Origin of the sequence: Pigmentiphaga daeguensis, from assembly GCF_039523035.1 — a bacterium.
GTDB lineage: Bacteria > Pseudomonadota > Gammaproteobacteria > Burkholderiales > Burkholderiaceae_B > Pigmentiphaga > Pigmentiphaga daeguensis.
Genome location: NZ_BAAAEN010000012.1, coordinates 1 through 110,990 on the forward strand (window position 1 = coordinate 1; position 110,990 = coordinate 110,990).

102 protein-coding genes and 1 tRNA gene (1 of these 103 running past the window's edge) are annotated in these 110,990 nt (G+C 67.7%); 66 read left to right on the forward strand and 37 right to left on the reverse strand.

The window, feature by feature from the left end:
* Positions 1–382: 382 nt before the first annotated feature.
* Positions 383–2,599 (forward strand): TonB-dependent receptor domain-containing protein, encoded by a 2,217-nt coding sequence (locus ABD104_RS15775; RefSeq protein ID WP_087838539.1) that lies wholly within the window; start codon positions 383–385, stop codon positions 2,597–2,599.
* A gap of 67 nt (positions 2,600–2,666) precedes the next feature.
* Complete coding sequence (locus ABD104_RS15780) at positions 2,667–3,884, forward strand: multidrug effflux MFS transporter (protein WP_087838538.1); 1,218 nt, start codon at positions 2,667–2,669, stop codon at positions 3,882–3,884.
* Here ABD104_RS15780 and ABD104_RS15785 read toward each other — a convergent pair whose 3' ends face one another.
* The 6 genes from ABD104_RS15785 to hemA are packed head-to-tail and all read right to left on the reverse strand — an operon-like array spanning position 3,885 to position 8,361.
* Complete coding sequence (locus ABD104_RS15785) at positions 3,885–4,274, reverse strand: hypothetical protein (RefSeq protein WP_087838537.1); 390 nt, start codon at positions 4,272–4,274, stop codon at positions 3,885–3,887.
* Complete coding sequence (locus ABD104_RS15790) at positions 4,271–4,789, reverse strand: nucleoside 2-deoxyribosyltransferase (RefSeq protein ID WP_087838536.1); 519 nt, start codon at positions 4,787–4,789, stop codon at positions 4,271–4,273. The genes ABD104_RS15785 and ABD104_RS15790 overlap by 4 nt, the downstream gene beginning before the upstream one ends.
* Before the next feature lie 17 nt (positions 4,790–4,806).
* Positions 4,807–5,133, reverse strand: coding sequence for a Grx4 family monothiol glutaredoxin (grxD, locus tag ABD104_RS15795; protein WP_087838535.1), 327 nt, complete (start codon positions 5,131–5,133; stop codon positions 4,807–4,809).
* A 37-nt stretch (positions 5,134–5,170) separates the two neighbouring features.
* Positions 5,171–5,992 (reverse strand): peptide chain release factor N(5)-glutamine methyltransferase, encoded by an 822-nt coding sequence (gene prmC / locus ABD104_RS15800; protein ID WP_087838534.1) that lies wholly within the window; start codon positions 5,990–5,992, stop codon positions 5,171–5,173.
* A 5-nt stretch (positions 5,993–5,997) separates the two neighbouring features.
* Entirely contained in the window at positions 5,998–7,077 is a 1,080-nt protein-coding gene (prfA, locus tag ABD104_RS15805; RefSeq protein WP_087838533.1) for a peptide chain release factor 1, read from the reverse strand.
* Positions 7,078–7,083: 6 nt separating this feature from the next.
* Positions 7,084–8,361 (reverse strand): glutamyl-tRNA reductase, encoded by a 1,278-nt coding sequence (gene hemA, locus ABD104_RS15810; protein ID WP_338616505.1) that lies wholly within the window; start codon positions 8,359–8,361, stop codon positions 7,084–7,086.
* A gap of 213 nt (positions 8,362–8,574) precedes the next feature.
* On the opposite strand from hemA, the gene ABD104_RS15815 reads away from it, so the two are divergent.
* Positions 8,575–8,650, forward strand: a tRNA-Phe gene (locus tag ABD104_RS15815).
* Positions 8,651–8,818: 168 nt separating this feature from the next.
* Positions 8,819–9,226 (forward strand): GFA family protein, encoded by a 408-nt coding sequence (locus tag ABD104_RS15820; RefSeq protein WP_343927802.1) that lies wholly within the window; start codon positions 8,819–8,821, stop codon positions 9,224–9,226.
* 53 nt (positions 9,227–9,279) lie between these two features.
* Here ABD104_RS15820 and ABD104_RS15825 read toward each other — a convergent pair whose 3' ends face one another.
* A complete protein-coding gene (locus ABD104_RS15825) occupies positions 9,280–10,194 on the reverse strand; it encodes an amidohydrolase family protein (RefSeq protein WP_343927803.1) in 915 nt (304 codons plus the stop codon).
* Between the two features lie 7 nt (positions 10,195–10,201).
* Between ABD104_RS15825 and ABD104_RS15830 the strand changes: the two genes are divergently transcribed.
* Positions 10,202–10,780 (forward strand): FAD-dependent monooxygenase, encoded by a 579-nt coding sequence (locus ABD104_RS15830; RefSeq protein WP_343927804.1) that lies wholly within the window; start codon positions 10,202–10,204, stop codon positions 10,778–10,780.
* Here the strand turns inward: ABD104_RS15830 and ABD104_RS15835 are convergent.
* Positions 10,746–11,654, reverse strand: a complete 909-nt coding sequence (locus tag ABD104_RS15835; protein ID WP_279818159.1) for a LysR family transcriptional regulator — start codon at positions 11,652–11,654, stop codon at positions 10,746–10,748. The two genes, ABD104_RS15830 and ABD104_RS15835, sit on opposite strands and share 35 nt — an antisense overlap.
* A 113-nt stretch (positions 11,655–11,767) precedes the next feature.
* On the opposite strand from ABD104_RS15835, the gene ABD104_RS15840 reads away from it, so the two are divergent.
* From ABD104_RS15840 to ABD104_RS15850, 3 genes are read left to right on the forward strand one after another with little or no spacing between them, the layout of a single operon-like run.
* Positions 11,768–12,628: an amidohydrolase family protein gene (locus ABD104_RS15840; RefSeq protein ID WP_343927805.1), complete on the forward strand. Its 861-nt coding sequence runs from the start codon at positions 11,768–11,770 to the stop codon at positions 12,626–12,628.
* 5 nt (positions 12,629–12,633) lie between these two features.
* A complete protein-coding gene (locus ABD104_RS15845) occupies positions 12,634–13,611 on the forward strand; it encodes a Bug family tripartite tricarboxylate transporter substrate binding protein (protein WP_343927806.1) in 978 nt (325 codons plus the stop codon).
* Between the two features lie 16 nt (positions 13,612–13,627).
* The gene (locus ABD104_RS15850; protein ID WP_279818163.1) at positions 13,628–14,218 is read left to right on the forward strand and encodes a cupin domain-containing protein; all 591 of its coding nucleotides are present in this window, start codon (positions 13,628–13,630) and stop codon (positions 14,216–14,218) included.
* A 106-nt stretch (positions 14,219–14,324) separates the two neighbouring features.
* On the opposite strand, the gene ABD104_RS15855 is transcribed toward ABD104_RS15850, so the two are convergent.
* The 5 genes from ABD104_RS15855 to ABD104_RS15875 form a co-directional block, all read right to left on the reverse strand.
* Positions 14,325–15,008 (reverse strand): GAF domain-containing protein, encoded by a 684-nt coding sequence (locus ABD104_RS15855; RefSeq protein ID WP_343927807.1) that lies wholly within the window; start codon positions 15,006–15,008, stop codon positions 14,325–14,327.
* A 51-nt stretch (positions 15,009–15,059) separates the two neighbouring features.
* Positions 15,060–16,718 carry an AI-2E family transporter gene (locus ABD104_RS15860; RefSeq protein WP_343927808.1) on the reverse strand — a complete coding sequence of 553 codons (1,659 nt, stop codon included), beginning with the start codon at positions 16,716–16,718 and terminating at the stop codon, positions 15,060–15,062.
* 157 nt (positions 16,719–16,875) lie between these two features.
* Positions 16,876–18,105, reverse strand: coding sequence for an NAD(P)/FAD-dependent oxidoreductase (locus ABD104_RS15865; protein ID WP_343927809.1), 1,230 nt, complete (start codon positions 18,103–18,105; stop codon positions 16,876–16,878).
* The gene (locus ABD104_RS15870) at positions 18,096–19,316 is read right to left on the reverse strand and encodes a dipeptidase (protein ID WP_343927810.1); all 1,221 of its coding nucleotides are present in this window, start codon (positions 19,314–19,316) and stop codon (positions 18,096–18,098) included. The genes ABD104_RS15865 and ABD104_RS15870 overlap by 10 nt, the downstream gene beginning before the upstream one ends.
* A 13-nt stretch (positions 19,317–19,329) precedes the next feature.
* Positions 19,330–20,331: a Bug family tripartite tricarboxylate transporter substrate binding protein gene (locus ABD104_RS15875; protein ID WP_343927811.1), complete on the reverse strand. Its 1,002-nt coding sequence runs from the start codon at positions 20,329–20,331 to the stop codon at positions 19,330–19,332.
* Positions 20,332–20,463: 132 nt separating this feature from the next.
* Here ABD104_RS15875 and ABD104_RS15880 point away from each other — a divergent pair, with 132 nt between their 5' ends.
* The 7 genes from ABD104_RS15880 to ABD104_RS15910 all read left to right on the forward strand — a co-directional run bounded on the left by ABD104_RS15880 (position 20,464) and on the right by ABD104_RS15910 (position 35,904).
* Positions 20,464–21,351, forward strand: a complete 888-nt coding sequence (locus ABD104_RS15880; RefSeq protein WP_087836701.1) for a LysR substrate-binding domain-containing protein — start codon at positions 20,464–20,466, stop codon at positions 21,349–21,351.
* A gap of 305 nt (positions 21,352–21,656) precedes the next feature.
* Positions 21,657–22,235: a TonB family protein gene (locus ABD104_RS15885; protein ID WP_176400623.1), complete on the forward strand. Its 579-nt coding sequence runs from the start codon at positions 21,657–21,659 to the stop codon at positions 22,233–22,235.
* Positions 22,236–22,237: 2 nt separating this feature from the next.
* The gene (locus tag ABD104_RS15890) at positions 22,238–22,753 is read left to right on the forward strand and encodes an RNA polymerase sigma factor (RefSeq protein ID WP_132980479.1); all 516 of its coding nucleotides are present in this window, start codon (positions 22,238–22,240) and stop codon (positions 22,751–22,753) included.
* A gap of 96 nt (positions 22,754–22,849) precedes the next feature.
* Positions 22,850–23,845 carry a FecR family protein gene (locus ABD104_RS15895; RefSeq protein ID WP_165963304.1) on the forward strand — a complete coding sequence of 332 codons (996 nt, stop codon included), beginning with the start codon at positions 22,850–22,852 and terminating at the stop codon, positions 23,843–23,845.
* Positions 23,846–24,030: 185 nt separating this feature from the next.
* Positions 24,031–32,379 (forward strand): two-partner secretion domain-containing protein, encoded by an 8,349-nt coding sequence (locus ABD104_RS15900; protein WP_343927812.1) that lies wholly within the window; start codon positions 24,031–24,033, stop codon positions 32,377–32,379.
* Between the two features lie 2,318 nt (positions 32,380–34,697).
* The gene (locus ABD104_RS15905) at positions 34,698–35,345 is read left to right on the forward strand and encodes a filamentous haemagglutinin family protein (RefSeq protein ID WP_343927883.1); all 648 of its coding nucleotides are present in this window, start codon (positions 34,698–34,700) and stop codon (positions 35,343–35,345) included.
* Positions 35,346–35,364: 19 nt separating this feature from the next.
* Positions 35,365–35,904, forward strand: coding sequence for an RNA polymerase sigma factor (locus tag ABD104_RS15910; RefSeq protein WP_087836706.1), 540 nt, complete (start codon positions 35,365–35,367; stop codon positions 35,902–35,904).
* An 18-nt stretch (positions 35,905–35,922) separates the two neighbouring features.
* Here the strand turns inward: ABD104_RS15910 and sorU are convergent, their stop codons facing one another.
* The 5 genes from sorU to ABD104_RS15935 form a co-directional block, all read right to left on the reverse strand.
* Complete coding sequence (gene sorU / locus ABD104_RS15915; protein ID WP_425543335.1) at positions 35,923–36,252, reverse strand: SorU family sulfite dehydrogenase c-type cytochrome subunit; 330 nt, start codon at positions 36,250–36,252, stop codon at positions 35,923–35,925.
* A gap of 61 nt (positions 36,253–36,313) precedes the next feature.
* Positions 36,314–37,534: a SorT family sulfite dehydrogenase catalytic subunit gene (gene sorT, locus ABD104_RS15920; RefSeq protein WP_343927813.1), complete on the reverse strand. Its 1,221-nt coding sequence runs from the start codon at positions 37,532–37,534 to the stop codon at positions 36,314–36,316.
* Positions 37,535–37,569: 35 nt separating this feature from the next.
* The gene (locus tag ABD104_RS15925) at positions 37,570–38,160 is read right to left on the reverse strand and encodes a hypothetical protein (protein ID WP_087836709.1); all 591 of its coding nucleotides are present in this window, start codon (positions 38,158–38,160) and stop codon (positions 37,570–37,572) included.
* Positions 38,157–38,702, reverse strand: a complete 546-nt coding sequence (locus ABD104_RS15930; protein ID WP_087836735.1) for an RNA polymerase sigma factor — start codon at positions 38,700–38,702, stop codon at positions 38,157–38,159. The genes ABD104_RS15925 and ABD104_RS15930 overlap by 4 nt, the downstream gene beginning before the upstream one ends.
* A gap of 70 nt (positions 38,703–38,772) precedes the next feature.
* Positions 38,773–39,738 carry a LysR family transcriptional regulator gene (locus ABD104_RS15935; protein ID WP_338616385.1) on the reverse strand — a complete coding sequence of 322 codons (966 nt, stop codon included), beginning with the start codon at positions 39,736–39,738 and terminating at the stop codon, positions 38,773–38,775.
* 109 nt (positions 39,739–39,847) lie between these two features.
* Between ABD104_RS15935 and ABD104_RS15940 the strand changes: the two genes are divergently transcribed.
* From ABD104_RS15940 to ABD104_RS15990, 11 genes are all read left to right on the forward strand, one after another.
* Positions 39,848–40,813, forward strand: coding sequence for a Bug family tripartite tricarboxylate transporter substrate binding protein (locus tag ABD104_RS15940; RefSeq protein ID WP_087836711.1), 966 nt, complete (start codon positions 39,848–39,850; stop codon positions 40,811–40,813).
* A 2-nt stretch (positions 40,814–40,815) separates the two neighbouring features.
* A complete protein-coding gene (locus ABD104_RS15945; RefSeq protein WP_343927814.1) occupies positions 40,816–41,592 on the forward strand; it encodes an SDR family oxidoreductase in 777 nt (258 codons plus the stop codon).
* A gap of 5 nt (positions 41,593–41,597) precedes the next feature.
* On the forward strand, positions 41,598–43,349 hold the full coding sequence (locus ABD104_RS15950; protein WP_425543339.1) for a thiamine pyrophosphate-dependent enzyme: 1,752 nt from the start codon (positions 41,598–41,600) through the stop codon (positions 43,347–43,349).
* Positions 43,346–44,137 carry an HpcH/HpaI aldolase family protein gene (locus tag ABD104_RS15955; RefSeq protein ID WP_087836713.1) on the forward strand — a complete coding sequence of 264 codons (792 nt, stop codon included), beginning with the start codon at positions 43,346–43,348 and terminating at the stop codon, positions 44,135–44,137. The genes ABD104_RS15950 and ABD104_RS15955 overlap by 4 nt, the downstream gene beginning before the upstream one ends.
* Before the next feature lie 6 nt (positions 44,138–44,143).
* The gene (locus tag ABD104_RS15960; RefSeq protein ID WP_087836714.1) at positions 44,144–44,836 is read left to right on the forward strand and encodes an RraA family protein; all 693 of its coding nucleotides are present in this window, start codon (positions 44,144–44,146) and stop codon (positions 44,834–44,836) included.
* A gap of 252 nt (positions 44,837–45,088) precedes the next feature.
* Complete coding sequence (locus tag ABD104_RS15965) at positions 45,089–46,072, forward strand: Bug family tripartite tricarboxylate transporter substrate binding protein (protein WP_087836715.1); 984 nt, start codon at positions 45,089–45,091, stop codon at positions 46,070–46,072.
* On the forward strand, positions 46,069–47,499 hold the full coding sequence (locus ABD104_RS15970) for an aldehyde dehydrogenase family protein (protein WP_217896280.1): 1,431 nt from the start codon (positions 46,069–46,071) through the stop codon (positions 47,497–47,499). The genes ABD104_RS15965 and ABD104_RS15970 overlap by 4 nt, the downstream gene beginning before the upstream one ends.
* 3 nt (positions 47,500–47,502) lie before the next feature.
* Positions 47,503–48,000 carry a MaoC family dehydratase gene (locus ABD104_RS15975; protein WP_207958684.1) on the forward strand — a complete coding sequence of 166 codons (498 nt, stop codon included), beginning with the start codon at positions 47,503–47,505 and terminating at the stop codon, positions 47,998–48,000.
* Between the two features lie 73 nt (positions 48,001–48,073).
* A complete protein-coding gene (locus ABD104_RS15980) occupies positions 48,074–48,547 on the forward strand; it encodes a MaoC family dehydratase (protein ID WP_087836717.1) in 474 nt (157 codons plus the stop codon).
* Between the two features lie 7 nt (positions 48,548–48,554).
* Positions 48,555–50,126 (forward strand): class I adenylate-forming enzyme family protein, encoded by a 1,572-nt coding sequence (locus ABD104_RS15985; protein WP_176400626.1) that lies wholly within the window; start codon positions 48,555–48,557, stop codon positions 50,124–50,126.
* Between the two features lie 11 nt (positions 50,127–50,137).
* A complete protein-coding gene (locus ABD104_RS15990; protein WP_087836719.1) occupies positions 50,138–50,905 on the forward strand; it encodes an SDR family NAD(P)-dependent oxidoreductase in 768 nt (255 codons plus the stop codon).
* Positions 50,906–50,932: 27 nt separating this feature from the next.
* On the opposite strand, the gene ABD104_RS15995 is transcribed toward ABD104_RS15990, so the two are convergent.
* On the reverse strand, positions 50,933–52,759 hold the full coding sequence (locus ABD104_RS15995; RefSeq protein ID WP_087836720.1) for a tannase/feruloyl esterase family alpha/beta hydrolase: 1,827 nt from the start codon (positions 52,757–52,759) through the stop codon (positions 50,933–50,935).
* A gap of 134 nt (positions 52,760–52,893) precedes the next feature.
* Here ABD104_RS15995 and ABD104_RS16000 point away from each other — a divergent pair, with 134 nt between their 5' ends.
* On the forward strand, positions 52,894–53,778 hold the full coding sequence (locus ABD104_RS16000; protein ID WP_087836721.1) for a LysR family transcriptional regulator: 885 nt from the start codon (positions 52,894–52,896) through the stop codon (positions 53,776–53,778).
* 57 nt (positions 53,779–53,835) lie between these two features.
* On the opposite strand, the gene ABD104_RS16005 is transcribed toward ABD104_RS16000, so the two are convergent.
* Positions 53,836–54,462, reverse strand: a complete 627-nt coding sequence (locus ABD104_RS16005) for a glutathione S-transferase family protein (RefSeq protein WP_132980491.1) — start codon at positions 54,460–54,462, stop codon at positions 53,836–53,838.
* A 173-nt stretch (positions 54,463–54,635) separates the two neighbouring features.
* On the opposite strand from ABD104_RS16005, the gene ABD104_RS16010 reads away from it, so the two are divergent.
* Entirely contained in the window at positions 54,636–55,796 is a 1,161-nt protein-coding gene (locus ABD104_RS16010) for an MFS transporter (RefSeq protein ID WP_343927816.1), read from the forward strand.
* A gap of 19 nt (positions 55,797–55,815) precedes the next feature.
* Here ABD104_RS16010 and ABD104_RS16015 read toward each other — a convergent pair whose 3' ends face one another.
* Positions 55,816–56,607, reverse strand: coding sequence for an IclR family transcriptional regulator (locus tag ABD104_RS16015; protein ID WP_343927817.1), 792 nt, complete (start codon positions 56,605–56,607; stop codon positions 55,816–55,818).
* A 149-nt stretch (positions 56,608–56,756) separates the two neighbouring features.
* On the opposite strand from ABD104_RS16015, the gene ABD104_RS16020 reads away from it, so the two are divergent.
* The 4 genes from ABD104_RS16020 (at position 56,757) to ABD104_RS16035 (ending at position 61,856) form a co-directional block, all read left to right on the forward strand.
* Positions 56,757–58,163 (forward strand): FAD-dependent oxidoreductase, encoded by a 1,407-nt coding sequence (locus ABD104_RS16020; protein ID WP_176400627.1) that lies wholly within the window; start codon positions 56,757–56,759, stop codon positions 58,161–58,163.
* Between the two features lie 83 nt (positions 58,164–58,246).
* On the forward strand, positions 58,247–59,218 hold the full coding sequence (locus ABD104_RS16025; protein WP_343927818.1) for a Bug family tripartite tricarboxylate transporter substrate binding protein: 972 nt from the start codon (positions 58,247–58,249) through the stop codon (positions 59,216–59,218).
* Positions 59,219–59,431: 213 nt separating this feature from the next.
* Positions 59,432–60,568 carry an FUSC family protein gene (locus ABD104_RS16030; protein WP_087836727.1) on the forward strand — a complete coding sequence of 379 codons (1,137 nt, stop codon included), beginning with the start codon at positions 59,432–59,434 and terminating at the stop codon, positions 60,566–60,568.
* A gap of 91 nt (positions 60,569–60,659) precedes the next feature.
* Positions 60,660–61,856 carry a GGDEF domain-containing protein gene (locus ABD104_RS16035; protein ID WP_343927819.1) on the forward strand — a complete coding sequence of 399 codons (1,197 nt, stop codon included), beginning with the start codon at positions 60,660–60,662 and terminating at the stop codon, positions 61,854–61,856.
* A gap of 24 nt (positions 61,857–61,880) precedes the next feature.
* On the opposite strand, the gene ABD104_RS16040 is transcribed toward ABD104_RS16035, so the two are convergent.
* Positions 61,881–62,771, reverse strand: a complete 891-nt coding sequence (locus ABD104_RS16040) for a LysR substrate-binding domain-containing protein (RefSeq protein ID WP_343927820.1) — start codon at positions 62,769–62,771, stop codon at positions 61,881–61,883.
* A 135-nt stretch (positions 62,772–62,906) separates the two neighbouring features.
* Between ABD104_RS16040 and ABD104_RS16045 the strand changes: the two genes are divergently transcribed.
* Genes ABD104_RS16045 through ABD104_RS16055 form a run of 3 tightly spaced genes read left to right on the forward strand, consistent with a single transcriptional unit; the run spans position 62,907 to position 65,244 of the window.
* Positions 62,907–63,887, forward strand: coding sequence for a Bug family tripartite tricarboxylate transporter substrate binding protein (locus ABD104_RS16045; protein ID WP_087836730.1), 981 nt, complete (start codon positions 62,907–62,909; stop codon positions 63,885–63,887).
* A 26-nt stretch (positions 63,888–63,913) separates the two neighbouring features.
* The gene (locus tag ABD104_RS16050) at positions 63,914–64,924 is read left to right on the forward strand and encodes an isopenicillin N synthase family dioxygenase (RefSeq protein WP_087836731.1); all 1,011 of its coding nucleotides are present in this window, start codon (positions 63,914–63,916) and stop codon (positions 64,922–64,924) included.
* A 35-nt stretch (positions 64,925–64,959) separates the two neighbouring features.
* On the forward strand, positions 64,960–65,244 hold the full coding sequence (locus ABD104_RS16055; RefSeq protein WP_087836732.1) for a DUF1330 domain-containing protein: 285 nt from the start codon (positions 64,960–64,962) through the stop codon (positions 65,242–65,244).
* Between the two features lie 7 nt (positions 65,245–65,251).
* On the opposite strand, the gene ABD104_RS16060 is transcribed toward ABD104_RS16055, so the two are convergent.
* The 4 genes from ABD104_RS16060 to ABD104_RS16075 all read right to left on the reverse strand — a co-directional run bounded on the left by ABD104_RS16060 (position 65,252) and on the right by ABD104_RS16075 (position 70,237).
* The gene (locus ABD104_RS16060) at positions 65,252–65,860 is read right to left on the reverse strand and encodes an alpha-ketoglutarate-dependent dioxygenase AlkB (RefSeq protein ID WP_087836733.1); all 609 of its coding nucleotides are present in this window, start codon (positions 65,858–65,860) and stop codon (positions 65,252–65,254) included.
* 32 nt (positions 65,861–65,892) lie between these two features.
* Positions 65,893–67,362 carry a GTPase domain-containing protein gene (locus ABD104_RS16065; RefSeq protein ID WP_087836734.1) on the reverse strand — a complete coding sequence of 490 codons (1,470 nt, stop codon included), beginning with the start codon at positions 67,360–67,362 and terminating at the stop codon, positions 65,893–65,895.
* Positions 67,355–68,779 carry a DUF2868 domain-containing protein gene (locus ABD104_RS16070; RefSeq protein WP_343927821.1) on the reverse strand — a complete coding sequence of 475 codons (1,425 nt, stop codon included), beginning with the start codon at positions 68,777–68,779 and terminating at the stop codon, positions 67,355–67,357. The genes ABD104_RS16065 and ABD104_RS16070 overlap by 8 nt, the downstream gene beginning before the upstream one ends.
* A gap of 411 nt (positions 68,780–69,190) precedes the next feature.
* Complete coding sequence (locus ABD104_RS16075) at positions 69,191–70,237, reverse strand: phosphate/phosphite/phosphonate ABC transporter substrate-binding protein (RefSeq protein ID WP_087840738.1); 1,047 nt, start codon at positions 70,235–70,237, stop codon at positions 69,191–69,193.
* 131 nt (positions 70,238–70,368) lie between these two features.
* Here ABD104_RS16075 and ABD104_RS16080 point away from each other — a divergent pair, with 131 nt between their 5' ends.
* Positions 70,369–71,154, forward strand: a complete 786-nt coding sequence (locus ABD104_RS16080) for a GntR family transcriptional regulator (RefSeq protein ID WP_087840737.1) — start codon at positions 70,369–70,371, stop codon at positions 71,152–71,154.
* Here ABD104_RS16080 and ABD104_RS16085 read toward each other — a convergent pair.
* Complete coding sequence (locus ABD104_RS16085; RefSeq protein ID WP_176400818.1) at positions 71,138–72,088, reverse strand: ribokinase; 951 nt, start codon at positions 72,086–72,088, stop codon at positions 71,138–71,140. The genes ABD104_RS16080 and ABD104_RS16085 overlap by 17 nt on opposite strands.
* A 219-nt stretch (positions 72,089–72,307) precedes the next feature.
* Here ABD104_RS16085 and ABD104_RS16090 point away from each other — a divergent pair, with 219 nt between their 5' ends.
* Complete coding sequence (locus ABD104_RS16090) at positions 72,308–72,478, forward strand: hypothetical protein (protein ID WP_176400817.1); 171 nt, start codon at positions 72,308–72,310, stop codon at positions 72,476–72,478.
* A gap of 19 nt (positions 72,479–72,497) precedes the next feature.
* On the opposite strand, the gene ABD104_RS16095 is transcribed toward ABD104_RS16090, so the two are convergent.
* Entirely contained in the window at positions 72,498–73,403 is a 906-nt protein-coding gene (locus tag ABD104_RS16095; RefSeq protein WP_343927822.1) for a LysR family transcriptional regulator, read from the reverse strand.
* A gap of 116 nt (positions 73,404–73,519) precedes the next feature.
* Here ABD104_RS16095 and ABD104_RS16100 point away from each other — a divergent pair, with 116 nt between their 5' ends.
* The 7 genes from ABD104_RS16100 to ABD104_RS16130 all read left to right on the forward strand — a co-directional run bounded on the left by ABD104_RS16100 (position 73,520) and on the right by ABD104_RS16130 (position 78,774).
* A complete protein-coding gene (locus ABD104_RS16100) occupies positions 73,520–74,503 on the forward strand; it encodes a 2Fe-2S iron-sulfur cluster-binding protein (protein ID WP_132980510.1) in 984 nt (327 codons plus the stop codon).
* A gap of 44 nt (positions 74,504–74,547) precedes the next feature.
* Positions 74,548–75,807, forward strand: a complete 1,260-nt coding sequence (locus tag ABD104_RS16105) for an aromatic ring-hydroxylating dioxygenase subunit alpha (RefSeq protein ID WP_343927823.1) — start codon at positions 74,548–74,550, stop codon at positions 75,805–75,807.
* 18 nt (positions 75,808–75,825) lie between these two features.
* Entirely contained in the window at positions 75,826–76,299 is a 474-nt protein-coding gene (locus ABD104_RS16110; RefSeq protein WP_087840733.1) for an aromatic-ring-hydroxylating dioxygenase subunit beta, read from the forward strand.
* Positions 76,300–76,306: 7 nt separating this feature from the next.
* Positions 76,307–76,618, forward strand: a complete 312-nt coding sequence (locus ABD104_RS16115) for a non-heme iron oxygenase ferredoxin subunit (protein WP_343927824.1) — start codon at positions 76,307–76,309, stop codon at positions 76,616–76,618.
* A 34-nt stretch (positions 76,619–76,652) separates the two neighbouring features.
* Positions 76,653–77,030, forward strand: a complete 378-nt coding sequence (locus tag ABD104_RS16120; RefSeq protein ID WP_087840732.1) for a chorismate mutase — start codon at positions 76,653–76,655, stop codon at positions 77,028–77,030.
* Complete coding sequence (locus tag ABD104_RS16125; RefSeq protein ID WP_343927825.1) at positions 77,023–78,009, forward strand: Bug family tripartite tricarboxylate transporter substrate binding protein; 987 nt, start codon at positions 77,023–77,025, stop codon at positions 78,007–78,009. Before ABD104_RS16120 ends, ABD104_RS16125 begins: the two co-directional genes overlap by 8 nt.
* A 105-nt stretch (positions 78,010–78,114) precedes the next feature.
* Positions 78,115–78,774: a TetR/AcrR family transcriptional regulator gene (locus ABD104_RS16130; RefSeq protein ID WP_343927826.1), complete on the forward strand. Its 660-nt coding sequence runs from the start codon at positions 78,115–78,117 to the stop codon at positions 78,772–78,774.
* Here ABD104_RS16130 and ABD104_RS16135 read toward each other — a convergent pair.
* Positions 78,767–79,693, reverse strand: coding sequence for an NAD(P)H-dependent flavin oxidoreductase (locus ABD104_RS16135; protein WP_343927827.1), 927 nt, complete (start codon positions 79,691–79,693; stop codon positions 78,767–78,769). The genes ABD104_RS16130 and ABD104_RS16135 overlap by 8 nt on opposite strands.
* Before the next feature lie 170 nt (positions 79,694–79,863).
* Between ABD104_RS16135 and ABD104_RS16140 the strand changes: the two genes are divergently transcribed.
* Genes ABD104_RS16140 through ABD104_RS16185 form a run of 10 tightly spaced genes read left to right on the forward strand, consistent with a single transcriptional unit; the run spans position 79,864 to position 88,712 of the window.
* Positions 79,864–81,426: an AMP-binding protein gene (locus ABD104_RS16140; RefSeq protein ID WP_130355480.1), complete on the forward strand. Its 1,563-nt coding sequence runs from the start codon at positions 79,864–79,866 to the stop codon at positions 81,424–81,426.
* Positions 81,427–81,451: 25 nt separating this feature from the next.
* A complete protein-coding gene (locus tag ABD104_RS16145; protein WP_343927828.1) occupies positions 81,452–82,411 on the forward strand; it encodes a Bug family tripartite tricarboxylate transporter substrate binding protein in 960 nt (319 codons plus the stop codon).
* Positions 82,412–82,414: 3 nt separating this feature from the next.
* Positions 82,415–82,699 (forward strand): hypothetical protein, encoded by a 285-nt coding sequence (locus ABD104_RS16150; protein ID WP_343927829.1) that lies wholly within the window; start codon positions 82,415–82,417, stop codon positions 82,697–82,699.
* Positions 82,684–83,517, forward strand: a complete 834-nt coding sequence (locus tag ABD104_RS16155) for a DODA-type extradiol aromatic ring-opening family dioxygenase (protein WP_279818234.1) — start codon at positions 82,684–82,686, stop codon at positions 83,515–83,517. The genes ABD104_RS16150 and ABD104_RS16155 overlap by 16 nt, the downstream gene beginning before the upstream one ends.
* A complete protein-coding gene (locus ABD104_RS16160) occupies positions 83,514–84,821 on the forward strand; it encodes an aromatic ring-hydroxylating oxygenase subunit alpha (protein ID WP_343927830.1) in 1,308 nt (435 codons plus the stop codon). The genes ABD104_RS16155 and ABD104_RS16160 overlap by 4 nt, the downstream gene beginning before the upstream one ends.
* A gap of 4 nt (positions 84,822–84,825) precedes the next feature.
* Complete coding sequence (locus tag ABD104_RS16165; RefSeq protein ID WP_279818238.1) at positions 84,826–85,398, forward strand: 3-phenylpropionate/cinnamic acid dioxygenase subunit beta; 573 nt, start codon at positions 84,826–84,828, stop codon at positions 85,396–85,398.
* A complete protein-coding gene (locus ABD104_RS16170; RefSeq protein WP_279818239.1) occupies positions 85,395–86,228 on the forward strand; it encodes an SDR family oxidoreductase in 834 nt (277 codons plus the stop codon). The genes ABD104_RS16165 and ABD104_RS16170 overlap by 4 nt, the downstream gene beginning before the upstream one ends.
* Before the next feature lie 10 nt (positions 86,229–86,238).
* A complete protein-coding gene (locus tag ABD104_RS16175; RefSeq protein WP_279818240.1) occupies positions 86,239–87,072 on the forward strand; it encodes an alpha/beta fold hydrolase in 834 nt (277 codons plus the stop codon).
* A gap of 50 nt (positions 87,073–87,122) precedes the next feature.
* On the forward strand, positions 87,123–87,926 hold the full coding sequence (gene hpaH, locus ABD104_RS16180) for a 2-oxo-hept-4-ene-1,7-dioate hydratase (RefSeq protein WP_343927831.1): 804 nt from the start codon (positions 87,123–87,125) through the stop codon (positions 87,924–87,926).
* Between the two features lie 12 nt (positions 87,927–87,938).
* Positions 87,939–88,712 carry an HpcH/HpaI aldolase/citrate lyase family protein gene (locus tag ABD104_RS16185; protein WP_279818243.1) on the forward strand — a complete coding sequence of 258 codons (774 nt, stop codon included), beginning with the start codon at positions 87,939–87,941 and terminating at the stop codon, positions 88,710–88,712.
* Here the strand turns inward: ABD104_RS16185 and ABD104_RS16190 are convergent.
* Positions 88,699–89,673 (reverse strand): Bug family tripartite tricarboxylate transporter substrate binding protein, encoded by a 975-nt coding sequence (locus ABD104_RS16190; RefSeq protein ID WP_279818244.1) that lies wholly within the window; start codon positions 89,671–89,673, stop codon positions 88,699–88,701. The genes ABD104_RS16185 and ABD104_RS16190 overlap by 14 nt on opposite strands.
* A 144-nt stretch (positions 89,674–89,817) precedes the next feature.
* On the opposite strand from ABD104_RS16190, the gene ABD104_RS16195 reads away from it, so the two are divergent.
* From ABD104_RS16195 to ABD104_RS16205, 3 genes are read left to right on the forward strand one after another with little or no spacing between them, the layout of a single operon-like run.
* Complete coding sequence (locus ABD104_RS16195; RefSeq protein ID WP_343927832.1) at positions 89,818–90,387, forward strand: VOC family protein; 570 nt, start codon at positions 89,818–89,820, stop codon at positions 90,385–90,387.
* The gene (gene mhpA / locus ABD104_RS16200) at positions 90,380–91,882 is read left to right on the forward strand and encodes a bifunctional 3-(3-hydroxy-phenyl)propionate/3-hydroxycinnamic acid hydroxylase MhpA (protein ID WP_343927833.1); all 1,503 of its coding nucleotides are present in this window, start codon (positions 90,380–90,382) and stop codon (positions 91,880–91,882) included. The genes ABD104_RS16195 and mhpA overlap by 8 nt, the downstream gene beginning before the upstream one ends.
* Positions 91,883–91,886: 4 nt before the next feature.
* Positions 91,887–92,645 (forward strand): IclR family transcriptional regulator, encoded by a 759-nt coding sequence (locus ABD104_RS16205; RefSeq protein ID WP_279818247.1) that lies wholly within the window; start codon positions 91,887–91,889, stop codon positions 92,643–92,645.
* A 22-nt stretch (positions 92,646–92,667) separates the two neighbouring features.
* On the opposite strand, the gene tcuB is transcribed toward ABD104_RS16205, so the two are convergent.
* The 4 genes from tcuB to ABD104_RS16225 form a co-directional block, all read right to left on the reverse strand.
* Positions 92,668–93,825 (reverse strand): tricarballylate utilization 4Fe-4S protein TcuB, encoded by a 1,158-nt coding sequence (tcuB, locus tag ABD104_RS16210; RefSeq protein WP_371696190.1) that lies wholly within the window; start codon positions 93,823–93,825, stop codon positions 92,668–92,670.
* Positions 93,826–93,871: 46 nt separating this feature from the next.
* Positions 93,872–95,290, reverse strand: coding sequence for an FAD-dependent tricarballylate dehydrogenase TcuA (gene tcuA / locus ABD104_RS16215; RefSeq protein WP_343927834.1), 1,419 nt, complete (start codon positions 95,288–95,290; stop codon positions 93,872–93,874).
* A 77-nt stretch (positions 95,291–95,367) separates the two neighbouring features.
* On the reverse strand, positions 95,368–96,297 hold the full coding sequence (locus ABD104_RS16220; protein WP_087840710.1) for a LysR family transcriptional regulator: 930 nt from the start codon (positions 96,295–96,297) through the stop codon (positions 95,368–95,370).
* 7 nt (positions 96,298–96,304) lie between these two features.
* Positions 96,305–98,182, reverse strand: coding sequence for a serine hydrolase domain-containing protein (locus ABD104_RS16225; RefSeq protein ID WP_343927835.1), 1,878 nt, complete (start codon positions 98,180–98,182; stop codon positions 96,305–96,307).
* Positions 98,183–98,351: 169 nt separating this feature from the next.
* Here ABD104_RS16225 and acnB point away from each other — a divergent pair, with 169 nt between their 5' ends.
* The 4 genes from acnB (at position 98,352) to ABD104_RS16245 (ending at position 104,345) form a co-directional block, all read left to right on the forward strand.
* A complete protein-coding gene (gene acnB, locus ABD104_RS16230; protein WP_087840708.1) occupies positions 98,352–100,937 on the forward strand; it encodes a bifunctional aconitate hydratase 2/2-methylisocitrate dehydratase in 2,586 nt (861 codons plus the stop codon).
* Positions 100,938–101,147: 210 nt separating this feature from the next.
* Positions 101,148–101,981, forward strand: coding sequence for a VOC family protein (locus ABD104_RS16235; protein ID WP_343927836.1), 834 nt, complete (start codon positions 101,148–101,150; stop codon positions 101,979–101,981).
* 7 nt (positions 101,982–101,988) lie between these two features.
* A complete protein-coding gene (locus ABD104_RS16240; protein WP_243724657.1) occupies positions 101,989–102,750 on the forward strand; it encodes an IclR family transcriptional regulator in 762 nt (253 codons plus the stop codon).
* A gap of 5 nt (positions 102,751–102,755) precedes the next feature.
* On the forward strand, positions 102,756–104,345 hold the full coding sequence (locus ABD104_RS16245) for a bifunctional 3-(3-hydroxy-phenyl)propionate/3-hydroxycinnamic acid hydroxylase (protein ID WP_343927837.1): 1,590 nt from the start codon (positions 102,756–102,758) through the stop codon (positions 104,343–104,345).
* Positions 104,346–104,376: 31 nt separating this feature from the next.
* Here the strand turns inward: ABD104_RS16245 and ABD104_RS16250 are convergent, their stop codons facing one another.
* Positions 104,377–105,318, reverse strand: coding sequence for a LysR family transcriptional regulator (locus tag ABD104_RS16250; RefSeq protein WP_087840697.1), 942 nt, complete (start codon positions 105,316–105,318; stop codon positions 104,377–104,379).
* Between the two features lie 142 nt (positions 105,319–105,460).
* On the opposite strand from ABD104_RS16250, the gene ABD104_RS16255 reads away from it, so the two are divergent.
* On the forward strand, positions 105,461–105,781 hold the full coding sequence (locus ABD104_RS16255) for a DUF4148 domain-containing protein (protein ID WP_087840696.1): 321 nt from the start codon (positions 105,461–105,463) through the stop codon (positions 105,779–105,781).
* A 73-nt stretch (positions 105,782–105,854) separates the two neighbouring features.
* Positions 105,855–106,187, forward strand: a complete 333-nt coding sequence (locus tag ABD104_RS16260; protein ID WP_087840695.1) for a CzcE family metal-binding protein — start codon at positions 105,855–105,857, stop codon at positions 106,185–106,187.
* Positions 106,188–106,269: 82 nt separating this feature from the next.
* Here the strand turns inward: ABD104_RS16260 and ABD104_RS16265 are convergent, their stop codons facing one another.
* Complete coding sequence (locus tag ABD104_RS16265) at positions 106,270–107,013, reverse strand: DUF481 domain-containing protein (protein WP_087840694.1); 744 nt, start codon at positions 107,011–107,013, stop codon at positions 106,270–106,272.
* A 309-nt stretch (positions 107,014–107,322) separates the two neighbouring features.
* Between ABD104_RS16265 and ABD104_RS16270 the strand changes: the two genes are divergently transcribed.
* From ABD104_RS16270 to ABD104_RS16280, 3 genes are read left to right on the forward strand one after another with little or no spacing between them, the layout of a single operon-like run.
* Positions 107,323–108,177, forward strand: coding sequence for a mechanosensitive ion channel family protein (locus ABD104_RS16270; RefSeq protein ID WP_165963318.1), 855 nt, complete (start codon positions 107,323–107,325; stop codon positions 108,175–108,177).
* Between the two features lie 41 nt (positions 108,178–108,218).
* The gene (locus tag ABD104_RS16275) at positions 108,219–109,457 is read left to right on the forward strand and encodes an FAD-dependent monooxygenase (RefSeq protein ID WP_087840693.1); all 1,239 of its coding nucleotides are present in this window, start codon (positions 108,219–108,221) and stop codon (positions 109,455–109,457) included.
* A 33-nt stretch (positions 109,458–109,490) separates the two neighbouring features.
* Positions 109,491–110,231 carry a DsbC family protein gene (locus tag ABD104_RS16280; protein WP_087840692.1) on the forward strand — a complete coding sequence of 247 codons (741 nt, stop codon included), beginning with the start codon at positions 109,491–109,493 and terminating at the stop codon, positions 110,229–110,231.
* A gap of 13 nt (positions 110,232–110,244) precedes the next feature.
* Here the strand turns inward: ABD104_RS16280 and ABD104_RS16285 are convergent, their stop codons facing one another.
* On the reverse strand, positions 110,245–110,990 hold the 3' portion of the coding sequence (locus ABD104_RS16285; RefSeq protein WP_087840691.1) for a Bug family tripartite tricarboxylate transporter substrate binding protein. Its footprint extends 226 nt past the window's final position; only the last 746 of its 972 coding nucleotides appear in the window; the start codon falls outside the window, past its right edge; its stop codon occupies positions 110,245–110,247.

The following is a 110,990-nucleotide window of genomic DNA, read 5'->3' on the forward strand; positions in this document are numbered from 1 at the left end:
CTGCAGAGCAAGACGCCTATGCAGGCTATGAGTGGGTGGTATGATTCACACCCTCATTTGTTCCATCGGCGGCCTTATGATCGTCCGGGACTCGACATCTACCGGCCCGCATTGGCCGGCACATCCATCAAGCAATAGCCATGCCATCGGCCGTATGCCCGGAAAACCCGCGGATGGCGCCAAGTGCACACCCCAATCTTGTGCAATGCACCAAAGACGTGCCCGGAAACGAGGCGAGCGGACCCGGATTCGACAAATGATGATAAGAATGATTATTATTCGTGCCGTTCAGCTTTATGTAAGTCAGTTTTTTGTCAGGTTCGCCCGAGGCGTTCTGCGGCGCCCGCGCGGATTCCCCCCATCCACCTGGAGAACTTCAAGAATGGCTTTAGCCGCCCGGGGCATTCCTTTCCTGCTGTCCACGTCCCATCTTGCCGTCCTTGCCGCGCTCGCCTCCGGCAAGGTCCTGGCGCAGGAAGCCACGACCGAACTCGCGCCCATCGTCGTGACGGCGACCGGCTACGAGCAGGAAATCAAGAACGCCCCCGCCAGCATCACGGTGATCGGACAGGAGGCCCTGCAGGAGAAGCGCTACAACAACCTGGCGGAAGCCCTGAGCGAGGTCGAAGGGGTGGACGTGCGCGGCAACACCGGCAAGACCGGCGGCCTGAACATCAGCATCCGCGGCCTGCCCAGCGAGTACACGCTGATCCTGATCGACGGCCGGCGCCAGAACGCCGCCGGCGACGTCACGCCAAACGGCTTCGGCGAGACCAGCACCAGCTTCATGCCGCCGCTCTCGGCCATCGAGCGCATCGAAGTCATCCGCGGGCCCATGTCCACGCTCTACGGCTCGGACGCCATGGGCGGGGTGGTCAACATCATCACCAAGAAGGTCGCCACGGCCTGGGGCGGCTCGATCACTTTCGACAAGGGCATCCCGCAGAACAGCGACTTCGGCGACACCTCCAACGCGAATTTCTACGTAAGCGGCCCGCTGGTGCCTGACATGCTGGGCCTGGCCGTGCGCGGCGGCATCTTCAACCGCGGCGCGACCGACATCGACCTGCCCGAGGGTACCGGCAGCATCAGCAAGCGCGGACCGGCGCCGGTGGAATCGCGCATCTACACGGCCGGCGCCAAGCTCACGCTGACGCCGAACAAGCAGCATGATTTCTGGCTGGATGTCGACCGTTCGCGCCAGTGGTACAACAACGACGAAAGCCAGCTCGGCACGCTGGACGACCCGTCCACCAACACCTACAACGGCTACAGCCGCGACCTGCGCTTCAACCGCGACCAGTTGGCCGTCGGCCACACCAGCCGGTTCGAGTTCGGCACGCTGCAATCGAGCCTGATGGTCAACAACACCGAGACGCTGGGCCGCACGGTGCCCAACATCGCCGCCAATTCGCCGCTCGCGGCGGTGCTGGTGCCGGGCGCGCCCCGCAAGCTGGAAACCACCAACGTCGTGCTCGACACCAAGCTGGTCAAGGCCATCGGCGACTCGCACATGCTGACCCTGGGCGGCCAGTACTGGGATGCCGAGATGACGGACAGCCTGGCCACCCAGCGCTACAAGCAGACCACCAAGTCGCTGTTCGCCGAGGACGAATGGCGCCTGCGCGAAGATCTTGCCCTGACCACCGGCGTGCGCTACGACCACCACGACGCCTTCGGCGGCCATTTCAGCCCGCGCGGCTACCTGGTCTGGAACACCACGCCCAACTGGACGGTCAAGGGCGGCGTCAGCCGCGGCTACCGCACGCCTCGCCTGAACCAGCTGCACGACGGCATCAACGGCATCAGCGGCCAGGGCCGCACGCTCACCATCGGCAATCCCAACCTCAAGCCCGAGGTCAGCACCAGCACGGAATTCGGCGTCAACTACGACAACCTGGCCGGCCTGACCGCCAATGCGACGCTGTTCCACAACCGCTTCAAGGACAAGATCTCCGCCGCGGCCAAGGGCATCCCGAACTGCGACTACGCGGCCAACCCCAACCAGCCGGGCTGCATCTCGATCGGCGCGCTGCCCACCCAGGCCGAGTTCGGCCAGCAGGTCAACCTGGAGCAGGCCACCACGCGCGGCCTGGAGCTGGGCACCCGCGTGCCGCTGGCGCCACGCTGGACGCTGGGGCTGAACTACACCTTCACCGACAGCGAAGTGAAGAACGGCGGCGTCTACGGCGGCAAGCTGGCCGACACGCCCAAGCACATGGCCAACGCCAACCTACGCTGGCAGGCCACCGACAAGTTCGCCATGTGGCTGCGCGCCGAGTTCCGCGGCAAGAGCCGGCGCTTCGACGGCGATCCGGCCGCGCTCACCGGCGACAACCTCCTGGCCCAACAGCAGGTGGGCGACCTGAAGGCCTACTCGCTGCTGCACCTGGGCGGGTCCTACAAGGTCTCGAAGAACGTGACCCTGACCGGCACGGTCTACAACTTGCTGGACAAGGACTTCATGAAATTCAAGTCCTACGTGAACGGCGCCGGCGAGACGGTGTACCTGAACGAGTACATCCATTCCGCGCAATCGACCCGGGGCACCATCCAGCCGGGCCGCACGTTCTGGCTGGCCGCCAACATCACGTTCTGACGCGGGATCCGGTCCGGCTCCCGTCGGGGGCCGGGCCGGTAGGGGCAAAGGCGGTAAACTGCCGGCCATGCGCATACGTCCCGACTCCGCGGCATTCGTTCTGCTTCTGGCCTCATTGTCCGCGCTGCCGGCGCTCTCCACCGACATGGCGCTGCCCGCCCTGGCCGCCATCGGCCTGGACCTGCACGTTCCTCCCTCCAGCGCCGCCCTGACCCTGAGCCTGTTCCTGGCCGGCTTCGCCATCGCGCCGCTGGCCTACGGCCCCCTGGCCGACCGCTACGGCCGCCGCCCCATCGTACTGTTCGGCGGGGTGCTGTTCTCGCTGGCCAGCGCGGCGTGCGCACTGGCGCCCAGCCTGGCTTCGCTGCTGGTCTTCCGGGTGCTGCAAGGGGTGGGGGCGGGCGCCGGCTCGGTCATGTCGCTGACCATCGTGCGCGACCTGTTCCAGGGCCACATCGCGCGCGCCCGCCTGTCGTATGTCGCCAGCATGCGCATCGTCGCGCCCATGATCGCGCCCACGCTGGGCAGCTGGGTCATGTACTTCGCCGGCTGGCGCTCGATCTACGGGGTGATGGCCCTGGCGGGCGTGGCGACGACCCTGGCGGTGTACCTGGGCATGGCCGAGACCCGGCCGGCGGATGCCGCGCCCGTGCGCATCTCGGTGGGCGCGCTGCTGCGCACCTACGCGCGGGTGCTGAGCAATCCCGTCCTGCTGGGCAACACCCTGGTCAACGCGCTGACCTTCGGCTGCCAGTTCGCCTACATCACCGGATCGCCGCTCTTGATGATGCAGCTGCTGGGCATGTCGCCGCAGGCCTTCGGCGCCGTGTTCGCGATGACGGCATTCGGCATCATGGCGGCCTCGCTCATCAACGGCCGCCTGAACGCGCGCGGCATCGCGCCCCACAAGCTCCTGTGGACCGGACTGATCCTGTCGAGCTCGACCAGCGTGCTGCTGGCGGTGCTGGGGTTCGCCGATGCCCTGTCGGCGTGGTCGCTGGTGCCGCTGCTGATGCTGAACACTTTCTCGTTCGGCATGATCGCGCCGAACGCCTCGCACGCGGCGGTGGAACCGCTGCCCGAGGTGGCGGGCGTGGCCTCGGCCGTGGTCAGCTGCGTGATGATGGCGGTGGGCGCGCTGTCGGGATCGCTGGTGACCATGCTGTACGACGGCCACAGCGCGCGGGCCATCACCGGCATCATGGCCGTGTGCACGCTGTCGGCCCTGTCCCTGTATGCGTTCTGGGTGCGGCGGCTGCCCGCGGCCGCCCATCGGCGGGCCTGATCAGCGCAGTACGAAGCCGCCGACCTTGCCGCCCTGCAGGTTCAGCGTGCCCACCAGGTCGTCGCCGCCGTCCTTGAACGTGATCTTCCACAGCGAGAATTCGTAGGACTGCTGCCGGTAGTCGCCCAGGCGCTGCACCTGGTAGCCGGCATGCAGGCGCGGTCCCAGCTGCGTCGCCACGGCATCGAACTGGGCGCGGTCCAGCTTGGCGAAATCGGCGCTGCCCGAGGACACGAATTGCTGGTAGTTGCCGGCTTCGATGGCCGTCAGCAGTGTCTTGAGCATCTGCGTCTCGGTCTCGATGGCGGCCGCGTCGGCGGCATGGCCTTGGGGGGCATGGAGCGCTGCGGCCAGCGCCACGGCCGCGAGCGCGTTGCGCGTGACATTCATGATGACTCCTGGTGGGAGGGAGAGGCCGCATGCGCCGCGGCAATGGCTTGCAGGCAGTCGTCGGGGCCACCCCGGACCAGGGTGACGCTGCAGGCCAGCATCAGGTTCAGGCCCAGTCCGAAATTCTCGACCAGGTGGCCCCGGGCGTCGACCGGACGGCCTTGGGCATCCGTGCCGGTGGCGACGCGCTGCGCCAGCGGCCGCGTATCGTCGGCGTAGGCCCAGACGGGCTTGCCCCGCGCGGCCGCATAGCCGATCTCGAACGCCGTGCCCGAATCCGGCTCCTGGCCACGGAAAGGCGCCAGGTTGGCCATCACCACGTCGGCCCGCTCCAGCAGCGCCAGGTTGGCCCGGTAGATGCCCCGCGCCGCGTCCGGGGACGCGGCGTGCGTAACCGGTTCGTCCAGGGGAAACAGCCCTTCATGGCCGTGCCGGGCGCAGGCGGCCTTCAGCCGTTGGCCATGGGCGCGGGCGTCGGGCCGGAATACGTCCGGCCCGGCCAGGTAGATCCGCATGGCGGGCCGGTTCCGGGTCAGGCCACGACGCCGGCGTCCGTCAGCAACTGCTTCAGTTCGCCGCTTTCGTGCAATTCGGCCAGGATGTCCGAGCCGCCGATGAACTCGCCCTTGATGTAGAGCTGCGGGATGGTGGGCCAGTTGGAATATTCCTTGATGCCCTGGCGGACCGCGTCGTCTTCCAGCACGTTCACGGTGGCCAGCTGGCGCACGCCGTTGGCCTTGAGCAGCTGGATGGCGCGCCCCGAGAAGCCGCATTGCGGAAACTGGGCGGTGCCCTTCATGAACAGCACGACAGGGTTGTCGGTAACGGTCTGCCGGATGAAATCTTGCACGTCGCTCATGGCGATCCTCGTACAGAGTGAAAGGTGATGATGTCGATTATAGGTACCCGCCGGAAATCCGCTCGATGCCCGCCAGGTCGCGGCGGCTTTCGACGTGGGCGAATCCGGCCGCGTGCAGCAAGTCCCGCACCCGGGCGGCCTGGTCCCAGCCATGCTCCATCCAGAGCGCGCCGCCGGGCCTGAGCCAGGCCGGGGCGCCGCGGACGATGGCGCGCAGCGCCTCCAGCCCGTCGGCCCGGTCCGTCAGGGCCAGCGGCGGTTCATGGCGCAGGTCGCCTTGCGACAGGTGCGGATCGGCGGCGGCGATGTAGGGCGGATTGGAGACGATCACGTCATAGGTGGGGGCGGGCGCGGCACCGTTCAAGGCCCCGTACCAGTCTCCCCGGGCGAACGTGACGGCAGCGCCCAGCCGCGAGGCGTTGGCGGCGGCCACCGCCAGTGCCTCGGCGCTCAGGTCCGTGGCCTGGACCGCCGCGTCGGGACGCGCCAGTGCGATCGAGACGGCGATGGCGCCGCTGCCGGTGCCCAGGTCCAGCACACGCGGGGTGGCCCGGCCGCGCAGGTGCTCCAGCGCGGTTTCCACCAGCAGCTCGGTTTCGGGGCGGGGAATCAGCACCGCCGGCGACACCTGGAAATCGTGGCCCATGAACTCGCGCTCGCCCAGCAGATAGGCCATGGGCTCGCCATTGCCGCGCCGCCGCGCCCAGTCCCGGAAGACCGCCGCCCGGTCGTCGGGCAGGGCCTCGTCGTCGTGGGCGATCAGCCACGCACGGCCGACGCCCAGGGCCCGCTCCAGCAGCATGCGGGCCTCCAGCAGCGGCAGGCCGCTGCCGGCGATCAGCTCGCGCGCGGTGGCCATGACGCTCAGTCGTCGCCCAGCGCGGCCAGCAACTCGGCCTGGTGTTCCGAGGCCAGGGCGGAGATCAGTTCCTCCAGGTCGCCGTCCAGCACGTTCTGCAGCTTGTACAGCGTCAGGTTGATGCGGTGGTCGGTCACCCGGCCCTGCGGGAAGTTGTACGTGCGGATGCGCTCGGAACGGTCGCCCGAGCCGACCAGGCTCTTGCGGTGCGCCGCTTCCTTGGCATGGCGCTCGCGCTGTTCCTTGTCCTTGATCCGGGCCGCCAGCACCTTCATCGCCTTGTCGCGGTTGCGGTGCTGCGAACGGTCGTCCTGGCATTCGACCACGATGCCCGTGGGCAGGTGGGTGATGCGCACCGCCGAATCGGTCTTGTTGATGTGCTGCCCGCCCGCGCCGCTGGCGCGGAAGGTATCGATGCGCAGGTCGGCCGGATTGATCTGCACCTCGGCCACCTCGTCCGCTTCCGGCATGATCGCCACCGTGCAGGCCGACGTATGGATGCGGCCTTGCGTTTCGGTGGCGGGCACCCGCTGCACGCGATGCCCGCCCGATTCGAACTTGAGCTTGCCGTAGGCGCCGTCGCCCGCGATGCGCGCGATCACTTCCTTGTAGCCGCCCAGTTCCGACTCGCTCATCGACATGATCTCCACCTGCCAGCGATTGCGCTCGGCATAGCGGGTGTACATGCGCAGCAGGTCGCCGGCGAACAGTGCGCTCTCGTCGCCGCCCGTGCCGGCGCGCACTTCCAGGAACAGGCTGCGGTTGTCGTCCGGGTCGCGCGGCAGCAGCAGGATGCGCAGCTCGCCTTCCAGTTCCTCCAGCCGGTCCCGGCCCGCGCGCAGCTCTTCCTCGGCCATGGCCTTCATGTCGGGATCGCCCAGCATCTCCTGGGCCGTCTCGATGTCCGCCTCGGTGCCTTCGTACTGCTTGAAGCCATTGGCGACCGGTTCGATCTCCGAGCGTTCCCGCGACAATTTGCGAAAGGTGTCCATGTCGCTGGCGGTTTCAGGCGCCGCGAGCAACGCGTCCAGTTCGGCAAGGCGTCGAGACAACTGCTCGAGCCGGGCCCGCATCGATGCTTTCATGAAAGGCTAGTGGTTGCGCTCAGAGCGCGACGAGAACAGGCGCGGCAACCAGGCCAGCAGCTGCTGGCGGTCGGCGCCTTCGCTATGGTTGAGGGCGGACAGCGGGCCGTGCAGGTACTTCTGCGTCAGGCCGTGCGCCAATTGTTCCAGGACTTGCTCCGGCGCATCGCCCCGGGCCAGCGCCTTGCGGGCGCGATCCAGCTCCGCCTGCCGCATCGCGTCGGCAGCCTGGTGCAGGTCGCGGATGACCGGCACGATGGTGCGCGTATCCATCCAGTGCATGAAATTCTGCACCCGCGTCTCGATGATGGCCTCGGCCTGCACCACCGCCGCCTTGCGCGCGTCGGAAGCGTTCTGCACCAGCCGGCCCAGGTCGTCCACCGAATACAGGTACACGTCGTCCAGCCGGCCGACCTCGGGTTCGATGTCGCGCGGCACCGCCAGATCGATCATTACCATCGGCCGGTGGCGGCGCGTCTTGGTGGCGCGCTCCACCATGCCCAGCCCCAGGATGGGCAGCGAACTGGCCGTGCTGGACACCACCACGTCGAAATCCGCCAGCTTCTCGGGCAGCTCCGACAGCCGCATCGCGCCGGCCGCGAACTTCGAGGCCAGCGTCTCGGCCCGTTCCACCGTGCGATTGGCCACCACCATCTTCTTCGGATGATGCGCGGCCAGGTGCGTCGCACAGAGCTCGATCATCTCGCCCGCGCCGATCAGCAGCACATTGACCTCGGCCAGATCGCCGAACACCCGCTCGGCCAGCCGCGCCGCGGCCGCGGCCATCGACACCGACTGCGCGCCGATCGCGGTTTGCGAACGGACTTCCTTGGCCACCGAGAACGTGCGCTGGAACAACTGGTGCAACAGCGTGCCCATCGCCCCGGCTTCCTCGGCGGCGCGCACGGCGTCCTTCATCTGCCCGAGGATTTGCGGCTCGCCCAGCACCATCGAATCCAGCCCGCTGGCCACGCGGAACGCGTGCCGGACGGCGTCGTGCTGGATATGGCGATAAAGATGGGGCTGCAGCGACCGGTTGTCGAACTGACGATAGTCCGCCAGCCAGGCCGGCAACTGCTCGGCCACCCCCGGTTCGGCCGCACAATAGATCTCGGTGCGATTACAGGTGGACAGGATGGCCGCCTCGCGCACCGCGCCCCCGAACGCCGACCGCAGCCCCGCCAGCGCCGGGCGAACCAGCTCCAGCGGCAGCGACACCCGTTCCCGCACCGAGACCGGGGCGGAAACGTGATTCAGGCCAAATGTAAGGACGTCGACGGACATGGGACAGGAGGAAAAAGGCCACGGATGACGAGGGCCACCTGCCATTATAAAGGGTAGGGAGGGGGGAGGGGTGCGACGTGGGGTCGCTGGGGGGCTCTGGCTGGAGGGACTTTGCCAAAGGTCCAAAAAGTGTGTAATATCCTGCGTTCTTTACGGGACGCGCGTAATTGACGCGCAGCCGGTGAAGCTTCGTTGCAGCGCTCGTTGCGACATGGCCTGGTAGCTCAGTTGGTAGAGCAGCGGATTGAAAATCCGCGTGTCGGTGGTTCGATTCCGCCCCAGGCCACCAAGGATTCGATGCCCAGCCCGAAGGCTGGGCATTTTCATTTCTGCATCAGGGACCTGGGCGAGAAGCCTGCTCATAACGGTCCTAACGCGCAGCTACTCCCAAGTTTGCCCGTACCCTATACCCCTGAGTTCTATCCAGCCATCCGCCACAGCGTCATGGGAGAGAGCAATGAAAGTACAGGGGCAATGCCATTGCGGCGCGATCCGCTACGAGGCCGAGGTCCAGCCTGGATCGATGCGGGTTTGTCATTGTTTGGACTGCCAGATCATGTCGGGTTCGGCGTTCCGCACGAACATTCCCGCGCCGGCCGAGACGTTCCGGTTGCTGCAAGGCAAGCCGCGCCACTATGTGAAGACCGCCGACAGCGGCGCGCAGCGGGTCACGGGTTTTTGCGAGCAGTGCGGCACGCAGCTCTACGCGACCGATCCGGGTACGCCGAAGCGTTATTCGCTGCGGGTCGGCACCCTGGCGCAGCGCGACCAGGTGGGCGGTCCGCAGGCGCAGATCTGGACGCGCCGCCGTGTCGGCTGGATGCCGCCGCTCGAAGGCGTTGATGAGATCGACGGGCAGCCGTAGCCGTGCCGTTAGGCCGAATTTTCCCGCGCTTCGGTGCCTTGGGGAGCGGGGGTTCAGGTGGACTCGTCCGAATCAAGCCGCAGCAGCCGTCTGGCATTACCACTCTCGATCGCCCTGCGGTCTTCCGGTGACAGTTCGAGCCTATCCATCTGCTCCACCGCATGCCGCAACGGGAACCGGTCGTAGTCGCTGCCGAACAGGATCTGGCTGACGGAGACCCGGCTCATGAGTAGCGCCATCTGTTCCGGCGAGTAGGCCTGTGCGCACTCGAAGTACAAGCGGCGGAACTCCGCCGTGATGCCTTCGGGAAACAGTTCGGCCATGCGCTCCGGTCCCACCTTGACCCAGCCCGAGAAGCCTTCCAGGCGCGCGATCAACGGGGTGAAGGCGCCTCCGCCATGGCAGAACACGAACTTGATGCGGGGGTGTTTGCGCAGTGTGCCGGTCACCATCAGGTGCAGGATCGTCCGGGCGGTGTCGAAGGGATATTCCAGCCAGGCATCGCTCAGGTGCGGCGCCTGGTAGTCGAGGATGCCGCAATCGCAGGCGCCTGCCCACCCTTGCGGATGCACGAACACCACGGCCTCGCGGCGGTCCAGCTCGTTCCAGACAGGTTCGAAGGCGGCATCTCCCAACCATGCGCGCGCGTAATGGGTGATCAAGCCAATGCCGTTCGCTTTCAACTCGTCGAGGGAGTATTCGATCTCGCGCAGCGCGCCGTCCACGTCCGTCAACGGGGGCGGCGATGCGAACAGGCCGAAACGCTTGCGCCGTCCCTGGACGATCTTCGCGCCGAACTCGTTGAGCATGCGGGCGCGATCGCGTGCCGCCTGCACCGTCTCGGCGACGACCGGCCCGGGCCATCCCATCGCGAGTTTCACGCCCGCCGCGTCCATCTCGCCGATTGCCTTCTCCGGTGTCCAGTCCGGCTGGCCGCGTCCGCCCGGCGCGTTGAAATGATGGTGCAAGTCGATCTTGCCGGAGGCGAACTACGTCGGTTTCGTCCCGACAACGAGCGAGACGGCAGAATCCTGGTCCGCCGTCGGCGACCGTGATGAGCTGGCGGCGTCATTCGCCGGCTGGGACCCGCGCGTGACCGGATTGCTCGCCAAAGTCGAAACGTGTTTCTGGTGGGGACTGTTCGACCGCAAGCCGCTCGAGAAATGGGTGAACGGACGCCTGGCATTGCTTGGCGATGCGGCCCATCCGATGCTTCCCCACCTGGGGCAAGGCGCGAACCAGGCCATCGAAGATGGAACGGCCCTGGCGGTCCTGCTGCAAGGATGCGCCGATGGCGACTCGGTCCAGGACGCGCTGAAGCGCTATGAGGCGCTGCGGCGGCCCCGTACCGCGATGGTGCAGGCGGAAGCCCGGAAGAATGGCTTGCGCTATGACTCCAAGTACGCGGATCTCGGACAGCGCGACCGGGAGATCGCCAACTCCGCGATGTTGCGCAAGTCGCTGTACGACTACGATATCGAGAAGGAAGCCATCGAATGGCAGAGTCCTGGCCAAGAGGTCAGGCCAATCGTGAAGGGCGGCGAAAAGGTTTGAACACGTCGTCCAGGAAATCAAGGAACGAGCGTGCCCGAGGAGGCATGAAACGGGACTGAAGATAGACGGCGTAAAGCGTATCGCTGGGTACGACATGCCCGGCCAGAACGGGGACCAGTCTGCCCTGCGCCAGATCGTTCTCGATCATGATCGAATTGATCTGCGTGATGCCGATGTCCTGAAGCACGGCCTCGCGCAGCTCATCTCCGCTGTTGACGACCAGGTTGCCGTGCGGCGTGAATGACCGGGTGCGTCCTTTTATTCCGAATCGCCAAAGACGGCGCCGTCCGTTGAACAGCAGACACATGCAGTTATGGGAGCGCAGGTCTTCGACGGTGCGAGGGATCCCGTGGCGCTTCAGGTAGGCGGGGGTGGCGACAGTTACTCGCTGCGTGCGGGCCAATTCTTTCACAACCGATCGTCCATCCCGCGGTGAGCCAACCCGTACGGCCAAATCCAGTTGGTATTCCACCAGGTCGATCATATGGTCGACGAGTATCAGCTCGAGCTGGATGCCGGGGTTCGATGCTAGGAAGTCCGGCAGCCGGGGCGTGACGTAGAGCCTGGCCATTGCATGGGGGATGCCGACCCGGAGACGGCCGGATGCCGCGTGCTTCCCTGCGGACAGCTGGCGTTCCGCATCGGCCAGGCTCTGGAGGATAGGGAGGCAGTGGGCCAGGAAGGCCGAGCCTTCTTCCGTCAGCGCGACGCCGTGGGTGGTACGGCTGAAAAGCCGCGCCCCGAGATGCTTCTCGAGCTGCGACACGCTTTTGGTGACGGCGGATGGGCTCAGGCTCAGCTGGCCGCCTGCAGCGGTGAAGCTCCCCAGGCTGGCGACCTTGGCGAACACGGTAATGGCGGCGAACTTATCCATGAACATCGGTTCGGAAGAAATGGAAAAACCATTATGCCGGGAAGTGACTTCCCTTCAAGGCACGATTACCCGATCATCTCTTCGTAAGAACATTTCAACGATACGGAGACATCATGCGCCCTTGCCTGGGCCCCGATCCCCAGACGCGAAAGCCCCATTACCAAGCGCCTGCGGGCGCGACGGACTGCCATGCCCATGTGTTTGGGCCGTCCACTCGCCATCCTTTCATTCCCGAGCGCAGCTTCACTCCGCCCGATGCTCCGGTAGAGAGTTATCTGAAGATGCTCGACGTACTGGGCATCGACCATGGCGTACTGGTGCAAGGCTCGGTTCATGGCGTGGATAACCGCGCGGTAGCAGCCGCCGTGAAGTCCAATCAAGAGAGGCTGCGCGGAGTCGCGATCATCGGTCCCGACACGTCCGATAAGGAAATCCGCGAGCTTCACGACCTGGGCTTTCGCGGCACGAGACTATCGACAGTCGTGAAAGGTACACCCAGTTTCGACCTGCTCGAGTCCATTGCCGCCAGGGTGCGGCCTTATGGGTGGCACGTCGTGGTTCACGTCGATCGTTCGCGGGAGCTGGCGGACCTGGCGCCGCGCCTGGCCGCCATCGGTTGCCCGTTGGTGATCGACCACATCGCCCGCGTTCGCCTGGGGGAAAGCCTTGAGGGGCCGGGCTTCCGAGCGCTTGTTCAGTTGCTCTCCGGCGGCGACTGCTGGGTCAAGATATCCGGGCAGCATCGGATGTCGGCGATGGATTTTCCGTGGACCGACATGCAGCAACTGGTACGTGCCGTGGTCGACGTACGGCCCGATCGCGTCCTGTGGGGAACGGACTGGCCGCACCCCAACCAGTACGACGGCATGCAAAACGATGGAGACCTGCTGGACGCGTTCGCCCAGTGGGTGCCGGACGAGGCGCTGCGCCGGCAAATCCTGGTCGCCAACCCCGCTGTTCTCTACGAGTTCTAAACAACATGGCCAAGTTCATCATTCGTTCTTCGTTCACGGTGCTGGCCGCATGGCTCGCCCTTGGCGCGGGTGTCGCACATGCCCAGGACTATCCGTCGCGTCCGATCACTGTCATCAACAGCTTTGCTCCGGGAGGCAATGCGGACATCGTTCTACGGCTGGTCGCCGCCCGCCTGAGCACCGACCTCGGCCAACCCGTCGTGGTCGACAATCGTCCCGGCGCCAACGGCGTCATTGCCGCCGATGCCGTCGCGCGGGCACGGCCGGATGGCTACACCTTGTTGCTGGTCAGCGGGGCCTATCCCACCTTGGTCGCGACATCCAAGAGTTTGCCGTTCGATCCGGTCCAAGGGTTCTCCTGGATCTCCATGCTGATCACCTATCCCCTGGCAATTGCGGTGCCGGCCGATTCGCCATTCAAGACGCTGTCGGACCTGGTCGCGGCGGCCAAGGCCGCGCCGGGAAGGCTGAATTATTCATCGGCTGGCGTGGGCTCGCTCTTCCACCTTGCCACCGAGTCGTTCGAATCGAGCGCCGGCATCGACATGACGCATGTTCCTTACAAAGGGGGGGCCGCGCCTCTTACGGAGTTGTTGAGCGGCAGCCGTCTTGATCTGACCTTCAATACGCTATCCGTGGTCGAGCCGATCATGAAGGCGGGCCGCGTCCGGGTTCTGGCAATGACTTCCGCCACCCGTTCCCCGCTGTTGCCTGACGTGCCCGTTGTGGCCGAGTCATACCCCGGCTACGAGGCCTCGTCATTTCTGGGAATAGCCGGGCCGGCGGGCATGGCCCCCGCGGTGATCGAACGGCTGAACCAGGCGTTGCACCGGGTACTGGCGACACCCGAGATGCGCCAGCGGTTCGCCGATCTTGGCGGCACGCCGCTGCCGGATTCTTCCGAGCACATGCGACGAGTCATCCAGTCCGAGACGGCAAGATGGAAAGACATCGTCGCCACGAAGAAAATAGATATTCAATAGGATTGAGAGAACTGGCATGAAGTGCGAACCTGGAACCCCCGGCTATGTTCGACGGGTCGTGACCGGCCACGACGAGAACGGCCGCGCGGTCGTGATTTCCGATGGTCCCGCTCCTTTCGTTCATACCTCCGATATGCGCCCCGGTTACGCGTCGACCGATGTGTGGCGTACGGACGGTACCCCCGCTCCGATTTCCGCCGTGGCTCCGGAGCCGACGCTGGGACCACGCCGGCAACTGCCCGCAAAACGGGGCAGTGTCATCCGCATCAACACGCTGGTTCCCGAAACCGATGCGTCCCGCAGCTTCGACAAGGAGCAAGTGGCGAAATTGTTCGCGGGGATGGGCAATGCCACGGCGTCCACCTATGCTGCCGAAGGCAGGCATCCGATGATGCATCGAACGGAGACGGTGGATTACGCGATCGTGCTTTCAGGCGAGATCACGATGCTGCTGGACGATAGCGAAGTCACGCTGAGGGCCGGCGACGTCCTGGTCCAGTGCGGGACGAACCATGCCTGGTCGAATCGTGGCACGGAACCCGCTCGAGTGGCATTCATCCTGCTGGATGGCCAGTATGAGCCGGGGTTGAAAGAGAAGTTGGGGTAAGGCGTACGTCAAGCCGCCATGGTGACTGGTTCGCTCACGCCGCCTGGTCCCTCCAGTTCCAGGAAGCGCTGCGCGTCGAGCGCGGCCGTGTGCGGCACGCCCGGTCTCACTCGGGTACTTTCTGGCCCACGGTCGCCGTTTCCTGGCCGCCCTGGGCTGGCGCCTGGGTGGCATCGGCGGATTGACCGGTGATCAGGAATGTCGCCTCGTCAGCCAGGCGCTCCAATAGTTCCTGATCGCGCTCCGTGATGTCCCTGGGCGCATCGTCCAGGATGCAGAGCGCGCCGAAGACCTGATCGTCTGACGTCATCAAGGGAGCCGCCGCATAGAAGCGGGCATGCAGGGTGGTGCTGATACGATGATCGGCCAGGCTTGGCTCGCGCTGGATGTCGGCAATGGCGATGGGCGTTCCCCGTTGCACGACGTGATAACCGATGCCGTCCTGGCGAGCGATAGCCAAGAGGCCTGACTGATCGAAGGCCATGTCCGGTAGTACCTGGTTCTGCCCCACGATGTATTCGTTCCGGGTATCGATGATGGCAATCACTGCCCATTCGACGCCGAAGGCGTCGGCGGTCTTTTTCGCCAAGTCATGGAGATCCTGCCGCATCGACTCGTTCGCGGCGCAGTGCGCCAGCAACGGTTCTACTGGCTTCCCCGCAGCGTCGCCGGTTTCGACCGGCGTGGCGGCGACCCGGGCAGGCGCTTGCATGATGCGGATGCGTTCGACGGCTTCATTCACCGACGTGGCAAGTTCATCCGCGCCGATGGCGTTCCGCGCTTCCTCCATGGGAAAGGACTCGGGCAGGTTCAGCAGCGCGAGGACGGTACGCGGATGCGGCTATCTGCGCCGTATGCGACGGCAGAGCTGGCGTGCCGCGGCAATCGGCTGTTCGCTCATGTAGCCCAGGACGACTATGTCGACGTCATCGAGCTTCAGCCCATCGAGGTGGCGCGAGGTGAGCGCGCTGGCGGGACGGAAGTCGGCGGAGATCCCCGCCAGGCATAGCGCATGGGCCAGCATGTCGGCCGCCAGGGTGTCGACTTCCCATTTTCCCGCTATGCAGACGACCCTGGGCTTGCCTGCGCCTGCGTCGCCGCCGGTATGGTCTTCCCGGAGTGCTTCGATCAGCGTCTCCATGCCGTTTATGACGCGCAGATGGTGCTCGGGGGTCGCCTGGCCTTGGTAGTCCTGGCTTGCCAGCCCCAGGACAGGAACGGCCACGTCGTTGTAGAAGGCCTGCACCGAGGATCGTTCGATTTCGACCTGCGCGATGTCCAGAGCTTCGTCCGAATCGTCCGCCAGCAGGCGTTGATATACCCGGGTAGGCAAGTCCAGCGCCGGCGAGGTGCCGAGCAGCGTATCCAGGAATTGCAATTGAGGCAGGTTGCGGCCCACGACCAGCAGGCACACGGTGAGGGGCGTGGAGAGCACCAGGCCGACCGGGCCCCACAACGCAGTCCAGAACGTGGCCGAGACGATGAGTGAAATCGCGGACAGGCCGGTGCTCGATCCGTAGAGCAGGGGTTCGACCACGTTGTTGCTGATGACCTCCAGGACAATGATGAGCCCGAGGGTCCACAGCACCATGTTCCATCCCGGGTCGACGGCGAAGGCCAGGCCCAAGGGGAAGACCGCCGAGATCATCGGTCCTATGTAGGGAATGAACCGCATCACGGCGGCGATCGTCCCCCACAGCAAGGCGCCGGGTACGCCGATCAGCCACAGCCCGACTCCCATGGGCAAGCCATAGGTGACGTTGACCAGCAATTGCATCAGCAGGTACTTGCTGATTCTCGTGCCGGCCTCTTCCATGGCATCCGTGGAGCGGTGCAGGTTGCCGCCAAGCAGGCGAAGGAGGCGCATGCGCAGGTCGCTGCGGTCCACCAGCATGAGGAAGACGAATACGAAGATGATGCCGGCGTTCGCCAGCGGCGCGAGCGCCGGGACGAGCCATGCCTTGGCCGTGTCGAATGGCATGGGCGGTGCCGGAACCACGCTCACGCGCTGCGGCGCATCGTCGGCGTGCGTTGCCGGCGACTCCACCTCTTTCTGCACGGTGTCCACCGTTTGCATGGCGCCGTCCAGCATGCCCGGCCCGGAAAGATTCTTGCGCAGGTCCGCGAGCTTGGACCGGATCGTGGACTGATAGGTAGGCAGTTCCTGGCTGAGCGCGCGAAGTTGAGAGCCGAGCACCAGCCCGAAGCCACCCATCAGGATCACGACCACGATCATCGTGAGCATGACCGCGGGCAATCGGGAAAGGCCGAGTCTTTCCAGCTTGGCGATCGCGGGGCTCAACGCGAAGCTGATCAGAAAGGCCACCGCCAGCGGTATCAATATTTCCTGGCCGAAGAACAGGCCGGCAATGATGATCGCGGCACTGGTCAACCCCGCGGCGAGCCTCACCGCACCCAGGGAAGACAGGCTCCGCAGGATGTCGCCGTGAGCAACCAAGGGTTCGGCCGCACCCTTGTTCGGTTCAAGGTCTTGCGTCATCACCCCGGCTCCTCCGCGCTGCCCGACTTGCGTATCCTACTGAATGGGATGGCAGGGCACGGCGGAAAACTGTCTCAAATCGTTCCAGCCGATCAGAGGGGAGGGCCCAGGAGCGTTGAGCTGCCTAACCATTTCGTCCTGATCGCCGGCCCTTCATCTACCGCGGATGCCGCGCCAGCATGCTCTCGGCGATCCGCTGCGCGGTATTGACCGAATCCGTCATGCCGAGATGGCCATGTCCCACGGCCAGCCAGAGGCCGGGCTCGGCGGCTGGGCCGATGACGGGCAGGGAATCGGGCATGCAGGGACGATGGCCCATCCAGTGTGTAGCCGTTGCGTTAGCCAGTCCGTCGAAGGTTTCGCGTACGATGCGTTCGAGCAGGCGCGCGCGGCGCATGTCCGGGGGACGGTCGAGGCCCGCGATCTCGACCGTGCCGCCTACCCGCAGTCCGTCCTCCATCGGGGCCAGGAATATCTTGCGGTCGGCCAGCACCACCGAGCGCGAGACCAGCCCGGCACAGCCCGAGAACTGTGCGTGATAGCCGCGCTGGCTCTCCAGCGGCAGCCGGATGCCGAGCGGCTCCAGCAGGCGCGTGGACCATGCGCCGGCGGCCACCACCACCCGGGAAAAATGTTCGCCACCTCGTCCGGAATTCAGCTTCCATCCGTCGCCGTCGCGCTTGAGCGCCCGCACCTCGTCGCGCCGTACCTCGCCGCCGCGCGCGGCGAACGCCCGCACGATGGCCTGGACATAGCGCAGCGGATTGAGGATGGTTCCGTCGTCGGGCAGGAATACGCCAACCGTGTAGCGCTTGCCCACATGCGGTTCCAGTTCCAGGATGCCGGGACGGTCGAGCAGCGTGAAGGGCAAGCCGTGCGAGGCGCGCAGCCGCCACGCGGCTTCGTCCTGGGCGTGGGCACGGCTGTCGGGATAGAGGTGAAGCTGGCCGCGCTGAAGGATGAGTTCCGGGACGCCGACTTCGCGGGCAAGAGCCTGGTGCGCCGCGACGGCGCCGGCGTGCAGGCGTGCCAGCGTGCGCGACGCTTCCGCGACCTTGGCGGCGCGGGCCGACGCCAGGAACCTGAGCAGCCAGGGTAGCGCGCGAGGCAGGTAGCCCAGGGGAAGGAACAGCGGGCTTTCGGGATCGCGCAGCATGCTGGGCAGCGAGGCCAGGACGCCGGGCATGGCCAGCGGGGCGACGGAGCTCATGCTGATCGCGCCCAGGTTGCCGAAGCTGCAGCCGCGGCCCGGCTCGTCACGGTCGATCAGCACGACGTCGGCGCCACGTCGGCGCAAGGCATGAGCGATACATGCGCCGACGATGCCCGCGCCTATCACGGCGATACGCTGTTCCGGGCCGGGCGATGGCGTTGCCGCTATCCGCATATCTCGCGGAATACGCGCATGTAGTTCGCGCCGACGATCTTGACGACGGTGGATTCGGCCATGCCCCGGCGCAGCATGGCGGCGGTCAGGTTCGGCCACTTGTCCCAGGTTTCCAGGTCCAGGGTCTGCGCGTTCGGATCGAAGCGGTCCTGCGGGCGCCAGCCTACCCAGTTGAAACTGCCGCTCTCGGGCCGGATCATCGACGGCGTCCAGGCCAGTGCGTCGTAGTAGGGCTTGCCCCAGTCGGTACCGACGCCGACGTGATCCTCGCCCATCACATTGACCAGGTGCTGGAGGTGGTCGACGACGGTGTCGAGCGTGGCCCAACTGCGCGGCTTGCCGTGTTTCTCGGCGCGGCCGTCGCCTTCGGCCGGCAGGATGAAGGCCGGCAGCACCACCACGCCGGCGTAGCCCCCGCCGTTGGCGATGCCCTTCAGTACGTCGTCGGGCAGGCCTCGGGGGTGGCCGCTGAGCGCGCGGGCGGCGGTGTGGGTGGCCACGATCGGCGTCCTGGATGCGGCCACCGCGTCGCGCGCGGTGTTCGCGCTGGCGTGCGAGAGGTCGACCATCATGCGGCACGCATTCATCTTCTCGATCAGCGCGGCGCCGAAGCGGCTCAGGCCGCCGTCGTTCGTCTCCAGGCAGCCGTCGGCGAAGCGGGTGCGCAGGTTGTACGTGAGCTGCATGCTGCGCACGCCGAGTTCGTGCAGGACTTCCACCCGACCGAGGTCGGCCCCGACGGGCTCGGCGTTCTGCAGGTTGTACATGACGGCGTGCCGGCCGTCGCGGTGCGCGGCTTCGAGTTGCGCGGCGTTGGTGGCCAGCGTTACCTGTCCGCCCAGCGAGGCCATGAGCGTTTCGGCGCGTCGCGCGCTGGCGACCGTCGCATCCAGGGCAGTGTCGGGCGGGCCGGATGCGTACAAGGTGTAGTTGCAGGCCGTGACACCCGAGCGCCGCCAGTACGAAAGATAGGTTTCGCGAGTTCCGGGGTCGTGCGCGCACTGCGCGATGAGGTGTTCGGCCATGGCCTTCTTGATGGCGGGGCGCGAGCCGCCCTGGGCCTGCAAGGCCTTGCCGATCTCGATCATGGCGGGCGTCAGCGCCCATTCGTCGACGAAGCTGGGCGCGAGCGAGTCGATGACGATGTGCTCGGCGTGGATGCGGCGGGCAGTCTCTTCCGCTTGCGCCGCCGTGGGAGTCGGTCTGTTCATGGTTGTCCCCGTCTTATTGAGGCTGGATGCCGGCCAGGGAGACCAGTTCCTTGAGCTTCGCGATGTCCTGCTTGATGATCGCCGCGTACTCCTCCGGCGTGCCACCCAGCGGACGGGCGCCCGCTGCCTGCATCTGCCGGATCGTTTCCGGCGACTTCAGGATCGCGTTGATCTCGCGATTGAGCCGGTCGACGATATTGCGCGGGACGTTGGCCGTGGTGAGCACGCCCTGCCAGCTCCTGACCGCGTAGCCCGGCAGGCCCGTCTCGTCGCAGGTGGGGGCATCGGGCAGCAGCGCGCTACGTCGGACGTCGCCCAGGCAGACCACCTTGAGGCTGCCGTTCCTCAGGTAAGGCAGGTAGGCGGTGACGGCGTCGATGGTGACCTTGACCTCGCCGGAAACGATGTCGCGTATGGCTTCGCCCGTGCCCTTGTAGGGCACGTGATTGACCTGGATGCCGGCCATGCTGGTGAACAGGACCTGCGCCATGTGGCTGGACGAGCCGATGCCGGTCGAGGCCATGCTGACGCCGCCCGGGGCCGCCTTCGCGTAGGCGATGAACTCCGCGGCGCCGCGCACAGGCAGGGACGGGTGGGCGATCAGCGCATTGAGCGTGGTGGTCACCGTCGTGATGGGCTGGAAATCGGCCACGGGATCGAAGGGCAGCGATTTGTAGAGCGCGGCATTGATGGCGTGGGCCGCCGAGGTGTAAAGAAGGGTGTAGCCGTCGGCGGGAGCCTTCGCCACGGCGCTGGCCGCGATGCTGCCGCCTGCGCCGGGACGGTTTTCCACGACGACCGACTGCCCGAGCCGCTCGGACAGTTGCAGCGCGATCATGCGCGCGGACAGGTCGGTGGCGCCACCCGCCGAGAAGCCGACCAGCATGCGGATCGGCCGGCTGGGGTAATCGTCGGCCGCGCCTGCGCCGGGCGCGAAGGCCAGCCCGCCCGCCACGACCGCGGCCATCGACGCCTCCAGAGAGAACTTCAAGCCCCACGCTGTTGCATGTTTCATGATTCTTCCCCCGGGTTCGAGCACTATCATTTCTGTGGATGCGCTACTGTCCCCAGCATACAGACGCCGAAATCCGCGATCCAATCCTGTTTTTTTCTGAATCCATAAAAATCGCCTATACCTGGTCCCGCCATGTTCAAAGTGCGTCAGCTCGAGGCTTTCCACGCAGTGATGGTCGCGGGAACCGTGACGGGGGCCGCCGTGCGGCTCGGGTTGTCGCAGCCCGCCATCAGTACCCTGATCGCGGGGCTGGAGTCCGATCTCGGCTTCAGCCTGTTCGTGCGCGAAAAAAGCCGCCTGCAGCCCACCGAAGAGGCCAAGTATCTCCACGGCGCGGTGGTGGGCGCGCTTCAAGGGCTGGACGGCATAGCGCAGCTCGCGGCAGATATCCGCGATGCGAAGGCGGGCAGCTTGCGGATCGCGGCGCTTCCCATGCTGGCGCTCGAATTCCTGCCGCGCGTCGCCGCCCACTTCCTGCGGGACTACCCGGGCGTCAACGTCACCTTGCAGGCACGCAGCTCACCCACGGTCGTGACCCTGGTCACCACCCAGCAGTTCGACATCGGATTCTCGGAGACGGCGTATGACCCAGGATGGGTCGACGCCGAAAAGCTCCGCCTGCGCTGCGTCTGTGTCCTGCCCGCACAGCATCCGCTGGCGGGAAAGGATGTCATCCGTCCGGCCGACCTGAGCGGACTGCCCATCGTGACAGCGCCGCGCGACCACATCCGCACGCAGCGCCTGCAGGAGCTGTTCGCCGAAAATGGCGCCACCCTGTCCATCAAGGTCGAGACGCCGCTGTTCGCGTCGATGTGCGCGTTCGTGGCAGAAGGCGTGGGCTACAGCATTGTCGATCCCGTCACTGCCCACGATTTTTCAGGCCGGGGCCTGGTTGCGCGCCGGTTCGAGCCGGCGTTCTTCAATGACTTCGCGATGCTGTTTCCGGCGGGAAAACCCCGGTCGCTGGTCACGCAGGCGTTCGTGCGGCTGGTTGCCGAATTCCTGAAGGACTATGACTAGTGTCTTGTCCTGCGTCCGGCGGTTGTTGCTCAGCCGAGTAACCAAACCGACATATCCGCCTGTCACCATGCGCGGTCCGAGAATGCTTTCCAGTTCGTGCGGATGCGATCAATCTTTCCAATCTCCCTCGGGACGGGACGCAAAGGCCGGCCAGAATGCGTGCCATGGCTGCGGGGTTGATCGGTTCCGGACTGATGGCCTGGGGAGCATGCGGGTCCGATCCAGCCTCGGGCGCCGAGTCGCCACGCGTTTTCTCTCCTGAGGATTCGAGTTCCGCCCAGCCCGCGGCGGACCGGGCACAGGCTGTGTTCGAGTTCGACATTCCCGCGATGCCGCTGGCCGACGCGCTGCACCGCTATGCCTCGCTGACCCGCCGCGCCGCATTGGTTCGCAGCGAAACGGTTGCCGGCCGCAGGTCGTCGGCGGTGAAGGGGCGTTACACATCCGACGAAGGACTGGCGCGATTGCTGGCGGGAAGCGGTCTGGAGGCGGAAAGCATAGCGGACGGCCCCGCGGATGCATTCGTGCTGAAGCCCGTCCAGGGTCTGGCGTGGTCCATGGCGTCGGCGCTGAATCGTGCCGGCGACTATCCGGCCCGGGTCCAGGCGCGCTTGTGGGACGCCTTGTGCGATTCGCCCGCGACCATGCCTGGCGCGTATCGTGCCTTGCTGCGGTTCCGGATCGACGGCCAGGGGCGGGTAGGGGCGGTCCAACTGCTGGAATCGACGGGAGACGCGGTGCGCGACCGGGCGGTGCGCAGTGCGATCGGCCTGGTGCGGATGGAGATGCCGCCGCCGTCCGGCATGCCGCAGCCGTTGACCATGATCGTGCTGCCGAACGATCCCGGCGATCCGGCCGGCTGGCGGCACTGCGGAGCGCCCTGACCATGTCCCAGGGCGCGCAACCCATTCTGCTGGATTACCTGACCAAGCGTTACGGCGAACTGAAATTGCGGCTGGCGCGCGTACTGCGCAATGCCGATCTGGCCGGCGATGCGTTGCAGGACACCTGGCTGCGGTTGAACAGCGAGAAGTCCGGCGGCATCGGGTCGGTGCAGAGTCCGCGGGCGTATCTGATGCGCATGGCGGCCAACGCGGCGGTGGACATCCAGCGCCGGCATGGCCAGTCGTTGCCACATGAGGAGGTCAGCGCCCTGCTGGAGCTGGCGGATCCGGCGCCCGGCCCGGCCGAACAGGCCGAGGCGCGCTCCGACCTTGCCGCCTTGGTCGCTATGTTGAACCGTCTGCCCAGCCGGCAGCGCGAAGTCATCGTGCTGGTGCGCCTGGAAGGCATGGCGCAGAAGGAAGTGGCCCGGCGCCTGGGCGTGTCGCTGCGAACCGTGGAGATGGATCTGAAGCGCGCGCACGAATATCTGGATGCCCGGATGGCAAATGAAAAATAGTTGCGGTTATGGCGGTCGTCAAACCGTCATAGTCGATCCATGGGAAATCCGGCCGGCGCTGGCCAGGACGGCCGGCATCCACGACAAGTTCATGCGATGAGACGCTCGACATCTTTCGACAGCTCTTCGGCCTCGGCCGACGCGATCCAGCGGCAGGCGCGCCTGTGGCTGCGCACGCTTGCGTCGGGCGACGTCAAGCCCTGGGATGCCGAGGCGTTCAAGCGATGGCTGCATGCCAGCCCGGCTCACCAGCAGGCATTCCGGGATGTCCGGCGGCGGTGGGACGAACTGGGCCCCGGCGTGGCGGAGATGCTGCGAACCAATGCCCAGGCCGCGGCCTTTCACGAGCGCACACTGCGTGTCCCGAGGCACGGCCGACGCGCGTTCCTGGGGGCCGCCGCGGGGGTGGCCGCGGCAGCTTCGGTGGCGGTGCTTTATCCGCCGGCGGGGGTGTGGCCGCCCTTTGGCACATGGGGGGCCGATTTCCACACCGCCGCCGGTGAGCAGCAGGCCCTGAGCCTTGCACATGTCAACGTCACACTCAATACCCAGACGCGCATCCGGCAACAGGGCGCGGGTACCGGCATGCATGGCATCGAGCTGCTGGCGGGCGAGGCCGCCATCGATTTCGACGGCGCGGGCCGGGCCTTCACCGTGATGGCCGGTGCCGGCCGCAGCACGGCGCAGATGGGAAGCTTCGAGGTGCGCAACCTGAAGGGGCGGGTCTGCGTGACCTGCATCGCCGGGCTGGTCCGTATCGAGCATCCGGCCGGCGGCGCCATGTTGCAAGCGCGGACGCAGGCCGTCTATGACGAGACATCCTTGAGCGGAGTGGCCGCGGTCGATCCGGGCAACGTGTCCGCATGGCGCAGGGGGGAGCTGGTCTTCAACCATACCCGGCTGGGCGACGTGCTGGACGAGATCAACCGCTATCGCCCAGGGAAGATCATGTTGCTGAACGATGCGGCCGCACAGCGTCCGGTAACGGGCCGTTTCGTGATCGCGGCGCTCGACTCGGCGCTTTCCCAGCTTCAACACAATTTCGATTTGCACGCCCGTTCGCTGCCCGGCGGATTGCTGATTCTCAGCTGATCGAAAAAACCTGCGGTTTTTCCAAACCACGTTCCGTCTTAGCGCATCGGATCCGGAAACGCACCGGCGGATGGTGCGGGATTCGCGCGGATACGGCCGGCGGCGATGCCGCCGGCATGGCAATGGCTCAACTATTGGCGGGATCGGTCATGGGTACACGGGGGCGCGGCGACATGGGACGTGGGATGACACGCAAGGAGTGGCGGCACTTCAAGCCGGCGCCCGTGGCGCGCGCCATCGCCATGGCGTTGGCGGCGGGCGGCATGGTGGGAAGCGTCCAGGCGCAGCAGGCCTTCAGCCCCGCATGGTTCGCCGCCAAGGGGGCGGCGCAGGCCAACGCCGCGACGACCGGCCGCCTGCCCAACGGCGCGCCGGCATCCAGCCTGGCCGGCATCAATGCGGCGCAACGCGCCAATGCGCAGCGCTCGTACGAGAACCTGAACCTGGCCGCCCGCGCGATCGCGGCACAGCAGGCCGTGCAGGCAGCGGCGCGCGAGGCCGCATGGGGCCGGGGCCCGGACCTCGTCGACGGCTTGGGAGAGGGCGGCCTGAAGGTGGACGGGAACAGCCTGACCGCCGGCTGGCTCAACGCCCAGGCTCCCGTGCAGACGCAGTCGGCAGGCAGGACCGAAGTGGTCATCGGCCAGACCGCCGAGAAGGCGATCCTGAATTGGGAGACGTTCAACGTCGGCCGGAACACCACAGTCAGGTTCGACCAGCGTGGAGGCGCCCAGGCCGACGGCTCCAACACCTGGATCGCGCTGAACCGGGTGAACGATCCCAGCGGCCGCCCCAGCCAGATCGCCGGCCGGATCCAGGCCGAAGGCTCGGTCTATATCGTCAACCGCAACGGCATCCTGTTCACCGGCACGAGCCAGGTGAATACCCGCTCCCTGGTGGCCAGCTCGCTGCGGCTGACCGACGAACAGTTCAAGCTGGGCATCAACAATCCCCGGCGGATGAGCAACGGGGGCAACGATTTCGCCATTCCCCAGTTCGGCGAGTTCACCACCGAGCAGCCTGTCATCTATGGGCAGTCGGGGTACCAGCCCGGAGACGGCACGACACCGGACAAGCTGGGAACCATCGACCGCTTCGTGCCGGGAGCCCCGCCCGGCGAGGTCGTCGTCGAGGCGGGCGCCACGCTGGCCACAGGGCAGGGCGGCAAGCTGATGCTGTTCGCGCCCAAGGTGCGCAACGCCGGCGCTCTGTCGGCGCCCGACGGCCAGGTCATCCTGGCGGCAGGAGAGAATGTGTTCCTGGCCACGCCGCGCCTGGACGACCCCGCGGGCGTGCGCGGCCTGGACGTCGCCGTGTCGGCCGTGCCCGGTTGGGCGTTCACCGGCGGACAGGTCGCGGGAGCGCTGGGCCTGTCGCCGGTCTATGGCGATGCGCAGTTCGTGGCCGGCCTGCGCGATGTGGTCTTTCCCGAGATGGCCCAGCGCGCCGCGCAGGTGGGCTACGAGGTGGTCAACACCGGCAGCATCCGGTCCGACCGCGGCAACATCACGCTGCAGGCGCGCGACGTGCGGCAGCTTGGCGCGCTGACCGCGACGACCGCGCTCAACAATCGCAGCGGCTCCATCCTGCTGCGTGCCTGGGGGCTCGGCACGCACATGTATGCGGACGGCATGAACGAACTGGTGAACTGGTCGGCCGGCACGCTGACGCTCGGGCCGTCCAGCGTGACACAAGTTCTGCCCGATGCATCCGACATCGGCGAGATCGAAGCCTCCGCGCTTGCCACCCGCTACCAGCCAGGACGGGTGGACCTGTATGGGCAGTTGATCGATCTCAAGCCGCAAGCGGGCGTGCTGGTGCCGGCCGGCACCATCAACATCGAGTCGGCGGTCAATCCCCTGTTCACCCAGCAGCCCTGGTACAAACCCGGCAGCGTGGGCGATGCCAGCCGGATCTACATCGACAGCGACGCGTTCTTGAGCGTGGCCGGCGTGAGGGACGTGCTGGTGCCCATGGCACGCAATTTCGTCGAGGTCGAGCTGCGCATCAACGAGTTGCGCGACTCCCCATTGCTGCGCGACTCGTGGCTGCGGGGGTCGAAGCTCATCGTCGACCGTCGCGCCAACGGCATCTTTACGGACGGTCCGATGGCCGGCGTCAATTGGGTGCAGAAAGACAACGGCAGCGGCCAGGTGGGCTACGTGCCGGGCGAGTGGATAGGCACGCCCCTGGGCGACGTCGCCGGCTGGGTGGGCGTGGGCAAGACAGACCTGGCGGAGCTGTCGGCCGATGCGGGCACCATCACGATGCGGGCAGGCGGCTCGGTCATCACCCGCGGCGGTTCGATGCTGGACATCTCGGGTGGCTCGGTGCGGTACACGGACGGTGTCAACACGGCGACCAAGCTGCTGGGGGCGGACGGCAGGCTCTACACCATGGACCGTGCGCTGCCCGATATCGGGTATGTGGGCATCGCGGGCCAGTACGCATCGTCCAGCCCGCGCTGGGGAGTCAAGGAGACCTGGCGCAGTCCGGTCATCGGCGCCAATGCGATGGAAGGGGGGTACGTCGAAGGCCGCAACGCGGGATCGGTCCAGGTCTTCGCCGGCGATGCGATGGTGCTGGAAGGCGAGGTCTGGGGCGGTACGATCATCGGCGATCGGCAACAGTCGGGTGGCAACGGCGGGGGCAGGCTCGAACTCGGAGGCGGCTCGGTCGAGGACAAACCCTGGTCGCCCGGCAAGATCGTCGTCAGCAACGATCCGCTGCGGCTGGGCGCGGACTTCGTCTCGACTTCGGCCCTGGGTGACGAGTTCTACATGGCCGACCCGTCGAAATCGCGCAAGCTGACACACCTGCTGGCCGATGGGCTCAGCCGCTCGGGCCTGGGCGAGATCGCCCTCAACATCGTCCGCGGCGATTTCGTCCTGGCCGCGGATGCGGTGCTGGAACTGTCGCCAGGGGCATCGTTGTTCGTGTCGGGGGGCGAAGGATCGACCTCGGACATCTACATCGATGGCACGATCCGGGCGCCGGGCGGATCCCTCCGGCTGGACTCCTCCGCGGGCCGGCTGTTCCTGGGCGCGGACAGCCGGCTGGATGCCGGCGGACAATGGGTCAACCGGTGGCGCGACGGTGCGATGCCGTCCGCATGGGCCATCGATGCCGGTACCGTCGACCTGGGCGTGGGCGAGCTGGTGGCCGCGCCCGGCGCGATCATCGACGTGTCCGGAGGCGGGCGAGTGGAAAGCGGTTCGCGGGGCGAGCCGATACTGCGGGCCGGCAACGCGGGAAGCGTGCGTCTGGGCGGCCTGCGCGCGGGCATGGACCTGGAGGCCCTGGACCTGCGGGCCTACGCGCTTGGAAACGCCGGCAGCCTGGCTCTGATGACGACGGACTCGGTCACGATCGGCGCGGTGGAACGGGATGATGCGGCACTGCACGTGCCGGCTTCGCTGTTTGCCCAGGATGGCTTCGGAAACGTGTCCATCTCTGTCATGTCCGACGGCGGCGACATTGTCATTCCCGAAGGTGCCGATATCGTGCAGGCCGCCGTGGGGCTCGATCTGGCGCTGCTCGACTACCATCGGCTGGCGACGGGAGAGCGCCTGGCGGACCACCTGCCTGCCACCATGCCGCGTCTGGAGCAGCGTGTGGCGCGCGGCGCGTCGGGCTTGTCCCTGGGTACCCGCGGCGGCGACATCGTGGTGGGCCAGGGCGCGCGCGTGCGCACCGAGGTGGGCGGCTCGCTGGCGCTGGCGGCCGGGGTCAACGGCGGTACCGTGGTGGTGGCGGGCCGGCTGGAGGCGCCTTCCGGCCGTATCGACCTGGCCGGCACGCAGGTGACGCTGTCCGCCGGCGGCGAACTGCTCGCGCGCGGCACGCCGGTGATCTATCGCGACGCGCGCGGCTGGCGCCGGGGCGAGGTGCGCGACGGCGGCGCCATTTCCATCAACACCGCCAGGCTGGCCCTGGCCCGGGGAGGGCTGGTGGACGTTTCGGGCGCCTCGGGAAGCATCGACGAGCCGTCGTACGGTCCATGGGGACCGCGCGATCCGCAGGCCGTCACGCTGGACAGCAACGGCGGCTCGATCTCGATCTCGGGAACCGGGCTGGTCGAAAGCACGCTGCGCGGGCTGGCAGGCGGGCCTCGCGCCGCCGGGGGGCGGCTGCGCTTCGACATGCAGGCGGCGAGCGGGCCCGACGGTTCCGCGGCGGAAAGGCTGCGGCAGGCGATGCAATGGATGGATCCCGACTGCTATGGCCTGGCCGGCAATGGCGTGTGCGACTACAGCAACTGGCAGGAAGCGCTGGACTTCGACTGGAGCCCGTTGATCGGCGGGGCCGCGCCTTTCGTGATTCCGTCCGCCCTGCTGGCTCATCTGGAAGACCGCAAGGAACTGGTGCTGTCCGAAGGGCTGCCGGCTCCCGCGCTCGAATCCGAACCGCTCGATCCGGCGGCATTCGGCCTGAGCGATGCGGCGCTCGATTTCTTCCGCGACAGCCTGCTTTACTCGGACCTGTTGCGGGAAGTGTTGCAGAGTCCCGGCAAGATCCACGCGCTGACCGTGAGGCCGGGCGCGTTCGCCGCCGGAGGATTCGCGGACCTGGCCCTGGTCAATTCAGTGCAGGGAGCCATCAGGCTGGATGGCGTGGACGTGTCGGCGAACCGATCCATGGTCTTGAGCGGGCAACTGGTGGGACACGAAGGGACCTCGTCGTCGCTGCGTGCGCCGCACATCGCCCTGAGCGCGATGGCCACGCCGGGCGGTTCCGCGCCGGTTGCGCAAGGCGGCGCGGGCCGGCTGGCGCTGAATGCGGAGCTGATCGATGTCGTGGCCGATGCCGCCGCGCTGGCGGCCGGCGGCGGCCGGGCCCGGATCACGGGATTCGGCGAGACCCGCTTCCGGGCCGGAGAGATCCGCCTGGGAAGCGCATTGCCGGAACAAATGACCGGTAACGAGGCGCTGCGGGTAGACCTGGACGTAGACGGCGACCTGGTGCTGGAGGCAGGCCAGGTCTATCCCGGCACGGCGATGACCGCCACGCTGCGCGCCGGCAACGCCATCCGGGTCGAGCGCCTGGGCGGCGACCTTCCGGTGCCGCTTTCGGCGGGCGGCACGCTACGTATCGAGGCTCCGGTCATCCAGCAGGACGGCGTGCTGCGCGCGCCATTGGGAACCATCGAGCTGGTTGCCGGCCAGCGTCTCGTCCTGGGCGCGGGCAGCCTGACCTCGGTCGCCGGGGCCGGTATCGCCGTTCCGTACGGAACCTTGTCTAACGACGAGCAGTGGCGGGACCCGACCAAAGCCGATGACGGGTCCAGCACGTCGCAGGCCATGCTGGCCGTGCCGCCCGAAAAACGCATTTCGCTGCAGGCGCCCGACGTGGCGGTGGGCGCCGGGGCGGTGGTCGACATTTCCGGCGGCGGCGATCTGTATGCGTGGGAACACGTGCCCGGCCCGGGCGGATCGCACGACGTGCTGGCCATGCCCGGGATGTATGCGATCGTGCCCGATGCGCCGGGAGCGGCGCCATTCAGCGACCTGCCTGCGGGCGAGCGCGTATGGCTGGCCGGCGGGCCCGGCCTGGCGTCGGGCTGGTACACCCTTTTGCCGGCAAGGTACGCCCTGCTGCCTGGCGCCTTCGCGGTGCAGGCGACGGGTAGGTCGTGGTCCGGTCCGGACCGGCCAGGCTTCGAAACGCCTGACGGCAGCCTCGTCATGCAGGGGCGGCGGGGCAACGCGTATGACGGTTTCGAGCCCGTGACGGCGGCGGTCTGGCGAGTTCTGCCGGGCAGTACGGTGCGGCGCTACACGGAATACAACGAAGCGTTCGCCAACGAGTTCTTCTCGTCCGATGCCTTCAAGCTGACGCAGTACCGATTGACCGGCCAGGACATCGTGACGCCCCGCCTGCCCCGCGACGGCGGCGCCGTGGTGTTCAATGCCGGACAGACCCTGCTGCTGGACGGTTCCCTGCGCTCCGCGCCCGCCGGCGAAGGCCGTGGCGGGCTCGTGGACATCGCCGGAGAAAAGATCGCCATTCTTGGCAAGGGGCAGGACGCCGCGGCGCTGCGGGGCGAAGGCTATCTCGTCATCGACGCCGCAAGCCTGTCGACGTTCGGCGCCGGCAGCCTGCTCATAGGCGGCCGCCGCCAGGGCGCCCCGCAGGGCCTCATGTTGGATGTCACGGCCAGCGACATCATCGTCCGCAACGATGCCGGGTCGGCGCTGTATGGTCCGGAGATCATCCTGGCCGCGAGCGATCGCGTCGCCGTCGATGGGGGCAGCGTGATCCATGCCCGCGGCGACGCCGCCCGAGGCACCGGGGATCTGGTCGTCCAGCCGCAGCGGCAAGCGGTCTACACGGATCCCGACGGCAATCTCGACGATAACTGGGATGGCGTGATCAACGAACTCGATGCCGCGGATGACGTGCTGACGAGTCCCGCGGCCGATTGGGGGGCCCTGATCAGGGTCGCGAATGGCGATGCGCTCAAGGTCATTCGCCAGAATGTGGATACGACGCGAGGCGGGCTGGCCGTGGTGGGGGCGGGCGCGGTCCTGGAAGGCGGCGCGTCGCTGCTGATCGATGCGACACGCACGACCGAGCTGGCTGCAGGCGCACGAATTTCCGCCGACGATCTGTCGGTGGCGGCGGGGCGCATAGGCTTTGGCGGCGGGTCGGGCATGGTGCTCGATACGGCAACGCTCGGCCAATTGTCGGACTCCCGTCACCTGACCTTGCGCAGCTATTCCAGCTTCGATTTCCATTCGTCGCTGGACCTGGGCAAGGCCGGCGTGTCTTCGCTGACCTTCGACGGCGCATCGTTCGCCGGCCACGGCGACCATGACATCACGGTAAGAGGAGGCACGATCGTCCTGGCCAACAGCGGCGGCCATGCGGGAGAGGCGGGCGCCGGCCGCGGGCATCTCGTCCTGGACGCCGACACGCTGGTGCTGGGAGAAGGGTCGAAGCGGTTCAGCGGCTTCGACGGCATGACCTTCGCCGGCCGCACGCAGATCGTGGCGGAAGGGACGGGCGGCGTCGATGCCGGGCGGGCTGCCCTGACGCTGGCGACTCCGCTGGTGACCGGCCGTGGCGGCGCCGCGCAGCATCTGGCGACCACGGGCCGCCTGGCGATCGAAGCCTCGGACGGCAACGCTTCCGGCCTTGCTCCGCAGGACAGCCTGGGCGCCCGGCTTTCGTTCACGGGCGCAAGCATCGACGTGAACGGACATGTCGCCGCGCTAGGCGGTGCCGTGGAAATGGTGGCCACCCATGGCGACCTGGTCGTGGCGGAAGGGGCGCGCATCGATGTCGGCGGTTTTGCCAAGGCGTTCTACGACGTGGCCGAGTTCGCGGATGCAGGCCGCATTGCCTTGTCGGCCGTGGGCGGCAACGTCGATCTGCGGGCGGGCAGCAGCCTGAATCTCGCGGCGGACGCGCGTGGCGGCAACGCCGGGACCTTGACGCTTGCCGCGGCCGGCGGCGGCAACGTCATGCTGGACGGCGCGATCGCGGCGCATGCGGGCGAGGGCGGACAGGCCGGCAAGGTCGCGCTGGACATCGAGACGCTGCCTGCCTTCGGGGCACTCAACGTGCGATTGAATGAAGCGGGCTTCAACCATACCCGCGAGTTCCGGGTCCGCAAGGGAGATGTCCTGCTCGACGGCACGACCATCGTCGAACATTTCCTGTTGACCGCCGACGCCGGCACCGTGGACATCGCCGGTACCGTCGATGCGCGAGCCGGCTACGGCGGATCCATCCGTGTCATCGGCGGCGACGGCGTGAGCATGCGCGACAGCGCCCGCCTCCTGGCAGGCGCCACGGGCGAGCTGGGCAGCGGCCGTGTGACGATCGAGGCGACGGGCGGCGAACTGGCCCTGGCCGGCGGCGTCATCGACGTGGGCGGCGCGGAGGGCGGCAAGGTGCGCCTGCGGGCCGGACAAACCGTTGATCATGCGGACGTCCGGGTCGGCCGGCTGGACGTGGCCGTGGCCGGCGCGCGGTCGACCGTGCTGGAGGGCGTGGCCGTCTACGACAGCGGTTCGGTCGACGCGGTCAAGGCGGCGGCGATAGAGGATGCCGGGACGTTCATGGCGAATGCCGGCACCATCGCCGCCAGGCTGGGCGGCGATGGCATCACGCTCGCCCCGGGTATCGAGATACGCAGCGCGGCCGACCTGGCACTCGAAAGCGACTGGAACCTGCTGACCGATTTCGCCGCGTCCAGGGAAGGAACGCTTACGCTGCGCGCGGGTGGCGACCTCGTCGTGGGAGGGCACCTGAGCGATGGGTTCGACCGTGCGGATCGTGGCGGCGTCCTGCGGGATACTGCTTCATGGAACTTGAGGCTTGTCGCCGGCGCCGACCTGGCGGCGGCCGATGCGCTGGCGCTGCGCCGCTGGCGGCGCAGGCCGACGGCAAGGGATCCGTGCGCGTCGGCACCGCAGGCACGGGAAAGGACGGCGACGAGGGGGCCGGCAAGCTCGTACGCACGGGCACGGGAGATATCGAGGTGCGTGCCGGCCGCGATCTGGTGCTGGCCCACAAGGAGTCGGTGATCTACACCGCGGGCCGACGGGACACGACGACGTGGAGCGATTTCACGACGGCCAATCCGGCGGCGGTGTACGGCGTACAGGGAGGCCACCTGGACATCCAGGCGGGCGGAAGCATCCAGGCCAGCCATTCCGGCCAGCGGTTCGTCGAGTGGCTGAACCGGCAGGGCAACGTCGGCGAAGGCATGTATTTCGGCGAATACAACAGCGGCGAGTACGGAGTTCGTCCCGACGGATCGTATGGCTACATCTATCTGCCGCCGGAACAGTCCAGCTGGTGGATCAACTACGGCGCCTTCCAGCAGGGAGTCGGGGCGCTGGGCGGCGGCAACGTGAAGGTCTCCGCCGGCGGCGATCTGGACAACCTGGTCGTCGTCCTGCCCACGACCATGCGCATGCGCGGCGGGCGGACGGCCGACGAGGCCCGCACCATGGAAGTCCGCAACGGCGGATCGATGGAGGTGGAAGCAGCCGGCGCGATCCGCGGCGGCCAGTACTACGTGGCGCGAGGCTCGGGCCAGTTGCGCGCTGGCGAGACCGCCAGCGGCCACAATGTGGTCGTTACCCGCAACCAGGGAGAAATCGACGAGCGGATCACGGTGCTGCCCGTCGCGCCCGTGCTGGCGCTGGGCGATGCGACGCTGCGCCTTGCCACCGCCGGGGACCTGCGCGTGCAGTCCGTGATCGACCCGCTGCTGATCCGCTACGGCGATGACGGCACGGGTTTCCTGCCGCGGCTCGACCACGGTTCCTACATGAGCGGCTATACCGGACGCAGCGCGTTGAGCCTGGTTTCCACGGGCGGCAATGTCACGCTGGTGAACCAGGCCGAGTTCGCGTTCCGCGACGTGTCCCTGCGCAGCAATACCACCGGCCAGGACCGGCTCGTCGGCCTGGGCGGCAATCTTTATCCCGCCCTGACCCGCGTCGTCGCGCTCAACGGCAATGTGGAGAACCAGGGACCGATGTTCGTGATGCCCGGCGCGGGCATGGACTTGAACGTGATCGCCGACGGCGATGTGCGTTTCGATGTCCAGAATTTCAAGGTAATCGACGATGCCACGCGCTCGGCGCCCTACGCGCGCATCGTCATGGCCAGGGCGATTCCCGGGATGATGCCTTCGCCCGATATGCCCGCGGGCGGGGGCGGCAATCCGTTCCAGGCCGATCTGATGGCGTTGATGCAGAATGCCATCAGCCCGTATTCCAGCTTGCATGCCTACTACAAGGGGCTCGCCAACCCCGACGTATTGCCGCTGGCGGACGATCATGAGCCCAGCCGCATCTATGCCGCGCGGGGGTCGATCGTCGGGCTCGACCTGGCCGCCAGCGAGCAGATGAGGATACGCGCCGGCACGGACGTGAGGGGTTTGCTGGTCGATGCGCGCAACGTGCGGGCGAGCGACATCACGCTGATCGATGCCGGCAACGATATCCTGGCGATGAGGCCGGTGCGCGACCGGTGGGGGCTGAACAACGGGACAGGCCGGATCGTGGTGCAGGGGCCGGGCGCGCTGGTCCTGGCGGCGGGCCGCGACGTATATGCGGACAACCTGACGGTCGAGACCGTGGGCAATCGCCAGTTCGATCCGGCCACGAATCGGCCCATCCCCGGTACCGACGTCAACGGCCTGCCGGCGACCGGAGCGGCGATCACCGTGATGGCCGGGCTCGACAAGGCACCGGGCTACGACGCGTTCGCGGCCGCCTATCTGGACCCGGCGAACGTCGCGGCCATGCCCGATTACCTGAAAGCCGCCGGCGACGGGGGCGCCGTGCTGCCGGTCTACCTGACCGACGGAATCGAGGTCCGGCCCGGCGGGGAGGAGAAAGTGGTGCGGCGCGGCCTCGTTTCCTACATGCGGGACATGACCAGCCAGACGCTGGCCCCGCTCGACGCGTGGAAGCGCTTCCAGGATCTGCCGCGACTGGCTCGCGAACAATTCCTGCGGCAGGTGTACCTGCTCGAGCTGCGCGAGGCCGGGCGCGACCAGAACGAACCCGGCATCGGCGGATTGCCGCGCAATGGCGGCTACAACCGCGGCCATGCGGCCATCGAGACGTTGTTCCCCGGCGACGGCTGGCGGGGCAGCGTGGCGGCCAATACCATGATGCTGCGTACCATGGCGGGTGGCGACGTGAGCGTGCTGACGCCGGGGGGCGGGCTGCAGGTGGCGGCGCTGGGCGCTACGGTCGCGCCAGGCTATGGCCTGGTCACGCTGGATTCCGGCCATATCGACATCTTCGCCAGGAATGACGTCGTGGTGAACCGCTCCCGTATCCTGGCGTTCGTGCCCGAAGCCAGGCGCGAGGGCAGCGACATGATCATCTGGTCCACCGAAGGCGATATCGATGCCGGGCGCGGCGCCAAGACGCTGCGCGTGCCATCGGCGCCGGAGGTGCTGACCGACATCGACGGCTTCACGACGATGCGCGAGCGCTCGGACATGAGCGGCAGCGGCATCGGTACCGTGGGCGACGGCGACCTGGACCTGATCGCGCCGGAAGGGACGGTCAACGCGGGCGATGCCGGCGTGCGGGTGGCCGGCAATCTGAACATTGCGGCCCTGCACGTGCTCAACGCCGAGAACATCCAGGTGAAGGGACAGAGCAAGGGCCTGCCGCAGGTGGCGGCCGTCAACGTCGGCGCCCTGACCAATGCCAGCGCGGCGGCATCGCAGGCCGTCGTCGCCGCGCAGGACGTGGTGCAGCGCGAGCGCGTCGCGGCCAGGCAAAGCCTGCCATCCGTCTTTACCGTTCGGGTACTTGGCTTCGGCGGCGAGCCGGCCAGCGAGAGCCGCGGCGAAGGCCGCGAGGCGCGATCCGGGCCCCAGGCGCAGGCTGACGGGGACCGGCGGTACGATCCGGGGCATCTGATCCAGCTGGTCGGGCTGGGGCACAACATCGACCCGCGCCTGGCTGCCCGCCTGACGGAAAGCGAAAGACGGCAATTGGAGCGCAACCGCTGAGCGTGGAGACTGGTCCGTCATGGATACGATTAGCATCGCCGCATCCACTCGCGCGCACCTGGTCGGAAACTACGCCAGGCTGCGCCAACGCCTGGCCCGCCGCCTGGGATGCGTGGACCTGGCCGCCGACTGTCTGCACGACGTGTGGCTCAAGCTGTCGCGGCCCGTCGAAGCCGACGTGGCGAATGCCGACGCCTACGTATGGCGGATGCTGTGCCATACGGCCACCGACCACCTGCGATCGCAGCGTCCGTCGGTGTCCCTGGACGATCCGGACATCGACGCCCTCGGACTGGCCGATGCCGGCCGGGGACCGCAGGCGGCCGTCGAGGCCCGCTCCGAGCTTGCACGGCTGGATCGCGCCCTGGAGGGACTCTCGCGCCGCCAGCGCGCGGTCCTGATCGCCGTGCGCGTCGAGCAGCGCAGCCGGCGCGACGTGGCGGATTGGCTGGGGGTTTCCATCAGGACCGTCGATACGGCGCTGCACGAGGCCTTGGCCCACTGCAGCGCCTACTGCGGCCGCAAGGGGACGGACTCCGCTCTGTCCATCCTCGAATAGTTCACCCCCGCGGGGGAATTACTTGCCCCGGCTGGCCTTGCTCACATACAGCGCCAGCGCCTCGATATCCGCGTCGCTCATGGCGGCCTTGAACGACGGCATGCTGCCGATGCCGTCGCGCAGCGCGCGGGCAACGCGGGGAGCGTCGGGTTGCAATTCGTCCAGCACGGGGCCGATGGTGCCTTCGGCACCGGCATCCTTGAGGGTGTGGCACACGGCGCAGGCCGGGGTGGCGGTGGTGAACAGTTTCTTGCCGCGCGCCATTTGCGCGGCGTCGTCGGCGGCATGCGCCGTGGTGGCGGCCAGGGCCGAGAAGGCCAGCGTACAGAAGGTAAGGACGTTCTTCATGTCTAGAGTGTTGGCTTGAGGAGAGACATGCCCCGGGGAGTGCCCCGGGGCATACCGTCGCCTAGGCGACGGTGATGGTGACGGCGTGATCGGCCCAACTGGTGTTGTTGTAGCCGCTCTGGTTTTCACCGCGCGTTTCGGGCTGGACGTTGCCCTGGTCGTCGGTGGCGCGGCTGGCCAGCACGTGCTTGCCCTTGGGCAGGGTGGCCTGCAGCACGAACTGGCGCCAGGCGTACTTGCCCATGTCGGGGCCCACCAGGCGTGCGGCGCGCCAGGTCTTGCCGCCGTCCAGCGAGACTTCCACGCCCTTGATGCCATGCAGACCGCCGAAGGCCACGCCGTGGATCTGCACGGTGCCGGCCGCCTGGGTGCCGTCCTCGGGAACGGGGCTGTTGATCCAGGACTTGACGCTCATCTCCTGCACCGAGGGCTGGCTGGGGTCGCCCTTGCCGCCCGGGGGCGTGATGCGGTAGCCGTGCGACATGATGCGGGCGTCGCTTTCCTTGGGGGTGAAGGCGAGCTGCTTGATGTACTTGATGTTGTTGACGCCGGTGTAGCCGGGCACGATCAGGCGCAACGGGCCGCCGTGGGCCAGGGGGATGGGCTCGCCGTTCAGTTCCCAGGCCAGGATGGCGTCCTGCATGGCGGCGACGGGAACGGAGCGTTCGACGATGACGGTCTTGGGGTCGATGCCGGCCGGCAGCACTTCGCCGCCGGTGCCGGTCATGTAGGGCACGCCGTCGATCAGGCCGCCCAGGGCCTGGACGACGTCGCGCACGGGCACGCCGCTCCAGGTCACGCAGCCGGCGGCGCCGACCGTCCAAGGAGTGCCGCTGGGCTTGCTGGGGAAGAAGCCGCGGCCGTTGCCCGAGCATTGCAGCACCATGGTGACGGTTTCCAGCCCCAGGGTCTTGAGCTCGCGCAGGCTCAGGGTCCTGGGCTGCCTGACGCCGGCGACCTGCAGTTGCCAGGCGTCGCGGTCGGCCACGATGGATTCGGAGGGCGTGGGCAGGTTGTTGCGTACGTACAGCTGGTTGGTGGGCGTGACCACGCTGGTGCCGAAGGCGCTGCGCTTGGTTTCGATGGTGGTGCTGCTGTGCACGACGACCGCGTCGGCGTTCTTCCAGCCGGCGTAGCCGGGCAGGGGTTTGGCCGCCGCAGGGGCGGCGGCCTGGGCCAGGGCCTGGCCGTGCAGGCCCGCCAGTCCGGCGGTCGCGGCCACGGTGGCGCCGCCCGCGAGCAGGCGGCGGCGGGGCAGGGAGGTGGGGGTGGTGTCTTGCATGGTCTCTCCTTGTTGTTGTGGATGAGAACGGGAAATCAGGACGCGGGGGCGGTTTCGGGTTGCCCCAGCGCGCGCGAGGCCACGGACAGGGCCTGTTTCTTCTGGGCGATGAGTATCAGCGGGCGGCCTTCGTGCGAGCGCACGACTTTCCAGTAGGTGTTGGCCCACCAGCCCTCGCCGTCGGGAATCTGCTGGAACTGCTCGAAGGACAGCACGGTGACGATGCCGCCTTTCTCGAAGAAGGTGGTCAGGTGGTAGGCGCGTTCCCGGCCGATGTCGCAGGGGCGCATCAACTGGATGTAGCCGGGCAGCGCCTGCTGCGGCGGGAGGTCCAGGTGGCGCGCCATTTCCGTGGCGGGCAGGAAGCTGCCGCGCAGCGTGCGCTCGTAGTATTCGTGCTCGATGGCCGAGCGCACCAGTTCGGGCGGGCGCATGGCGAAGACGGCGCCGGCCGCCGAGCCGGCGACCAGCACGGCTGCCAGCATGCCGCGCAGGCCGCGCCGCGCGTGCCAGGGCGTGTGGCGCAGGAGGTGCGCGGGCGGATCGCCCGGTTCGAACGCCAGGGCCAGCTCGGCGCGGGCGCGCAGGTCGAATTCCGTGTCTTGGAGGCTGTCGTCGCAATTCATGGGGTTTGTTTTCGCAGCGGTATGACACTGGCCGCCGTGTCCGGCGCGGCAGGGCGCGGGGGAGCTTGCAGGGCGGCCTTCAAGGCATCGCGGGCGCGCGCCAGGCGCGACAGCACGGTGCCGGGCGCGATGTCCAGCGCCTCGGCCATCAGGGCCGTGGGCATGTCGTCGAAGTAGTACAGCACCAGCACTTCGCGGTGGATGGGGGCGATGCGGGACAGGGCCTTGACCACGTCAAGTTGCTCGTCCAGCGCATGGGCGCGGGGGTCGGCTTCTTCCTCGACCCGGCCGTCCCCTTGCAGGCTCGTCTGGGCCGGATCGAGATTGCGGAAGGCATGGCGCCGCATGATCTGGAACAGCCAGGCGCGCGCCATGGCCGGATCGCGCAACTGGTGGCGAAAGCGCCAGGCGCTGGTGAAGCAGTCCTGCACCACGTCCTCGGCGATCGCCCGGGAGCCGGTCAGGGCCCAGGCGCTGCGCAGCAGGAAACGATAGTGTTCGCGCACCCATTGGTTGTAGCGCGACTCGGCGGAAGAGATCATGTCGTACAAGAGCGCGCCGGGCGGGGTTTCATTCCCTCCGGCGAGGGTAAGGGTATTCCCTGATGAGACATCACGCCCCCGGCGTCACGATGCGGGCTCCCTTCCAGACGCCATCGGCCACCAGCGCCTCGCACTGCGTCCGCAGCATCCGCAGGAATTGCCACAGTCCGGTCGTCATGGAGCGGTTGTTCGCATAGGCGATGACGAGCCGGCGCGACAGGTCGGGCTTGCGGATGGGCAGCGCCGCGAGCCGGCCTGTCTCGACCTCGTCGTGCACGCCGGAGAAGGGCAGCACCGTGCAGGCCAGATCCGTCATCGGCATCTGCTTGGTCAGCGTGAGCGAAGTGTCGAACTCGTGGCGCACGTCCAGGCGCACCCGGTGCACCGCCGCCTGGTCTTCCAGCAGCTCGCGCAAGCCGTGGGGGCGGCTGGGCAGGGACAGGGGGAAATCCCCCAACTGCGAGAAGCTGACGGATTTCTTGTTGCGGGCTCGAGCGGGCGTCATGACCAGGCATAGCTCTTCGTCCATCAGCGGGTCGGCATGCAGGCCCGCGATCGGGATCATCGTATAGAGCAGCGCGAAGTCCAGGTGTCCCCGGTGCAGGGAGTCGACCAGGGCGCGATGGAAGCCTTCGACGACGTGCATGCGCAGGGTCGGCAGCGTCGTCCTTACAGTGCTCAGGAGCCGTGGGCCCAGGATGTTGGCGATGGATGGCGGCAGGCCCATGGTGACCTGGCGCAGGCCGGCATCCTCGACTTCCGCCATGGCAAGCCGGCGTCCGTTCAGCAACTGCTCGAAGCCCGGCAGCACGGCTTCGTAAAGGCGCCGCCCCGCCGCCGTCAGCGTCACGCCCCGGCCCACGCGCTCGAACAGGCGGGCATGCATCTCCCGTTCCAGTTTCAGGACGTGGCGGCTGAACGTCGGCTGGCTGACTCCGGCGCTGAGCGCGCCGCGCGAGAGCGATCCCGCCTGCGCGGCCAGCACGAAGAAGTGCAGCGACGTGAAGTCGGCGTTCTGGAGTTCACCGAATTTCATGGCCGGCGCCTTTATTCGATAGTGAATAACAAGTATACGAATTTGCATGCCATGGCGGCTCGCGGCCCAGTAGAGTGGGAGCCACAACACAAAGCACAGGAGACATGCCATGGCCTTCATCCGGGTACTCGTCATGCTTGGCGCATTGGCCGTGTTCAACCATGCCGCACAGGCCCAGGACTACCCGGACAGGCCCTTGCGCCTGGTCGTCCCGTTCTCGGCCGGCGGCGTCACCGATCTGGTGGCGCGGATCTACGCCGGCGAACTGGGCAAGGGGCTGGGGCAGACGGTGGTGGTGGAGAACAAGACGGGCGCGGCCGGCGCGGTCGCCATGGATGCGGTCAAGCAGGCGGCGCCGGACGGCTACACCCTGATGCTGGCGACGATAGGCACCCAGGCCCTCAACCCCGCGCTGCTGCCGAACCTGCGCTATGCGCCGGGCGACCTGGACTACGTGACCATGCTGACCACCGTGCCGCAACTGCTGGTGGTGAACGCGAAGTCGCCGATACGCACGGTGGCCGAACTCGTGGACCATGCGAAAAAGCATCCGGGCAAGCTGTCCTACGGTTCGTCGGGCATCGGTTCCGCGCCGCACCTGGCGGTCGAGATTTTCGCCTCGCGGGCCGGTTTCCGGGCCGTGCACGTGCCCTATCGGGGCAGTTCGCAATCGATCACGGACCTGATCGCGGGGCAGCTCGATTTCATGATCGATCCCGTGACGACGACCCTGCCGTACATCCATTCCGGGAAACTGCGGGCGCTGGCCGTATCGACGCCCCAGCGCCTGCCCGCGCTGCCGGACCTGCCGACCATCGCGGAGTCCGGATATGCCGACTATGACGTGGGCGTGTGGAACACCATCGCGGTGCTCAACGGTACGCCGCGCCCCATCGTCAAGCGCCTGGCCGCGGAATCGGCCCGTATCCTGGCTTCCGAGCCCGTACGCAAGCGGCTGCTGGAGGTGGGCGCGGTGCCCGTTCCGGCGTCGCCGGACGAGACCCGCGCGTTCGTGGAGCGGGAGCAGGCCAAGTACCTGCAGATCGTCCGCGATGCCAACCTGAAGGTGGAATAGGCATGGATCTCGGTCTGCAAGGACGCCGTGCCCTGGTGTGCGCGGCCAGCAGCGGCCTCGGGCTGGCCTGCGCGCAGGCGCTGGCCGGCGAGGGCGTGGAGGTGGTCATCGTCGGAAGGGACCCGGCCCGGCTGGACGCCGCGGCGCGGCACATCGCCGGCACCGGCGCCAGGGCGGCGGTGACGACCGTCGTCGCCGATCTGTCGGATCCACGGGTATGCGGCGAGCTGCCGAGCCGCACCGGCGTTCCGGACATCCTCGTCACCAATGGCGGCGGGCCGCCGGTACGGCATGACGCGACCGGCATCGACGGCGCGCTGTGGGAATCGGCGATGAACGGCCTCTTCCATGGTCCCAGGGCATTGATCGGCGCTTGTGTGGACGGGATGCGTGCGCGGGGCTTCGGCCGCATCGTCAACATCTCTTCCGCCGCGGTGCTGAGTCCGCGCTCCGGATTCGCGCTGTCGGTGTCGCCCCGCGCGGCGCTCATCGCCTTCTGCGACCTGGTGGCGCGCGAGGTCGCGCCGTACGGCGTGACGGTGAACCATCTGCTGCCGCACAGCATCGAGACACAAAGGCTGCGCGACAACCTGGCGGCCGAGGCCGCCAATCTGGGAATCGGCGCGGACGAGCTGCGCGCACGCCGCGTGGCCTCGATTCCCGTGCGGCGAGCGGGCCGGCCACAGGAGCTCGGCGCCTATTGCGCATTCCTGTGCGGCGCGCAGGCAGGCTATGTGACGGGGCGCAGGCACGTCATCGACGGTGGGACCTATATCTGATGGAGATGGAAACGATGAACGACTCCGCGGCGGCATCGCCGAGCGGCGGCGAGCTGCTGGTGCGTTGCCTGATCGAGCAGCGGGTGGACCTGGCCTTCTGCGTGCCGGGCGAAAGCTACCTGGATGCGCTGGATGCCTTGTTCGAACAGCGCGGGCGGCTGCGCCTGATCGTGTGCCGCCACGAGGCGGCGGCCGCCAACATGGCCGAGGCCTACGGCAAGCTGACCGGCAAGCCGGGCGTGTGCTTCGTCACGCGCGGGCCTGGCGCCACGCATGCCAGCATCGCCGTGCATACCGCGCACGAGGACGAGACGCCGCTGGTGCTGTTCGTCGGGCAGGTCGCGCGCGGGCACATGGGCCGCGGTGCCTTCCAGGAGGTCGATTACCGCGCCATGTTCGGCGGCATGGCGAAATGGGTGGCCGAGGTGGATGATCCGGCCCGGCTGCCCGAGATCGTCGCTCGCGCCTTCCAGGTCGCGGCCGGCGGCCGGCCCGGTCCGGTCGTGCTGGCGCTGCCGGAGGATGTGCTGGAAGCGCGAACCCCCGCTCCCGTCGCGCCGTCGCGCGCGTGGTCGCGGCTCGGCATCGAACCGACGGCGGCCGCGCTGGCCCAGGTGCATGGCGAACTGGCGCGCGCCCGCAAGCCACTGCTGGTCGTGGGCGGCGGCGGGTGGAGCGCGCAGGCGTCCGAAGCCCTGGCCGACTTCGCGCGAACCCTGCGGCTGCCGGTCGTGGCCGAGTTCCGCTGCCAGGACTACCTGGACAATCGCCACGACAGCTATGCCGGCGACCTGGGGCTGTCGACCAATCCGGCGCTGGCGGCCCGCGTGCGCGACAGCGACCTGCTGCTGGTGCTGGGCGGCCGGTTGTCGGAAGCCTTGACCGGCGGCTATCGGCTGGTCGACGTGCCTCGGCCGCGCCAGCGGATGATCCATGTGCATGCCGACGTCGATGAGCTGGGCCGCGTCTACCAGGCCGACGTCCTCGTGCCCGCGACGCCGGAGGCTTTCCTGCGTGCGGCGCTGGCGGCCCGCCAGCCGTCGCTCGCGGCGGATCCTTCATGGCAGGACTGGACGCGCGCGGCCCGGTCCGATTATCTGCGCTTCCTCGCGCCCACGCGGGAAGGTGGCACCGTCGACATGGCCCAGGTCGTGGCCACACTGGACCAGGAACTCGCACCCGATGCCATCGTGACCAACGGCGCGGGCAACTACACCACCTGGCTGCACCGGCACTACCGCTACAAGCATTTCCGCGGCCAGCTCGCGCCGCTGAACGGCGCCATGGGCTACGGCCTGCCCGCGGCCATCGCGGCCAAGATCCACGAGCCGCGGCGACAGGTCGTGTGCCTGGCGGGCGACGGCTGCTTCCTGATGAACGTGCAGGAGCTGGAGACGGCCGTCCGCTACAACGCCGCCATCGTCGTCGTGGTCGTGGCCAACGGTTCGTACGGCACGATCCGCGCCCACCAGGAGCGGCGCTTTCCCGGGCGGGTCTACGCGACCGACATCGGCAACCCCGATTTCGTGGCGCTGGCCCGCTCCTTCGGATTGTCCGCCGAGCGGGTCACGCGCCACGAGGACTTCGCGCCGGCGCTTCGGCGGGCGCTGGACGCGGGCGTGCCGAGCCTGATCGAGCTGCCTACCGAGATCGAACACCTCAGCGCCCAAAGCCGGCTGTCCGCCGTCCGCGATCGCGCGCTCGCCGCGGCGCGCCTGCATTCTTCCCAACCCCAGGTTCCAGGAACGCCAGCATGATTCCCAATCCTCTCGTCAAGAAACTCGCCGCTTCGCAGACCGTCCTGGGCGTCGCGGTGCGCCAGGCCCGCACCGTGGACATCGCGCGGATCATGAAGACCGCGGGCTACGATTTCCTGTTCATCGACACGGAACACACCCCCGTGCCGGCCGACGTCGTGAGCCAGATCTGCCAGGCCGCCCTGGGTTCGGGTATCGCGCCCATCGTGCGCACGCCCAACCTCGAGCGCGTCCACGCCATCCATGCGCTGGACAGCGGCGCGCAAGGCCTGGTGTTTCCCCACGTGGAGAACGCCGACGAGGCGCGGCACATCGTCGACATCTGCCGCTATGCGCCGGCGGGCCACCGCTCCATGGCCTATGGCCTGCCGCACGTCGAGTTCGCCAGCCACGACCCTCGCGAGCTGATGGACTTCGTGAACCGCGAAACGCTGATCGCCGTCATGCTGGAGACGCCCGAGGCCATCGAGCGCTGCGAGGAGATCGCGGCCGTGCCGGGCATAGACATCCTTCACGTGGGCACGCAGGACCTGTCGGCCGAGATGGGCATCCCGGGCGAGGTGGGCGCGCCGGCCGTCGCGCAGGCCATCGAGCGGGTATCGCGCGCCTGCGCGGCCCATGGCAAGGTGCTGGGCGTGGGCGGGTGCTACGACCCCGAGTTCATCCGGCGCTACGTCACCCAGGCGCGAGCCCGGTTCTTCGTGGTCGGCAGCGACCTCGGCTACCTGCTGGGCGCCGCCCGCGCGCAGTCCGCCAAGGTGCGCGCGTCGCTGGAAACCCTGGGCTGAACGGCCATGGCCGAGGAGCAAACCATCATGCACGACATCCACGAACGGCTCCGGTCCGCCGGCGCCAGCACCGTGTGCGCGGTACTGGACATGCTGGGCGCCACCGGCACCATCACCGGGCTGCCGGCCATCCGCCCCGGCGGATCGTTCGCGGGGCCGGCCTTCACCGTGCAGGCTTCGACGGGGCCGCTCGGCACTTACGACCCGGGCGATTTCGACATCGCGCAGTATGCGGACCAGGCCGGCGCGGGGCAGGTGATCGCGATCGACGCGGGCGGCGCGCGCGTCTCGCTGGCGGGGGGCATCGCGGCGCTGGCCAGCGCGCGGCGCGGCGTCGCCGCCTGGGTGGTCGACGGCGGCATGCGCGACGTGGACGAGCTGGGGGAAGCCGGCATTCCCATCCACGTACGCCATGGGGTGGCCGTCACCGGCCGCACCCGGGTCCGCATCGAACGGGTCAACGGTCCCATCGTCATCGATGGCGTTTCCGTCCAGCCCATGGACGTGCTGGTCGGCGATGCAAGCGGGATCGCCTGCGTGCCGGCGCGCCGGCTCGCTCAGGTGGCGGCCATGGCGGACTGGATCGCCGGCCGTGACCGGATCGCGGGCCGTCTGGTCCGGGAAGGGCTCTCGTTTTCCCGCGCCTTCAAGGAAGCGACCGCGGAGTACACGGCCTTGCATGGGCCACTGGAAAACTGAGCCCGCTCAAACTTTTCACTGGCCGAAAACTCTCAAAACTCGCCTTGATGGCGCGGGACGCCGGGGTGCATCCTCTTTGGCGAGACGGCCTGAACGCCTGCCGCGCCCCGCGATACCAGCCAGGGTATTCCCCGTCTCCAGCGACGTGCCTCCGACGTGTCGGGCGCGCCTCGCCTGCATTCATCGAAAAAAAAGCGGAGCCCGCTTCCCGCGGGCTTCTCGATACGCTGAACACAGCACACGGAGACGACGATGAAACCTTACGCATCCCCCCGCGCATGCGCCACGCTGGCCGCGCTGCTACTAGCCCTGCAGAGCGCCGCCGCGCAGGCGGAGGAATCCTGGCCCAGCAAGCCCGTCCGCGTGATCATGCCCTTCGCCGCCGGCGGCAGTTCCGACCTGGTCGGACGGCAGGTGGCGCAAAGCCTGAGCGCGCACTACGGCCAGCAGTTCGTGGCCGAGAACCGCGCGGGCGCCGGCGGCAACATCGGCGTCGATGCGGTGGCCAAGTCCGCGCCGGACGGCTATACCCTCGGCATCGGCACGTCCGGTCCGTTGGCCAACAACAAGTCGCTGTACCACCCCATGCCGTTCGACGCCGAGAAGGACCTGACGCCGATCGCGCTGGTCGGCGAGATCCCCGTCGTGATCGCGGTCAACCCGGCGGTGAAGGCCACTACCCTGGCCGAGTTCGTCGCCTTGAGCAAGTCGTCCGCCAATGCGGTGACGGTTTCCAATCCGGGCAACGGCACCATCGGCCACCTGGCCACCGAGTACCTGAGCATCCAGACCGGGGCGAAGCTCCAGCCGGTGCCGTACAAGGGCGATTCGCCGGCCATGGTGGATGCGATGAGCGGCTCGGTCTCGGCGGTCGTGGCACCGGTCACGTCACTGATTCCCAATATCCAGGCCAACAAGCTCAGGGCGCTGGCGGTGATGTCCAAGACGCGGTTCCCGGGCCTGCCCGACGTGCCCACGGCCAACGAGCAGGGCGTCAAGCTGGAAGCCACGGTATGGAGCGCCATGGTCGGGCCCGCCGGCCTGCCCAAGTCCATCGTCTCGTCGCTGAACGCCGAGATCAACAAGTACACGGCGTCGCCGGAAGGCAAGGCCAAGCTGAACTCGCTGGGCATGGTGCCGCTGTCGGGCACGCCCGAACAATTGCGCGAGCTGATGAGGAACGAGGCGACGAAGTGGCAGGAAGTCGTCAAGTCGGCACGGATCTCGATCGAATGACCATGAACACGCTGCAGTTCTATATCGACGGCGCCTGGGTGGATCCGGTGGCGCCGAGAAACCTGGAAGTCGTGAACCCGGCGACAGAGGAAAGCTTCGCGCGCATCAGCCTGGGGTCGCCCGAAGACGTGGAGCGGGCCGTGCGCGCTGCCCGGCGGGCGTTTCCGGCCTATGCCGCGACCAGCGTGCAGGAGCGCCTGGGGTGGCTGGAACGGATCGTCGCGGGCTTTCGCGCGCGGCTGCCGGAGCTGGCGCAGGCGATGACGATGGAGATGGGGGCGCCCATCACGTTCTCCACCGAACGCCAGGCCACCGTTGCGCTGTTCCACTTCGAAGAGGCGCTGCGCGTACTGGCCGGCTACCCGTTCGAGGAGCGCATGGGCAGCGGCATCGTCCGGCGCGAGCCCATCGGCGTCTGCGGACTGATCACGCCGTGGAACTGGCCGCTCAACCAGGTAGCCTCCAAGGTCGCGCCGGCGCTGGCCACCGGATGCACCGTCGTCCTCAAGCCCAGCGAGATCGCGCCGCTCAGTTCGCTGTTGTTCGCCCAGATCGTGCACGAGGCGGGCCTGCCGCCGGGTGTCTTCAACCTGGTCAACGGCGACGGACCGACCGTGGGCGAGGCGATCGCCGCCCATCCCGCGATCGACATGGTGTCGTTCACCGGGTCCACGGGGGCGGGGGTGAGAGTCGCCAAGCTGGCGGCCGATACCGTCAAGCGCGTGGCGCAGGAGCTGGGCGGCAAGTCCGCCAACATCATCCTGCCCGACGCCGACATCCGTGCCGCGGTGGTCGCGGGCGTGCATGCGTGCAACACGAACGCCGGCCAGAACTGCCAGTCGCCCACCCGCATGCTGGTCCCGCGCGATCGGCGCGACGAGGTGTTCGCGGCGGCACGCGACGCGGTGGCGGCGATACGCCTGGGCGATCCGATGGACCCGGCTTCCACGATGGGACCCCTGGTCAGCCAGGCGCAGTTCGACAAGGTCCAGCAATTGATCCAGTCGGGCGTGGACGAGGGCGCCACCCTGGTGGCCGGGGGCGCCGGGCGTCCGCCCGGCCTCGAGCGCGGCTACTACGTGCGGCCCACGGTGTTCGGCGACGTGACGCCCGACATGCGGATCGCGCGCGAGGAGATCTTCGGCCCCGTGCTGTCCATCATGAGCTACGACGACGAGGACCAGGCCATCGCCATCGCCAACGATACGCCGTTCGGGCTGGCGGGGTTCGTGCAGTCGCCGGACCTGGAGCGGGCCCGGCGCGTGGCCAACGCGATCCGTGCCGGCCGCGTCTATCTGAACGGCGCGCCATTCGATCGCAGCCTGCCCTTTGGCGGCTACAAGCAGTCCGGCAACGGACGCGAATTCGGGGTCTTCGGATTCGAGGAATATCTCGAGGTGAAGGCCATACTCGGCTACGGAAACTGATTCATGACGACTGCTGCAATGCATTCCGCCCCGTCCGCCGCGAACGGCGGGGAGGCCCGCTGTTTCGAGGATTTCCAGGTGGGAGAGCGCTGGATTAGCGAGCCCACGGTGATCACCGAGGAAGAGATCATCGCCTTCGCCCGCGCCAATGATCCCCAACCCATGCACATGGACCCGGAAGCCGCGCGCGCAGGCCCTTTCGGCACGCTGATCGCGAGCGGCTGGCAGATCGCCGCGCTGTCGATGCGCGTATTCCTGCAGGCGGGCGGCTATGGCAAGACCCCCATGGTGGGCATGGGCCTGGACGAATTGCGCTGGACGAAACCCGTGAAGGCCGGCGACACGCTGGTGGTCGAGCGCGAGGTCATCGAGACCGTGCGGTCGAAGTCGCGCCCCGGCATGGGCATGATCCGCACGCGCGTCACGGTGCGCAACCAGGACGGCGATGCCGTGATGTCGCTGGTGTCGCTCGGCAGGGTGCCGGCGCGCGCGCAGGCCTGACAGTTTGAAAAAGCCCCTTTGGGGGCAGCGCCGCGGAGCGGCAAGCGTGAGGGCATTTTTCAAGGGAGTCGTCATGGTGGTTCTCGACCGTCCCGCCGATCTGAAGGCGTGGATAGGCAAGGAAATAGGGGTCAGCGAATGGCTGGCCATCGATCAGTCGCGCATCGACGATTTCGCCCGCATCTCGGGCGACGATCATTGGCTGCACGTGGACGTCGAGCGCGCTCGGCGCGAGATGCCGGATGGCAAGACCATCGCGCATGGTTTCATGACCTTGTCCTTCATTCCTTATCTGGTCCGCTCGGTCTATGCGATCACGCACCGGGGCCGCGGCCTGAACTACGGCACCAACCGGATCCGCTTCGTCAACCCGGTCCAGGTCGGCGACCGCATCCGCCTGCGCCAGCGCATCAAGGCGGTCGAGCGCGGCGAGGGGGGCGGGCAGGAAGGCGCCACGCGCGTGGTGTCGGACTGCACCATCGAGATCGAAGGCAAGGAGCGCCCGGCGCTGGTCGCCGAGTTCCTGATGCTGGTCTATGACGAGTGACGCCGCCATGACCCAGAACGTGCACGACATCATGGCGCGGCAGGCCCGGCAGCCTTTCGTCGACTTTCCTTCCCTGATCGCCCGCCACGCGAGCGAGCGGCCCGGCGCGCCCGCCTTCCGCTGCGGCGGCGACACGCTCGACTGGGCCGGACTGGCCCGCGCGACGGAACGCGTCGCGGCCGCCTGCGCGGCCCTGGGCGTCGGACCCGATGGCAAGGTCGCCCTGCTGGCTTCGCCGGGGCTGCGCGCCATCCAGGCGTTCTTTGGCGTGGTACGGGCCGGCGGCTGCGTGGTGCCGCTGGCCACGTCGGCGACGGCGGCGACGCTGATGGGCATGCTGGGCGATTCGGACGCCACGGTGCTGGTGGCCGATGCCGACGCGCGTGAAAGCCTGAAGGCGGTCGAGGCGGAATTGGCCGCGGCCTTGCCCCATCGCCTGGTTGCGCTGGATTTCCAGGCGCCGGGCTGGCTGGGGTGGGACGACTGGCTGGCGCGCGGCGGCCAGCCGCCCGCCGTGGACCACCGGGCCGACCAGGCCTTCAACCTGATCTACAGTTCGGGCACCACCGGCAAGCCCAAGGGCATCCTGCACCTCCATGGAATGCGGTCGCGGCAGGCCAACCGGCGCAGCTTCGGACTGGGGCCGGACAGCGTCATGCTGCTGTCGACGCCGCTGTATTCGAACACCACGTTGCAGCCCATGCTGGCCACGGTGGCCAATGGCGGGTCGACGGTCCTGATGCGCAAGTTCGACGCCGCCGAGTACCTGCGGCTGTGCGCCGCGCACCGGGTCACCCACACCATGCTGGTCCCCGTGCAGTACCAGCGACTGCTGGCGCACGAGGACTTCGCGCGCACGGACCTGTCGTCCTTCGTGCTCAAGCAATGTACCGGCGCGCCGCTCGACGCCAGGGTCAAGTCGCAGATCCTGGCCCGGTGGCCGGGCGGGCTGCGCGAGATCTATGGCATGACCGAGGGCGGATGCAGCTGCGTGCTCGACGCCCATGAGTTTCCGGACAAGCTCGGCACGGTCGGCCGTCCGGCGCCGGACCACGACATGCGCATCGTCGACGACGACGGCCGGGTGCTCGCGCAGGGCGAGGTCGGCGAGATCGTCGGCTGGTCGCCGTACATGATGGCCGGCTACTACAAGCAGCCGCAGGCCACCGAGGCCTTCTACTGGCGCGACGACTCGGGCATCGCCTTTCACCGCAGCGGCGACATCGGCCGCTTCGACGACGAGGGATTCCTGATCCTGCTCGATAGGAAGAAGGACCTGATCATCTCCGGCGGGTTCAACATCTACGCGACCGACCTGGAATCGGTGGCCGCCGCCCATCCCGAGGTGGCCGACGTGGCGGTCATCGGCATTCCCAGCGAGCAATGGGGCGAGACGCCGCTGGCGCTGGTCGTGCTCAAGCCGGGCAGCACGCTGGACCCGGAGGCGCTGCGGTCGTGGGTGAACGGCCAGGTCGGGCGCACCCAGCGGCTGGCCGCCGTGGAATATCGAAGCGAACTGCCGCGTTCGGCGCTGGGCAAGCTGCTCAAGCGTGAGCTGCGCCAGCCTTACTGGACATGAAAGGGGCAAGCATGGAACAAGTCTGCCTGGTGACCGGCGCGACCGGCCGCAACGGCGCGGGGTCGGCCACCATCAAATTCTTCGCCAAGCAGGGCTGGCGCGTCGTCGTCAACTACTCGCGGGACGAGGCGGCGGCGCAGGAGGTGGCGGCCGAGTGCCGCTCGCTGGGCGCGGCCGACGTGCTCGTGGCCCGCGCCGACGTGACCAGCGACGACGCCTGCCGCGCCATGGCGCGCGACATCGAGCAGCGCTGGGGGCGACTGGACGCGCTGGTCAACAACGCGGCCGTGACCACCTTCAACGACCACAAGAATCTGGACGGCCTGTCGTTCGAGGACTTCCAGCGGGTGTTCGCGGTCAACGTATCGGGCGTCTACGTCGTCACGCGGGCCATGGCCGCACTGCTGCGGCGTACGGGCAATGCCTCGGTGGTGAACATCTCGTCGGTGGGCGGATTGCGCGGCACCGGGTCCAGCATGGCCTACGCCGCGTCCAAGAGCGCGCTCAACGCCATGACGTTCTCGTTCGCCCGCGTGCTGGCGCCCGAGGTCCGCGTCAACGCGCTGCTGCCCGGGTTCATCGAAGGCGACTGGCTGATCAACGGCATGGGGCGCGAGCGCTACGAGGCCGTGCGGGCGGCGCTGATCGCCAAGAACCCGCTCAAGTCGGTGCAGACCCCGGACGAGATCGCCGAGGCCGTCTGGTGGCTGGTGCATGGCCCGGCCGCGCTGACCGGGGAACTGGTGCAGCTGGACGCGGGGGGGCGGCTGGTGGTGTAGCGGCCGTGCCCCGCGTCACGAGGCGAGTCAGGAGCAGTTGTAGCTGCTCGCCACGAGCGGATTGCCGCTGACGTAGCGGGCCTGCTGCGGGTACAGGCAGAGAGGCCAGGTCTTGGGTGGCGAACCCTCGGCCGATGCCTTGCTCGATATTTCCAGCCGCGCCGGCGCAATGCCTTTCTCGACCCAATCCGTCAGGGCCCTGTATAGCTGATCATTGGTGGGCAGCGGCGGGGCAGCGTCGGCATTGGGACTGCCGTTGACGAAGCCATGGAACATTCCCGGCACGAGATAGAAACGGTAGAAACCCTGGATCGCGTCGTACCCTCCCATGGCCCGCATCACCCGGTTGTAGTAGTGCATCGATCCGCCCGGCTTGATCAGGGAGTCCGCCAATCCGTGATACATCAGGAGCTTGGTCCCATGGTCGCGCAGCGCCGAGAGGTCGGGCGTGTCGGTGTTGATGAATGCGAACTGTTCCTGCAGCGCGAGGCCGCGATCATAGGCGTATGCCAGCCAGTCGTGGGTGAAGGTCCTCCACAGATCACGTCCGTCGCCTCTCGCGTTGATGAAGCTGGCAGGAGCGTAGGCGCCGTTCTCCAGTTGCAGCGCCACTTGCGACGCACTGTTCGGCGTAGGCCCGCGCAGGAAGTTGGCCAGGCTCGAACCGCGCGGAGGTCCGTACCAGCGCTGTCCGGCTGCCAGGGATACGCTCCAGCCGTTGTCCGCTTCCGGTGAAGGGGCGGTGCCGTCGTCGGTCTGGCCATACCAGATCTTGTTGAATGCGACCGCTTGCTCGCGGGTGATGCAGGCCGCGCTGGCGTTCGCGCCGCCATCCGCCGCGCACAGTACCGACGGGTCGGTGGTCGGATCATACCGGCACGATGCCGGGTCAGGCACGTAGCCAAGGTGCGTGCCGCCCACCATGTCGCACGCTGCCACGGCAGCCGTCGACACCAACTGCTCCTGCTCCGCTGTGAATCGGTGACCGCCGAGGTCGCGTTCGAATACGACCTGAGGATGCAGGTGGCTGGTACTGAACCGGCTCCAGTTGATGGCTGGCGCGCCGGCCAGAATGCCGTCGAATTGTTCGGGGAATTTCTGGGCCGCCTTCATGCCTTGGCGGCCGCCTGTGGAGAAGCCGTTCCAATAAGTGTGCGCCGCTGCTTTGCCGTAGTAGGCCTTTGCGAGAGCCTTGGTCTTGGTGACCAGCTGGAAAATGCTGCGTTCCGAAAAGTCATTCAGGAGCGCCAGGTTCAGACTGCCATCCGGGTTCATCGCGAACGAGCCGAAATTGGCGGTATTTGCATGGCCGGTGTCGGTGGAAGCCGAGACGGCTCCTTCCTGCTGGGCGACGGTTGCCGGGTTGCCGCCTCCGGCTCCATCCGTGCCGGTACCCGCCAACTGGGTCGTATCCCCGTGGACTCCGCCCGCCCAGCCGCCGCCGCCCTTCAGGTGGATGCGATGGTTCCAGCGGGCGGCGCCAGGCAGCCATACCTCGATGCCAATGCCAGCCGAGGTCGACGGAGCGTCCTTCGGGCCGGCATTGCCGGGGCCGACATTAAGCTTGACCATGCACACGTCAGCGGTGGCGACAGGCGTGCTCGCGGTTGGCGTACCCGAGAGCAGTAGCGGATCGCCTTGCCGGAACTGACGGACCATCAGCACGGTGGTCTGGTCGTCGGGACGAAATCCCGTGCGCAGCGAATCGTCGCACGCGAGGGGTGCCGCCGGGTCTTCCCGCGCAACGTCGTTTCCATCCCCGCCGCCACAACCGGCGATGCCGGCCGATATGGCGAGGCAGCCCGCCCCGCGACGGAGCATCCGCCACGATGGCTGGAGGCTCTTGAAGTCCATGCCTGTCTCCTGTTCTGATGGTATTGCGCCGGCCGATCCAGTGTCTGAAAGGCGAGCGATTGCAGGAAGATTAAGCAAGCTGGAAAATTTAGTCTATTTAATGGCTTTGATAATCTTCAGCGGAAAACGAAATAATGGACATGCGACTGCTCTGCGTTTTCGACGAGGTCTACAAGACACGCAGCGTGTCGCGGGCCGCCGAGAACCTGGAAATTCCGCAGACGTCGGTAAGCCTTGCGCTCGCCCGCCTTCGGCGCCAGTTCAACGACTCCTTGTTCGTAAGAACGTCCGAGGGAATGATGCCTACGCCGCATGCCATGGAACTGCGCGTTCCCTTGCAGCATGCTCTTGAGCTACTGCGCAGCGTCACTCAACAGCGTGTCGTGTTCGACCCTTTGACGTCGAAGCGGCACTTCCGCGTCAGCATGACCGATATAAGCCATCTGGAATTTCTCCCGCGCCTGGTCCGGCGTGTGGAGACCATCGCGCCCCGGATCCACGTCGAAGTGCTGCGCATCGGCCCGGATACGGCATCCCGCCTGGAATCGGGCGAGTCGGATCTGGCCGTCGGCTACATGCCGGCGCTGGAAGCCGGGTTCTACCAGCAGAAGCTGTTCGACGAAGGGTTTGCGTGCGTGGCGCGAAAGAATCACCCGAGGCTGCAGGGGAAGATGACTCGGCAGCTATTCAAGCGCGAACGCCACGTGTCCATTACCGCGCCGGGAACCGGTCATGAGCTGGTCGAGCGCGAACTGAAACGGATCGGGGTGGATCACAGTGTCGTGTTGTCGCTTCACACGTTGCCGGGCCTCGGCAATCTTCTTGCCCACACGGACCTGATCGCGACCGTGCCGGCCCGGGTCGCCCAGACCCTGGCCGGGATCGCGGCGGTGAAACTCATCGCACCGCCGTTTCCATTGCCGGTCTTTGCGATCAAGCAGCATTGGCACGAACGCTTCCATCATGACCCGGCAAACCGATGGTTGCGCTCGTTGATCGCGGAGCTTTTCCTGGAATGACATGCCGCGTGGGCGGCTACGTTCCCTGGGAGATTGTCCGCGCGGCGGGGCCGACCGTCAGTCCAGCTTCCTGGCGAATCCGCGCTGCACCGCGGGCCGCTCCATCAGCGCCGCATACCAGCGCGCCACGTTGGGGTAGGCCGCCAGGTCGACCTGGTGGCGTTCGTGCCGCCAGGCCCAGCCCAGGATCGCGAAGTCCGCGATGGACAATTCGCCGGCCACATGGTCATTGGAGGCCAGGCGGGCATCCAGCACGCCATAGAGCCGGTGCGTCTCGGCGCTGAATCGCTGCAGGCCGTAGCGGCGGTCGGTTTCGTCGGCCACCGCCCTGAAGTGATGCACCTGGCCAGGAATGGGCCCGAAGCCGCCCATCTGCCACATCAGCCACTCCATGACCACTGTCTGCGCCCGCAGGTCGGCCGGCAGGAACTTGCCGGTCTTGCGCGCGAGATAGAACAGGATGGCCCCGGACTCGAACACGCTGATCGGCTGGCCGCCGGGCCCGTCGGGATCGACGATGGCGGGGATCTTGTTGTTGGGGCTGATGCGCAGGAACGAGGCCTCGAACTGCTGCCCGTTGCGGATGTCGACGGGTACCACCTCGTAGGGCAGTTCCATTTCTTCCAGGGCCACGCTGATCTTGCGGCCGTTGGGGGTGTTCCAGGCATGGAGCTCGATGGTCATGGGCGCGGATACCGGTTGGTGGAGGTCCAGACCATTATCCTCCACCGGCGGCCGGCGCCGGGTTTACCCGCATGCGTGGACGAAACTGATACCTCGTAGAAACAGAATGCGTTTTTCGGGCCATCCAAGCCCTTCTATCCTAGCCGCAACGACAAATAGGGCTGGGAGACGACATGAACGACATCCAACGGTGGCCGGCGCGGAGCGCGCTGATGGTGGCGCATTGCGCCGGCATGGTGGACCTGGTGGCATTGCCGGTATGGGTGGGCACGCTGATGTCCCGCTACGGCCTCGATGCCCAGCAGGCGGGAGCCCTGGCGACCTTGTTCCTGGCCGGGGCGGTGCTCGCCAGCGCCTGGCTGGCACCGCGTTTCCATGGCCTGAACGGGCGCTGGATCGCGCCGGCGGCCTTCGGGACCGCGGCACTGGCGTTCTTCGCCTGCTCCCAGGTCAGCCAGTTCGGCGCGTTGGCGGCATTGCATCTCGCGGGCGGCCTGGCCAATGGCGTAGGCCTGAGCGTGACGCATGGCACCGTGGCGCGCACGGGCAACCCGCAGCGGTTGTTCGGAATCATGCAAACCATGCTGGGCGTGTTCGGCGTGATCTTCATGGCGGCCACGCCGCAGCTCATCGGGGCGTTGGGCGGGCCAGCCCTGTTCGGCGTGTTCGGCGGCGTGATGCTGGTGGCCAGCCTCGTGACGGGGCTGTTCTTCCCTGACGTGGCGGCCGCCGGCGGCCAGCAGGCGGTTTCCCGCAAGGCAGCGAAGCTGCCCGCGAGCGTCTGGTTCGGCATCTGGGGCATCAGCGTGATGGCCATCGTGCAAGGCATGGTTTTCAGCTTCATGGAACGCATGGGCGCGGACCGCGGGTTTTCCGTTTCCCAGTTGAATGGCCTGCTGATCGCGGTGGGGTTGTTCAACCTGCTGCCGGGGGTGATCGCGGCGCTGTTCCAGGCCCGCATCAATGCGCGCGTCGTGGTACTGTGCGGCGCGACCGCGCAGGGCGTGCTCGCCATGCTGCTGGCCTCGAGCACGGCCTTCGAGCCGTACGCGGCAGCCGGTGCCGTATTCGTGGCGGTAATGGTCTTCACGCACATCTTCGCGTTCGGGCAGTTCGCCGCGCTGGACCCGTCGGGCCGGGCGGCGGCGGCGACCCCCGCCATGACCATGATCGGCGCCGCGGTCGGCCCGATCCTGGGCGGCACGCTGGTCAAGCTCAGCGGTTATCCCGCATTGGGCATGGCGGCGCTGGTGCTCGATGTGCTGGCCTTCGCATTGTTCATGCGGCTGGCGCTGCGGCCCGCCGCCAGCTATGCGGAAAGCCCGGTCAGATGAATGCGCAGGTTGCCGCCTGCTACGCGAATGCCGCGCCGGCATCGGCCAGCGTCTGGCTCAGCTTCGCCGCCTCGGCGTTCATCATTTGCACCACTTCCTCGCGCCTGTCTCCCCGCAGGCGATGGTTCAGCGCGACGATGCTGATCGCGGCATAGTGGCTGCCCAGTAGCGTCGGCACGACTACGCCCAGCCCGGTGACTTCGGGCAGGATGTCGCCGTCGTTCAGCGCGTAGCCCAGCTGGCAGGCGCGCTCGACCATATGGTCCAGCACCGCCTCGGACAGTTTCCCGTAGCGGTTCAACCGGTGCCGGTTCCTGCGCATCACATCGTCGCGTTCGGCCTGGGGCATGGCGGCCAGCAGCGCCAGTCCGCCCGCCGTGCTGCCCAGCGGGCGCCGCTCTCCCACCATCTGCGTGAGGGCCTTGACCGGATAACTGCCTTCCGCGCGTTCGATCACTACGCTGTCCGTGCCGCTGCGCGTGGTCAGGAACACCGTGTCGCCGGTGGCGCGCGCCAGCCGGTTCAGCACCGGGCCGCACAGCTCGCGCAGGTTGAAGTGGCAGTTCGCCGCCAGCCCCAGTTCGTAGGCCAGCATGCCCAGGAAGTACTCGCGCTTGGGCCCGCGCTGCATCAGCAACCCCTGCTCGACCAGACAGCCCAGGATGCGATGGGCGGTGGGGGACTTGAGCCCGGTCTCGCGCGCCACCTCCGCCAGCGTGATGCCAGCGGTATTGCGGGCGGCCACTTTCTTCAGGACCAGGATGGTCCGCTCTATGCTTTGCGTGCCCGTGGAACTGGATTGATTTTCCATATTATGGACTCGTATTGACAGTGATTTACTGGATAAAACACACTGGACCGACTCAAAGCGAGTAATGAAGGCCAAATATATTCCATATTATGGATTATTGGGCTTCTTCCACCGGACCACACCAGCCTGCTATCCAGGGAGACAGGAAGATGGCGCAGCAACTCAAACAGGCGCACTACGACGTCGTCGTGCTGGGCGGAGGCGCCGCCGGCGTCGCGGCCGCCGCGGCAGCGGCCAAGAACGGCCGCAAGACACTCATCATCGAGGCCAATCCCATCCTGGGCGGCGAACTGCTCAGCGGCATGTCGCTGGACGGCGTGCTGAATGCCCGCGGCGAATACGTGGTGGGCGGTATTTCCGACGAGTTGTTCGACGAATGCCGGCGCATGGACGGTTTCATCGGTCCGGTGCACGACCATCGCCTGATCTGCTATGTGTGCGTCGATCCCGAGATCATGAAAATCGCCGTGATGCGCGTCCTCGACCGGCATGGCGTGACTACCTGGGTCAATTCCTTCGCCGAGGACGTCGTGGTCCGGGACGGCGTGGTCACCGGCCTCGTGGTGGTCAACAAGAGCGGCCGCACGCTGGTGACGGCGGATCACTTCCTGGACTGCTCGGGCGACGGCGACCTGGCTGTCCGCGCCGGCGCGCCGTTCGAGATGAGCGATGACAGCGGCGATCTGCAGCCGGTGTCGCTGATGTTCCGGGTGGGCAACGTGGACAGCGCGACGCTGTTGCGCTTCGCGCGCGAGAATCCCGCCTCGATGGCGGTGGGCGAGAGCGACTACATCCGCGGGGACAAGACCGACGAGCAGTTGCTGGACCTGCTGGTCGAACAGGGCCAGCCATCGGTGTTCTTCAAGAGCGAGGGGCCTTTCCTGGGCGATGCGATCCGCCGTGGCGACCTGGCGCCCACCGCGTTGATCATGATCCAGCCGACTTCCGCCGCGCGCAAGGAGGTCTGCGTCAACGCCACCCGGGTGGGGGGCAACATCGACGGGACCGACACCGCGGCGGTCAGCGCCACCGTGGGCACCCTGATGGAGCAGGTCTGGCAGACCTATGAGTTCGTCAAGGCCCACTTGCCCGGCTTCGAGAACTCGGTGTTCGCCGGACTGGCCCCGCGCGTGGGCGTGCGCGAGACGCGACGCGTCATGGGCGACTACCTGTTGACCAAGGAAGACGTGGTGTCGGGCCGCAAGCAGCCGGACTCCGTGGTTGCCAAGGGCGCGCAGCACGTCGACATCCACCAGTCCGGCACGACCCAGATACGCATTCCCATCGCCAACGGCGGCTCTTATGACATCCCTTTCGGCTGCCTGCTGCCCAAGGGGCTCAAGAACGTCATGGTCGCTGGCCGCTGCCTGTCCGCGACGCGGGAAGGCATGGGCACGGCCCGCACCATGGGTCCCTGCATGGCCATGGGCCAGGCGGTGGGCACCGCGGCGGCCATGTGCGCCGAACGCGGCGATGCCGACGTGCGCCGCCTGCCGGTGAAGGAACTGCAGGCCAGGCTGCGCGCGCAAGGGGGCGTGATCGACGGCGTGTATTGAACGCCGCGCCGTCCGGCGCCACCCTCCGGAGACAAGCGAGGGGGCGCCGGGCGTCTTGCCGACAACGAGGAAGGAGACCAACCATGCATCGTTATCTTGCCAAGTTTTCCCTGGCCCTGTCGCTGGGCTGCGCGGCTGTCGCGGCCTGGGCGGGCGCCTACCCGGACCGGCCATTGAAGATGATCGTGCCCTTCGCCGCCGGGGCGTCGAGCGACATGCTGGCGCGTACCGTGGCCGATGGCCTGGCCACGCGCCTGGGCCAGCCGGTGGTGGTCGAGAACCGGGCCGGCGCGGGCGGCAACATCGGCGCCGACCTCGTCGCCAAGGCCGCGTCGGACGGCTACTCGCTGGTCATCGGGTCCATCGGCACGCACGCGACCAACAGTCTGATCTACGGCTCCATGCCATACGACACCGTGAAGGATTTCACGCCCGTGACGCTGGTCGCCTCGGTGTCGCTGGTGCTGGTCGTGCATCCCTCGGTGCCCGCGCGCGACGTCAAGGAGCTCATCGCCTATCTGCAGGAGCGGCCGGGCAAGGTCAGCTATGCGTCCGGCGGAGTCGGCGCATCCCAGCACCTGGCCGGCGAGCTGTTCAAGTATCTTGCCAAGGTCGACATGGTGCATGTGCCATACAAGGGCAGCGCGGGATCGATTCCCGACTTGATCAGCGGTCGCGTCCCGGTCATGTTCGCCGACCTGCCGCTGGTGCTGTCCTATATCCAGAACGGTTCGCTGCGAGCCCTGGCGGTGGGTGATCGGGAACGCAGTCCGGTGCTGCCGTCGGTGCCCACGCTGGCCGAATCGGGCGTGCCCGATTACCAGGCCAATGCCTGGTATGGACTGTTCGCTCCCGCCGGGACGCCGCCGGACATCGCCAACCGCCTGCAGCGCGAGGTCGCCGCGATTCTGGAGCAGCCCGAGGTCCGCAAGCGCCTGATCGCGCAGGGCGCCAATCCGAGCGGCATGGCGCCCGATGCCTTCAAGGCGTTCCAGCGCAAGGAGATCGACCGCTGGAAGACGGTGGTGCAGGCGGCCCACATCAAGATGGATTGACGAACTAGGGTAAACCCTAGGTTTGAGGTAGAATGGTGTGTTATCGCGCCTGCGCCCGGCCGCAGGCGCCGACGTGCTGACGCGCCGCCGCCCAGGCGGAGCGGTCCCTTCCGCGGTTCCCTCATCGCTTCCGCCGTACGGCATACGCCGTATCGGCGCGCACGCGTTGCGCCGGCATGCCCGGCACGGCGCGCGATTTTTTTCTGGATGCCCATGATTGACGAAGACGATCGCCGTTCGCCCGCGCCTGCCCGGCCGCGCGGGACGACGCGCGCCAACGCGGCGCGGTACCTGCTCACGCCGGCCCAGCTGGAAGAAAGCCTGACCATGGCCGTGCCGCCGTCCGTGCGCAATGCCGTGGTGGCCGGGATGCAGGCGACCCTGGCCGTGGTCGTGGCCCTGGCGTGTTTCCACTATTCGCCCTGGCCGCAACTGGTCGGTTTCGGCGCGCTGGGCGCGCTGGCTTCGCTGTTCGGGCGCTACGCCTCGCGCGTGCGCCGCCGCCGCATGGTCTTCCTGAGCGCCTTGCTGCTGGTCGCCGCGACCCTTGCGACATCGATGGCGGCCCAGGCGGGGGCTTCGTCCACGATGATGGTGCTGGTCCTTGCGCTGGTGGCGGGAGTGTCCACGGTCGCAGTGTCGAGCTGGCGCCTGGGCGGACCGGGCGCCGTCATCATCGTGTTCGCGGCAGGCGCGGCGCTGGGCGCGGCCGGGTCCTGGGAAGCGGTCTTCGCGCGCGCCGCCGCCGCGGCCGCGGGCGGCGCCCTGGCCTGGATCATCTGTGTCCTGACCGATCGCCTCAGGCATGAAGAGCCCGCGACGGGCACCTTTCCTAGCGATCCTCCGCGCCCCATGCGGCACCGGCTGATCGCCGCCGGCCGCATCGCCACGGGCGCCGCCGTGGCCGCGCTGTTGGCGCACGCGGCCGGCTGGCAGCATCCCTCGTGGGCGGCCATAGGCGCGACCGCCGTCATGCAGGGCGGGCACCTGCACATCACGATGAGCCGTGCGCTGCAACGGATGGCAGGCACCGTCGTGGGCGCCTGCGTGGCGGGCGCCATCCTGGCGCAATCGCCTTCGTTCTGGGCCGTGGTGGGCCTGATCGCGCTCTTCCAGTTCGTGACCGAGATCATCATCGGCTACAACTATGCGCTTGGACAGATCACCGTGACGCCCATGGCGCTGTTGATGACGCACCTGGCTGCGCCCGCCATGGCCGGCAACATGGCGCTCGAGCGCGTATTCGACACCATCGTCGGCGCGGCGGCGGGCATCGTGCTGGCGGTGCTGTTCTCCAGTCTGGACGATCGGGCGTACCTGGCGCGCCACCGGCGAGCGGCCGGGCGCTGATGGCGGTCGGGCTGGCCAGGCCCGGAAATGCTTTATCATCGGGCGGCTCTCGCGCGGGTTCCGATCGCCGCGTGGATTCCCGCGGCATGCCATGCTAGACCCCATCAGCGTCATCTTCGTCACGATCTTCTCCGCCATCATGAGCACGGCGGTACTGGGGTCGCTGCTGCCCACCGCCATTCCCGGGGTCAGGCGCTGGTTCAAGGCCAGCGTCATGGCCATCGCAGCGCTGGCCCTGTTCCTGTTCCAGAACGTCGGGCCGCGGTGGCTGACGATCCTGGTCTCCAACCAGCTGCTGGCCCTGGCCATGCTGGTCATCCTGCAAGGGTGCAGGCAGTTCGTCGGGATGCGGCCCGTGCGCTACGCGGAATATGCGGGCTGGGCTGCCCTATTGGCGGCCATGGCCTACTGGACCTATGTGGTGCCCGACATCAACATCCGCATCGCGCTGGTGTCGGCGTTCTATGCCTACGCTTACATCCTGGTGGCCAGGATCGTGTTCATGGCGCGGCCGCTGTCCCGGCCCCACTACGCCTACTGGTTCGTCAGCATCGGCGCATGCCTGGGCGCGATCGGCCATGTGGGCCGGGGGCTGGCCTACGGCGTGGGATGGGTCAGGCAGGCGGAGCTGTTGCAATCGACGCCCGTCAACATCGCCTTCCTGGCGCTGGGCGTGCTGGCGCTGCCCTGGCTGTCGATCGGCATGGTGCTGCTGACTCATGATCGCCTGGCCCATCGGCTCGAACGCCTGGCGAACCTGGATGAACTGACTGGCATCCTGGCGCGGCGCGCGTTCCTGGCCCAGGCCGACGCGGCCGCCCGCACCGCATCGCGCTCCGGGCGGCCGCTGGTGTTCGCCATCGTCGACATCGACCACTTCAAGAACATCAACGACACCCATGGGCATGCGGCGGGAGACCGGGTGCTGGCCCATTTCACCGGCGTGGTGGCCAGCAACCTGCGCGCCGGCGATGCCTTCGGCCGGCTGGGCGGCGAGGAGTTCGCCATTCTTTGTCCGGACACGTCCATGGGGGACGCGGTCAAGCTGCTGAACCGGCTGCGCGCCCGGGTCGCGCAGGCCGAGAGCGCGCTGCCGGGAAGCAAGCTCAAGGTCACGTTCAGCGTCGGGGTCGACCAGTATCGCCCCGGCGAGGAACTGAGCAGCCTGATGGCGCGGGCGGACGCCGCGCTCTACACGGCCAAGGCGATGGGAAGGGACCGCGTCGTGACGGTGGCCGCCGATGCGGATCCGCTTCCCGCCGAAGGGTCTCCCGGATTGGCGAAGTGACGCGCCTGCCGTGCCGGCGGACGCTCAGCCCCCGGGCGCGCCCGTCTGTTGCAGCAGCCAGCCGCGAAAGGCCTGCAGGGCGGGCAGCGTGACATTGGCGGGCGGGTAGACCAGATAGTACGAAGTCGGCGAGCGCACCACCGGCCCGAAGGGCGATACCAGCCGGCCATTTTCCAGCTCGTCTTCCACCAGCAGGCGGGGCACCACCGCGGCGCCCAGGCCCGCCATGGCTGCCCGCAGCACCAGCGAGAACGACTCAAACTTCATTCCTCCGGTGGTGCCTTCGGCGGGCAGGCCGCTGGCGGTCAGCCAGTCGTGCCAGGCATGCGGCCGGAACGTCATCTGCAGCATGGGCACGCGCGGCAGGTCGTCCGGCGTGCGCAGCGTGGTCGCGGCCATCTCCGGCGTACAGACCACGACCATGTGTTCGTCCATCAGCCAGTCCGAGCGGGCGCCGGGCCAGCGGGTGTTGCCCAGGTTGATGGCGGCGTCCAGGCTGTTGTTCTGGAAGTTGAAGGGCAGCCGCGTGACGAGGGTGAGCGCGATGCGCGGATGTTCGCGCTGGAAGCGGGGCAGGCGCGGGATCAGCCATTGCGTGGCGACCGCGGGCACCACGCCCAGCCGCAGCACGCTGGCCGCGGGCTCGGTCGACACGGTTTCGATGATGGCCGATTCCAGCGCGTCGAGCGCGGGCGTCAGGCGCAGCAGCAGGATCTCGCCCGCGGACGTCAGTTGCAGACGCTTGCGTACGCGTTCGAACAGCCGGACCCCGAGGAAGTCCTCCAGCGCCTGGATCTGGTGGCTGATGGCGCTCTGCGTCAGATTCAGCGAGTCCGCCGCCTGCGTGAAGCTCAGCGTGCGTGCCGACAGCTCGAACGCCTGGAGCATGACGGGCGAGGGGATCTTGCGACGCATGTCATTAATCCTGCTAATGAATTCATGATGAGACGTCGCTTGTGGGCAGGCGGACGTCTCCGATAACTTAGTCCCGCGTTTCGTGGTTGCGGCACCGGCATTGTGCAGTAAGTCTGCTTGCATGGGAGTGAGTCGATGAATCGTCGAGATGTACTGCGTCTGGGAGCGGCTGCGGGCCTGGGGGCCGCGGGCAGGGCATGGGCTCAGGAAGAGTTTCCGAACCGCCTGATGAAGGTGGTGGTTCCTTATCCGCCCGGGGGCATCACCGACCTGCTGGGGCGGGTGCTGGCGGACATCCTGGCCAAGGAGTTCCCCGCCAAGCCCGTGATCGTCGAGAACAAGGGCGGCGGCACAGGCACGGTGGCCCAGCAATACATCCTCCAGCAGCCGCACGATGGCCACCTGCTGCTGTCCGGCGGTCTGGGCGGGCTGATCCTGCCGACCATCCTGAATCCTCGCCTGCCCATCGATCCGCAGGAGAACTTCGTTCCCGTGGCCCAACTGGCCGAGCTGATGAACGTGCTGGTGGTGGGCCGGGACGTCGAGGCCCGCACGCTGCCCGAGCTCATCGCCTACGGCAAGACGCGCGTGGGCAAGCTCAACTACGGCTCCAACGGCGTAGGCACGCTGGCCCATTTCACCTCGGTGCTGTTCAACCAGCGCGCGGGCACGCATTTCGTCCATATCCCGTACCGCTCCAGCGGTGAAATCATCACCGGCCTGAAGAACGGGGACATCCAGGTGTCCTTCGCCAACCTGCCATCGGTGGCCTCCCTGGTGCGCGCCGGTTCGCTGCGGGCGATCGCGGTGACGGGGGCCAGGCGCGCGCAGGCGCTGCCCGACGTGCCGACCCTGCTGGAACTGGGCATGGAGGACTTCGTCGCGACGGGATGGCTGGGGGCCTACGCGCCGGTCGGCACGCCCCAGGCCAACATCGACAAGCTGGCCGATGCCATCGTCAAGGGTGGCAGGCAGTCCGAGAACATCCAAAGGCTGCAGACCGCGGGTTTCGAGGTGACGGTGCGCGGCCACGCGGACTTCGCCGCCTGGAACCGCAGCGAATTCGTCAAGTGGAACGAACTGGCCCGCCGGGAGAACATCCGGCCCGAGGCCTGAGCGGCAATTTTCAACAAGGACTGCACATGTTGCCCACCGCAAGAAAACTGGTTTTTTCGGAAGTGCCCATCGTCGACCTCGGGCCGGCCTGGCGCGATGATGCCGGCCGTGCCGCAGTGGCCGAGGCCATCGCCGCCGCCGCCGGCACCGTGGGGTTCTTCTACGTCAGGAACCACGGCCTGGCCGAGCAGGACATCCGCGACATCTTCCAGACCGCCGTGGATTTCCACAGCCTGCCCATGGAGGCCAAGATGGAGGTCTCGCTCAAGCTCAACGACCATGCCCAGGGCTACCTGCACGGCATGAGCAAGGGCAACGACGCGAACATCAAGGAGAACCTCCAGGAAGCGTTCCAGATCCGCCGGCCGCTGGCCGACGACGATCCCGACCTGCTGGCCGGCAAGCCCTTGCACGGCCGCATTCCCTGGCCGTCCGCCATGCCGGACCTGAAGCCGCGGATGATGGCTTACTACGACAAGGTCAACGACCTGGGCTATCGGCTTCTGGATCTGTTCGAGCTGAGCCTGGGCCTGACGGCCGGCGCGCTGAAGGCGAGCTTCGCCAAGGACATGAATTCGCTGCGCCTGCTGCACTATCCGCCGCAGCGCCCCGACGAATCGGGCGAGCACCTGGGGGCGCGCGGACATACCGATACCAATGCCTTCACCATCCTGGCCCAGGACGCGAATGGCGGGCTCGAAGTGCGCAACCGGGACGGCGAATGGGTGGCGGTACCGCCCATCGGGGGAACGCTGGTGGTCAACGTCGGGGAAGTGCTGAAGGTCTGGACCGACGGCGTGTTCACCTCGGCGGTCCATCGGGTGATCAACCGTTCCGGCAACGAGCGCTATTCCATCCCGTTTTTCATGTATCCGAGTTTCGATGCCTGGATCCAGCCCTTGATCCGCAATCCCGATCCCGCGAACGTGGCGCCCGAGGACCTGCCGACGTCCTTTCCGCGCGACCGGCCTTTCGTCTACGGCGAGCTGAAGGCGCGCAACGTCGCGCGCATCATGCCGCAGAAGAGCGCGGCATAGCGGCAATCGATCATCCAGGGAACCGGAGGGTGGACATGGCGGCCTACGTCATCGGCGAGGTGAAGATTCTGAAGCCCACTGAAATGGGCGAGTACGGCCGCATGGTGGCGGAGGCGGTGGCCGCGCATGGCGGGCGCTACCTGGCGCGCGGAGCCGAGCCCTTCGTGCTCGAAGGCGGGCCGGCCCACAACGTGCTCCTGATCGAGTTTCCCGACAAGGACGCGGCCTTGGCCTGGTACGCATCGCCGGCCTACCAGGCGGCGAAGAAGCTGCGCGAAGGCAAGAGCAACCTGAGGCTGGTCGTGATCGACGACGCATGAGCGGCGCTCACGCGCCGCCGCTCCGGTGGCGCGGCGAGGCCGTGCGGAAGGTGATGGACCAGCGCAAGGCCCGGGCCGGCGCGATGCTGTGTTGCCAGGCCCAGCGCGCCGGTCCGCGCATCAGGTAGATGGACCGGGGCGCCAGCGCCAGGCGTACGATGTCGGCCTTCCTGGGATGGTCGGGCGGGTAGGGCCTGAATCGCATCACGATCTCGCTGCCCAGCGAGATGCCGACCACGTCCTGGAAGTCCGGCACGTCGCGATGCCAGCCCAGCGGCGCGCCGGGCGGATACTCCGCCGCCAGCGCATGGACGAAGGCCTGTGGCGGCACGCCCAGCCATCGCGCCGCGCGGTCGCGCAGCGCATGGAGTTCGGCGATCAGCGCCGTGGCCGGCTGCAGCCGGTTGGCATCGTAGTCGAAGCTGCCGCCGTAGCTCACTACCCGCCTGCGCGCGGTATAGGTCTTGTAGCGGGCAGCGGCGAAGGGCAGGGTGGCCATCAACGCCTCGAGCTCCGCCGCTTCGGCCGGCTCGAGAAAATCCGGTTCATAGACCAGCCCTTCCGGCAGATCGGGCGGAAGCGGGGGCGGCAGGTCGAACAGCGGCGGTTGTTCCATGATGCGATCCGTGTGGCCGCGAAGGCGGTCCCTTACCGGCCGTTGGCGGCGCCCATTGCGGCGGGATAGAGCTTGCGCAGGATCTGCAGGCAGGCGTCTTCGAGCAGGGCGGCCAGTTCCGTGGCTGCCTCCCGGGGGCTGTCGTCCTGGCGTGCCCGGGCCCATATGCGCTGCAACGCCGCCGTCCGCGCCTGCACCACTTCCATGACCTCGTCGCGCCAGAAGGCCGGCGCCTCGCCTTCGACGTAGTCGCCCCGGCCGCGGCCGAAGTGGATGATGGCGAGATAGCGCAGAAGGTCCGCCGCCACCAGCGCGTGCAGGAATTCGTCGGTCAGGCGGGCGGTCGCGTGTTCGGTGCCCTTGGCCTTGTTGATGCCCCAGGCCGCGCCGGCGAACGTGGCCGCGCCGACTATGGCCCCTACCAGCATGCCTCCGCCCAGGGTCAAGCCGCCGGCCAGGAGGTCGGCCGACGCGCCGGTGGCCGCGCCCGACGCGATGGCGCCCAGCAGCCCCGCCTGCTTCACATCGACGGGCGCACTGAAGGCGAAGTTCTCGCGCAAGCGCTGGTTCAGCGGCGCCGCCGCGCTGCCCTGGAGCCCGTGAAGCGCCAGCAGGCGGGCCGTGGTCTGGGCGCCGGCGCGCGACAGGCGCGTGGTGATGGCGGCCATGGCCGCGTCCCGCGCGCTTTCCGGCGCGGACCGGGCCAGGCCCAGGGTGCCCAGTGCCGACCGGATCGCCGAGGCATCGCCCACCGCTTCGGCGTCGCGGGCGGCATCGACGATCTGGCGCGCGATGAGATCCATGGACTGCTGGAAACGGTCGAGATTGCGCTTGTCCCAGGCCGAGGCCAGCCGGGCATAGCCGCGCTGGACGGCTGCCGGCAGGCAGGCGCGGATGGCGTCGAACAGCACCCGCTCGTGTACCCAGCTGCGGGCGAATGCATCCAGCGGCACGACGTCGCGCACCACGCCGTAGGGCCGGAGATGGTCGGTCCAGCGCGCGACGTCTTCCTGCTCGCGCGGGGCGGGACGAGGCGGCCCCATCTGGTTGAGCAGCACCACCACGGGCTTGCCCAGCCATTGCAGGATCTGCATCTCGGGCGCGACATAGCCCGCATCCTGCGGATCTTCCGAGGCATTGACCAGATACAGCACCACGTCGGCGTTGTCGCGCGCCGCCTGCAGTGCGCGCTGGCTGAGCCAGAAAGCGCGGTCGCTGACCCGGTCCCAGACTTCGGTCAGGAACCATCCCACGGGGTTGCCCGCCATCTCCAGCCGCCTGGCCAGCCGCGCGGAGTCGCCGAAACCCGGCGTGTCCCACAGGTACAGTTCGTCGCCGTCGCCGGTGGTGAACAGGCGATACGCATCGGCGGCCTGCGTGACGTGAGCCGCGTCGCGGACCTCTCCCACGTCCGCGCCCAGCAGGGTGCGGGCCAGCGTCGTCTTGCCGGCATTGGTATGGGACACCAGGCAGAGCTGTATGCGGACGGGCTTGTCAGGCATCGGGAGGATGGAGCAGATCGACGAAGGTGACCGGCACCTTGTGCAGCGTGCCGAAATCCTGCCACAGGCGCCGGCGTTCTTCCAGGCGGCGATCGGCACCGGCCTGGCCGTCGAGCCGCGCCGCGTAGGCCGACTGGTCGACGGCCAGCACGATCTTGCCGGGCAGCGCGCGCGCCAGGTGATCGAGGAAGGCGCCATGGTTCTCGGCTTCGGGCGTGGCGGACAGATTCACCAGCGCGGCGGTGACGGTGGCGGGCTCGCCCGCCGAGTCCGGCGCCGGCATGTCCTGCGGATCGGCGCCGTAGTCCCAGCCGGGCAGCACGGTGGCCTGCGCGGTGTCGCCCAGCATGGAGCGTGCCACCGCCTGCAAGGCCCGCCCGCGCGCGGCGTCGACGGCGAAGCTGTAGGGGATGACGCGCAGGCGCAGCGGCACGGGGCTGAGCGAACCCAGCAGCTTGCGGTAGTAGGGCAGTCCCATGTCCAGCGGGAAGTCCGCGCGCAGTCGTGTTTCCTTCCAGCGCGCCACCGCCGCCAGCGCCAGGCGGGGAATCACGACCACGATGGCCAGCAGCGCCGCGTACAGATGGACCCAGCGGGCGCCGCCCGTCGCGAAGCCGTCGGCGTCGAACCGCAGCGCGGCGATTTCCGCCGGCGTGAAGCCCGGCACGCGGAACAGCCAGGTCGCGGGCGCGAATAGCACGCCCAGGATCGCGTGCACCTGGCTGGCGTCGAGGAAGGTGCTTTCCCAGCCCACGCGGTATTCGACGGTCAGCCCACGTGCGTAGAGCGACAGGGCGACGCCTGCACCGAACAGCGCGGCGCAAAGATGAAGGATGCGCTTGCCGCGCGCCAGGTGCAGCGGCGCCGCCAGGCGCTGCCAGTCGAGCGCGAAGCGCGCCCCGGCGGCGGCCAGCGCGGGCGAGCCCCGGCGCCGGCGCCAGCCTTGCGGCAGCCAGGGCCGCGCGAACAGCGCCGCGCCCCGACGCCGCAGGGGCGGCACCGCGACGGAGACGGCCAGGAGCGCATACATCAGCAGGTTCCAGCCCAGCACGGCCAGCAGCGGTGGCGACAACAGGTCCATGCGGTGCGGGTTGGCGATGCGTTCGGTCAGCGCGCCGGCCAGGAAGGCCGCCAAGGGAAGCAGCCAGCCGGCCAGGGCGGCCAGGCGAGGAGGATGGCGCATGGCCTTGAGCGCCGGCGCGCGCCGCTCCAGCCCATCCAGCAGCAGGGCCGCGCGGGTTTGCAGGAAACTGCCGGCCGGGTCCCGTCCGGCGTCGCGGCCGCCTTGCAATCCGCACAGGTTGCGGGCGCTCAGGCTGGCCTCGCGGCGATCCTCGGCGCGCAGCAACTGGTGTTCGTCGTCGGTGGTTTCCAGGGCGTGGGCCAGCACCACGTCCCTGGCCGCTCGTTCATCCATCGGCGTCCTGATCGGGTCTACAAGCCGACAGACTATATAGGAATCGGCGCCCGGGGGCAGTGCGGGCATCCTTTTAGCGAGAACAGGCCCTAGGCTGGTTCGACATTCGTTTTCTTTAGCCGGTCTTGTCCGGGGCACCGGGGCCGGGGGGCGGGCGGGGCGCAGCGACGCCGGTCCCGCTGCGCGGGACTTCCCGGTGGGGACAGGGTGGCCGGGGCGGGCGCAGAACTCGGACCGGGGTAGCCCACTGGGCTACCCCGAAAGCCGTCCTCAAACAGCTGCGCCCTTGCTTCCCCGTCCACCCTGTCCCCACCGGCGGCTCCGAATGCGCCCCACCGCGGGCCGCCCCACCCCACCGATCAAGGACGGTTCAAGAACCCGATCCCAGACATTCATGAATGTCGATTCAGCCTAGTGCGACGTGTCCGCGGCGGACATCGTCTGGGCCTTGCGCCGGGGCGGCCGGTCCAGCGCCGCGCGCAGGGAGGCGTACTCCTGATCGATGCGCGTCAGCCGCGTCTGCCGCGCGGCCTCGTCGGTCCAGCTGCCCTGCAGCGCGCTTTGCCGGTCGAAGCGGTACACCAGGCCGGCATTGTCCAGCAGCGCGGCGTCGCCCGCGGGCTCGAACCCGGCAAGATCGTGCCGGGCCAACTGTTCCTGGCCCGGACGAGTCTGTTCCAATGAAGTCAGGTGGGCGGCCAGGCGCGCCCGCACGGATTCCGGCAGCGCGCGCCGGGCCACGACCAGCGGCGCGGGCAGCGGATCCGATCGCCACAGCACGGCCAGCCGGCCGTACTCCATCGGAAAACGTTCCTTGAAGCGCGCCAGGTCGGAGCCGGTGGTCAGGCCCACGTCCGCTTCGCCGTTGGCGACCGCCAGCGCATTGGTCTGGTGGCTGCCCTGGACCTCGGCCGCGAAGAAGGCTTCCATGCGCAACCCGCGCGGCAGGAACAACTGAAGCTGCGGGACCAGATAGCCCGAGAAGGAGCGCACCTCGCCCCGCGCCAGGCGCCACTTGGCCGACAGGGCCAGCATCTGGTCCAGCGTGGCGGGCGCGGCGCCGCGGCGGGCGATGAGGACGGTGCGATGACGGTCGGAGTCGGCGGGCAGGCCGCGGGCGATCACCGTCATGCCATAGCGGGTGACGGCGTCGATGGCCAACTGGCCCGACAGCACCGCCAGGTCGATGTCGCCCCGCCGCAGGGCCGCGGCCATGGCGTCATAGGAGGTCGGCGCGAGCAGCCGGGCCGGCTGGCCGAGCGCCCGCGACAGGTCCGCGACCAGAGGGGCCCAGTCGTTGCGCGTTTCCAGCGGGCCTTCGACCGGCAGTACGCCCAGCCGGAGCGATTGGCCGTGGACGGCGGAAGCAGCGGCCACCAGCCCCAGCGCCGCCAGGCGCAGCAGGGCGGGCGCCACGGACCGGGAAGGGCGCCGCGGCGGACGGCGAAAAACAGGCATGGGCGCGTCCTGATGAATCGGAACTGTGCTTATGGATTTATTTTTGGTATCTTGTTTTCCTGTAATTGGATTCTTTTTTTGTGTCCATTGCAAGGCGCGTCACAATATTTCCCTTCGAGCCCTTCCTGCCCATGCCCCTGCAAGCTCCCGGCCCGGCCGACCCGGTATTGGAGTTGCTGCTTTCGCGGCTGCGCCTGCACGACACCGTCACCACGCCGTACTACATCCAGCTGCAGCGCCAGATCCAGGCGCTGATCGACGGCGGCGAACTGCGCCCCGGCCACGGGCTGCCGTCCGAGCGTGTGCTGGCCCAGGCGCTGAACCTCAGCCGCACGACCATCAAGCGTTGCTACGACGCCCTGCGGGATACTCAGGCGGTGGCCAGTTCGCAGGGGCGCGGCGGCACCGTGGTAAAGGCCGCCCCCCGCGTATCGCCGGCCATGCAGCGGCTCAAGGGGTTCACCGAGGAAATGCGGGAGCTGGGGCTGGTTCCCTCGACCCGGGTGCTGGCGCGCGCCGTGGTCCAGGACCGCATGGTGGCGTCGATCTTCGGGCGGCCCTCGAATGCCGAGTTCCTGAAGCTGGTGCGGGTGCGCCTGGCCGACGACGCGCCCATGTCGCGCGAGGTCGCGTGGTACGACCTGGCCGTCGCGCCCGGGCTGGCGGAATGGGATGGCAAGGGGTCGGCGTACGCCCACCTGCGCGAACACTGCGGCATCGAACTGGCCTGGGCCGATCAGTCGGTCGAGGCCGTGTTCAGCTCGCCGGAGGAAGGCGAGGTCTTCGGCTTCGCGCAGCCCGGGCCTTGCCTGCTGCTGAAGCGGCGATCCCATTCGGCCCAGGACGTCCTGGTCGAATACGTGGAAGGCACGTTCCGCGGCGACGCCTACGTCTACCGGCTCAAGCTCCGGTCCTGAGCATCGCGCGCAGCCCGTCGCGGTCCGGCAGCGAGGCCAGGATGCCGGGATGCGCGATCGACCATGCGGCGCAGGCGCCGGCCGTCTCCAGCGCGGCCGCCATGCTTCGTCCGCCGGCCAGCGCCCGGCACAGGCCGGCGCTGAAGGCGTCGCCCGCGCCTATGGTCTTGACTATGCGGGTGGGAATGGGCGCGGCCACGTGGTGTGCGCCGTCGCGGCTCCACGCCGCGCTGCCCTGGTCGCCCAGCGTGACCACCAGCCAGTTTCCCGGCCAGCGCCGCCAGAGCGCGGGCAGGGCGGACGCGATCGCGCGCAGCCGCTGGTCCCGGCCGGCCGGCAAGGCGCATTCCAGCAGGACCTGCGCTTCGCCTGCGTTGACGACCAGCACGTCGGTGCAGGCCAGGACGTCGTCCGGCAACGTCTGCCAGGGCGAGGGATTGAGCACGGCCAGAACGCCGTGCGCGCGCGCCCGCGCCAGCGCGGCGCGCACCGTGTCGAGCGGGACTTCGAGCTGGGCGTAGAGCAGCGCGGCCGACGCGATGTCTTCTTCCGCCGCGGCGATCTGGTCCGGTCCCAGTGCCTCGTTGGCACCGGGGTGCACGACGATCTGGTTGTCGCCGTCGGCGCCGATGAATCCCGCGCCGTGGCCCGAGGGCTGGCCGCAGCGCAGGATCCGGCGGGTGTCCAGTCCTTCGCCGTGCAGCCATGACAGCAGGCTATCGGCCGGGGTGTCGTTGCCGATCGCCATCAACAGGTCGACCCGGGCGCCCAGCCGGTGGCATCCCACCGCCACGGCCAGCCCCTTGCCCGCCGCCTCGGCGACGAAGCCGCGGGCCCGCAGCGTTTCGCCCGGCCGGGGCAGCCGATCCACGCTCCAGCAGCAGGCCTGCATGAAGCTGCCCAGGACGGCGATGCGCGGCGGCGTGGCGGACATGGCACGGTCCTCGTGTCGCGGGTGGCCTTTCATGGTCGAGCAAACCCTTCCTGCGCCGGCGAGCGCCTTGCATTACGACTTCGTAATGGTCTTTGGCGCCCGAATCGCGCGTATGACGGGCGTGAGCGCCAAATGGCCCCTTTCCGGATAGTAACCGTCCAGGCGGCCACGGCGGGGGGGCCGACACTAGACTGGAAGTTCTCAATAGGAGGACTCGCCATGGCTACATTTCTGGTCTTTATCGGCATCATCGCGGCAACGGTGGCCGTCATATACATCCTGGTCAAGCTCCTGATGATGTTCAACGGCGGGGACAAGAATGAAGAGACCCCGCGGGATGTCGCTTCCTCCGATCACCATCACGGCAAGGTGGAAACGGTCCGGAAATAGCCGTGGGCCACGCGCGGCCTCACGGGTCCGAAAACTCGTCGAAGATGAGGCCGCGCAGCCACTGGTTGGACGGCTCGCGGTGGAACTTCGCGTGCCAGAATAGATTGATGCCGATCCGGGGCAGCGCCACCGGATGGTTCACCGCGGTCAGGTTGAACGGCTCCAGGCACTCGTTCGCGTAGCGCTCGGGCACGGTGGCGATCATGTCGGTCGACCGCAGGATGTGGCCGATCGCCACGAAGTGCGGCACGGTCAGGCGCACCTTGCGCTGTACGCCCTTCTTCTGCATGAATTCATCGACGATGCCGTGTCCGGTGCCGGCCGACACCGCCACCACGTGATCGGCCTTGCGGAACGCATCCAGCGTCAGCTTGCGGCCGTCCAGCGCGTGTCCGCGCCGGAACATGCAGACGTATTTCTGCGTGAACAGCCGGCGCTGGAAGAAGCCGGCATTGAGCTGCGGCAGCAGCCCGATGGCCAGGTCCACGTGGCCGGCCTCCATTTCGTCCCTGAGGTTGACCGCCGTGTTGCGCACCGTGTTGATCGACACGCCCGGCGCGATCCGGGCCGTGGCCTCCATCAGCCTGGGCAGGAAATAGATCTCGCCGATGTCCGTCATGCCGACCGTGAAGGTGCGGTTGCTGCTGGCCGGATCGAAGCTGCTGCGGAAGTTCAGCGTGTCCTGGATGGTGCCCAGCGCATAGGCGATGGGTTCGGCCAGTTGCCGTGCGTAGGGCGTGGGTTCCATCCCGCGTGTGGTGCGCAGGAACAGGTCGTCGCCCAGCAGCTTGCGCAGCCGGTTGAGCGCATTGCTGACCGCCGGCTGCGTCAGTCCGAGCTTCTCGGCCGCGCCCGATACCTTGCGTTCCATCAGCATCTGGTTGAAGACGACCAGCAGATTGAGGTCGATGTCTTTCAGTTCCATGAGGCCAACCATTCACACTGGTGATTGAGTCTATTCACGATATTCTATATATAAATATTCGACCCCTTCCTATACTTTCGTCGACGAACACAACTACTCCAAGACGCGAGACACACATGGAATTGGTCGTTCAGCCCATGGGCCGCTCGCTGGCGGTGGAGCCAGGCGCGAACCTGCTGCAGACGCTGCGCAGCAATGACGTCCCCGTGTCCTACAGCTGCATGGCCGGCCGTTGCGGCACCTGTCGATGCAAGGTGCTGGACGGTGGCGTGCTGGAATCGGGCCGCGAGGCCAAGCTGACCAATCCGCACGACGGCCGCTACGTGTTGGCCTGCATGAGCGTGCTGACGGACAACTGCACCATCGAGATCCCCGAGGTCGACGAACTGGTGGTGCATCCGGCCAAGGTGCTCAAGGCTTCCGTGGCCAGCATCGAGGCCGTCACCCACGACATCCGCCGCGTGGTCCTGCGATCGGCCAAGACGCTGGAGTTCTCGCCCGGCCAGTACGCGACGCTGCAATTCACCCCCGAGCACATCCGGCCGTATTCGATGGCCTGCCTGAGCGGCAACGAACTGGAGTTCCACGTGCGCGTGGTGCCCGAAGGGCGCGTCTCGGGCTACATCGACACCCAGTTGAAAGTAGGCGACCAGGTGCGCGTCAGCGGCCCGCTGGGCACGGCCTACCTGCGCCGCAAGCACGCCGGCCCGATGCTGTGCGTGGCCGGCGGGACCGGACTGGCGCCCGTGCTGTCCATCGTGCGCGGCGCGCTCGAGGCGGGCATGCGCAACGACATCCACCTGTACTTCGGCGTGCGTTCCGAACAGGACGTCTACGGCAAATCCTGGCTCGACGAGCTGGCGGCCCGGCATGACAATCTGCACGTGCACGTCGTCGTGGCGGCGGGGGCTGAACTGCCGGGACACCGCAGCGGCCTGGTGACCGACGCGGTCGACGCCGACTGGGCCGGCCTGGCCGGCTGGCGTGCCTACCTGTGCGGGGCGCCGCCCATGGTCGATGCCGCCACCCTGGTGCTGGCGCGCAAGGGCCTGTCCGCCGACCACGTCTACGCCGACGCTTTCTACGCAAGCAGCGATTGACCGCGCCCGCGCGCGATCCCAACCATCACGACAAGGAGGCAAGCATGGGTGAAACCACCGTTTTCCCGCGCGAACTCGAATGGAAGGACAGCGGTTCCAGCCGCATCCCGTTCTGGGCCTATACCGACGAGTCGCTCTACAAAAAGGAGCTCGAGCGCTTCTTCTACTCGGGCCACTGGAACTACATCGGCCTGGAGGCCGAGATTCCGAACCCGGGCGACTTCAAGCGCACCGTGGTGGGTGAGCGCTCGGTCATCATGACCCGCGCCGAGGACGAGACCATCCATGTGATCGAGAACGTCTGCGCGCACCGGGGCATGCAGTTCTGCCGCGAGCGCAGCGGCAATCGCAAGGAACTCGTCTGTCCCTACCACCAGTGGAACTACACGCTCAAGGGCGACCTGCAGGGCGTGCCGTTCCGGCGCGGCGTCAAGCAGGGCGGCAAGGTCAACGGCGGCATGCCGGCCGACTTCAAGACCGCCGACAACAACCTGAACAAGCTCAAGGTCGCCACCCGGGGCGGTGTCGTGTTCGCTTCGTTCGACCACGGCGTGCCGTCGCTGGAGGAGTTCCTGGGCCCGGTCATCCTGGGCTATTTCGACCGCCTGTTCAACGGCCGCAAGCTCAAGCTGCTGGGCTACAACCGCCAGCGCATTCCGGGCAACTGGAAGCTGATGCAGGAGAACATCAAGGACCCGTACCATCCGGGCCTGTTGCACACCTGGTTCATCACCTACGGCCTTTGGCGCGCGGACAACAAGTCCGAGCTGAAGATGGACGACCGGTTCCGCCACGCCGCCATGATCTCCACGCGCGGTTCGGCGGGCGTGAAGTCCGAGGTCACCGCCGGCGTGACCAGTTTCAAGGAAACGATGGAGATCAACGACAAGCGCCTGCTCGATATCGTCCACGAGCTATGGTGGGGCGAACCTACCGCCGTGATGATGACGATCTTCCCCAGCGTGATCTTCCAGCAGCAGGTCAACAGCGTGTCCACGCGGCACATCCAGCCGAACGGGCATGGCTCGTTCGACTTCGTCTGGACGCATTTCGCCTTCGAGGACGATACGCCGGAGATGATCCAGCGCCGCCTGATCCAGGCCAACCTGTTCGGCCCGGCGGGATTCGTGTCGGCCGACGACGGCGAGGTCATCGAGTTCTCGCAGAGCGGCTTCGAGCAGAAGCCCTACCACCGCGCCCTGGCGGAACTGGGCGGGACAGCGGTCGAGAACACGGACCACATGGTGACCGAGACGCTGATCCGCGGCATGTACGAGTACTGGCGAAAAGTGATGGACGTCTGAGGGCCTGGAGAAACGAACATGAACGATGTGCAGACCTATCTGGAAGTGGCCCGCCTGCATGCCGACTACGCGGCGGTCGTGGACAGCCGGCAATGGGAGGCGTGGCCCGATTTCTTCCTGGACGAGTGCGAATACAAGATCCAGCCACGCGAGAATTTCGACCGCGGGCTGCCGCTGGCCACGCTCTACCTGATCAGCAAGGGCATGCTCAAGGACCGCGTGTACGGCATCAGCGAGACCCTGTTCCACGATCCCTATTACCAGCGGCACGTGTGCGGCCTGCCCCGCATCCTGAAGGACGAGGATGGCGAGTTGCACGTGGAGGCCAACTACGCCGTGTTCCGCACCAAGCTGACCGGCGAATCCACGGTATTCAACGTCGGCCGCTACATCGACCGCATCCGGCGCACCCCCGAGGGGCTGAAGTTCGCGTCGCGCGTGTGCGTGTTCGATACCGAGATGATTCCCAATTCCCTGATCTATCCGATTTGAGGTGACCATGGCTGACTGGACCGATGTGGCGGCGACGGATGACGTGCCGGAAGACGACGTGATCGGCGTGCAGGCGGCGGGCAAGGACCTGGCGCTGTACAGCGTGGAAGGAGCGTTCTACGCTACCGACAACATCTGTACGCACGGCCACGCGCGCCTGTGTGATGGCTTCCTGGAAGGCGCGGAGATCGAATGCCCGCTGCACCAGGGCCGCTTCGACGTGCGCAGCGGCAAGGCGATGTGCGCGCCGTTGACCGAAGACATCAAGACCTACCCCCTCAAGGTCGAGGGCGGGCGCATCTGGCTGCAGTTGAACTAGTCCGATGCCGTATTTGCGACAAGGAGACATGCACATGCAGGAGCCTGACCAGACAGGCCGCCCGCTGCGGGCCTACACCGATCCGGCATATCGGCCGCTGTGCGCGACGCTGGCCGAGGTCCGCGCCAACATCGACCGGCTGGACGACCAGATCGTGGCGCTGCTGGCGCAGCGCGCCATGTACGTGAAGGATGCCGCGCGTTTCAAGAAGGACGCCTTCCAGGTCAGCGCGCCGGCGCGCCAGGCCGAGGTGTTCGCCAAGGTGCGCGCGCTGGCCACCCGCCACAACCGGGGATTCGAAGGCCTGGAGGACGTGGTGGATGCCGGCTACCGTGCGCTGGTGGCCGCATTCATCGCCGTCGAGCAGAAGTATCACGACAGGATGACCAGCGCGGAGGACGGAAATGCATAAGCAATGGAAACGCGCGGCGGCCCGGGGAATGATAGCCGCGCTGGTGGCCTGTGCGCTGCCGCTGGCGGCCCAGGCGCAGGCCTGGCCGGCCCGGCCGCTGAAACTGATCGTGCCGTTCGGGCCCGGATCCAGCCCTGACCAGGTCGCGCGCGTGGTGGGCGATCGCCTGGGCGGCCTCCTGGGGCAGACCGTGGTGGTCGAGAACCGTCCCGGCGCCAGCGGCAACATCGGCACCAACGCCATCGCCAAGGCGCAGCCTGACGGCTACACCTTCGGCGTGTCCATCACCGGGCCCCTGGTCAACAACACCGTGCTGTTCGACTCGCTGCCCTACGATCCGGCCAAGGACATCGCGCCGCTGACGCTGGCGGTGCACCAGCCCAACGTGCTGGTGGTGCCGGCCTCGTCGGGCATCGCCAACGTGGCGCAACTGCTGGACACGCTGAAGAAGAACCCGGACAAGTACAACTTCCCGTCCACCGGCGCCGGCACGGTCTCGCACCTGTCGGTGGAACTGATGCTGCAGCAGATCGGCGCCAAGGCGGTGCATGCGCCCTATCCGTCGTCTCCGGCCGCGCTGACCTCCCTGCTGTCCGGCGACACCCAGTTCGCCGCGCTGCCGCCCATCGCCGTCATGCCCATGGTGAAGGACGGCCGGCTCAAGGCCCTGGCCGTGACCTCGTCCAAGCGCTCGGCCCTGCTGCCCGACATCCCGACCCTGGGCGAAGCCGGCGTGCCCGGCATCGAGGGCTCGGCCTGGATAGGCTTCGTGATTTCGTCCAAGGTGCCGGCCGACATCCAGAAGAAGCTGTCGGATGCGCTGATTACCGCGTTGAAGGACCCGGAAGTCCGCAAGAAGCTCGAGACGCAATACATGGAGCCGGCCGCCACAACGCCGCAGGCGTTCCGCCGCTACATGGACGACGAGCTCAAGCGCTGGGCGCCGTTGATCAGGAAGCTGGGGTTGAAGGGGCAATAGACGGGAATCCTGCCCAGACTGGCGGGCATGCTGCAAAATAGGAGCCGATACCCCGCAAGCCGGCCTGTCGCGCTTGCGGGGGAAGATCAGGATGGCTCGTTGCATATGAAGAACGAAACTGGAACGAAGCGCAAGCCGCGGGCCGAGCCGGAGAAGGCGGCGGCCCCGAAGCCGGGCCGTCGGGCGGCCTCGGCGCGAGGCGTCAAGACCGACCTGCAGCGGGCCGATTGGGTGCGCGCAGGCCTGCGTGTGCTGGCGCAATCCGGGGTGGACGCCGTGTTGATCCCGCGCCTGGCCACGGACCTGGGAGTGACCAAGGGCAGCTTTTATTGGCATTTCGAATCGCGCGACGACCTGCTGCTCGCGCTGATCGAGGAGTGGAAGCAGCACGCCACGCTGCGCGTGATCGAGATCGTCGAAAGCGCGTCTACGTCCCCGCAGGAAAAAATCCGCCTGATCGCCTTCATCGGCACCAACTCGCCCATCGACGAATTCGGCGGCGCCATCGAACTGGCCGTGCGCAACTGGGCCCGGACGAATCCCGACGTGCGCAGCGCCGTGGCCGACGTCGACCAGCAGCGGCTGACCTACCTGACCAGCTTGTATGCCGAGATGGGCGCCAAGGTCGATCCGGAACTGCTGGCCTGCCTGCACTATAGTTTTTCGACGGGCCTGCGCCTGATCTTCGCCTACCCCGAGCAGCAGAAACTGGCGATGCGGCAGGCCGCGCTCGACACCATTTTCTTTCCTTCGCCCGTCAAGTAGCCCGCCCGGCCAAGCGTTCGAGATCCGCCAGGGCCTGGGCATATTCGGCCGCCAGTCCATCGACGATGGCGGCGGTGGAGGCGATCTCAGCGACCGCGCCCACGCCCTGGCCGGCGCTCCAGACGTCGCGCCATGCCTTGGCCTCGCCGCTGTCCGCCCGCTTGCCGAATGAAAAACTGCGGCGTTCGCGTGACGCCAGCGTGCCGATGTCGACTCCCGCCGCCTCGAAACTGCGGACGAGGTAGTTGGCGGGCAGCCCCGTGACCGCATCGCTGCAGACGATGTCGGCCGCCGTCGCATCCACCACCATGTTCTTGTAAGACGCCTGGGCGTTGGCCTCGTGCGAGGCGATGAAGCGCGTGCCGATGTAGGCCAGGTCGGCCCCCATTGCCTGTGCGGCCAGCACCTGGCGGCCTTCGGCGATGCACCCCGACAGCACGATGAGCCCATCGAAGAAACGCCTCGCCTCCGCGGTGAACGCCATCGGATTGATGCTGCCGGTATGTCCGCCGGCCCCCGCGCAAACGAGGATCAGGCCATCGACGCCGGCATCGACGGCCTTGCGCGCATGGCGCAGCGTCGAGACGTCGTGCAGCACGATGCCACCGTAGGCGTGTACGCGCTCGACCACGTTGCCGGGCGGATTCAGGCTCGTGATGACGATGGGGACCGCGTGCCTGCATACGACGTCCAGATCGTGGGCGAGGCGCGGATTGCTGGGGTGGACGATGAGATTGACCGCGTAGGGGGCAGCGGGCCATGGCGGGGAGCCCCGGTTCCATCCATCTATCTGCGCCTGCACATGGGAGAGCCAGAGCGATAGCTCGCTTTCCGGGCGCGCGTTCAAAGATGGGAAGGCTCCGATGATGCCCGCCTTGCATTGCTCCGCCACCAGTTCCTTCGACGAGACGATGAACATGGGTGAGCCCATCGCGGGGACGCGCAGGCGCCATGGATGAGTAACGCGGTGCGATCGCGGAGGAGGCGTGTTCAAGGGTTTCTCCCAGGGTTGACGGTCATGGGGGCGTTCAATAGAGTAGCTTCCATACCGACCAGTATGGAACGGAATCCAGTTCAAGGCAAGAAGCGATGACGAGCTCCGACCACTCCTTTGGCCCAGCATCCGGCCACGCGTCGATCGGCGAACGCAGCGTTGCGCTGCGCTCGCTCTGGTCTCGCGGCGCGCGTCTGGCGCAGGGCCTGCGCGAGGGAGGCGTCAGGGAAGGCGACGCGCTCGCGATACTGATGCGCAACGACCTCTGCTTCCTTGAGGCCATGATCGCCGCCAGCCTGCTCGGGGCCTATGCGGTGCCCATCAACTGGCACCAGAAGGCGGATGAATCGGCATTCATCCTTGCCGACGCGGCGGCGCCGGTACTGCTGGCTCATGCGGATCTGCTGGCGGGGATGGGCGGGGCGATACCACGCGGCGTGCGGGTCATCGCCAGTCCCACGCCGCCCGAGATCCAGCGGGCCTACGGGTTGGACGCCGGATGCTGTGCCGTGCCTTCCGGGGTGGAGAGCCTGGAGCAAGTGATCGCGGCCCATGGCGAGCTGGAGGATCGCTCCGCGGCGGGTACTCGCGGCAGCATCATCTATACCAGCGGAACCACGGGGCGGCCCAAGGGGGTGCGGCGCGCGGCGCTCGAACCGGACGCGGCCCGCCGCTTCGCGGCGCTGTCGCAGCAGTGGTTCGACCTGCGTCCCGGCGTGCGTACCGTCATGGCCGGCCCCATGTATCACAGCGCGCCCAACACCTATACCCGATCGGTCCTGAATTCGGGAGGCAGCATCGCATTGATGCCGAGATTCGATGCCGAGGAATTGCTGGCATTGATCGAGCGCGAGCGCATCACCCACCTGCACCTGGTCCCCACCATGTTCGTGCGGCTGCTTCGCCTGCCCGAGGCGGTCAGGGCGCGCCATGACCTGAGTTCGCTGGAGTTCGTCATCCACGGCGCGGCGCCCTGTGCCCGCGAGATCAAGCAGGCCATGATCGATTGGTGGGGGCCGGTCATCCACGAGTACTACGGGGCGACGGAAACCGGCATGGCCAGCCGCAGTTCGTCCGAGGAGTGGCTGGCCCGGCCAGGAACCCTCGGCCGGGCCTGGCCGGGACGGGAGCTGCGTGTCTATGGCGAGAATGGCGAGCGCCTTGGCGCCGGGCAGATCGGCGAGATCTACGTGGGGCTGCAAGGGGTGCCCAACTTCACCTACCTGAACGCCGACGCGCAGCGGGTCCAGGTCGACCGCGACGGGCTGGTTACCAACGGCGACGTCGGCTATCTGGACGAAGACGGCTACCTGTTCCTAGTCGATCGGAAGAAGGACATGGTCATTTCCGGTGGCGTGAACATCTATCCCGCCGAGATCGAATGCGCGCTGGCCGAGCACGAGGGCGTGGCCGACAGCGCGGTGATCGGCGTGCCCGATGCCGAGTATGGGGAAAGGCTGGTGGCCTTCGTGCTGCCGTCCGATGGCCTTGCCCTGTCGGAAGACGCGCTGCGCGGCTTCCTGAAGAGCAAGCTGGCGAATTTCAAGGTTCCCCGGGAGTTCGTCTTCGTCGATGAGCTTCCCCGGGACGACTCCGGCAAGCTGATGAAGCGCAAGTTGCGCGATCCCTATTGGGCCGGGCGGGCGGCGGCCATCTGAACGAGCACGCACCGAGGAGACGACGATGCGAACTATTGCGGTCGCGGCGGCCCTGTCGGCCGCCTTGGCGGGATTCCCCTGCTGGGCGAAGTATCCCGAACGCCCCATACGGCTGATCGTGCCGTATCCGGCGGGCGGCACCACCGACGTGCTGGCGCGCCTGGTGGCCAAGGTCATGGCCGAGGCATTGGGGCAGGAGGTATTCGTCGACAACCGGGCGGGCGCGGCCACCATCGTGGGCGTGGACGCGGCAGCCAGGGCTCCCAACGATGGCTACACCATCCTGCTCGCGACGGCCACGTCGTTCGCGGTCAATCCCCATATCTACAAGAAGCTCCCTTATCGCCTGGACGAGTTCATTCCGATCGGGTTCATCGGCGAAGCACCCATCCTGCTGGTTTCTCCCGTGTCGTATCCCGCACGCAACCTGCCCGAACTGGTCTCGAGACTGAAGGCCGATACCGCCGGCACGGCCATCGCGACTACCGGCAAGGGCGGCTTCTCGCATTTGACGGCCGCCATGTTCTTCAACGCCATCGGCGCCAGGTACCGCGACGTGCCGTACCGTGGGGAAGCTCCGGCCATCCAGGACGTGGTGGGGGGCCAGGTGAACCTGTACTTCGGCAGCATGCCGGGCACGCTTCCCCATGTCAGCGCCGGACGGCTGCGCGCCTATGGCGTGACGTCGGAACAGCGGTCGCCGTCGGCGCCCGCCATCCCCTCATTCGCCGAGCAGGGACTGCCCCAGGTGGTCGCCACGTCCTGGTTCGGGCTGTCGGCGCCCAAGGGAACGTCGTCCGACATCATCGCCACGTTGGGGGCGGCGCTGGCGAAGGCGATGAAGGAACAGAGCATGCGCGACAGGCTGGCGCAGGAAGGCGCGGTCACGCGCGAGATGTCGCCGGCCGGGTTCGCTGATTACATTCGCCGCGACAACGAGCGCTGGGGCGGCATCGTGCGGGCGGCCGGCGTGGAAGCGGAGTAGGCCATGAGCGGATACATGCTGGAGCAGGTGCTGTACGACCTGGGAACGCGCCGCGATGCGCGTGAGGCTTTCGCGGCTGATGCCGCGGGGTTTCTTGCACGCTACCGCCTGGAACCCGCACAGGCCAGGATGGTCGTGGAGTTCGACGTGGCGCAATTGCAGCGCGAGGGCGTCAGCCCATTGCTGACCTATGGCTATTGGATGATGAACGCACCGTCGCGGACGAGGGCCTCCTATCTGGCGAGGCTGTGCGAAGCGCGGGAGGAGGGGGCATGGCAAGCATCGTAGGCGGCTTCGTCATGCCGCATGAACCCGGTATCTTCTACATGCCCAGGGAGCGCTGGACGGAAGGCCAGCACCGGGTCATGGCGGCCTATGGCGAGATCGCGCGCCGCATAGGCGAACTGGAAGCCACCGCGGTGGTCGTGGTCGGCGCCGACCACTACGTGCTGTTCGGGCCGGGATGCCTGCCGAGTTATCTGATCGGGATAGGCGAGGTCAGCGGACCTTATGAGAAGTTCGCCGGCATCGACCAGGGCGCGATTCCCAACCATGCGCCGCTTGCCGGGCACATCGCGCGCCATGGCCGGGACCATGGATACGACTGGGCCGTGGCCAAGGTGCTGCGCGTGGACCATTCGATCGGCCTGCCCGCGCGCGTGTGCGCGCTCGTCAATCCCTCGGTGCGCGGCGTGATACCGGTCTACCTGGCCAGTGGCGTGGAGCCGGTGATATCGCTGCGGCGGGCCCACCAACTGGGCGGCGCCCTGCGCGCGGCGGTCGAGGCCTGGGACACCGACGACCGCGTCGTGGTGATCGGTTCCGGTGGCATCAGCCATTGGGTCGGCATGCCGCAGATGGGACGGGTGAACGAGGCCTTCGACCATCGCGTGCTCGATTGCGTGGCGCGAGGCGATTCCCATGGCCTGCTGGAGATGAGCGATGCCGAGATCCTGGAGCAGGGCGGCAACGGCGCTTTCGAGATAAGGAATTTTCTTTGCATGATGGGCGCGCTGCCGGGCCGGACCGGACGAGTGCTGTGCTATGAGCACGGCGAAGAATGGGTGACCGGCCTGGGGTTCGCCGAAGTCCTGGAGCCAGCATGACGACTGACGTTATTCAACCCGGTCCGGACGAGCTCCGCGCGCTGGTGGATCTGGAACGCGGCGCGATCGACCGCCGCGTGTATTGGGACGAGGCCGTCTACCGGCTGGAGCTCGAACGCATCTTTGCCCGCTGCTGGCTGTTCGTGGCGCACGAGAGCCAGGTCGCGGAACCCGGCGATTTCCTGACCACCTACATGGGCGAGGACGGGGTGATCGTGGCCCGGGACGGCAATGGCGCGGTCAACGTCTTCCTGAACTCCTGCACGCACCGCGGCAACCGCATCAGCCTGGCCGAGGTCGGCAATCGCCGGCGCTTCACCTGCAATTATCACGGCTGGACTTTCGGGCTGGACGGCGCGCTGGTGGCGCTGCCCCAGGAGGACGTCTATCGGCAGACCTGCCCTGGCTTCGATCCGGGCGATCTCGGCCTGCACCGGGCCCGGGTCGCATCCTACAAGGGACTGGTGTTCGCGACCTTCGACGAGGAAGCGCCCAGCCTGGAGGATTACCTGGGCGACTATCGCTGGTACCTGGACGTGCTGCTGGACAACGATGAGGACGGTACGGAATTTCTGGAAGGCAGCATCAAGTCGCGCATGGCATGCAACTGGAAGTTCCCGGCGGAGAACTTCGCCGGCGATTCGTACCACGCCGCCTGGACGCACAACTCGGGCGCGATGGCGATGCTGGGGATGGGCGTGGGCAAGTCGAACCAGGAGAACAGCTACCAGATCAACGTCAACGGACATGGCTGGCAATTCGGCCTCGACATGGTCGGCAACGCGATGGTGCTGGGCGAACAGGACATCGTCGACTACCTGCGCGAGCGCGAGGAGAAAGTAGCCGCTCGCCTGGGCAAGCTGCGATCGCGCATGGTGGGGTCCATCAGTTCGGCCAACCTGTTTCCCCATATGTCCTTCCTGCCCGGCCAGAGCACTTTCCGCACCTGGCATCCCAAGGGGCCGAAGGCAATAGAACTGCATACCTGGGTGCTGGTCAACAAGTCCGCGCCTGAAAGCCTCAAGAGCCTGTACATGAAGGGGGTCATGAGGACTTTCTCGCCGTCGGGCACCTTGGAGATGGACGATGGCGACAACTGGGAGAACTCGACGCAGACCAACGATGGCGTGGTGACCCGGCGCCAGAAGCTGCACTACGCGCTGGGCCTGGACAGCGGCATCCAGCATCCCGAGCTGAAGGGGGCGGTGCATCTGCGCAAGTACAACGATTCGAACCAGCGCGCCTTCTACCGCCAGTGGCTGAAGCTGATGTGCGACGAGCGCGCGCACGTATCCAGGAGCTGAGCACATGCCCGTGAACCTAGGCGAGACCCCCACCCTGCGCAAGCCGGTCGCGCCGCCGCCGCCGATGCTGCCGCCGCGGGACCTGGTGTTCGAAGTGGAGCAGTTCCTGTATCGCGAGGCCCGCCTGCTGGACGACGAACGCTACCAGGAGTGGCTGGGACTGATGACCGAGGATGTCCATTATTGGATGCCCGGTATCCAGTCGCGTCACCGGCGGGACAAGAAGCCCAGGCTCGATCCCCGGCGCATGGCATTCTTCGATGACGACCTGCTGAACATGCGGCGGCGGGTGACCCGCTTTCTCGATCCGACGGCATGGGCCGAGGATCCGCCGACCCGCTCCTGCCACATCATCTCGAATATCGAGGTCGAACTGACCGATGCGCCCGGCCAATACCGGGTGTACTCCGCCTTCGTCAATTGCCGGGGCAGGGGCGAGGCGGAAGAGTACTGGTTGTCCGGCCGCCGCAACGACGTGCTGCGGCGCGTGGAGGACGGCGGCCTGCGCCTGGCGTCGCGCGAGATCGTCATCACGCAGACCGTCCTGCTGGCCAAGAACCTGAACGTATTCCTATGAATACACGGGCTCTCGAACGCGGCGCTTCTTCCTCGTCCGGCTGGCTGGCGGGGCAGGTCGCGGTCATTACCGGAGCGGCCAGCGGCATCGGCCGCGCGGTGGCCGAACGCTACCTGGAAGAAGGCGCGCTGGGCGTGGTATGCGTGGATGCCGACCGGGCTGGCCTGGACGAGTTGGCCCGGGAGCACGGGAGTCGCGTCGAACCGGTGATCGGCGACGTACGCGACCATGCGGTCCACGAACAGGCGGTCGAACGCGCGCTGGCAAGCTACGGCGGCCTGGACGTGCTGGTGGGCAACGCGGGGCTGTTCGATTTTCGCCGGCCCTTGAGAGGCTATACCGCCTCGGCCCTGGCGGCGACGATGGACGAGTTGTTCGCGGTCAACTTGCGCGGCTATCTGTACGCGGCCATGGCCGCGCGCGAGGCGCTGGAGGCAGCCGGTGGCTGCATGATCTTTACCGCCTCGGTGGCCAGCTTCCATGCGGGGGGCGGAGGCGTGCTCTACACCATGGGCAAGCACGCCGTGGTCGGCCTGGTGCGTCAGTTGGCCCTGGAGCTGGCACCCAGGGTGAGAGTGAACGGCGTCGGGCCGGGCGGCACGCTGACGGGACTGCGGGGCACGCAGACGCTGGGACATGGTGGCCGCCAGATCGATGCCGATCCGCGCGCCTTTGATGAACGTGTATCGGCGGCGGTGCCGCTGGCGTTCGCTCAGCGGCCGCGCGACCACGCCGGCCTTTATGTGCTGCTGGCCAGCCGCGACAACGCGCGCGCGGTCACCGGCGAAATATTCATGAGCGACGGCGGCGTGGCCGCCCGCTCGATTTGAGGAAACGGGCATGGACATTTCCGCGAGACATCCGGCCGTGGGCAAGACCGTCGAGGCCAACGGATTGCGCACGAACTATCACGAGGCGGGCGACGGGCCGCCGGTCATTTTCCTGCACGGTTCGGGGGCAGGGGTCAGCGGCTGGGAAAACTGGCATGGCGTCATGCCCGCGTTCGCGCGCCGGCACCGGGTGCTGGTCCCGGACATCGTCGGCTTCGGCTTCACCGAGCGGCAGCCGGGTGCGCGGTACAACATCAAGGTGTGGGTACAGCACCTGCTGGGATTCATGGATGCCATGAACGTGCAGCAGGCCGATCTGGTGGGCAATTCGTTCGGCGGCGCGCTGGCATTGGCCGTGGCGCTGCGCAATGGGCACCGCGTCCGCCGGATGGTGCTCATGGGCACGCCGGCCGGAGAGTTCGAGCAGCGCGCCTCGTCGGCGAGGTCCTGGTACTACCAGCCATCGCTGGAGAACATGGCGGAGCTGCTGCGCACCTTTCCCTACGATCCGGCCGTGATCACCGACGAGATGGTGAGGCTGCGCCACGAGGTCAGCCTGCAGGCGGGCGGCATGGACGCCTACCGCAAACTGTTCCCCGAGCCCGGGCAGGCGGGGGAGGTCAAGATGGTCAAAGGCATTCCGGAACGGGACCTGGAGTCGATCGCGGCGCCCGTCCTGGTGCTGCATGGGCGCGACGACCAGCGCGTACCCGTGGAGTGCGGGCTTCGTATCGCCCGGCGGTGTCCGCGCGCCGACCTGCTCATGTTTGGCCAATGCGGCCACTGGGTGCAGATCGAACGGCAGGATGCCTTCGTCCAGTCGGCCATGTCCTTCCTGGCGTGACCGCCAGGCTGTCTGTGCGATTCGCGCCCTCTACCCGATAAGGAAAGCCCGTGCTCGATTCCGATATCTCATTGCGGCTCGCGAAGGAGCTGGAGGCGGCTCAACACAGTCGCGTGCCGGTGCGGCAGTTCTCGCTGCGCCATCCCGACATGACCGTGGACGACGGCTATGGCATCCAGCGGGCGTGGATGCGCCTGAAGCGGGAGAGCGGCCGGACGCTGCGCGGGCACAAGATCGGCCTGACCTCGCGCGCCATGCAGCAGTCCAGCCAGATCGACGAGCCCGACTATGGCGCCCTGCTCGACGACATGTTCCATGAGTCGGGTCATGACATCGCGCACGACCGGTTTCTGGCGCCGCGCGTGGAAGTCGAGTTGGCTTTCGTGCTCGGCCGGCCGTTGCGCGGACCGGGAGTGACCGTCTTCGACGTATTGCGCGCCGCGGACTACGTGGTGCCCGCGCTGGAGATCATCGACGCGCGCATCGAGCAGACGGATCGGGAGTCGGGCCGGCCGCGCAAGGTGTTCGATACCATTTCGGACAACGCCGCCAGCGCGGGCGTGGTGCTGGGAGGCCGGCCGGTGCGGCCGGACGCCGTGGACCTGAGGTGGTGCGGCGCCCTGCTGCACAAGAACGGGATCATCGAGGAGTCGGGGCTGGCCGCCGCCGTGCTGGGCCATCCGGCCACCGGCATCGCGTGGCTGGCCAACAAGCTGGCGCGCCACGATGAAATGCTGGGCGAGGGCGAGATCGTCCTGGCCGGATCCTTCACCCGGCCCGTACCGGGCGCCCGGGGGGATACCTTCCATGCGGACTACGGTCAGCTGGGTTCGATCGGCTTTCGCTTCGCCTGACGGGGACATGGCATGAATCTGCCCGAGAATGCTTTCAAGCGTGCGCTCATCGACCGCCGGCGGCTTATCGGCCTATGGGCCGCGATGGCCGATCCCTATAGCCTGGAGATCTGCGCCCAGGCCGGATTCGACTGGCTGCTGCTGGATGGGGAACACGGTCCCAACGACTTGCGCAGCGTCCTGGCGCAGTTGCAGGCATTGGCCGCCTATCCGCCGGCGCCGGTTGTTCGCGTGCCCGACGGCGACGCCGTGCTGTTGAAGCAGTACCTGGAGATCGGCGTCCAGAATTTCCTCGTTCCCATGGTCGAGTCCGCGGAGCAGGCGCGGGCGATCGTCGCGGCGACGCGTTATCCGCCGCACGGGACGCGCGGCGTGGGGAGTTCCATCGCGCGGTCCTCGCGGTGGGCCACCTATGCGGACTACCTGTACGCGGCGAACGGGCAGATATGCGTGCTGGCGCAGGTCGAGACCGCGGCCGGCGTGGACCGTGTCGCGCAGATCGCCGCGGTGGACGGCGTCGACGGTATCTTCATCGGTCCGGCTGACCTGGCTGCTTCCATGGGGCACCTGGGGGAGCCGGGTCATCCCGAGGTGCGGGCGGCCATCGATCGGGCAAGGCGGGGGGCTTTGTCGCATGACAAGGCGGTGGGTACGCTGGCCACGGATTCCGCCCTGATACGGCAACATCTGGAGCAAGGCGCCAGCTTCGTCGCGGTGGGCGTGGATGCCGCTTTGCTGGCGCGCGCCACCCGCGAACTGGCCGCCGCCTGGATCAATCCAGCCTGACCTTGGCCTTGCGCACGACCTCGCCCCACTTGGCGCGGTCGGCCGCGATGAACGCCGCGAATTCCGCCGGCGTGTCCCCCTTCAGTTCTCCCCCATACGAGCGCCATTTCTCGGCCAGCTCCGGCGACCGCGCGGCCTTGCGCATGGCTTCGCTCAGCTTGTCGACGATGGCCTTGGGGGTGCCGGCCGGCGCCAGCAGCCCCTGCCAGGCGATGGGTTCGAAGTCGGCGATGCCCGACTCGGCGAAAGTCGGCACGTCGGGGAAGGTGGGGTGCCGCTGCTTGCCCGTGATCGCCAGCAGCTTGAGCTTGCCCGCGCGGATGTTGCCCGCCGCCGCCGGAAGCCCGTCGAACATCAGTTGCACCTGGCCCGCCAGCAGGTCCGCATAGGGGCTGTTGCTGTTGTAGGGCACGAAATTCAGCTTGGTGTCGGCGCTGAAACCAAACCATTCGCCCGACAGGTGGGAGTAGCTGCCCGGCCCCTGGGTGGCCACGTTGACCGCATCGGGCCTGGATTTCATCAAGGCCAGCAGGGCGCGTACGTCGTTGGCCGCCAGCTTGGGCGTGGCGATCAGTCCGGTGTTCAGGATGCCGAGCAGGCTGACCGGCGTGAAGTCCTTGGCCGCATCGAAGGGCAGCTTGGAATACAGGTGCGGCACGACCGACAGCGTGCTGGTGGTGCCGATGTACAGGGTGTAGCCGTCGGGCGTGGCGCGCGCGGCAGCCTCGGTGCCGATGATGCCGGAGGCCCCCGGCCGGTTGTCCACGAACACTGTTTGTCCCAGCACCTTGGTCAGCTCGGCCGCGATCTCTCGGGCATTGGCGTCGGGTCCGGTGCCAGCGGCGAAGGGAGCGATGATGCGGACCGCCCGTGCGGGGTAGTCCTCGGCGTGGGCGCCGGTCGAAACGAGGGCCGCCAGGGCGATGGCGGGCAGGCCGATGCGGCGTAACAGCGGATTCATGGGGCGTCTCCTGGGTTCATCACGATCGTGATTTTTGTTGGTCTATTATCAAAATAAGAGAATTCGTATATATTAAAAACACACGACAAACAAAAAATCAACTTTTATTCTCTTTTAAAGAGAACGAAAGGAGGAGTAATGACAATGCAACCCTCCCGCGCCCCCCAGGCCAGCCTGCCGCTCGCCTTCAGTCATCTTGGGCTGTACGCGCGCGACATCGACGCGATGGCGCACTTCTACCGGACCGTGCTGCGCTTCACCGAGACCGACCGCGGCAACCTGGGCCATACCCGCCTCATCTTCCTGAGCCGCGACCCGGCCGAACACCACCAGATCGTCCTGGTGTCGGGCCGTCCCGACGACGTGCGGTTCAGCGTCGTGAACCAGATATCGTTCCGCGTTCCCGACCTGCCCACGTTGCGGCGCTTCCACGAACTGCTGGTTGCGGCCGGCGTGGATGACATCCAGCCCGTGACGCACGGCAACGCCGTGTCCATCTATTGCCGGGATCCGGAAGGCAACCGGCTGGAGCTGTTCATGGACACCGACTGGTATTGCGAGCAGCCGCTGCGCGAACCGGTGGACTTCCGCGACAGCGACGAGGAGATCATGCGCAAGGCGGAGGCCATCGCTCGCCGCTATCCCCGTTTCCAGCCTCGTGCCCGGTGGCAGGCGGAGGTCGCCCGACGGATGGAAGCCGACCAGCATGCCTGAACGTTCATCGATGACGGCCGACGTGGCGATCGTCGGCTACGGGCCGGTGGGGGCCATGCTGGCCAATCTGCTGGGGCAGGCGGGACTGTCCGTCCTGGTGCTGGACAAGGAGCGCCAGGTTTATCCCCTGCCGCGCGCCATCCATTTCGATGGCGAAGTCATGCGCATTTTCCAGAGCGCGGGCCTGCGGGAGGCGGTGCTGAAGGTGGCGCGTCCCGGCAACCAGGGCATGCACTTCGTCAACGCCGAGGGCCGGACACTGCTGATCCGCGGCGGTACCTCCGACGACGGTCCGCACGGGTGCGCCAACAACTACTACTTCCACCAGCCCGAGCTGGAGCGCGTGCTGCGCGAGGGCGTCGCCCGCCACTCGGACGTGGCGGTGCGGCTGGGCTGCGAAGTGACGGCATTGCGCGAACGCGGCGACTGGGTCGAACTGGACTTGTCGGACGGCGGCACCGCGCGCGCCCGCTATGCCGTCGGCTGCGACGGCGCCCGGTCGCTGGTCCGCAAGACCATGGACAGCAGGATGGAGGACCTGGGCCTGCACCAGCCGTGGCTGGTCTTCGATGCGATCCTGAAGGACGAGGGGGTATCCCTGCCCGCGCATACCGTCCAGTACTGCGATCCCGCGCGGCCCATGACGTACTGCAACGTGGTCGGACGCCGCCGTCGCTGGGAAATCATGATCATGCCGGGGGACGACACCGCGGCCCTGGTCCGGCCGGATACGCTGTGGAACCTGGTGCGCCGCTGGGTCACCCCCGAGCAGGCCGATCTCGAGCGCGCCGTGGTCTACACCTTCCATTCCGTGCTGGCGCACGGCTGGCGCAAGGGCCGGATGCTGCTGGCCGGCGATTCCGCGCACCAGACGCCTCCCTTCCTGGGGCAGGGCATGTGCGCCGGCATGCGCGACGCCGCCAACCTGGCCTGGAAGCTCGAGGCGGTGCTGCGCGGGCGCGCCGGCGAGACGCTACTGGATTCCTACGAGTCCGAGCGGGCGCCCCACGTGCGGGCCTTCGTGGAGCTGGCCGTGCGCCTGGGCGCCATCATCCAGACCACCGATCCCGACGCGGCCCGCGAACGCGACCGGCGCTTCTCGGCCGGCGAGCCGGAGATCTTCGAGTTCCCGTCGCCCGCCCTGGGGCCGGGGCTCCAGGGCGATGCGCCCGCGCCCGCCGGGCAGCCCTTTCCGCAGCCCCGGCTGGATGACGGCAGCCTGCTGGACGAGGCGCTGGGCAACCGCATGGCCATCATCGGCGAGCCCGGCGTGCTGGGCGCGGTGGGCCAGGCCACGCGCGAGCGGTGGCGCGCGATGGACGCGACGGTGCTCGACCGCCCGGGCCGTACACTAGCGGCCTGGCTCGATGCGCACGGCGCGCGGGCCATCGTGCTGCGTCCCGACCGCTACCTGATGGGCGTGGCGCGCACCTCCGACGAACTCGAGCGCATCACGGCCCGCCTGCCCGCGGCCGAGGTCGCTTTGTCCCGATGACCGCATGGAAGAAAAATCCGCCACCAGCCTGGAACGCATGCTGCGGGTGCTGGACCTGTTCGACGACGAGCACCTGACCCGCACCGCCGAGGAGATCGCGTCGCTGCTGGACGTGTCCCTGCCCACCGGCTATCGCTACGTAAAGACGCTGGGCGACGCGGGGCTGCTGCAGCGTGCCGGCGATTCGCGCTACGCGCTGGGCCCGCGCATCGTGGTGCTGGACTACTACATCCGGCGGGCCGACCCGCTGTTGCAGGTCGCGATTCCCCACATGGCCGAACTGGTGGAGAAGACTGGCTTCGATTGCGTGACCTCGGCCTGGTTCGGTGCGCAGATCCTGGACACGCACCGCGAGATGGGCAAGGCGCCCGCGACGCTGTCCTACGGACGCGGGCGGCCTCGTCCGCTGTTCAGCGGCGGCGCGCCCAAGGTCATCCTGGCTTCGTTTCCGCCCGCGCAGCTGCGCAAGCTGTTCGACGCGCATGCGGCCGACATCGCCCGGGCCGGACTGCCCACGGAATGGCCGGCGTTCCGGAAGTACTACGCCGCGATCCGCCGGGCCGGCCATTACGTGTCCCGGGGGGAACTGGAGCCCCAACTGGCCGCTATCGCGGCGCCCATACCCAAGGCCGACGGCGCGGTCTGGGGCGCCTTGTCGGTGGTGATAGACATGCCGCGCATCGACGTGGTGGACGTGCCGCGCGTGGTGCAACTGGTCAGGCAGGCGGCGGGCAGGATCGCCGGCGAACTGGCGGGCGACTAGGGCTGCCGCCTTTCCACCCGCCTCAATCCGGCGTCAGCCGCGTATTGCTCGGCTGGCGCCGCTCGATGCTCCACTTCAGCAGCGCAGCGCATCGATAGATGCCGTGCGCGAACTTGCCGTAGGGCAGGGTCAGGAACAAGGCCATGACCACGCCCAGGTGCACGGCCAGCAGCAGGCCCATGGCGCCGGTGTCGCGCAGGGCCAGCAGCGCGAGGCCGGTCAGGCTGGTCAGGAACAGCAGGCAGATGAAGCCGCGGTCCATGGGGCGCTGGTCGGGATCGCCATGTGCCGGATGGCGGCGCAGGTTCAGCCACAGCAGGCCGGCCGGCCCGATCAAGAGGCCGATGCCGCCCGCGGTGCCCAGCAGCACGGGCAGGCTGGTCAGCGGATACGGCGCGTGCAGCCCCAGCGCGTAGTGGTAGAGCGTGGCCACGCAGGTGGCGGCGAAGCACAGCATGAAGCCATAGAAGGTGAAATGGTGGAAGCGGCGCCGCGCCAGCGTGAACGCGTCGTCCGTTTCATTGCAGCCCTTGCCGTGTCCGCCGTCCAGGTACTTCAGGCGCAGCGCGTCGTGCGCGGCCTCGGCCACGGCCGGCGCGGTGGGCGAGCCGGGCGAGACGTTCCGCCAGAAGCGCGTCACGCCCACTCCCAGCGCGACGATGGCCAGCACGAATACCGTGCCGAACATCGCCACCAGCAGGTTGTGGGGGAAGATGGCATAGAAATCGCCGGCAAGCGGCGCGTGCAGGATGCCGCCGTTCATGGCAGCGGCCAGCACCAGGAACAGCGCCAGCGCGAACGCCGTCGCCAGGGCCAGCGTGACGCCGTTGTGCCGGTACAGGCGTCCCAGGACTCCTGGCCAGGCGTAGTCGCCGTAGGTCTGCACGCGCACCTTGGCCATGGCGCGGGGCACGTTGACGCCGAATTCGTTCGGTGGCGCGTATTGGCAGGCGTGCAGGCAGGCGCCGCAGTTGTGGCACAGGTTGGCCAGGTAGTGCACGTCGGCCTTGCCGAATTCCAGCCTGCGCATCATGGCCGGGAACGTCGCGCAGAATCCCTCGCAATAGCGGCAGGCATTGCATATTTGCAGGACGCGGGCCGCTTCGTTCTCGTCGGCGGTCAGCGCGGTCGAACAGGCGCCGCCTTGCGCGGCGGCCTGGGTCCGCCATTGGATCGGCACGGCCTGTACGCCGGCCGCCAGGGTTTGCGCGTCGTGCGCGAGATGCTCAAGCTGCTTCAAGATCGGGTGCTCCGTGAATACGAGGGTGCCGCGCGGCCTCGGCGGCGCGGGTGCCGGCGATGCGGCCGAAGGCCGTGCCGATGGACATGCCGACGCCGGCGGTATAGCCCTTGCCCAGCACATTGCCGGACATCATTTCGCCGGCGCAGAACAGATTCGGGCTGGGACGCCCGCCGAAGTGCACGGCCGCGTTCTCGTCCACCTTGGTGCCGAGATAGGTGAAGGTGATGCCGGGGCGCAGCGGATAGGCGAAATAGGGCGGCGTATCCAGCGGCCGGGCCCAGTGCGTCTTGACGGGCGAGATGCCTTCCGTGCGGCAGTCGTCCATGATGGTGTGGTCGAAGTGTTCGCCCCGGCAGGCGGCGTTGAATTCCCGCACCGTCTGTTCCAGGCGGGTTTCGTCCAGCCCCGTCAGCCGCGCGAGCTCGGGCAGGCTGTCGGCCCGGATGCCGTTGAACACCGGCGGCATGAAGCGTCCGACCGCCTTGGCATCGATGATGGAATAGGCGATCTGGCCTGGCTGGAAGGCGACCAGCCGGCCCCAGATCGCATAGCGCTTGGGCCAGAAGTCCTCGCCTTCGTCGTAGAAGCGCTGGGCGTCGCGATTGACGACGATGCCCAGCGACACGCAGTCCAGGCGGGTGCAGATGCCGCCGTCGTACAGCGGCGAGCGCGCGTCGATGGCGACGCAATGGGATTGCGTGGGGTCGCCGATCATGTCGGCGCCGGCGTCGATCATGAACTTCAGCAAGGCGCCCTGGTTGTACCGGGTGCCGCGTATCAGGAAGTTGTCCGCCGGCCATTCGCCCCGTTCGTTCTGGCCCCAGGCTTCGCGCATCCATTGCAGGTTGGACTCGAAGCCGCCGCACGCCATGACACAGGCGCGCGCGGGGATGCGTTCGTCCCCGGCCAGCGCCGCGACGAAGCGATCGCCGTCCAGTTCCAGCGCATGCACCGGCGTGCCGTAGCGGATTTGCACGCCCAGGTTCTCGGCGCTGCGGTAGTAGGCATTGACCAGCGCCCGGCCGCCGCCCATGAAGAAGGCGTTGGTGCGGGCGATGTGCAAGGTGCCGGACAGCGCGGGCTGGAAGTTCACGCCATGCTTGCGCATCCAGTCCCGGCAACTGGACGATGCCCGGATCACCAGGCGCGCCAGCTTCTCATCGGTGATGCCGCCGGTGACCTTGAGCAGGTCCTGCCAGAATTCCTCTTCCGGGTAGCTGTCGACCAGCACGTCTTCCGGACCGTCGTGCATGCAGCGCAGGTTGCGCGTGTGCTGCGAATTGCCGCCGCGCCATTCCTTGGGCGCCGCTTCCAGCAGCATGACGCTGGCGCCCGCCTCGCGGGCCATCAGGGCCGCGCACAAGGCGGCGTTGCCGCCGCCGATGACCAGGACATCTATCATTCCGCTTTCCTATCAGTGAGGAGTCACTGTAGGCGGGGCGGCCGCGCCGGGCTAGACGGCGCGTGGGCAATAGGTATTCACGATTCGTGAATGGTGGCGCCCGGCCAATGGCCGTCGCGCACCAGCGTGCGCATCAGGTCGGCCAGCACCACCCGCGCGGCCAGCGCCGCGGGGGACAACTCGTCGTCCGAGACGCTGGTGACGACGTTGCGCCGGAACAGGTACGGGTCGTCCAGCGGATACAGGCACAGGCGCCCTTCATGCATCCCGCCGGCGGCGACACCGGGCTGGATGGTGGCGATGGGCGCGTCGATCACGGTGTTCATCAGCGTGGTCAGGCCGTCGATCTCCAGCGCGATGTCCGGCTCGACGCCCGCGCGGTCGAAGGCGGCATCGACCAGGATGCGCAGGCCGTGCGTCTTGCTGGGCATGGCCAGCGGCAGCCGCGCCGCTTCCGCCACCGTCATCGGCTGGCGGGGCTGGCGGTCGGATACGAGATCGGGCCGGGCCACCACGAACAGCTTTTCGTCCAGCAGGGGCAGGACGCTCCAGTGCCGGCCGCTGTCGGTCTGGAACAGCACGGCCAGGTCCAGCAGGCGGGCGTTCAGCAAGCCCGCCAGATGGCCGGACAGGCTTTCCACCAGATGCAGCCGCACGTCGGGATAGCGTTCCTGCATGGCGGCGATGAAGGGGCGGGCCAGCAGCGATGCCGTCGACGGCGCGAAGCCTATGCTGACCGCGCCCGACAGCCGGGCCTCGCGCGCCGCGACCACGGCCTGGTCGGCGTGGCGCAGCGCCATCTGCGCCTGCCGCCAGAAAGCCAGCCCCGCGTCGGTGGGGATGACGCCGGTGGCGGTGCGCTGCAGGAGCCGGGTGGCCAGCTCGCCTTCCAGGCGGCTGATCTGCTGGCTCAGGGCGGAGGGCACCAGCCCCAGTTCGCGCGCGGCGCGGCCCATGCTGCCCAGCTCGACGACGCGGACGAAATAGCGGAGTTGGCGTAGTTCCAAGGTCGGATCAGTCCTCTGCCAGCAACCGATAGAGCGATGACCCCGACCGCATCTGCGGCTGGCCGTCCACCGTCGAGAATTCGAGCTCGACCAGGTCCCGCCCATGATTGACCGGTACCTGTATCGTCATTCTGGCACGGTCGTCGCCATCGGGCCGCAGCAACTGGCCATCGCTCCACATCACGTACCCTGGCAGCTCGGCCAGCTCGTCCAGCGTGGCGATGCCGCCCCCCAGGGCCAGCGCCACGGACTCGGGCGATTCGTTGGTGGGTTCCCAGCGCGTGCCCAGGCGGGCCTGCCAGGCGGCGGATAGCGGAGGCAGCGGCGTCAGGCGCTGGCCCACGGACAGGGTCAGCCGGTAGTGCCCCCAGCCGGCCGGTACGCGCTGGATCATGTAGTGCTTGCCGTCCAGCGTCAGCCAGCGGTAGCTGTTACCCGATGCCGCGTCGTTCCACCACCAGCCGTCGGCGCGCAGGGTCAGGCCCGGGGCGACCGGCTCCCAGGCGCCGCCTTTTCTGTGCAGCACGTCGATCGTGCCGGCATTCACGGCCTGCACCTTGTAGGGCCCTTCGTAATTGGCATAGATGCCCGCCAGCCCGGCGGCGTCGATGGACGGCGCCGCCGCCGCGGGGATGCCTGCCAGCGCCGCCGGTACGGCGGGAATCGCGCGCGTGGTCGACAGGGCTCGCAGCAGCACGCCTTCGGCGATGCGCAGCGGCCCGTAGGTGGTGCCGGCCCCCGTCAGCAGCAGGGCCATGCGCTGGTCGGGCAGCACGAAGAACTCGGTCGAGAAGAAGCTCGTGCCGCCGTTCTTCTGCCAGGCCTTGACGCCGACACTGTCCAGGCCGGGCTGCCGCACCGAGTCCCAGCCCAGGCCCCAGCGCCATTCGGGACAGGGGTTGATGCGCAGGCCCGTGGTCTGGTCGGTGCCCATTTCCTGGATGGCTGCCTGCGATACCAGGCGCCTGCCCTGGTGCATGCCCAGGTCCAGGAACATCTGCGCCAGCCGCATCATGTCGCCGGGCGTGGAGGCCAGGCCGCCGGTGGCGTAGGCCGATACGAATTCCTGCCCCATGCGCCGCCCTTCGTAGACAGGGTGCACGAAACTGCCTTCGGGGAAGGCCTGTACCGGGTAGGCGGAATGGCCCATGCCCAGGGGTTCGAGGATCTCGCGCCGGACGAACTCGGCGTAAGGCTGGCCCGTGACCGCGGCCACCAGGTTCTCGACCATCGTGAAGCCGTCGTTGCAATAGACGGCCAGTTCCCCCGGCTGGTGCTTCAGGTGGAAGTAGGCCAGGCCGTCCTCGGTGTCTTGCGCGTAGCCGGCGATGGGCTCGAACGCGAAGATGTTGCGCCAATTGGTGCCGGGCAGCCCGGACGAATGGCTGAGCAGATGGCGCAGCGTGATCTGGCCGTACTCGCTGGACAGCATCGAGAAGCCGGGCAGATAACGGGCGATGGGCGCGTCCAGCGCCAGCTTGCCCCGGTCGCACAGCACCATGGCGGTCAGCGCGGCCAGCACCTTGCTGACCGAGCCGATATTGAAGCGGGAATCGATGGTGGCGGCGACGTTGCCCTGGGGATCCGCGACGCCGAAGGCTTCCTGCCAGATCACGCCTTCGCTGGTCATCAGCGCGACCGAGACCGCGGTGGCCTGATTCTTCTGCACGGCCTGGCGGATGGCGTCCCGCCCCCACTGGATGGCCTCGGACAGCCGGCCGGCGTCGGGCTTGGGGTCGTCGCCGCCGCAGCCGGGCAGAGCATGGAGCAGGGCGCCGGCGCCGGCGAACTGTATCCAGTGGCGGCGCGAGGGGGAAAGCAGGGGGGCGGCCGTGGCCGGTTGCGCCCCGGTGGGGCAATCCAGATTCAGTTTCTTTGAATGCATCTCGATTACCCCCAGGTGGCCGACTATCGGGAAAATGATTCTATCCCGGCTCGACCGTACGGAGGGGGTGTGTATGTCTTATATAAGATATAAGACAGTTGCGGCTCGCCGCCGCTAGTCCTACAATCCCGGCGATCGCCCTCAATCCCTTCATACCGGGACACCTCCAATGCTTGAATCCTACCGTCAACACGTTGCCGAGCGGGCCGCGCTTGGCATCCCCCCGCTGCCGCTGTCCGCGCAGCAGACCGCCGATCTGATCGAACTGATCAAGAACCCGCCCAAGGGCGAGGAACAGACGCTGCTGGATCTGCTGACCCACCGCGTGCCCGCCGGCGTGGACGATGCCGCCAAGGTCAAGGCCTCCTACCTGGCCGCCGTCGCCCTGGGCAAGGAAGCCTGCCCGCTGATCGATCGCGCCAAGGCCACCGAGCTGCTGGGCACCATGCTGGGCGGCTACAACATCAGCGCGCTGATCGAGTTGCTGGACGACGCGCAGGTCGGCACCATCGCCGCTGACGGCCTGAAGAAGACCCTGCTGATGTTCGACGCCTTCCACGACGTCAAGGAAAAGGCCGACAAGGGCAATGCCAACGCCAAGGCCGTGCTGCAAAGCTGGGCCGATGCCGAGTGGTTCACCAGCCGCCCCGAGGTGCCGCAAAGCCTGACGGTGACCGTGTTCAAGGTGACCGGCGAAACCAACACCGACGACCTGTCGCCGGCTCCCGACGCCTGGAGCCGCCCCGACATTCCGCTGCATGCGCTGGCCATGCTCAAGAACCCGCGGCCTGGCATCGAGCCGCAGGAACCGGGCAAGGTCGGTCCGCTCAAGCTCATCAACGAACTGAAGGGCAAGGGCCACCCGGTCGCCTACGTCGGCGACGTGGTCGGTACCGGCTCCTCGCGCAAGTCGGCCACCAACTCCGTGCTGTGGTGGACCGGCGAAGACATCCCCTTCGTGCCGAACAAACGCTTCGGCGGCGTCTGTCTGGGCGGCAAGATCGCTCCCATCTTCTACAACACCATGGAAGATGCGGGTGCGCTGCCGGTCGAGCTGGACGTCTCCAAGATGGAGATGGGCGACGTCATCGAACTGCGCCCCTATGAAGGCAAGGCCCTGAAGAACGGCGAAGTGGTCTCCGAGTTCGAGATCAAGTCCGACGTGCTGTTCGACGAAGTGCGCGCCGGCGGCCGCATTCCGCTGATCATCGGCCGCGGCCTGACCGCCAAGGCGCGCGAGGCCCTGGGCCTGCCGCCCTCGACCCTGTTCCGCCTGCCCAAGAACCCGGCCGACACCGGCAAGGGCTACACGCTGGCCCAGAAGATGGTCGGCCGCGCCTGCGGCCTGCCGGAAGGCAAGGGCATCCGCCCGGGAACCTACTGCGAGCCGCGCATGACCTCGGTCGGCAGCCAGGACACCACCGGCCCCATGACCCGCGACGAGCTGAAGGACCTGGCCTGCCTGGGCTTCTCGGCCGACCTGGTGATGCAGTCGTTCTGCCACACCGCCGCCTATCCCAAGCCCGTGGACGTCAAGACGCACCACACGCTGCCCGAATTCATGAGCAATCGCGGCGGCATCTCGCTGCGTCCGGGCGACGGCGTCATCCACTCGTGGCTGAACCGCATGGTGCTGCCCGACACCGTCGGTACCGGCGGCGACTCGCACACCCGCTTCCCCATCGGCATCAGCTTCCCGGCCGGCTCGGGCCTGGTTGCCTTCGCCGCCGCCACCGGCGTCATGCCGCTGGACATGCCGGAATCCGTGCTGGTCCGCTTCAAGGGCAAGCTGCAGCCCGGCGTCACGCTGCGCGACCTGGTCAACGCCATTCCCTACTACGCGATCCAGCAGGGCCTGCTGACCGTCGAGAAGAAGGGCAAGAAGAACATCTTCTCGGGCCGCATCCTGGAAATCGAAGGACTGCCCGACCTGAAGGTGGAACAGGCCTTCGAACTGTCGGACGCCTCGGCCGAGCGTTCTGCCGCCGGCTGCACGGTGCGCCTGAACAAGGAACCGATCATCGAATACATCAACAGCAACATCACGCTGCTGAAGTGGATGATCGCCAACGGCTATGAAGACGAGCGCTCGATCGGCCGCCGCATCAAGGCCATGGAAGCCTGGCTGGCCAACCCGCAACTGCTGGAACCCGATGCCGACGCCGAATACGCCGCCGTCATCGAGATCGACCTGGCCGACGTGCACGAGCCCCTGGTCGCGTGCCCGAACGACCCGGACGACGTCAAGACCCTGTCCGACGTGGCCGGCGCCAAGATCGACGAAGTGTTCATCGGCAGCTGCATGACCAACATCGGCCACTTCCGCGCGGCATCCAAGCTGCTCGAAGGCAAGCGCGACATCCCGGTCAAGCTGTGGGTCGCTCCGCCCACCAAGATGGACCAGCAGCAACTGACCGAGGAAGGCCACTACGGCGTCCTGGGTTCGGCCGGCGCCCGCATGGAAATGCCGGGCTGCTCGCTGTGCATGGGCAACCAGGCCCAGGTCCGCGAAGGCGCGACGGTGATGTCGACCAGCACCCGCAACTTCCCGAACCGCCTTGGCAAGAACTCCAACGTGTACCTGGGTTCCGCCGAGCTGGCCGCCATCTGCTCGCGCCTGGGCCGTATCCCGACCAAGGAAGAGTACATGGCCGAGACCGGCGTCCTGGCCGAGCACGAGAAGACCATCTACCGCTACATGAACTTCGACCAGATCCCTGATTTCAAGGATGTGGCCGATTCGGTCGGTGTGTGATCGCCACAGGTGATGATGGACGGCCCGTCGGGCTGTCCGGCAGTGCTGAAAAGCGCCCCGTATGGGGCGCTTTTTTCGTTCATGGCGAACCAGGCAATTTGCGGATCTCGGGCTTATCGTCTCAGTATGTGAGAAATTCCGTTGACGCCGGGTACCTGGCGCGGGATAGTTCGCCCAACAGGAATGAAACGCCATGGGTGGAACGAAACAATGGAATTGGGCGCATCGCTGCATCATCTGCATTTGACCTCGCCGGACCCGCAGCGGCTGGCGGATTTCTATGCCCGTACGCACGGGCTGGCCGCGCGCGTCGAAGACGGCCGCTGGGTGTGCGCGGCGCCGGGACGCACGCTCGTGCTGTCGGAAGGGCCGGCCAACCGGCTGGAACACGCGCTATTCGGTTTCGCGGATGCCGGCCGCTGGCAGGCCTTCAAGGAACGGGTGGGCGCGCGGGCGACGATCGAGGTGCCGCCGCTGCCGGTGGCGTGCGATGAGGCACTGGCGGTGCGCGATCCCGACGGCAACCTGATCGTTTTCGCGCTGCGCCCCGGCACGCCGGCGGGCGTGCCGTCCCGCGACACGCTGCCCGGCGCTCATCTGCAGCACTTCGCGCTGCGTACCCTGGATCCCGCGCCGATGCTGGCCTTCTATGAGGGCGTGCTCGGCTTCACGCTGTCGGATCGCGTCCAGGACGACGAGGGCGTGCTGCGCGCCTGCTTCCTGCGCACGGAAAGCCTGCACCACGCGCTGGCGCTGTTCCGCGCCCCCGTGCGCTGCTTCGACCACCAGTCCTTCGAGACCATGTCGTGGGACGACATGAAGGCCTGGGGCGACCACATGGCCTCCATCCGCGAGACCATCGTCTGGGGCATCGGCCGCCATGGCCCGGGCAACGACGTGTTCTTCATGGTGCGCGACCCGGACGGCAACCTGGCCGAGATCTCGGCCGAGATCGAGGTCTGCCCGCCGGATCGTCCCGCGGGGGTGTGGGTGCACGAAGAGCGCACCCTCAACCTCTGGGGCAAGGCCATCATGCGCGATTGAGTCCATCGTGTCCGAACGCCTGCTGCGCATACTCGAGTCCTTCGACCTCAGCCGCCCGGTGCGCAAGCCGGCCCAGCTCATGGACGAGCTGGGCGTGTCGCGAGCCAGCATCTACCGGGACCTGAAGGCGCTGGAGGAAGCCGGCCTGCTCGAACGGGTGGCCGACCGGGGCTATGCGCTGGGACCGCTGATCGTCGAGCTGGATCGGCAGATCCGGCTGGCCGACCCGCTGCTGCAGGCATCCGGCACCTTGCTGCGCAAGCTGGCCGCGGAGACGGGCGGCACCGTGCTGCTGTGCCGCGTGCATGGCGACAAAGTCCTGTGCATCCACCAGGAGATGCCCTCGGATCCGGTCACGCCGGTCAGCTATGAGCGCGGCCGGGCGATGCCCTTGTACCGGGGCGCGACCTCCAAGGTGATCCTGGCGCACCTGCCCCGCGCCGAACTGGAGCGGTTGTGGAATCGGGACCGCGCCACCATCGTCGCGGCCGGCTTTCCGTCCGGCCTGCAGGGCTTCCTGGCCGAGCTCGAACCGCTGCGCGAGGCCAAGGCCTGCGTGACGCACAGCGAGGTCGACGCGGGCATGGCGGGCCTGGCGGTGGCGCTGCTGGACGGGCAGCGGGTGCTGGGCAGCCTCAGTGTCGTCATCCCGCTGGCCAGGCTGCCCGCCGCGCGCAGCAAGACCGTGCTGTCCAAGGTCTTCTCGGTCGCATCCTCCATCGAATCGACTCTCGAAAACGAACGTCTGCGGGCTCGCAGCAAAAGATAGCAATCATGCACGCAACCTCCCATTATCCGGTCATCGTCCTCGGTGCCGGCCCGACCGGCTTGACCCTCGCGAACCTGCTCGGAGGCTACGGCGTCCGCACGCTGCTGCTGGAACGCAATGCATCGACGGTGGATGAACCCCGCGCCGTGTCGATCGACGACGAGAGCCTGCGCACGGCCCAGGCGGCGGGTCTGATCGACGAGATCCTGCCGTCCATCGTCCAGGGCTACGGAGTCCATTACTTCTCGTGGTCGGGTCGCGAGTTCGCGCGCATCGAGCCGCATTCGACCGAATACGGCTATCCCAAGCGCAATGCCTTCCGGCAGGCCGTGCTGGCGGCGCAGTTGCGCGACGGGCTGCGGCGGTTTGCGCATGTCGAGACGAGGTTCCGGCACGAGCTGCGGCGCTTCGAGCAAATGGGCGACAAGGTGGTGCTGGAGATCGACCACGCCGGCACGCCGGTCACGCTGAGTTGCGACTGGCTGGTCGCGTGCGACGGCGGCCGCAGCGGCGTGCGCGAACAACTGGGGATTCCGCTGTCGGGCAACACCTTCGCCGAGAAGTGGCTGATCGTGGATCTGCTCGATCGCAAGACGCCTTTCCGCCATACGCGGACCTACTGCGATCCGGTCCGGCCGGCCATACGCCTGCCCGGCCCGCAGGGCACGGTGCGCTACGAGTTCATGCTGAAGGAGGGGGAGACCGCCGAGTACGTGCTGGACGAAGCCCGGCTGCGCGGCTGGATCCGTGAGCGCGAGCCGCTGGACGAGGACCTGCCCATCGCCCGCAAGGTGGTCTACACCTTCCATGCCCGCCTGGCCGAACGCTGGCGCGAGGGCCGGGTGCTGCTGGCGGGCGACGCCGCCCACCTGACGCCGCCGTTCGCGGGCCAGGGCATGAACAGCGGCGTGCGCGACGCCACGAACTTGGCGTGGAAGCTGCACGCCGTGGTGCGCGGGCTGTGCGGTCCGGCGTTGCTCGATACCTATGAGCAGGAACGCAAGCCCCACGCCTGGGCGCTGATCGAGATGGCGATACGCATCGGCCGCTACATGCAACCGAAGTCGCGGCTGGAAGCCATGGCTGCCCAATGGGCGCTCAAGCTGTGCAGCCTGTATCCGCCGGCGCGGGACTATGTCCTGCAACTGAAGTTCAAGCCCAAGCCGCGTTTCAGGGACGGTTTCTTCGTGCCCTGCCAGGCGCCGGACACGGCCATCAAGGCGGGGCAACTGATGCCGCAGCCTCGCGTGGAATGGCCCGGGGGACGGCGGCGCCTGCTGGACGAGGCGCTCGGCCCCGGCTTTGCCTGCCTGTGCCGGGCGGGCCAGCCGCTGGATCCGGAGGTCGAAAGCTGGATGGCGTCGATGGGCGTGCGCCGGGTCGAACTGGTGCCCGCCGAGGACGACTTCCCCTGGCCCGAGACGCCGGAGCGCCTGGTCGTGCGGGACTGCGAAGGCGTCCTGGCGCGGGTGATGGCCGAGGCCGGCGCGCAGGCCATGCTGGTCCGGCCCGACCGCTATGTGCTGGCCTTCCTGTCGGGCGGCAAGGACGACGCGGCGCAACTGCGGGCGCTGCTGGCCCGCTACCGGGCGTAGCGGCGGGTTCCGCGCCCCGGGGCGCCGGGGCCTACCAGGCGATCTGGCTCATCGGATCGCCGTCTTCCTCGCGCCCCACCATCAGTTCTTCCGCGATCTGATCCCGCACCCAGCGGTGCAGAGGACTCAGGTGCGTGCGGACGTGCCAGGCCATCGCGAACTCGAACTTGGGCAGCGTATAGGGCAGCGGATAGTTCTTGAGCGTGGACATCATGCCGCGCGCCAGCGAGGTCGGAAATACCGAGACGAAGTCCGTGTTGCGCAGCACGCGCTCGGCCACGAGAAAGCTCGGCACGGACACGACGGTCTGCCGCGACAGTCCCATTTCCTTCAGGATCTCGTCGGTGACGTCGTCGAACTCCCCGCCCAGGGGCAGCACGATGACGTGACGCATGGCGACGAAGTCCTTGAGCGTCAGTTGCTTCTTCCGGTAGGGGTGATCCCAGCGCATGACGCAGACGAAGGTCTCGTCGTGCAGCGGGCGCACGTGCAGCCGGTCGGGAAAGGCCGAACGGCGCGAAATGACGAGGTCCACCTGGCCCGAGGCCATGTGCTGCTCGACGTCCGGCACCGTCGAGCGATTCGCGGTGACGAAGCCTATCTGCACGCCCGGCGCCATATCGGCCAGATTGCCGAACCACTTGGCCAGCCGGCACTGGGTCGCATCGTTGGTGCCGATCAGGATGCTGCCCTGCGCGGTCCTGGGATCGAAATGGTCAGGCTGGACGAGCGCCCGGAATCCGTCCAGCAGTTCGGACAGCCGGGGGGCAAGCTCCAGCGCGCGCGGCGTGGGCGTCATTCCGCGGGCGCCGGGGATCAGCAGCGGATCGTCGAACATGCGCCGCAGCCGCACCAACTGCGCGGATACGGCCGGCTGGCTGCTGTTGAGCTTGACCGCCGCCTTCGTGACGTTCAACTCGTTGAGCAGGGTCTCCAGGGTCAGGAGCAGGTTCAGGTCCACGCGGCCAACCATAATCCAATTCTTATGCCAACAATTCGACTTATTGATTTCAATTATGCCTTCAAAAGGCGCATTATTCCTACACGGTCAATCAAGCAATTAGCACATACCCTTGATTCAGGCTGAAAGATCAACGAGAAAAACGGAGTTCATCATGAAAACCTTTGCATATACCGCCCTGATTGCCGCTTCCCTTATCGGTGCCGCCGCCCATGCCGACCAGGGCAACAACTACGGCAACGATTTCCCCCCTCCCGGAATCTCGACCACGCATGAACTGACCCGCGCGCAAGTGCTGGCCGAGCTGGCCGAGGCCAAGGCCCATGGCGGCATCGTCTACGGCCAGGAAGGTTTCCCCTACGAAACGGCCCAGAAGGCCGCGCCGGTCAGCCGCGCCCAGGTGGTCGAAGAGCTCAAGCGCGCCGAACTGGCTCGCCGCGCGGGCGGCCCGGGCGAATACCCCAACAACCTGTAAGCCACGCCGCGTGCCGGCCGGGGCCGCATCCCCGGCCAGGCCGCGCGCCTGACCAGATCCTGGAGTTCCCGTCATGAAAGCCCAAGTTTCTTCCTTCGTCGCCGCGGCGTTGATCGGCCTGGCGGGCGTCTCGGCTCACGCCGCGTCCACCCCGCCGGACCTGCTGGGTTCGCCGGTCACCGTCGAAAGCGCCGAACGCGCCATCGCGTTGAACGACGGCACGCGCTACGTCAACGTGCAGTACGGCGAAACCGTGCGCTTCGACGTAGACGGCAAGAGTTTCGCCGTGAAGTTCAACGGCATCCGCGGCGCGTTCGACCTGAACGACCTGGCGCCCGCCGGCGTGCTGAACCACACCATCAGGGCCTACGTCAGTCCATCCCCCCTGGACGAGCGCGGCCTCTGATTCCCTCCCGCACCGCGCCATCCCACCCGGACGGCGCGTAGCCCGCAGGCCATACGCCTGCGGGCTTTTTTACGCCGGGCGGCTATTCGAAGCGATAGCCGATATTCGTCAGGAGCAGGGTGTCCGATTTCTTCACCCCCGGCTGCGGATTGCTCATGTACCGGTTCGACAGCGTGACCTTGAGCTCGATCTTCTTGGTGATGGACGTGGTGATGCCCGCGTCGAACTGGATGCGGTACTCGCCGCCGTGGCTGATGTTGGGGTAGAGCGCCAGGCGCTGGTTGAGCGAGGTCGTGTCCGAGATCATGTGGGTGGATTCTTCCCCCAGCAGCAGTTCGGTCGAGTTGCGGGTTTCGGTGGTGAAGCGCTCGTGGTTATACGCCAGGCCCGTGAAGAGGTCGAAGACGGTCTTCTCGGTCTTGATGATGTGCCGCCCGACACCGGCCGCGGCCACGCCGCGCATGTCCAGTTCCTGCAGCTTGTCGTGCTCGATGTCCAGCGAGCCGAAGCCGAAGGTCCGGTCGGTGATGTCGCGGTCGTACTTGCCGCCCATGCGCAGCAGGTTGGCGGTTTCGCTGCTGCTGCCGTTTTCCTTCTTGGTGCCGTAGAGCGCGGTCAGTGTGAAGTTCAGGCGGTCCCGGTCCGTGGCCCGCCCCGCGTTGGCGCCCAGGTTGAACGACGTGGAGTCGGTGTTGCCGGAAGCCAGGCTGGCGCCGGCGTTGATGGAGCCGCGCCACTTGCCGTCGGTCTTCAGCGGAGCCTGCGCCCAGGCTGGCGCGGCTGCGAGGGCGAGGGCGAGGGGGGCGATATGTCGGGTCTTGAACATCGATGCGTTCTCCTTATTGCACCTGGCCGCATGGCGGGCATGCGGCGGGACATCCTCAATGACGGGTTGCCATTCGGAGTGGGGTTGGACGAGTCCGCGGCCGGCAGCGGCGGGGGCTCGAGGGGAATGCGTCGCGAGACGCGGTCGGATACGGAAGCGCGGCGCGGCCGCGTTCCGGGTGGGGCGTGCCGCAAGCTGGGCGCGCCGCCTGGGCGACGATGCGCCCAGCCATCACCTTACACCGCGCATGTGGCCGGTGCCAACGTAGAATGGCGTGATCGCTCATTCCGGCGTATGCCTTTTCGTTTCATGGATGTCATCGTTTCGCTCTGGGACCGGCTGGTGGCGTGGTTCACCGCCTCCGATACTCCCGCCCAACTGGTGGTGTCGCTGGTGGTGCTGCTTGCCGCCATGTTCGCCACGCGCGCCACCACGCGCTATTACCGGGGCAAGGGCTCGGGCTCGACCGAAGAGCGCCGCACCAGCTACCTGACCGTGCGCAACTCCATCGTCATCGTGACGATGCTGCTGATGCTGTTCATCTGGGGCGGCCAGCTGCGCCATTTCGCGCTGTCGGTGGCGGCGCTGGCGGCGGCGGTGGCCATCGCCAGCAAGGAATACGTGATGAGCGCCCTGGGCTCGCTGATGCGCGCGACCCAGCGGACCTACTCGGTGGGCGACGTGATCGAGATCAGCGGCATGAAGGGCGAGGTGCTGACCATCGACCTGTTCACCACCGCGCTGCTGGAGCAGACGTCGTCGGGCCTGGTCACGGGCCGGGTCTGCCGCTTCCCCAACATGATGCTGCTGCTCAACCCCGTGCGCACGATCTCGGCCATGGGCACCTTCGTGCTGGAGTCGGTGCGGGTGCCGCTGGAGCCGGGGGACGACATTCCCGCGGCCCAGGAGAGGCTGCTGCGGGCGGGCAGGGAGGTGTGCGAACCCTGGCTGGAACAGGCCGACGTGCACTTCCGCCATATCGAGGGCGCCTACCTGATCGCGCTGCCCGCCAGCGAGCCCCTGGCCGTGATCGAGCCCGTGGACCCCAAGCGGCTGGACGTGGTGCTGCGTTTTCCCTGCCCCAGCAACCGGCGCGTGCGCACGGGCCAGGAAGTGCTGGTCCACTACTACCGGCAGTTGCAGGACCAGGCGGCGAAGGGCTGAGCCCGGCGCTGTACACTGGCGCCTGTAGCGTCGTTCCCGTCATGACCCAAGCCCATTCTTCCCAAGCGGACATCCTCGTCGTCGGCACCGGCATCGCCGGGCTGGCCGCCGCGCTCGCGCTGGCCCGCCAGGGGCTGCGCGTGGGCCTGCTCGGGCCGCGCGCGCCGCTGCCGGCGCCCGAGGCGGACCGCTTCGATCCGCGCGTCTACGCGCTGTCGCCGGCCAGCCGCGACCTGCTGGCGGACCTCGGGATCTGGGATGCCCTGCCCGCCGAGCGCATCACCGGCGTGCGGCGCATGGAAATCCTGGGCGATCGGCCGGCCTTGGGCGACCAACCGGGGCGGCTGGACCTGTCGGCGTGGCAGGCCGGTTGCGACCACCTGGCCTGGATCGCCGAGTCGCGCGAACTGGAGCGGGTATTGCGGCAGGCCGTGCAATGGTCTGGCATACGCTGGACTACGGAAGATTTCGTCGGGCTCGAGGCCGGGCGCGATGGCGAAGGGGTGACGCTGCGGACCTCCGGCGGCCAGGCGCTACGGGCGCGGCTGGCGGTGGCGGCCGACGGCGCCGACTCGAAGCTGCGCGAGGCCGCCGGGCTCGCCGCGCAGCGATCGGCCTACGGGGCGACAGGCGTGGTCGTGCACCTGGGCGCGGAGCTGCCCCACCAGGAATGCGCCTGCCAATGGTTCACGCCCGACGGCATCCTGGCCCTGCTGCCCATGCCCGATACCCGGGATGGGCCGCAGGTCTCGATGGTGTGGTCGATGCCGGGCGCGCAGGCCGCCGCCTTGCTGGCGATGCCCGAGCCGGACCGCGCACAGGCGCTGGAGGCCCGCCTGGCCGCGGCCACCGGAGGCCGGCTGGGCGCGCTGCGCGTGCGCAGTCCGCTGTTCGGCTTTCCGCTGGTCCTGCAGCATTGTCCCCAGCTTGCCCACCGGGGCGTGGTCCTGCTGGGCGATGCCGCGCATGTCGTGCATCCGCTGGCCGGCCAGGGGCTGAACCTGGGACTGGGGGACGTGAAGGCGCTGGCGCAGGTGCTGGGAGGCCGCGAGCCGTTCCGCGCCGTCGACGATCCGCGCCTGCTGCGCCGCTACGAACGGGCGCGCGCGGAGCCGCTGCTGGCCATGCGTACCGTCACCGACGGGCTGTTCCATCTGTTCGGCGCCCAGGCTGCGCCGGTCGCATGGCTGCGCAACGCCGGGCTGGATCTGGTGAACCGCATGCCCCTGCTCAAGCGTATGCTGGTGAATGGCGCTTCGGGTACAGGAACTCGCGCCTGACGGGCGCGGTCCGACTGTTGTCTAGGAGATTCGATGAAACGCATGCTGACTTCCCTGTTGCTGACCGCGGCCATGGCCGCGCCCGTGTCCATGGCGTGGGCGCAAGCGGGCGCCAAGGGCGCTCCCACGACCGAGGAGGCGGTCAAGCAGCGCTTCGTGCAGCGTTTCGGCGAGGTAGGCGTCGAGGGCGTGTCGCGCACCCCCTACGGCTTGTACGAGGTGCGCATCGGCGGCGAGCTGGTCTACACCGACGAGAAGGTCAGCTTCGTGCTGGACGGCAACCTGATCGACGCCTCGACCCGCAAGAACGTGACGCGCGAGCGCAAGGAACAACTGCTGGCCGTGAAGTTCGACGAGCTGCCGCTGAACCTGGCCATCAAGCAGGTGCGCGGCAACGGCTCGCGGCGCATCGCGTTGTTCGAGGACCCCAACTGCGGCTATTGCAAGCAGCTGCGCCGTTCGATGGAAGGCATCGACAACGTCACCATCTACACCTTCCTTTATCCCATCCTGTCGCCCGACTCCACCGTCAAGTCGCAGGCGGTGTGGTGCGCGCCGGACAAGGGCAAGGCCTGGGACGAATGGATGCTGAACGGCAAGGCGCCCAAGGCCGGCACCTGCGACGCGCCGCTCAAGGAATTGCTGGCCCTGGGCAAGAAACTGCAAGTTACCGGCACCCCCACCATCATCTTCGGCGACGACACCCGGGTGGGAGGCGCGATTCCCGCCGACCGGCTGCGCCAGAAGCTCGATTCCCTGGGCAAGCCCAGCTGAAGCCCGGACGTGCTCAATTGGGCCGCAGGCCCGCCTTGGCGATGAACCGGGTCCAGGTGTCCAGCTCGGACCGGATCAGCGTCCCGAACTCGGCCGAGGTGTGAGGGTCGGCGGGCGTCATGCCCAGTTCACGGACCTGCCTGAGCACCTCGGGCTGCGCCATGATCCGGGCCAGCTCGTCATGCCATTTGGCGATCACCGCGGCCGGCGTGCCGGCGGGAGCCACCAGGCCTTCCCATTCCTTCATCCTGAAACCGCGCACGCCGCTTTCCTCCAGCGTGGGGACATCGGGCAGCGTGGCCAGGCGAGTGGGGCTGGTCACCGCCAGCGCGCGCAGCTTGCCGGCCTTGACCAGCGGCACGGCCACCGACGAGGTGGCGAACATGGCCGAGACGTCGCCCGACAGCAGGCCCTGCACCGCTTCGGCCGGCCCCTTGTAGGGCACGTGCAGCATCTCGGCACCGACGAACTGCGCGAAGCCTTCGCCGATCAGGTGCGCCGGGGAGCCGTTGCCGCCCGATGCGTACGTCACGGCGCCCCGCGCGCCCTTGGCCCGCGCGATCAACTGGTCCAGCGTGGCGATGTCCGATCCCTGGGGCACGGCCAGCACGTTGTAGATCCAGACCAGGTTGGAGATGGGCGCGAAGGCGTTGGCGGTGTCGTAGGGCACCTTGCCGAACAGCGCGGGTAGCACCGTGTGGGTCAGGAACATCATGCCCATGGTGTAGCCGTCGGGCTGGGCCTGCGCCACGGCGGCCA

Excerpts from the sequence above, each read along its gene's own strand:
- ABD104_RS16170 (WP_279818239.1), top strand. The coding sequence starts at position 85,395 with ATGAATACACGGGCTCTCGAACGCGGCGCTTCTTCCTCGTCCGGCTGG.
- ABD104_RS16020 (WP_176400627.1), top strand. The coding sequence starts at position 56,757 with ATGGCGCAGCAACTCAAACAGGCGCACTACGACGTCGTCGTGCTGGGC.
- ABD104_RS16120 (WP_087840732.1), top strand. The coding sequence starts at position 76,653 with ATGCAGGAGCCTGACCAGACAGGCCGCCCGCTGCGGGCCTACACCGAT.
- sorT (WP_343927813.1), bottom strand. The coding sequence starts at position 37,534 with ATGCAAGACACCACCCCCACCTCCCTGCCCCGCCGCCGCCTGCTCGCG.
- tcuA (WP_343927834.1), bottom strand. The coding sequence starts at position 95,290 with ATGATAGATGTCCTGGTCATCGGCGGCGGCAACGCCGCCTTGTGCGCG.
- ABD104_RS15965 (WP_087836715.1), top strand. The coding sequence starts at position 45,089 with ATGAAACCTTACGCATCCCCCCGCGCATGCGCCACGCTGGCCGCGCTG.
- ABD104_RS15890 (WP_132980479.1), top strand. The coding sequence starts at position 22,238 with ATGTCCCAGGGCGCGCAACCCATTCTGCTGGATTACCTGACCAAGCGT.
- mhpA (WP_343927833.1), top strand. The coding sequence starts at position 90,380 with ATGCCTGAACGTTCATCGATGACGGCCGACGTGGCGATCGTCGGCTAC.
- ABD104_RS15855 (WP_343927807.1), bottom strand. The coding sequence starts at position 15,008 with ATGGAGGAAGCGCGGAACGCCATCGGCGCGGATGAACTTGCCACGTCG.
- ABD104_RS16115 (WP_343927824.1), top strand. The coding sequence starts at position 76,307 with ATGGCTGACTGGACCGATGTGGCGGCGACGGATGACGTGCCGGAAGAC.
- ABD104_RS16090 (WP_176400817.1), top strand. The coding sequence starts at position 72,308 with ATGGCTACATTTCTGGTCTTTATCGGCATCATCGCGGCAACGGTGGCC.
- ABD104_RS15995 (WP_087836720.1), bottom strand. The coding sequence starts at position 52,759 with ATGGACTTCAAGAGCCTCCAGCCATCGTGGCGGATGCTCCGTCGCGGG.
- ABD104_RS15835 (WP_279818159.1), bottom strand. The coding sequence starts at position 11,654 with ATGGATAAGTTCGCCGCCATTACCGTGTTCGCCAAGGTCGCCAGCCTG.
- ABD104_RS15990 (WP_087836719.1), top strand. The coding sequence starts at position 50,138 with ATGGAACAAGTCTGCCTGGTGACCGGCGCGACCGGCCGCAACGGCGCG.
- ABD104_RS16155 (WP_279818234.1), top strand. The coding sequence starts at position 82,684 with ATGGCAAGCATCGTAGGCGGCTTCGTCATGCCGCATGAACCCGGTATC.
- ABD104_RS16050 (WP_087836731.1), top strand. The coding sequence starts at position 63,914 with ATGTTGCCCACCGCAAGAAAACTGGTTTTTTCGGAAGTGCCCATCGTC.
- ABD104_RS15790 (WP_087838536.1), bottom strand. The coding sequence starts at position 4,789 with ATGCGGATCTACCTGGCCGGGCCGGACGTATTCCGGCCCGACGCCCGC.
- ABD104_RS15910 (WP_087836706.1), top strand. The coding sequence starts at position 35,365 with ATGGATACGATTAGCATCGCCGCATCCACTCGCGCGCACCTGGTCGGA.
- ABD104_RS15930 (WP_087836735.1), bottom strand. The coding sequence starts at position 38,702 with ATGATCTCTTCCGCCGAGTCGCGCTACAACCAATGGGTGCGCGAACAC.
- ABD104_RS16100 (WP_132980510.1), top strand. The coding sequence starts at position 73,520 with ATGGAATTGGTCGTTCAGCCCATGGGCCGCTCGCTGGCGGTGGAGCCA.
- ABD104_RS16225 (WP_343927835.1), bottom strand. The coding sequence starts at position 98,182 with ATGCATTCAAAGAAACTGAATCTGGATTGCCCCACCGGGGCGCAACCG.
- grxD (WP_087838535.1), bottom strand. The coding sequence starts at position 5,133 with ATGAGCGACGTGCAAGATTTCATCCGGCAGACCGTTACCGACAACCCT.
- ABD104_RS15945 (WP_343927814.1), top strand. The coding sequence starts at position 40,816 with ATGGATCTCGGTCTGCAAGGACGCCGTGCCCTGGTGTGCGCGGCCAGC.
- sorU (WP_425543335.1), bottom strand. The coding sequence starts at position 36,252 with ATGAAGAACGTCCTTACCTTCTGTACGCTGGCCTTCTCGGCCCTGGCC.
- ABD104_RS15960 (WP_087836714.1), top strand. The coding sequence starts at position 44,144 with ATGGCCGAGGAGCAAACCATCATGCACGACATCCACGAACGGCTCCGG.
- ABD104_RS16005 (WP_132980491.1), bottom strand. The coding sequence starts at position 54,462 with ATGACCATCGAGCTCCATGCCTGGAACACCCCCAACGGCCGCAAGATC.
- ABD104_RS15955 (WP_087836713.1), top strand. The coding sequence starts at position 43,346 with ATGATTCCCAATCCTCTCGTCAAGAAACTCGCCGCTTCGCAGACCGTC.
- ABD104_RS16000 (WP_087836721.1), top strand. The coding sequence starts at position 52,894 with ATGGACATGCGACTGCTCTGCGTTTTCGACGAGGTCTACAAGACACGC.
- ABD104_RS16270 (WP_165963318.1), top strand. The coding sequence starts at position 107,323 with ATGGATGTCATCGTTTCGCTCTGGGACCGGCTGGTGGCGTGGTTCACC.
- ABD104_RS16250 (WP_087840697.1), bottom strand. The coding sequence starts at position 105,318 with ATGGTTGGCCGCGTGGACCTGAACCTGCTCCTGACCCTGGAGACCCTG.
- ABD104_RS15840 (WP_343927805.1), top strand. The coding sequence starts at position 11,768 with ATGCGCCCTTGCCTGGGCCCCGATCCCCAGACGCGAAAGCCCCATTAC.
- ABD104_RS15980 (WP_087836717.1), top strand. The coding sequence starts at position 48,074 with ATGGTGGTTCTCGACCGTCCCGCCGATCTGAAGGCGTGGATAGGCAAG.
- ABD104_RS16160 (WP_343927830.1), top strand. The coding sequence starts at position 83,514 with ATGACGACTGACGTTATTCAACCCGGTCCGGACGAGCTCCGCGCGCTG.
- ABD104_RS16030 (WP_087836727.1), top strand. The coding sequence starts at position 59,432 with ATGATTGACGAAGACGATCGCCGTTCGCCCGCGCCTGCCCGGCCGCGC.
- ABD104_RS16080 (WP_087840737.1), top strand. The coding sequence starts at position 70,369 with ATGCCCCTGCAAGCTCCCGGCCCGGCCGACCCGGTATTGGAGTTGCTG.
- ABD104_RS16105 (WP_343927823.1), top strand. The coding sequence starts at position 74,548 with ATGGGTGAAACCACCGTTTTCCCGCGCGAACTCGAATGGAAGGACAGC.
- ABD104_RS16140 (WP_130355480.1), top strand. The coding sequence starts at position 79,864 with ATGACGAGCTCCGACCACTCCTTTGGCCCAGCATCCGGCCACGCGTCG.
- ABD104_RS16055 (WP_087836732.1), top strand. The coding sequence starts at position 64,960 with ATGGCGGCCTACGTCATCGGCGAGGTGAAGATTCTGAAGCCCACTGAA.
- ABD104_RS16025 (WP_343927818.1), top strand. The coding sequence starts at position 58,247 with ATGCATCGTTATCTTGCCAAGTTTTCCCTGGCCCTGTCGCTGGGCTGC.
- ABD104_RS16235 (WP_343927836.1), top strand. The coding sequence starts at position 101,148 with ATGGAATTGGGCGCATCGCTGCATCATCTGCATTTGACCTCGCCGGAC.
- ABD104_RS15785 (WP_087838537.1), bottom strand. The coding sequence starts at position 4,274 with ATGAATGTCACGCGCAACGCGCTCGCGGCCGTGGCGCTGGCCGCAGCG.
- ABD104_RS16205 (WP_279818247.1), top strand. The coding sequence starts at position 91,887 with ATGGAAGAAAAATCCGCCACCAGCCTGGAACGCATGCTGCGGGTGCTG.
- ABD104_RS16275 (WP_087840693.1), top strand. The coding sequence starts at position 108,219 with ATGACCCAAGCCCATTCTTCCCAAGCGGACATCCTCGTCGTCGGCACC.
- ABD104_RS15975 (WP_207958684.1), top strand. The coding sequence starts at position 47,503 with ATGACGACTGCTGCAATGCATTCCGCCCCGTCCGCCGCGAACGGCGGG.
- ABD104_RS15850 (WP_279818163.1), top strand. The coding sequence starts at position 13,628 with ATGAAGTGCGAACCTGGAACCCCCGGCTATGTTCGACGGGTCGTGACC.
- ABD104_RS16035 (WP_343927819.1), top strand. The coding sequence starts at position 60,660 with ATGCTAGACCCCATCAGCGTCATCTTCGTCACGATCTTCTCCGCCATC.
- prmC (WP_087838534.1), bottom strand. The coding sequence starts at position 5,992 with ATGGCCACCGCGCGCGAGCTGATCGCCGGCAGCGGCCTGCCGCTGCTG.
- ABD104_RS15780 (WP_087838538.1), top strand. The coding sequence starts at position 2,667 with ATGCGCATACGTCCCGACTCCGCGGCATTCGTTCTGCTTCTGGCCTCA.
- ABD104_RS15970 (WP_217896280.1), top strand. The coding sequence starts at position 46,069 with ATGACCATGAACACGCTGCAGTTCTATATCGACGGCGCCTGGGTGGAT.
- ABD104_RS16085 (WP_176400818.1), bottom strand. The coding sequence starts at position 72,088 with ATGTCCGCCACGCCGCCGCGCATCGCCGTCCTGGGCAGCTTCATGCAG.
- ABD104_RS16070 (WP_343927821.1), bottom strand. The coding sequence starts at position 68,779 with ATGGATGAACGAGCGGCCAGGGACGTGGTGCTGGCCCACGCCCTGGAA.
- ABD104_RS15880 (WP_087836701.1), top strand. The coding sequence starts at position 20,464 with ATGTTCAAAGTGCGTCAGCTCGAGGCTTTCCACGCAGTGATGGTCGCG.
- ABD104_RS15900 (WP_343927812.1), top strand. The coding sequence starts at position 24,031 with ATGACACGCAAGGAGTGGCGGCACTTCAAGCCGGCGCCCGTGGCGCGC.
- ABD104_RS15925 (WP_087836709.1), bottom strand. The coding sequence starts at position 38,160 with ATGAATTGCGACGACAGCCTCCAAGACACGGAATTCGACCTGCGCGCC.
- ABD104_RS16190 (WP_279818244.1), bottom strand. The coding sequence starts at position 89,673 with ATGAATCCGCTGTTACGCCGCATCGGCCTGCCCGCCATCGCCCTGGCG.
- ABD104_RS15895 (WP_165963304.1), top strand. The coding sequence starts at position 22,850 with ATGAGACGCTCGACATCTTTCGACAGCTCTTCGGCCTCGGCCGACGCG.
- ABD104_RS15865 (WP_343927809.1), bottom strand. The coding sequence starts at position 18,105 with ATGCGGATAGCGGCAACGCCATCGCCCGGCCCGGAACAGCGTATCGCC.
- ABD104_RS16110 (WP_087840733.1), top strand. The coding sequence starts at position 75,826 with ATGAACGATGTGCAGACCTATCTGGAAGTGGCCCGCCTGCATGCCGAC.
- ABD104_RS16280 (WP_087840692.1), top strand. The coding sequence starts at position 109,491 with ATGAAACGCATGCTGACTTCCCTGTTGCTGACCGCGGCCATGGCCGCG.
- ABD104_RS16045 (WP_087836730.1), top strand. The coding sequence starts at position 62,907 with ATGAATCGTCGAGATGTACTGCGTCTGGGAGCGGCTGCGGGCCTGGGG.
- ABD104_RS16265 (WP_087840694.1), bottom strand. The coding sequence starts at position 107,013 with ATGTTCAAGACCCGACATATCGCCCCCCTCGCCCTCGCCCTCGCAGCC.
- ABD104_RS16145 (WP_343927828.1), top strand. The coding sequence starts at position 81,452 with ATGCGAACTATTGCGGTCGCGGCGGCCCTGTCGGCCGCCTTGGCGGGA.
- ABD104_RS16040 (WP_343927820.1), bottom strand. The coding sequence starts at position 62,771 with ATGCGTCGCAAGATCCCCTCGCCCGTCATGCTCCAGGCGTTCGAGCTG.
- hemA (WP_338616505.1), bottom strand. The coding sequence starts at position 8,361 with ATGTCCGTCGACGTCCTTACATTTGGCCTGAATCACGTTTCCGCCCCG.
- ABD104_RS16015 (WP_343927817.1), bottom strand. The coding sequence starts at position 56,607 with ATGGAAAATCAATCCAGTTCCACGGGCACGCAAAGCATAGAGCGGACC.
- ABD104_RS16065 (WP_087836734.1), bottom strand. The coding sequence starts at position 67,362 with ATGCCTGACAAGCCCGTCCGCATACAGCTCTGCCTGGTGTCCCATACC.
- ABD104_RS15875 (WP_343927811.1), bottom strand. The coding sequence starts at position 20,331 with ATGAAACATGCAACAGCGTGGGGCTTGAAGTTCTCTCTGGAGGCGTCG.
- ABD104_RS15935 (WP_338616385.1), bottom strand. The coding sequence starts at position 39,738 with ATGAAATTCGGTGAACTCCAGAACGCCGACTTCACGTCGCTGCACTTC.
- ABD104_RS16195 (WP_343927832.1), top strand. The coding sequence starts at position 89,818 with ATGCAACCCTCCCGCGCCCCCCAGGCCAGCCTGCCGCTCGCCTTCAGT.
- acnB (WP_087840708.1), top strand. The coding sequence starts at position 98,352 with ATGCTTGAATCCTACCGTCAACACGTTGCCGAGCGGGCCGCGCTTGGC.
- ABD104_RS16095 (WP_343927822.1), bottom strand. The coding sequence starts at position 73,403 with ATGGAACTGAAAGACATCGACCTCAATCTGCTGGTCGTCTTCAACCAG.
- ABD104_RS15950 (WP_425543339.1), top strand. The coding sequence starts at position 41,598 with ATGGAAACGATGAACGACTCCGCGGCGGCATCGCCGAGCGGCGGCGAG.
- ABD104_RS15820 (WP_343927802.1), top strand. The coding sequence starts at position 8,819 with ATGAAAGTACAGGGGCAATGCCATTGCGGCGCGATCCGCTACGAGGCC.
- ABD104_RS16255 (WP_087840696.1), top strand. The coding sequence starts at position 105,461 with ATGAAAACCTTTGCATATACCGCCCTGATTGCCGCTTCCCTTATCGGT.
- ABD104_RS16245 (WP_343927837.1), top strand. The coding sequence starts at position 102,756 with ATGCACGCAACCTCCCATTATCCGGTCATCGTCCTCGGTGCCGGCCCG.
- ABD104_RS15985 (WP_176400626.1), top strand. The coding sequence starts at position 48,555 with ATGACCCAGAACGTGCACGACATCATGGCGCGGCAGGCCCGGCAGCCT.
- ABD104_RS15775 (WP_087838539.1), top strand. The coding sequence starts at position 383 with ATGGCTTTAGCCGCCCGGGGCATTCCTTTCCTGCTGTCCACGTCCCAT.
- ABD104_RS16125 (WP_343927825.1), top strand. The coding sequence starts at position 77,023 with ATGCATAAGCAATGGAAACGCGCGGCGGCCCGGGGAATGATAGCCGCG.
- ABD104_RS16150 (WP_343927829.1), top strand. The coding sequence starts at position 82,415 with ATGAGCGGATACATGCTGGAGCAGGTGCTGTACGACCTGGGAACGCGC.
- ABD104_RS16185 (WP_279818243.1), top strand. The coding sequence starts at position 87,939 with ATGAATCTGCCCGAGAATGCTTTCAAGCGTGCGCTCATCGACCGCCGG.
- ABD104_RS15860 (WP_343927808.1), bottom strand. The coding sequence starts at position 16,718 with ATGACGCAAGACCTTGAACCGAACAAGGGTGCGGCCGAACCCTTGGTT.
- ABD104_RS16010 (WP_343927816.1), top strand. The coding sequence starts at position 54,636 with ATGAACGACATCCAACGGTGGCCGGCGCGGAGCGCGCTGATGGTGGCG.
- ABD104_RS15905 (WP_343927883.1), top strand. The coding sequence starts at position 34,698 with ATGATCATCTGGTCCACCGAAGGCGATATCGATGCCGGGCGCGGCGCC.
- ABD104_RS15940 (WP_087836711.1), top strand. The coding sequence starts at position 39,848 with ATGGCCTTCATCCGGGTACTCGTCATGCTTGGCGCATTGGCCGTGTTC.
- ABD104_RS15845 (WP_343927806.1), top strand. The coding sequence starts at position 12,634 with ATGGCCAAGTTCATCATTCGTTCTTCGTTCACGGTGCTGGCCGCATGG.
- ABD104_RS16175 (WP_279818240.1), top strand. The coding sequence starts at position 86,239 with ATGGACATTTCCGCGAGACATCCGGCCGTGGGCAAGACCGTCGAGGCC.
- prfA (WP_087838533.1), bottom strand. The coding sequence starts at position 7,077 with ATGAAAGCATCGATGCGGGCCCGGCTCGAGCAGTTGTCTCGACGCCTT.
- ABD104_RS16060 (WP_087836733.1), bottom strand. The coding sequence starts at position 65,860 with ATGGAACAACCGCCGCTGTTCGACCTGCCGCCCCCGCTTCCGCCCGAT.
- ABD104_RS16075 (WP_087840738.1), bottom strand. The coding sequence starts at position 70,237 with ATGCCTGTTTTTCGCCGTCCGCCGCGGCGCCCTTCCCGGTCCGTGGCG.
- ABD104_RS15870 (WP_343927810.1), bottom strand. The coding sequence starts at position 19,316 with ATGAACAGACCGACTCCCACGGCGGCGCAAGCGGAAGAGACTGCCCGC.
- ABD104_RS16165 (WP_279818238.1), top strand. The coding sequence starts at position 84,826 with ATGCCCGTGAACCTAGGCGAGACCCCCACCCTGCGCAAGCCGGTCGCG.
- ABD104_RS16260 (WP_087840695.1), top strand. The coding sequence starts at position 105,855 with ATGAAAGCCCAAGTTTCTTCCTTCGTCGCCGCGGCGTTGATCGGCCTG.
- ABD104_RS16130 (WP_343927826.1), top strand. The coding sequence starts at position 78,115 with ATGAAGAACGAAACTGGAACGAAGCGCAAGCCGCGGGCCGAGCCGGAG.
- ABD104_RS16135 (WP_343927827.1), bottom strand. The coding sequence starts at position 79,693 with ATGTTCATCGTCTCGTCGAAGGAACTGGTGGCGGAGCAATGCAAGGCG.